Annotated in this window: 111 protein-coding genes (2 of these 111 only partly in view); 61 read left to right on the top strand and 50 right to left on the bottom strand. The window is 71.8% G+C overall.

What is annotated here, in order from left to right:
- Positions 1-849, top strand: partial view of a transglycosylase domain-containing protein gene (locus AB0K17_RS01855; protein WP_365981761.1) — the 3' end only. 1443 nt of this gene lie to the left of the window's left edge; the window shows 849 of its 2292 coding nt (coding positions 1444-2292); the start codon falls outside the window, past its left edge; it ends in the stop codon at positions 847-849.
- A gap of 72 nt (positions 850-921) precedes the next feature.
- Here AB0K17_RS01855 and AB0K17_RS01850 read toward each other — a convergent pair whose 3' ends face one another.
- From AB0K17_RS01850 to AB0K17_RS01830, 5 genes are all read right to left on the bottom strand, one after another.
- The gene (locus AB0K17_RS01850) at positions 922-2403 is read right to left on the bottom strand and encodes a catalase (protein ID WP_365981760.1); all 1482 of its coding nucleotides are present in this window, start codon (positions 2401-2403) and stop codon (positions 922-924) included.
- A gap of 103 nt (positions 2404-2506) precedes the next feature.
- Positions 2507-4474: a SpoIIE family protein phosphatase gene (locus AB0K17_RS01845; protein WP_365966873.1), complete on the bottom strand. Its 1968-nt coding sequence runs from the start codon at positions 4472-4474 to the stop codon at positions 2507-2509.
- A 945-nt stretch (positions 4475-5419) separates the two neighbouring features.
- Complete coding sequence (locus AB0K17_RS01840) at positions 5420-6094, bottom strand: class I SAM-dependent methyltransferase (protein WP_365966786.1); 675 nt, start codon at positions 6092-6094, stop codon at positions 5420-5422.
- A complete protein-coding gene (locus AB0K17_RS01835; RefSeq protein ID WP_365966785.1) occupies positions 6091-6885 on the bottom strand; it encodes a DUF402 domain-containing protein in 795 nt (264 codons plus the stop codon). Before AB0K17_RS01835 ends, AB0K17_RS01840 begins: the two co-directional genes overlap by 4 nt.
- A gap of 74 nt (positions 6886-6959) precedes the next feature.
- Entirely contained in the window at positions 6960-8354 is a 1395-nt protein-coding gene (locus AB0K17_RS01830; RefSeq protein ID WP_365981759.1) for a class II fumarate hydratase, read from the bottom strand.
- A 107-nt stretch (positions 8355-8461) separates the two neighbouring features.
- On the opposite strand from AB0K17_RS01830, the gene AB0K17_RS01825 reads away from it, so the two are divergent.
- Positions 8462-9994 (top strand): ricin-type beta-trefoil lectin domain protein, encoded by a 1533-nt coding sequence (locus AB0K17_RS01825; protein WP_365981758.1) that lies wholly within the window; start codon positions 8462-8464, stop codon positions 9992-9994.
- 51 nt (positions 9995-10045) lie between these two features.
- On the opposite strand, the gene AB0K17_RS01820 is transcribed toward AB0K17_RS01825, so the two are convergent.
- Positions 10046-11716: a fumarate hydratase gene (locus AB0K17_RS01820; RefSeq protein WP_365966782.1), complete on the bottom strand. Its 1671-nt coding sequence runs from the start codon at positions 11714-11716 to the stop codon at positions 10046-10048.
- A gap of 196 nt (positions 11717-11912) precedes the next feature.
- On the opposite strand from AB0K17_RS01820, the gene AB0K17_RS01815 reads away from it, so the two are divergent.
- A complete protein-coding gene (locus tag AB0K17_RS01815) occupies positions 11913-12569 on the top strand; it encodes a DUF1707 domain-containing protein (protein WP_365981757.1) in 657 nt (218 codons plus the stop codon).
- Between the two features lie 172 nt (positions 12570-12741).
- Positions 12742-13098: a WhiB family transcriptional regulator gene (locus AB0K17_RS01810; RefSeq protein ID WP_365966781.1), complete on the top strand. Its 357-nt coding sequence runs from the start codon at positions 12742-12744 to the stop codon at positions 13096-13098.
- 96 nt (positions 13099-13194) lie between these two features.
- On the opposite strand, the gene glpX is transcribed toward AB0K17_RS01810, so the two are convergent.
- Positions 13195-14226 carry a class II fructose-bisphosphatase gene (gene glpX, locus AB0K17_RS01805; RefSeq protein WP_344436696.1) on the bottom strand — a complete coding sequence of 344 codons (1032 nt, stop codon included), beginning with the start codon at positions 14224-14226 and terminating at the stop codon, positions 13195-13197.
- A 189-nt stretch (positions 14227-14415) separates the two neighbouring features.
- On the opposite strand from glpX, the gene AB0K17_RS01800 reads away from it, so the two are divergent.
- A complete protein-coding gene (locus AB0K17_RS01800; protein WP_365981756.1) occupies positions 14416-14955 on the top strand; it encodes a DUF4245 domain-containing protein in 540 nt (179 codons plus the stop codon).
- Positions 14956-15000: 45 nt separating this feature from the next.
- Here the strand turns inward: AB0K17_RS01800 and AB0K17_RS01795 are convergent, their stop codons facing one another.
- The 4 genes from AB0K17_RS01795 to AB0K17_RS01780 all read right to left on the bottom strand — a co-directional run bounded on the left by AB0K17_RS01795 (position 15001) and on the right by AB0K17_RS01780 (position 18696).
- Complete coding sequence (locus tag AB0K17_RS01795) at positions 15001-15591, bottom strand: malonic semialdehyde reductase (RefSeq protein ID WP_365966779.1); 591 nt, start codon at positions 15589-15591, stop codon at positions 15001-15003.
- A 131-nt stretch (positions 15592-15722) separates the two neighbouring features.
- Positions 15723-15989: an exodeoxyribonuclease VII small subunit gene (locus AB0K17_RS01790; RefSeq protein WP_365966778.1), complete on the bottom strand. Its 267-nt coding sequence runs from the start codon at positions 15987-15989 to the stop codon at positions 15723-15725.
- Positions 15990-15999: 10 nt separating this feature from the next.
- A complete protein-coding gene (xseA, locus tag AB0K17_RS01785) occupies positions 16000-17259 on the bottom strand; it encodes an exodeoxyribonuclease VII large subunit (protein ID WP_365981755.1) in 1260 nt (419 codons plus the stop codon).
- 96 nt (positions 17260-17355) lie between these two features.
- The gene (locus AB0K17_RS01780; RefSeq protein ID WP_365966776.1) at positions 17356-18696 is read right to left on the bottom strand and encodes an APC family permease; all 1341 of its coding nucleotides are present in this window, start codon (positions 18694-18696) and stop codon (positions 17356-17358) included.
- A 76-nt stretch (positions 18697-18772) separates the two neighbouring features.
- Here AB0K17_RS01780 and AB0K17_RS01775 point away from each other — a divergent pair, with 76 nt between their 5' ends.
- Positions 18773-19777 (top strand): 4-hydroxy-3-methylbut-2-enyl diphosphate reductase, encoded by a 1005-nt coding sequence (locus AB0K17_RS01775; RefSeq protein ID WP_365966775.1) that lies wholly within the window; start codon positions 18773-18775, stop codon positions 19775-19777.
- Between the two features lie 29 nt (positions 19778-19806).
- On the top strand, positions 19807-20571 hold the full coding sequence (ppgK, locus tag AB0K17_RS01770; RefSeq protein ID WP_365966774.1) for a polyphosphate--glucose phosphotransferase: 765 nt from the start codon (positions 19807-19809) through the stop codon (positions 20569-20571).
- Here the strand turns inward: ppgK and AB0K17_RS01765 are convergent.
- Positions 20468-21019: a DUF6542 domain-containing protein gene (locus AB0K17_RS01765; protein ID WP_365966773.1), complete on the bottom strand. Its 552-nt coding sequence runs from the start codon at positions 21017-21019 to the stop codon at positions 20468-20470. The two genes, ppgK and AB0K17_RS01765, sit on opposite strands and share 104 nt — an antisense overlap.
- 241 nt (positions 21020-21260) lie before the next feature.
- Between AB0K17_RS01765 and ychF the strand changes: the two genes are divergently transcribed.
- Positions 21261-22349: a redox-regulated ATPase YchF gene (gene ychF, locus AB0K17_RS01760; protein WP_365966772.1), complete on the top strand. Its 1089-nt coding sequence runs from the start codon at positions 21261-21263 to the stop codon at positions 22347-22349.
- 82 nt (positions 22350-22431) lie between these two features.
- On the opposite strand, the gene AB0K17_RS01755 is transcribed toward ychF, so the two are convergent.
- Positions 22432-23184, bottom strand: a complete 753-nt coding sequence (locus tag AB0K17_RS01755; RefSeq protein WP_365966771.1) for a carbonic anhydrase — start codon at positions 23182-23184, stop codon at positions 22432-22434.
- Between the two features lie 337 nt (positions 23185-23521).
- Here AB0K17_RS01755 and AB0K17_RS01750 point away from each other — a divergent pair, with 337 nt between their 5' ends.
- From AB0K17_RS01750 to AB0K17_RS01725, 6 genes are all read left to right on the top strand, one after another.
- Complete coding sequence (locus AB0K17_RS01750) at positions 23522-24274, top strand: GntR family transcriptional regulator (protein WP_365966871.1); 753 nt, start codon at positions 23522-23524, stop codon at positions 24272-24274.
- Between the two features lie 261 nt (positions 24275-24535).
- Positions 24536-26179 (top strand): APC family permease, encoded by a 1644-nt coding sequence (locus AB0K17_RS01745; protein ID WP_365966770.1) that lies wholly within the window; start codon positions 24536-24538, stop codon positions 26177-26179.
- Between the two features lie 159 nt (positions 26180-26338).
- Positions 26339-26518, top strand: a complete 180-nt coding sequence (locus AB0K17_RS01740) for an SPOR domain-containing protein (RefSeq protein WP_344436710.1) — start codon at positions 26339-26341, stop codon at positions 26516-26518.
- 59 nt (positions 26519-26577) lie between these two features.
- On the top strand, positions 26578-26979 hold the full coding sequence (locus AB0K17_RS01735; protein ID WP_365966769.1) for a (deoxy)nucleoside triphosphate pyrophosphohydrolase: 402 nt from the start codon (positions 26578-26580) through the stop codon (positions 26977-26979).
- Between the two features lie 192 nt (positions 26980-27171).
- Positions 27172-27591, top strand: a complete 420-nt coding sequence (locus tag AB0K17_RS01730) for an ATP-binding protein (RefSeq protein ID WP_365966768.1) — start codon at positions 27172-27174, stop codon at positions 27589-27591.
- A 188-nt stretch (positions 27592-27779) separates the two neighbouring features.
- On the top strand, positions 27780-30317 hold the full coding sequence (locus AB0K17_RS01725; protein ID WP_365966870.1) for a SpoIIE family protein phosphatase: 2538 nt from the start codon (positions 27780-27782) through the stop codon (positions 30315-30317).
- Between the two features lie 115 nt (positions 30318-30432).
- Here the strand turns inward: AB0K17_RS01725 and AB0K17_RS01720 are convergent, their stop codons facing one another.
- Positions 30433-32643 carry an ABC transporter substrate-binding protein gene (locus AB0K17_RS01720; protein WP_365981827.1) on the bottom strand — a complete coding sequence of 737 codons (2211 nt, stop codon included), beginning with the start codon at positions 32641-32643 and terminating at the stop codon, positions 30433-30435.
- A gap of 225 nt (positions 32644-32868) precedes the next feature.
- Here AB0K17_RS01720 and AB0K17_RS01715 point away from each other — a divergent pair, with 225 nt between their 5' ends.
- The 13 genes from AB0K17_RS01715 to AB0K17_RS01655 all read left to right on the top strand — a co-directional run bounded on the left by AB0K17_RS01715 (position 32869) and on the right by AB0K17_RS01655 (position 48274).
- Positions 32869-33156 carry a hypothetical protein gene (locus AB0K17_RS01715; RefSeq protein WP_365970157.1) on the top strand — a complete coding sequence of 96 codons (288 nt, stop codon included), beginning with the start codon at positions 32869-32871 and terminating at the stop codon, positions 33154-33156.
- Between the two features lie 58 nt (positions 33157-33214).
- The gene (locus tag AB0K17_RS01710; RefSeq protein ID WP_365970155.1) at positions 33215-34057 is read left to right on the top strand and encodes a hypothetical protein; all 843 of its coding nucleotides are present in this window, start codon (positions 33215-33217) and stop codon (positions 34055-34057) included.
- A gap of 50 nt (positions 34058-34107) precedes the next feature.
- Positions 34108-36051 (top strand): fumarate reductase/succinate dehydrogenase flavoprotein subunit, encoded by a 1944-nt coding sequence (locus AB0K17_RS01705; RefSeq protein WP_365970154.1) that lies wholly within the window; start codon positions 34108-34110, stop codon positions 36049-36051.
- Positions 36048-36815: a succinate dehydrogenase/fumarate reductase iron-sulfur subunit gene (locus AB0K17_RS01700; RefSeq protein WP_365970153.1), complete on the top strand. Its 768-nt coding sequence runs from the start codon at positions 36048-36050 to the stop codon at positions 36813-36815. Before AB0K17_RS01705 ends, AB0K17_RS01700 begins: the two co-directional genes overlap by 4 nt.
- Before the next feature lie 167 nt (positions 36816-36982).
- Complete coding sequence (locus tag AB0K17_RS01695; protein ID WP_365981754.1) at positions 36983-38929, top strand: TPM domain-containing protein; 1947 nt, start codon at positions 36983-36985, stop codon at positions 38927-38929.
- Positions 38930-39222: 293 nt separating this feature from the next.
- Positions 39223-41130 (top strand): translational GTPase TypA, encoded by a 1908-nt coding sequence (gene typA / locus AB0K17_RS01690; RefSeq protein ID WP_365970251.1) that lies wholly within the window; start codon positions 39223-39225, stop codon positions 41128-41130.
- 426 nt (positions 41131-41556) lie between these two features.
- Positions 41557-43191 (top strand): ABC transporter substrate-binding protein, encoded by a 1635-nt coding sequence (locus AB0K17_RS01685; RefSeq protein ID WP_365970252.1) that lies wholly within the window; start codon positions 41557-41559, stop codon positions 43189-43191.
- Between the two features lie 164 nt (positions 43192-43355).
- A complete protein-coding gene (locus AB0K17_RS01680) occupies positions 43356-44282 on the top strand; it encodes an ABC transporter permease (protein WP_365970254.1) in 927 nt (308 codons plus the stop codon).
- Positions 44275-45231, top strand: a complete 957-nt coding sequence (locus AB0K17_RS01675; RefSeq protein ID WP_365981753.1) for an ABC transporter permease — start codon at positions 44275-44277, stop codon at positions 45229-45231. The genes AB0K17_RS01680 and AB0K17_RS01675 overlap by 8 nt, the downstream gene beginning before the upstream one ends.
- 11 nt (positions 45232-45242) lie before the next feature.
- Positions 45243-46304 carry an ABC transporter ATP-binding protein gene (locus tag AB0K17_RS01670; RefSeq protein WP_365981752.1) on the top strand — a complete coding sequence of 354 codons (1062 nt, stop codon included), beginning with the start codon at positions 45243-45245 and terminating at the stop codon, positions 46302-46304.
- A complete protein-coding gene (locus tag AB0K17_RS01665; RefSeq protein WP_365970207.1) occupies positions 46297-47439 on the top strand; it encodes a dipeptide ABC transporter ATP-binding protein in 1143 nt (380 codons plus the stop codon). Before AB0K17_RS01670 ends, AB0K17_RS01665 begins: the two co-directional genes overlap by 8 nt.
- Before the next feature lie 137 nt (positions 47440-47576).
- Positions 47577-47852: a hypothetical protein gene (locus tag AB0K17_RS01660; RefSeq protein WP_365970206.1), complete on the top strand. Its 276-nt coding sequence runs from the start codon at positions 47577-47579 to the stop codon at positions 47850-47852.
- A 20-nt stretch (positions 47853-47872) separates the two neighbouring features.
- Positions 47873-48274: a twitching motility protein PilT gene (locus AB0K17_RS01655; RefSeq protein WP_365981751.1), complete on the top strand. Its 402-nt coding sequence runs from the start codon at positions 47873-47875 to the stop codon at positions 48272-48274.
- A 117-nt stretch (positions 48275-48391) separates the two neighbouring features.
- Here AB0K17_RS01655 and AB0K17_RS01650 read toward each other — a convergent pair whose 3' ends face one another.
- The 13 genes from AB0K17_RS01650 to AB0K17_RS01590 all read right to left on the bottom strand — a co-directional run bounded on the left by AB0K17_RS01650 (position 48392) and on the right by AB0K17_RS01590 (position 60957).
- Positions 48392-48556 (bottom strand): hypothetical protein, encoded by a 165-nt coding sequence (locus tag AB0K17_RS01650; RefSeq protein WP_365981750.1) that lies wholly within the window; start codon positions 48554-48556, stop codon positions 48392-48394.
- 72 nt (positions 48557-48628) lie between these two features.
- Positions 48629-50041: a DUF6177 family protein gene (locus AB0K17_RS01645; RefSeq protein WP_365981749.1), complete on the bottom strand. Its 1413-nt coding sequence runs from the start codon at positions 50039-50041 to the stop codon at positions 48629-48631.
- A gap of 411 nt (positions 50042-50452) precedes the next feature.
- Positions 50453-50653, bottom strand: coding sequence for a hypothetical protein (locus tag AB0K17_RS01640; RefSeq protein WP_365981748.1), 201 nt, complete (start codon positions 50651-50653; stop codon positions 50453-50455).
- Between the two features lie 230 nt (positions 50654-50883).
- Positions 50884-51414, bottom strand: coding sequence for a hypothetical protein (locus tag AB0K17_RS01635; protein WP_365981747.1), 531 nt, complete (start codon positions 51412-51414; stop codon positions 50884-50886).
- The gene (locus AB0K17_RS01630; RefSeq protein ID WP_365981746.1) at positions 51411-54017 is read right to left on the bottom strand and encodes a hypothetical protein; all 2607 of its coding nucleotides are present in this window, start codon (positions 54015-54017) and stop codon (positions 51411-51413) included. Before AB0K17_RS01630 ends, AB0K17_RS01635 begins: the two co-directional genes overlap by 4 nt.
- Positions 54014-54394: a DUF6507 family protein gene (locus AB0K17_RS01625; protein WP_365981745.1), complete on the bottom strand. Its 381-nt coding sequence runs from the start codon at positions 54392-54394 to the stop codon at positions 54014-54016. Before AB0K17_RS01625 ends, AB0K17_RS01630 begins: the two co-directional genes overlap by 4 nt.
- Positions 54395-54748: 354 nt before the next feature.
- Positions 54749-54934 (bottom strand): hypothetical protein, encoded by a 186-nt coding sequence (locus AB0K17_RS01620; RefSeq protein WP_365970199.1) that lies wholly within the window; start codon positions 54932-54934, stop codon positions 54749-54751.
- Complete coding sequence (locus AB0K17_RS01615) at positions 54927-55280, bottom strand: hypothetical protein (RefSeq protein ID WP_365981744.1); 354 nt, start codon at positions 55278-55280, stop codon at positions 54927-54929. Before AB0K17_RS01615 ends, AB0K17_RS01620 begins: the two co-directional genes overlap by 8 nt.
- 67 nt (positions 55281-55347) lie before the next feature.
- Positions 55348-56409 (bottom strand): dipeptide ABC transporter ATP-binding protein, encoded by a 1062-nt coding sequence (locus tag AB0K17_RS01610; protein ID WP_365981743.1) that lies wholly within the window; start codon positions 56407-56409, stop codon positions 55348-55350.
- The gene (locus AB0K17_RS01605) at positions 56399-57385 is read right to left on the bottom strand and encodes an ABC transporter ATP-binding protein (protein ID WP_365981742.1); all 987 of its coding nucleotides are present in this window, start codon (positions 57383-57385) and stop codon (positions 56399-56401) included. The genes AB0K17_RS01610 and AB0K17_RS01605 overlap by 11 nt, the downstream gene beginning before the upstream one ends.
- 11 nt (positions 57386-57396) lie before the next feature.
- A complete protein-coding gene (locus AB0K17_RS01600; RefSeq protein WP_365981741.1) occupies positions 57397-58383 on the bottom strand; it encodes an ABC transporter permease in 987 nt (328 codons plus the stop codon).
- Entirely contained in the window at positions 58376-59299 is a 924-nt protein-coding gene (locus tag AB0K17_RS01595; RefSeq protein WP_365970080.1) for an ABC transporter permease, read from the bottom strand. Before AB0K17_RS01595 ends, AB0K17_RS01600 begins: the two co-directional genes overlap by 8 nt.
- A gap of 29 nt (positions 59300-59328) precedes the next feature.
- Positions 59329-60957: an ABC transporter substrate-binding protein gene (locus tag AB0K17_RS01590; protein WP_365981739.1), complete on the bottom strand. Its 1629-nt coding sequence runs from the start codon at positions 60955-60957 to the stop codon at positions 59329-59331.
- Between the two features lie 210 nt (positions 60958-61167).
- On the opposite strand from AB0K17_RS01590, the gene AB0K17_RS01585 reads away from it, so the two are divergent.
- Genes AB0K17_RS01585 through AB0K17_RS01570 form a run of 4 tightly spaced genes read left to right on the top strand, consistent with a single transcriptional unit; the run spans position 61168 to position 63480 of the window.
- Positions 61168-61467: a hypothetical protein gene (locus tag AB0K17_RS01585; protein WP_365970082.1), complete on the top strand. Its 300-nt coding sequence runs from the start codon at positions 61168-61170 to the stop codon at positions 61465-61467.
- Positions 61468-61498: 31 nt separating this feature from the next.
- Positions 61499-62023 (top strand): hypothetical protein, encoded by a 525-nt coding sequence (locus tag AB0K17_RS01580; RefSeq protein WP_365970083.1) that lies wholly within the window; start codon positions 61499-61501, stop codon positions 62021-62023.
- Entirely contained in the window at positions 62020-62829 is an 810-nt protein-coding gene (locus AB0K17_RS01575) for a hypothetical protein (RefSeq protein ID WP_365981738.1), read from the top strand. Before AB0K17_RS01580 ends, AB0K17_RS01575 begins: the two co-directional genes overlap by 4 nt.
- A gap of 42 nt (positions 62830-62871) precedes the next feature.
- Positions 62872-63480: a hypothetical protein gene (locus AB0K17_RS01570; RefSeq protein WP_365981737.1), complete on the top strand. Its 609-nt coding sequence runs from the start codon at positions 62872-62874 to the stop codon at positions 63478-63480.
- A 46-nt stretch (positions 63481-63526) separates the two neighbouring features.
- Here AB0K17_RS01570 and AB0K17_RS01565 read toward each other — a convergent pair whose 3' ends face one another.
- Both AB0K17_RS01565 and AB0K17_RS01560 read right to left on the bottom strand, forming a co-directional pair.
- Positions 63527-63880, bottom strand: coding sequence for a hypothetical protein (locus AB0K17_RS01565; RefSeq protein ID WP_365981736.1), 354 nt, complete (start codon positions 63878-63880; stop codon positions 63527-63529).
- The gene (locus AB0K17_RS01560) at positions 63877-64059 is read right to left on the bottom strand and encodes a hypothetical protein (protein WP_365981735.1); all 183 of its coding nucleotides are present in this window, start codon (positions 64057-64059) and stop codon (positions 63877-63879) included. Before AB0K17_RS01560 ends, AB0K17_RS01565 begins: the two co-directional genes overlap by 4 nt.
- 247 nt (positions 64060-64306) lie before the next feature.
- Here AB0K17_RS01560 and AB0K17_RS01555 point away from each other — a divergent pair, with 247 nt between their 5' ends.
- From AB0K17_RS01555 to AB0K17_RS01545, 3 genes are all read left to right on the top strand, one after another.
- Positions 64307-65134, top strand: a complete 828-nt coding sequence (locus tag AB0K17_RS01555; RefSeq protein WP_365981733.1) for a helix-turn-helix transcriptional regulator — start codon at positions 64307-64309, stop codon at positions 65132-65134.
- The gene (locus tag AB0K17_RS01550) at positions 65131-65358 is read left to right on the top strand and encodes a DUF397 domain-containing protein (protein ID WP_365981731.1); all 228 of its coding nucleotides are present in this window, start codon (positions 65131-65133) and stop codon (positions 65356-65358) included. Before AB0K17_RS01555 ends, AB0K17_RS01550 begins: the two co-directional genes overlap by 4 nt.
- 152 nt (positions 65359-65510) lie before the next feature.
- Positions 65511-65957 (top strand): XRE family transcriptional regulator, encoded by a 447-nt coding sequence (locus AB0K17_RS01545; RefSeq protein WP_365981729.1) that lies wholly within the window; start codon positions 65511-65513, stop codon positions 65955-65957.
- 25 nt (positions 65958-65982) lie between these two features.
- Here AB0K17_RS01545 and AB0K17_RS01540 read toward each other — a convergent pair whose 3' ends face one another.
- Positions 65983-66303 (bottom strand): putative quinol monooxygenase, encoded by a 321-nt coding sequence (locus tag AB0K17_RS01540; protein ID WP_365981728.1) that lies wholly within the window; start codon positions 66301-66303, stop codon positions 65983-65985.
- A 104-nt stretch (positions 66304-66407) separates the two neighbouring features.
- Here AB0K17_RS01540 and AB0K17_RS01535 point away from each other — a divergent pair, with 104 nt between their 5' ends.
- Entirely contained in the window at positions 66408-66719 is a 312-nt protein-coding gene (locus AB0K17_RS01535) for a helix-turn-helix domain-containing protein (RefSeq protein WP_365981727.1), read from the top strand.
- On the opposite strand, the gene AB0K17_RS01530 is transcribed toward AB0K17_RS01535, so the two are convergent.
- The 8 genes from AB0K17_RS01530 to AB0K17_RS01495 form a co-directional block, all read right to left on the bottom strand.
- Complete coding sequence (locus AB0K17_RS01530) at positions 66716-67219, bottom strand: cupin domain-containing protein (protein ID WP_365981726.1); 504 nt, start codon at positions 67217-67219, stop codon at positions 66716-66718. The two genes, AB0K17_RS01535 and AB0K17_RS01530, sit on opposite strands and share 4 nt — an antisense overlap.
- A 71-nt stretch (positions 67220-67290) precedes the next feature.
- Complete coding sequence (locus AB0K17_RS01525) at positions 67291-67734, bottom strand: hypothetical protein (RefSeq protein WP_365981725.1); 444 nt, start codon at positions 67732-67734, stop codon at positions 67291-67293.
- A gap of 107 nt (positions 67735-67841) precedes the next feature.
- The gene (locus AB0K17_RS01520; RefSeq protein WP_365970091.1) at positions 67842-68897 is read right to left on the bottom strand and encodes an oligopeptide/dipeptide ABC transporter ATP-binding protein; all 1056 of its coding nucleotides are present in this window, start codon (positions 68895-68897) and stop codon (positions 67842-67844) included.
- Positions 68894-69889 (bottom strand): ABC transporter ATP-binding protein, encoded by a 996-nt coding sequence (locus AB0K17_RS01515; protein WP_365970092.1) that lies wholly within the window; start codon positions 69887-69889, stop codon positions 68894-68896. The genes AB0K17_RS01520 and AB0K17_RS01515 overlap by 4 nt, the downstream gene beginning before the upstream one ends.
- Positions 69886-70863, bottom strand: coding sequence for an ABC transporter permease (locus AB0K17_RS01510; protein WP_365970093.1), 978 nt, complete (start codon positions 70861-70863; stop codon positions 69886-69888). Before AB0K17_RS01510 ends, AB0K17_RS01515 begins: the two co-directional genes overlap by 4 nt.
- 24 nt (positions 70864-70887) lie before the next feature.
- Complete coding sequence (locus tag AB0K17_RS01505) at positions 70888-72699, bottom strand: ABC transporter substrate-binding protein (RefSeq protein ID WP_365970094.1); 1812 nt, start codon at positions 72697-72699, stop codon at positions 70888-70890.
- 25 nt (positions 72700-72724) lie between these two features.
- On the bottom strand, positions 72725-73675 hold the full coding sequence (locus AB0K17_RS01500; RefSeq protein WP_365970095.1) for an ABC transporter permease: 951 nt from the start codon (positions 73673-73675) through the stop codon (positions 72725-72727).
- A gap of 154 nt (positions 73676-73829) precedes the next feature.
- Positions 73830-75971: an alpha/beta fold hydrolase gene (locus tag AB0K17_RS01495; RefSeq protein ID WP_365981724.1), complete on the bottom strand. Its 2142-nt coding sequence runs from the start codon at positions 75969-75971 to the stop codon at positions 73830-73832.
- Between the two features lie 272 nt (positions 75972-76243).
- On the opposite strand from AB0K17_RS01495, the gene AB0K17_RS01490 reads away from it, so the two are divergent.
- The 8 genes from AB0K17_RS01490 (at position 76244) to AB0K17_RS01455 (ending at position 84581) form a co-directional block, all read left to right on the top strand.
- On the top strand, positions 76244-76438 hold the full coding sequence (locus AB0K17_RS01490) for a hypothetical protein (protein ID WP_344439842.1): 195 nt from the start codon (positions 76244-76246) through the stop codon (positions 76436-76438).
- 52 nt (positions 76439-76490) lie between these two features.
- Positions 76491-77381 (top strand): N-acetyl-1-D-myo-inositol-2-amino-2-deoxy-alpha-D-glucopyranoside deacetylase, encoded by an 891-nt coding sequence (gene mshB, locus AB0K17_RS01485; RefSeq protein ID WP_365969394.1) that lies wholly within the window; start codon positions 76491-76493, stop codon positions 77379-77381.
- Positions 77378-77770, top strand: a complete 393-nt coding sequence (locus tag AB0K17_RS01480; RefSeq protein WP_365969395.1) for a DUF6113 family protein — start codon at positions 77378-77380, stop codon at positions 77768-77770. Before mshB ends, AB0K17_RS01480 begins: the two co-directional genes overlap by 4 nt.
- 181 nt (positions 77771-77951) lie before the next feature.
- Positions 77952-80828, top strand: a complete 2877-nt coding sequence (locus AB0K17_RS01475) for a hypothetical protein (RefSeq protein WP_365969396.1) — start codon at positions 77952-77954, stop codon at positions 80826-80828.
- Between the two features lie 168 nt (positions 80829-80996).
- A complete protein-coding gene (locus tag AB0K17_RS01470) occupies positions 80997-81950 on the top strand; it encodes an ABC transporter ATP-binding protein (RefSeq protein WP_365969397.1) in 954 nt (317 codons plus the stop codon).
- Positions 81947-82687, top strand: coding sequence for an ABC transporter permease (locus AB0K17_RS01465; RefSeq protein WP_365969398.1), 741 nt, complete (start codon positions 81947-81949; stop codon positions 82685-82687). Before AB0K17_RS01470 ends, AB0K17_RS01465 begins: the two co-directional genes overlap by 4 nt.
- Positions 82688-82767: 80 nt before the next feature.
- A complete protein-coding gene (locus tag AB0K17_RS01460; RefSeq protein WP_365969428.1) occupies positions 82768-83979 on the top strand; it encodes a sensor histidine kinase in 1212 nt (403 codons plus the stop codon).
- Positions 83976-84581: a response regulator transcription factor gene (locus tag AB0K17_RS01455; protein ID WP_365969399.1), complete on the top strand. Its 606-nt coding sequence runs from the start codon at positions 83976-83978 to the stop codon at positions 84579-84581. The genes AB0K17_RS01460 and AB0K17_RS01455 overlap by 4 nt, the downstream gene beginning before the upstream one ends.
- A 313-nt stretch (positions 84582-84894) precedes the next feature.
- Here AB0K17_RS01455 and AB0K17_RS01450 read toward each other — a convergent pair whose 3' ends face one another.
- Both AB0K17_RS01450 and AB0K17_RS01445 read right to left on the bottom strand, forming a co-directional pair.
- Complete coding sequence (locus AB0K17_RS01450; protein ID WP_365969400.1) at positions 84895-85734, bottom strand: transglutaminase-like domain-containing protein; 840 nt, start codon at positions 85732-85734, stop codon at positions 84895-84897.
- 13 nt (positions 85735-85747) lie between these two features.
- Positions 85748-86761, bottom strand: coding sequence for a GNAT family N-acetyltransferase (locus tag AB0K17_RS01445; RefSeq protein WP_365969401.1), 1014 nt, complete (start codon positions 86759-86761; stop codon positions 85748-85750).
- Between the two features lie 114 nt (positions 86762-86875).
- On the opposite strand from AB0K17_RS01445, the gene fdxA reads away from it, so the two are divergent.
- Together fdxA and dapC are read left to right on the top strand one after the other, a co-directional pair.
- A complete protein-coding gene (gene fdxA, locus AB0K17_RS01440) occupies positions 86876-87205 on the top strand; it encodes a ferredoxin (protein ID WP_365969402.1) in 330 nt (109 codons plus the stop codon).
- A gap of 109 nt (positions 87206-87314) precedes the next feature.
- Positions 87315-88412, top strand: a complete 1098-nt coding sequence (gene dapC, locus AB0K17_RS01435; protein ID WP_365981723.1) for a succinyldiaminopimelate transaminase — start codon at positions 87315-87317, stop codon at positions 88410-88412.
- A gap of 99 nt (positions 88413-88511) precedes the next feature.
- On the opposite strand, the gene AB0K17_RS01430 is transcribed toward dapC, so the two are convergent.
- Entirely contained in the window at positions 88512-88916 is a 405-nt protein-coding gene (locus AB0K17_RS01430) for an ATP-binding protein (RefSeq protein ID WP_365969404.1), read from the bottom strand.
- Between the two features lie 322 nt (positions 88917-89238).
- Entirely contained in the window at positions 89239-90177 is a 939-nt protein-coding gene (locus tag AB0K17_RS01425; RefSeq protein ID WP_365981722.1) for a hypothetical protein, read from the bottom strand.
- Between the two features lie 72 nt (positions 90178-90249).
- Between AB0K17_RS01425 and dapE the strand changes: the two genes are divergently transcribed.
- Positions 90250-91329, top strand: a complete 1080-nt coding sequence (dapE, locus tag AB0K17_RS01420; RefSeq protein ID WP_365969406.1) for a succinyl-diaminopimelate desuccinylase — start codon at positions 90250-90252, stop codon at positions 91327-91329.
- A 61-nt stretch (positions 91330-91390) separates the two neighbouring features.
- On the top strand, positions 91391-92140 hold the full coding sequence (locus AB0K17_RS01415; RefSeq protein ID WP_365969407.1) for a TIGR00730 family Rossman fold protein: 750 nt from the start codon (positions 91391-91393) through the stop codon (positions 92138-92140).
- 97 nt (positions 92141-92237) lie between these two features.
- Here the strand turns inward: AB0K17_RS01415 and folP are convergent, their stop codons facing one another.
- A complete protein-coding gene (gene folP / locus AB0K17_RS01410) occupies positions 92238-93098 on the bottom strand; it encodes a dihydropteroate synthase (RefSeq protein ID WP_344439818.1) in 861 nt (286 codons plus the stop codon).
- Positions 93099-93205: 107 nt separating this feature from the next.
- Between folP and AB0K17_RS01405 the strand changes: the two genes are divergently transcribed.
- Entirely contained in the window at positions 93206-93577 is a 372-nt protein-coding gene (locus AB0K17_RS01405; RefSeq protein WP_365981826.1) for a DivIVA domain-containing protein, read from the top strand.
- Positions 93574-94164: a DNA-3-methyladenine glycosylase I gene (locus AB0K17_RS01400; protein WP_365969408.1), complete on the top strand. Its 591-nt coding sequence runs from the start codon at positions 93574-93576 to the stop codon at positions 94162-94164. The genes AB0K17_RS01405 and AB0K17_RS01400 overlap by 4 nt, the downstream gene beginning before the upstream one ends.
- A gap of 28 nt (positions 94165-94192) precedes the next feature.
- Here the strand turns inward: AB0K17_RS01400 and AB0K17_RS01395 are convergent, their stop codons facing one another.
- Positions 94193-94993 (bottom strand): enoyl-CoA hydratase-related protein, encoded by an 801-nt coding sequence (locus AB0K17_RS01395; RefSeq protein WP_365981721.1) that lies wholly within the window; start codon positions 94991-94993, stop codon positions 94193-94195.
- A gap of 325 nt (positions 94994-95318) precedes the next feature.
- On the opposite strand from AB0K17_RS01395, the gene AB0K17_RS01390 reads away from it, so the two are divergent.
- Entirely contained in the window at positions 95319-95486 is a 168-nt protein-coding gene (locus tag AB0K17_RS01390) for a DUF3117 domain-containing protein (protein WP_079123638.1), read from the top strand.
- A 152-nt stretch (positions 95487-95638) separates the two neighbouring features.
- On the opposite strand, the gene AB0K17_RS01385 is transcribed toward AB0K17_RS01390, so the two are convergent.
- A complete protein-coding gene (locus tag AB0K17_RS01385; RefSeq protein ID WP_365969410.1) occupies positions 95639-96304 on the bottom strand; it encodes a class I SAM-dependent methyltransferase in 666 nt (221 codons plus the stop codon).
- Positions 96305-96480: 176 nt separating this feature from the next.
- On the opposite strand from AB0K17_RS01385, the gene sigE reads away from it, so the two are divergent.
- From sigE to AB0K17_RS01360, 5 genes are all read left to right on the top strand, one after another.
- The gene (gene sigE, locus AB0K17_RS01380) at positions 96481-97239 is read left to right on the top strand and encodes an RNA polymerase sigma factor SigE (RefSeq protein ID WP_365969412.1); all 759 of its coding nucleotides are present in this window, start codon (positions 96481-96483) and stop codon (positions 97237-97239) included.
- Complete coding sequence (locus AB0K17_RS01375; RefSeq protein WP_365969413.1) at positions 97236-97934, top strand: zf-HC2 domain-containing protein; 699 nt, start codon at positions 97236-97238, stop codon at positions 97932-97934. Before sigE ends, AB0K17_RS01375 begins: the two co-directional genes overlap by 4 nt.
- 93 nt (positions 97935-98027) lie before the next feature.
- Positions 98028-100022 carry a trypsin-like peptidase domain-containing protein gene (locus AB0K17_RS01370; protein WP_365981720.1) on the top strand — a complete coding sequence of 665 codons (1995 nt, stop codon included), beginning with the start codon at positions 98028-98030 and terminating at the stop codon, positions 100020-100022.
- Between the two features lie 108 nt (positions 100023-100130).
- A complete protein-coding gene (locus tag AB0K17_RS01365) occupies positions 100131-100556 on the top strand; it encodes a sec-independent translocase (RefSeq protein ID WP_344438305.1) in 426 nt (141 codons plus the stop codon).
- Between the two features lie 115 nt (positions 100557-100671).
- A complete protein-coding gene (locus tag AB0K17_RS01360; protein ID WP_365969415.1) occupies positions 100672-101379 on the top strand; it encodes a hypothetical protein in 708 nt (235 codons plus the stop codon).
- 73 nt (positions 101380-101452) lie between these two features.
- On the opposite strand, the gene AB0K17_RS01355 is transcribed toward AB0K17_RS01360, so the two are convergent.
- The 3 genes from AB0K17_RS01355 to AB0K17_RS01345 all read right to left on the bottom strand — a co-directional run bounded on the left by AB0K17_RS01355 (position 101453) and on the right by AB0K17_RS01345 (position 104553).
- On the bottom strand, positions 101453-102613 hold the full coding sequence (locus AB0K17_RS01355; RefSeq protein ID WP_365981719.1) for an Mrp/NBP35 family ATP-binding protein: 1161 nt from the start codon (positions 102611-102613) through the stop codon (positions 101453-101455).
- A 43-nt stretch (positions 102614-102656) separates the two neighbouring features.
- Positions 102657-103178 carry a DUF1003 domain-containing protein gene (locus tag AB0K17_RS01350; protein WP_365969430.1) on the bottom strand — a complete coding sequence of 174 codons (522 nt, stop codon included), beginning with the start codon at positions 103176-103178 and terminating at the stop codon, positions 102657-102659.
- A 76-nt stretch (positions 103179-103254) separates the two neighbouring features.
- Positions 103255-104553, bottom strand: coding sequence for a CBS domain-containing protein (locus tag AB0K17_RS01345; RefSeq protein WP_365969417.1), 1299 nt, complete (start codon positions 104551-104553; stop codon positions 103255-103257).
- 159 nt (positions 104554-104712) lie between these two features.
- Here AB0K17_RS01345 and AB0K17_RS01340 point away from each other — a divergent pair, with 159 nt between their 5' ends.
- Positions 104713-105471, top strand: coding sequence for a hypothetical protein (locus AB0K17_RS01340; protein WP_365969419.1), 759 nt, complete (start codon positions 104713-104715; stop codon positions 105469-105471).
- Between the two features lie 19 nt (positions 105472-105490).
- Here AB0K17_RS01340 and AB0K17_RS01335 read toward each other — a convergent pair whose 3' ends face one another.
- Positions 105491-106012 carry a hypothetical protein gene (locus tag AB0K17_RS01335; RefSeq protein ID WP_365969420.1) on the bottom strand — a complete coding sequence of 174 codons (522 nt, stop codon included), beginning with the start codon at positions 106010-106012 and terminating at the stop codon, positions 105491-105493.
- A gap of 82 nt (positions 106013-106094) precedes the next feature.
- On the opposite strand from AB0K17_RS01335, the gene AB0K17_RS01330 reads away from it, so the two are divergent.
- On the top strand, positions 106095-107027 hold the full coding sequence (locus AB0K17_RS01330) for a DMT family transporter (RefSeq protein WP_365981825.1): 933 nt from the start codon (positions 106095-106097) through the stop codon (positions 107025-107027).
- 75 nt (positions 107028-107102) lie between these two features.
- Here AB0K17_RS01330 and corA read toward each other — a convergent pair whose 3' ends face one another.
- The gene (gene corA / locus AB0K17_RS01325; protein ID WP_365981718.1) at positions 107103-108218 is read right to left on the bottom strand and encodes a magnesium/cobalt transporter CorA; all 1116 of its coding nucleotides are present in this window, start codon (positions 108216-108218) and stop codon (positions 107103-107105) included.
- 531 nt (positions 108219-108749) lie between these two features.
- Between corA and AB0K17_RS01320 the strand changes: the two genes are divergently transcribed.
- The 4 genes from AB0K17_RS01320 to AB0K17_RS01305 all read left to right on the top strand — a co-directional run.
- The gene (locus AB0K17_RS01320; protein WP_365981717.1) at positions 108750-109361 is read left to right on the top strand and encodes a suppressor of fused domain protein; all 612 of its coding nucleotides are present in this window, start codon (positions 108750-108752) and stop codon (positions 109359-109361) included.
- A gap of 103 nt (positions 109362-109464) precedes the next feature.
- Complete coding sequence (locus AB0K17_RS01315) at positions 109465-110106, top strand: DUF6758 family protein (RefSeq protein ID WP_365969423.1); 642 nt, start codon at positions 109465-109467, stop codon at positions 110104-110106.
- A gap of 114 nt (positions 110107-110220) precedes the next feature.
- The gene (locus tag AB0K17_RS01310; protein WP_365969424.1) at positions 110221-111084 is read left to right on the top strand and encodes a PHP domain-containing protein; all 864 of its coding nucleotides are present in this window, start codon (positions 110221-110223) and stop codon (positions 111082-111084) included.
- Between the two features lie 176 nt (positions 111085-111260).
- Positions 111261-111308 carry the 5' end (the start) of a MarC family protein gene (locus AB0K17_RS01305; protein ID WP_365981716.1) on the top strand. It continues 558 nt past the right edge of the window, so the window shows 48 of its 606 coding nt (coding positions 1-48); it begins with the start codon at positions 111261-111263; the stop codon falls past the right edge of the window.

The following is a 111308-nucleotide window of genomic DNA, read 5'->3' as shown; positions in this document are numbered from 1 at the left end:
AAGAAGACCGCCGTCGACCTCGGCATGAAGAGCGACTTCGAAGAGGTCCCCTCCATGTCGCTGGGCTCCATGGGCGCCAGCCCGCTGGAGATGGCGGGCGTCTACGCCACCCTCGACAACCACGGCAAGAAGGTCACGCCCAGCATCATCAAGTCCGTGTCCTGGAAGGGCGAGAACTACAAGCTCCCCAACCCGGCCGGCGACGAGCGCGTGGTCTCCCGCAACACCGCCGACGGCGTCACCTCCGTCATGACCGGTGTGGTCGAGGACGGTACGGCGAGCGTCGTCGCCAGCGGCCGCTACCAGGTCGCCGGCAAGACCGGTACGTCCGACGACAACAAGTCGGCCTGGTTCACCGGCTACACCCCGGGTCTGGTCACTTCCGTCGGCCTCTTCGGCGAGGGGCCCGGCGGCAAGCAGGTCACCCTGATGAACGCGGGCGGTGAGGGCCGTGTGAACGGTGGTAAGCAGCCCGCCAAGATCTGGGCCGCCTACACCTCCTCCGTCTTCGACGACGAGGACGACGACGCCAAGTTCGACCTGGAGACGCAGGACAAGTACGTGCCGCCGGCCGCCGTCCCGTCCGGTAAGCCCTCCGGCAGCGCCTCCCCCGGTGCCTCGAAGTCCCCCTCGGGCACGCCCTCCGGCTCCCGCTCCCCGTCCGGCTCGCCCTCGGGCACGCCGTCCGGCTCGCGGTCGCCGTCCACCGGGCCGTCGCACCACACCCCGTCGATCCCGCCGACGAGCCCGTCGACGGGCACCTCGACCCGGCCCACGACCAGCGGGGGCACGGGCGGAGGGCAGGACACCCGGCCCAACGGCGGGATGAACCCGCCCCCGCCGGCCTGATCCACGGATCCACGGCACCGAACGCAGCGGCCGGCCGTCCTCCCGTCAGGGAAGGGCGGCCGGCCGCTTTTGTCATCCGCCGTTGACCTTGGTGGCGATCCGGTCGCCCGTCTCCTTGTCGATGTTGCGCCAGTACTGCAGGGCGCGGGAGAGGACGGGGCCGCTCAGGCCCGCCTTCAGATGGCCCGCCACGTTGTCGACCAGGCGCGCGCGGGCGGCGTCGTCCAGGACCTGGCGGACCAGCGTGCCGGCCTGGCCGAAGTCGTCGTCCTCGCGGTGCAGCCGGTAGGCCTCGCGGACCATCTCGCCGGCGGCCGCCCAGCCGGCGATGCCACCGAAGCGGGTGGTGTCGGCGGCGGGGCCCCCGTAGGAGTTGGGCGCGTACGGGCGGGCGGTGCGGGACGGCTCGTAGCGCATGGCGCCGTCCTTGGCGTAGGAGTTCACCGGCGCCTGCGGGCGGTTGGGTGGCAGCTGGGTGTAGTTGGGGCCGATGCGGTAGCGGTGGGTGTCCGGGTAGGAGAAGAGCCGGCCCAGCAGCATCTTGTCGGGGGAGGGACCGATGCCGGGCACCAGGTTGGAGGGCTCGAAGGCGGCCTGCTCGATGTGGACGAAGTAGTCCTCGGGGTTGCGGTCGAGGGTGAGCCGGCCGACCTCGATCAGCGGGTAGTCGCCGTGCGGCCAGACCTTGGTGAGGTCGAAGGGGTTGAAGCGGTAGTCCGCGGCGTCCTCGAACGGCATCACCTGCACGTACATCGTCCAGCTCGGGGCGTCACCACCGGCGATGGAGTCGAACAGGTCGCGGCGGTGGAAGTCGGCGTCCTCGCCGGCCAGGCGGTCGGCGTCGGCCTGGGTGAGGAACTCGATGCCCTGGTCGGTCTTGAGGTGGTACTTGATCCAGAAACGCTCCCCGCCCCCATTGATCCACATGTAGGTGTGGGAGCCGTAGCCGTTCATGTGACGCCAGGTCCGCGGGATGCCACGGTCGCCCATCAGCCAGGTGACCTGGTGCGCCGACTCGGGTGAGAGGGTCCAGAAGTCCCACTGCATGTCGTGGTCGCGCAGGCCGCTGTCGGGACGGCGCTTCTGCGAGCGGATGAAGTCCTGGAACTTGATCGGGTCGCGCACGAAGAACACGGGGGTGTTGTTGCCCACCAGGTCGTAGTTGCCCTCGCGGGTGTAGAACTTCAGCGCGAAGCCGCGCGGGTCGCGCCAGGTGTCGGGCGAGCCCTGCTCACCGGCCACGGTCGAGAAGCGGGCCAGTGCCTCCGTGCGGCTGCCCGGCCGGAAGAGGTCGGCCTTGGTGAACTGGCTGACGTCGTTGGTCACCTCGAAGCGCCCGTACGCGCCGCCGCCCTTGGCGTGGACCACCCGTTCGGGGATCCGTTCGCGGTTGAACTGGGCCATCTTCTCGATGAGGTAGTGATCCTGGAGCAGGATGGGGCCGGTGTCGCCGATGGTGAGCGAGTGCTCGTCGCTCTCCACCGGAATACCGACGTTGTCGGTGGTGTACGAGGCCTGCTGGGTGTGCGGGGTGCTCTGCGCCGAATCGGCCATGGGACGCCTCCCGAACGAGGAACGGGCGGGGGCGGAGGGAAGCCGCCCCTCGACCGGGCCAGTCAAGCGCGCCGACACCGCGTCGGCAACAGTGCCCCCACGGTCAGCGGGCGCGCGAGGGCAGCGCCAGCTCGAACCACACCACCTTCCCCGTGCTCAGCCGCGTGGCACCCCAGCGCCGGGCCATCCTGTTGACCAGGTACAGCCCCCGGCCGCCCTCGTCCGACGGCCGCGCCTGCCGCAGCCGCGGCAACTGCGGCACATCGTCCCCGACTTCGCAGCGCAGCACGTCCGTGCGCAGCAGCCGCAGCGTTATCGGACGCTCGGCATACCGCACGGCGTTGGTGATCACCTCGCTGACCAGCAGCTCCACCCCGTCCGTGAGCTCCTCCAGATCCCACCGGGCCAGCGCCCTGCGGGCCAGGCGGCGCGCCTCGCGCGGCGTCTGCGGACGCGGATCGAGGAACCAGTACGCCACGTCGCTCGGCGCGATGCCCTCGAAACGGGCCGCCAGCAGCGCGATGTCGTCGTCCCGGTCGCCCGGGCCCAGCATGCCCAGCACCTCGTCGCACAGCGGCTCCAGCGGAGGCGGATTGGGACCCGTCAGACGTGCGGTCTCGATGAGCCGCTCACGCAGCTGCTCTATCCCCGTCCACACGTCCCGCATCCGGGACTCCACCAGGCCGTCGGTGTACAGCAGCAGCGTCGCCCCGGCCGGCGCGTCCAGCTCCACCGCCTCGAAGTCCACCCCGCCCACGCCGATCGGCGCACCCGGCGGCACCCGCAGCACCTCCGCCCGGCCGCCGCGGTGCAGCAGCACCGGCGGCGGATGCCCGGCGTTCGCGATCACGATGCGGTGCGCGACCGGGTCGTACACCGCGTACAGGCACGTCGCCATCCGGTCGCTGCCCAGGCGCTGTGCCTGCTCGTCGAGATGGTGCAGCACCTCCTGCGGCGGCAGGTCCAGGCCCGCCAGGGTCTGCGCGGTCGTCCGCAGCTGACCCATGATCGCCGCGGACGTCATCGAGTGACCCATGACGTCGCCGACGACGAGCGCCACGCGGTTGCCGGGCAGCGGGATCGCGTCGTACCAGTCGCCGCCGACCCGGGCCGTCTCCGCCGCCGGCAGATAGCGGCTCGCCAGCCGCACGCCCGTCGGCTGCGGCAGCGAATCCGGCAGCATCGTGCGCTGCAACTCGTCGGCGATGTACACCTCGCGGCCGTACAGGACGGCCTTGTCCACACCGAGCGCCGTGTGCGTCGCCAACTGCGCCGCCACCAGCAGGTCGTCGCCCTCGAACGGCGGCCGGTCCAGACGGCGGACGAACACGGCCGCGCCGATCACCCGGCGCCGGCCGCGCAACGGCGCCAGGATCGTACGGTGGCGATCCGGCACGTGCCGGCCCTCGCCGAGCAGTTCGGGCAGGGCCGCCCGCGCGGCCGAGGAGTCCCCGAACACCGGCCGGACACCCCGCAGCACCTCCGCGAGCGGCCCGCCTATGCGCACCTCGCAGCGCTCCGCGGCCGTCTCCGTCAGCTCCGGGCCGGGATCCGGACTCTCCTGCGCACTGTCCGGCAACCGGTCCGTGCGGCGCAACCGCAGCACCACCGGACCCACGGGCCGCTCGTCACCGACCGGCAGCGGATCACGGAGATACACGAGGATCGCGTCCGCGAACGTGGGCACGGTGGCCCGGCACAGACCCAGCACGATCTCGTCCAGATCGATGCCACGGGCGATACGGCGGGTCGCGGCGCCCACGAAGCGCAGCCGCTCGCCGCCGCCGGAGGCGCCGGCCGCGGCCTGCGCCAGACCCGCCGTACCCGGCCCGCCCGTGCCACCCGCGCCACCGCCGGGCGGCATGCCGCCGCTGCCGTGACCGGCGGCGTCCCCGGCGCCCTTGGCACCGCCGCCGGTGGCGGCGGCGGACACCGTGCCGTCGCGGCTGCCGCGCACGTCACCGGCCCGCTGCCGGCCGCCACGGGCCCGCGGGCGGGCGTGCCCGTCCCCGTCCCCGTCGTCCACGACGGGCACATGTGCCGGATCCTGATCGGACCCCTCCATGCGCATCCCACCCCCGACCCGCACGGCCGGCGCCGCCTTGCGCCGACGGCGCCGCGGGACGCCGGTGCCGGCGGCGACGGGCCGAACCCGCTCGCCGTCGCCGGCGGTGGGTATCTCCCCCCGGAGACGGACGATTGATGGGGCGTCAGCCGCGCGCCGGCCCTCGCCCTGCGCCCTTGAAGCCCCACCACGGCGCCGCCCGCCGACCCGCCGCGCACGGCGCCCGGGAGCGGCGTCCGTGCGGTCGTGGCTCGCGGCAGCTCCGCCGCCGGCGGGCGCTGCGGCGGCCTCCGCCCGGCCGGAGGCGACCCCGTCGCCCCGGCCTGCGGGACCGCCCTCCGGACGGCCCGTCAGTTGCCGTGCGCGGGCGCCACCGGCACCGGAGCTGCCCGCGCCGCGCGCCGGGCGCGGTGCACGGCCCCCGGAGTCGCCGGCGCCGCGCGCCTGACGCGGCACGCGGCCCGCGGGTGCCGGCTCGGCGGTGGGCGCGGCTTCCGTGCGGCCCGCAGGGGCCGGCTCGGCGGTGGGTGTGGTCTCCGCGTCGCCCGTCGGGCGCGGTGCGGGGGTTGCGGGGTTGCCGTCGCGGACGGGGGTGGCGGCCGTGCGGCGCGCCTGGCGCGGTACGCGGCCGGTGGGTGCGTCGTCCGTCGGGCGCGGCGCACGGGACGCGGGGTCGCCGGCGCCTGCAGCGCCCGGCTGGGCGCCGGGCATGCTGCCCGTACGGCCCGTCGGCGCGCCCGCCTGGCGCGGCACGCGGCCGGTGGGGGCGGTCTCCTCGTGGCCGCGGGCCGCGCCCGGTTCGCCGCCGTGCGGGGCGGGTACGGCGTCGGGGCGTGCGGGGGTGGCCGCCGGCCGGGGGGCGGGGCGGGGTCTGCCGTGGGAGTGGGGATGCTCCGTCACGCGTGGGGTTCCATCCGTCGGGGCCGTGCACCCGGCTGGGGCACACGGGGTTCAGGCGCGGCGCAGGTCGAGGAAGATCTGGATCTCGGGTGGGACGTCCGTACTGGCCGGGGCGTACGCCAGCGCGTTCTCGCCGGCGATGTCGAATCCCGCGTCGCGCACGACCTGCCGCAAGTCGTCCCGCAGGTAACCGGATACCCGGATCGTGTTGCCCAGGAACGGCATGGCGTAGTCGTCGACGTCGGCCTCGACCATCGACAGGGCCAGCAGTCCCCCGGGTCTGAGGAGGTCGTGCAGCATCCGCAGCGCGTGCGGGATCTCCGCGCGCGGCAGCATCAGCAGGGAGAAGAAGGCGGCGATGCCGTCGAACGTGCCCAGGTGCCCGTCGCGCAGACCGGCGAGGTCACCGAGGTGGAAGGTGGCGTCCGGGACGTTGGCGCGGGCGAGGTCGAGCATGCCGGGGGACAGGTCGATGCCGACGACCTCGTGCCCGGCGTCCGCCAGCTGGCGTGCGGTCGGCAGACCGGTGCCGCAGCCGACGTCCAGGACGCGGGAGCCGGGCGGCAGGGTGGTGGCCAGCCAGGCGCCGGAGGCGAGCTGGCCGTCCTTGTGCGGGAATGCCTCGTCGTAGCGGTCGCCGATGGCGTCGAACGCCTCGGCCTGGCCGCTGCGGTCCAGCCCTAAGCGGGCGTAGCCGTCGTAGTCCCGCCGACCGTCAGCGCTCACGGTTGTGCCCCTCCCATAGCTGTGCCGGTACCGCGGAGGCTGATCCTACGATCGTCGCGCGGGGAGTCGGCAAGCGGTTCCGGCCCTGATTCACACCCGGGTTCGCGGTGGGCCGTGGGCGGGCGGTCCCAGTCGGCGGGCAGGGCGGGTACGGGCCAGGCGGGGTCGGGCCGCCAGTTCGGCCAGCCGGCGGCGAAGGGGGCGCCCCAGGCTTCGATGAGGTCGACGGCGGCGCGCCCGGCGGCCCGTACGCGCTCGGCGCGTTCGGCGGTCATGAGGCCGACGAGCTGGGCCTGGGCGAATTCGTCCTCGTCCTTCCATTCCCAGCTGCGGTCGGGGTGGACGGAGATGTCGAGGAAGTGGTCCTCGGAGTCGACGCCGCCGGCCCAGCGGGCGAGGGGTTCTTCGAGGTTGACGTACCAGTTGCGGAAGTGCCAGCCCGGGTCCCAGAAGAGCCAGACGGACCAGGGTTCGCCGGGCCGGGCGAGCTTGAGCACGCCCGGCCCGAACCAGCGGGTGACGGTGGTGGTGCGGGGCTTGGTGTAGCGGGTGGCCAGCGGCTCCCGGTGGACGGGCGTGCCGTCGGCGAGGAGCGGTTTGACGCAGTCGGTGCCGGGGGCCATCCAGACGGCGAGCAGGTCGGGGGAGTCCTCGACGACGGTGACGGGCCGGCAGATGTGCACCTGTCCGCTGCGGTTGTCGCGGTAGCGCCACAGGATCTGGTCGCCGGGCGCCCAGGAGGTGTCGCCGCCGGTGGTTCCCGTCGTGTCGTCCGTGGTCTCCGCTGCCATGCACAGATCTTAGGTGCCCCGGCCACCGATGTGCCGTGACCTGCGCCGCAAAGGTACGGTCCAGGCGCGTTTGCTCAGGGGCGGGTCATGCGCAGCACGTCGAGTGCCTCGTCGAGCTGTTCCAGGGTGAGCAGTCCGCGGTCGACGTACCCGGATTCGAGGACGACCTGCCGGATGGTCGTGCGCTCCGCAAGGGCCTTCTTGGCCACCTTCGCCGCCTCCTCGTAGCCGATGTAGCGGTTGAGGGGGGTGACGACGGACGGGGAGGACTCGGCGTACTCGCGGGCCCGCTCGGCGTTGGCGGTGATGCCGTCGACCGTGCGGTCGGCCAGCAGGCGGGAGGCGTTGGCGAGGAGCCGGATCGATTCCAGGAGGTTCCTGGCCATCACCGGCAGCATCACGTTGAGCTCGAAGTTGCCGGCGGCGCCGGCCGTGGCGACGGTGAGGTCGTTGCCGGTGACCTGGGCGGCGACCATGAGCACGGCCTCGCAGACGACCGGGTTGACCTTGCCGGGCATGATCGAGGAGCCGGGCTGCAGGTCGGGCAGGGCGATCTCGGCGAGCCCGGTGCGCGGGCCGGAGCCCATCCAGCGCAGATCGTTGGCGATCTTGGTGAGGCCGACGGCGATGGTGCGCAGCTGCCCGCTGGCCTCCACCAGGCCGTCGCGTGCGCCCTGCGCCTCGAAGTGGTTGCGCGCCTCGGTCAGCGGCAGCCCGGTGACCCGGGCGACCTCGGCGATGACGGCCGGCGAGAAGCCGGGCGGGGTGTTGATGCCGGTGCCCACGGCCGTGCCGCCGAGCGGCAGTTCGGCCAGGCGCGGCAGCGCGGTGCGCAGCCGCTCGACGCCGTACCGCACCTGGGCCGCGTACCCGCCGAACTCCTGTCCGAGGGTCACCGGGGTGGCGTCCATCAGGTGGGTGCGCCCGGCCTTGACGACGTCCGCGAACTCCGTCGCCTTGCGCTCCAGCGCCGCCGCCAGGTGCTCCAGGGCCGGGATCAGGTCCCGCGTGACGGCGGCGGTGGCGGCGATGTGGATCGAGGAGGGGAAGACGTCGTTGGAGGACTGGCTCGCGTTGACGTGGTCGTTGGGGTGCACCGGGCGGCCGAGCCGCTCCGTGGCCAGGGTGGCGACGACCTCGTTGACGTTCATGTTGGAGGACGTGCCCGAGCCGGTCTGGAAGACGTCGACGGGGAAGTGGTCGTCCCAGTGGCCCTCGGCAACCTCGCCGGCCGCCTCCGCGACGGCCGCGGCCACGTCGGCCTCCAGCACCCCCAGCTCGCCGTTGACCTTCGCGGCCGCGGCCTTGATGCGGCCGAGCGCCTCGATGTGGGCGCGTTCCAGCCGCTGTCCGCTGATGGGGAAGTTCTCCACGGCGCGCTGGGTCTGGGCCCGCCACTTGGCGTGGGCGGGAACGCGGACCTCCCCCATCGAGTCGTGCTCGATCCGGAACTGGCCACTGTCGGTCATGGTCATTACCTCCTGACAAACACAGCGTTTGTCTCGTTCCCCGTGTTCCCAAAAGGCCCTCGTGACTACTAAATACCGCGAGTAACAACAGAACTCGGGGAGGCTCCATGTCCCGGACACGCAGACCCACCCTGCGATGTTCCCTCGCCACGCTCGCCGCCCTCGCGGCGGCGGTCGGCGGACTGACCGTCGGCGGACCGGCGGCGGCCGCCGCCGCGCCCCGCACCACCACCGCGTCCACCCCCCTCGCCCCCGACCTCGAAAAGCTGCGGGCGGCCGAATCCGTCAAGCTCTACGGCGACGCCGCCGAGCGGCCCATGGACCAGCGCAAGACCTCGCTGCTCTCCCTGGGCGACAGCGAGATCTCCGGCGAGGGCGTCGGAACGTACGAGCGCGGCACCGACGGGCCGGACAACTGGTGCCACCGCTCGCCCGACGCCGCCATCCACCGCACCGGCATACCCGCCGACCTCACCTACAACGTGGCCTGTTCCGGTGCCTCCACCGTCAACATCCGCATCGGCGGCAGCAAGCAGTACGCCGACGAGCTCGTCCAGAGCGACGCCCTGGCCGTCAAGGCCCGCACCACGCGCGTGAAGATGGTGCTCCTGGTCGCCGGCGCCAACGACGACCTGCAGTTCGGCCCCGTGATGACCGACTGCGTCGAGCGCTACCTGCTGCTGCAGGGGCCCTGCGAGCCCAAGTACGCCCCCGGCTGGCAGGCCCGCGTCGACGGCCTGGTGCCCAAGGTCGAGGCGACCGTACGGGACCTGCGCAAGGTCATGACGGACGCCGGCTACGCCGACGGCGACTACAAACTCGTCGTCATGGGCTACCCCAGCCCCATCGGGCCCGACATCGAGGACAACCCCGACTTCCCCGGCAAGATCCCCGGCGGCTGCGTCGGCCACACCTCCGACGCCGCCTGGGGCCGCAACGCTGCGGTGCCCGCCTTCGAACGCGGCATGCGGCAGGTGGCCCGGGACACCGGCGTGTACTTCCTCGACAACTCCCGCCTCTTCCACGGCCACGAGGTGTGCATGGAGGACCCCTGGGCACGCGGGCTGTGGATCGAGCTGTCCAACCCCTTCCCGCCGGACGCCAACTCCGTACGGCAGTCCTTCCACCCCAACCAGCGCGGCCACGGCGCCTTCGCGTCCTGCCTCACCCAGCTGTACACGTCCGGCTACCGCGAGGCCGGCTGCGCCGACCCCGCGAGCACGGGCACGCCGCAGCTGTACGCGGGCGCGTGGGACGACGCGTACCGGCCGCTGCGCGGTGAAGCGGCGGGTACCTGCGTGGACGCGTACGGCGCCGCCAGCGCCGACGGCACCACGGTGGGCGGCTGGCCCTGCACGGCCGGGGCCCGCAACCAGCAGTGGTGGTACGACGCCGGGCGCGGCTCCCTGCACACGGCGCTGACGCACGACCGCTGCGTGGACGTCCCCGGCGGCCGCTACACGGCCGGGGCGGCGGTGACCCTGTGGAACTGCCACGGCGGCACGAACCAGCAGTTCGTGCGGTCGGGCTCGACGTTCCGCCCGACGGCGGCGCAGGACCTGTGCCTGACGCTGGCAGGGGCGAAGGAGCCGGTGCGCCTGCAGAAGTGCGACGGCTCGGGCGCGCAGCGCTTCGCGTAGCCGTACGTCCTCGGACGCCGGACGGGCTGTTCAGCCCGTCCGGCGTTTGCGCTACTTCCGCACCGGAATCGTCATGAACGTCGGGGCCGGCGCCGGGTCCGTGAAGAAGTCGTTGCCCTTGTCGTCCACAACGATGAACGCCGGGAAGTCCTCGACCTCGATCTTCCAGACCGCCTCCATGCCGAGCTCCTCGTACTCGACGACCTCGACCTTCTTGATGCAGTCCTGCGCCAGGCGCGCCGCCGGGCCGCCGATCGAGCCGAGGTAGAAGCCGCCGTGGGCGGCGCACGCGTCGGTGACCTGCTTGCTGCGGTTGCCCTTGGCGAGCATGACCTTCGAGCCGCCCGCGGCCTGGAACTGCTCGACGTAGGAGTCCATGCGGCCGGCCGTCGTGGGGCCGAAGGAGCCCGAGGCGTAGCCCTCGGGGGTCTTGGCCGGGCCCGCGTAGTAGACCGGGTGGTCGCGCAGGTACTGCGGCATCTCCTCGCCCGCGTCCAGCCGCTCCTTGATCTTCGCGTGGGCGATGTCGCGCGCGACGACGAGCGGGCCGGTCAGCGAGAGCCGGGTCTTGACGGGGTACTTGGTGAGCTCGGCGAGGATCTCGTCCATCGGCCGGTTGAGGTCGATGCGGACGACCTCGTCGTCGCCGAGGTGCTCGTCGGTCGTCTCCGGCAGGTACTTCGCCGGGTCGGTCTCCAGCTGCTCCAGGAAGACGCCCTCGGCGGTGATCTTCGCGACGGCCTGGCGGTCGGCGGAGCAGGAGACGGCGATGGCCACCGGGCAGGACGCGCCGTGGCGCGGCAGGCGCACGACGCGGACGTCGTGGCAGAAGTACTTGCCGCCGAACTGCGCGCCGATGCCGATCTTCTGCGTGAGCTCGAAGACCTTCTCCTCCAGCTCCTTGTCGCGGAAGCCGTGGCCGAGCGGGGAGCCCTCCTCCGGCAGCTCGTCGAGGTAGTGCGCGGAGGCGTACTTGGCGGTCTTCAGCGCGTACTCGGCGGACGTGCCGCCGACGACGATCGCCAGGTGGTACGGCGGGCAGGCGGCCGTGCCGAGCGAGCGGATCTTCTCCTCCAGGAACTTCATCATGCTCGCCTCGTTGAGCACGGCCTTCGTCTCCTGGTAGAGGAAGGACTTGTTGGCCGAGCCGCCGCCCTTGGCCATGAAGAGGAACTTGTAGGCGCCGCCGTCGGTGGCGTACAGCTCGATCTGCGCCGGCAGGTTGGAGCCGGTGTTCTTCTCGTCCCACATGGTCAGCGGCGCCATCTGCGAGTAGCGCAGGTTGAGCTCGGTGTAGGCGTCGAAGATGCCGCGGGAGAGGGCCTTCTCGTCCTCGCCCTCGGTCAGCACGTTCTGACCGCGCTTGCCCATGACGATCGCGGTGCCGGTGTCCTGGCACATGGGCAGGACGCCGGCGGCGGCGATGTTGGCGTTCTTGAGCAGGTCCAGCGCGACGAACTTGTCGTTGGCGGACGCCTCGGGGTCGTCGATGATCTTCCGCAGCTGCGCGAGGTGCGCGGGCCGCAGGAAGTGCTGGATGTCGTGGATGGCCTCGGCGGCGAGCTTGCGCAGCGCCTCCGGCTCCACCTTGAGGAAGGTGCGGCCGTCCGCCTCGAAGGTGGACACGCCCTCGGCGGTCACCAGGCGGTACGGCGTGGTGTCCTCGCCCAGGGGCAGCAGGTCGGTGTACGCAAACTCTGAGTTCGCTGACTTCGCGGGCATCGCGGCGGCCATTCCTCACTCGGCAGACGGCTGTGCGCCGACGTCTTCGGCAGCGCTGAAACAGCCTAAAACCCCCGGAGGCGCGGACGCAGGTGAGGTAGGACTCACTTGGGTTCCCCGACGGCCGGTACAGCGCTATCGCGATCTATCGCGTATCGCTAATCTGAAGGACGTGGACGACTCATCCCCTGAGCGCGTGTCGCTCACGAAGCAGCCCGGACAGCCCGCACCGCCCGCGCTGCGCGCCTCCGACGCCGACCGCGACCGGGTCGCCGGCATCCTGCGCGAGGCGCTCGCCGAGGGCCGGCTGACGGCCGAGGAGCACTCCGAGCGCATCGGCGCGGTCTACAGCGCGAAGACGCACGCGGAGCTGGAGCCGCTGGTGCACGACCTGCCCGGCGGCCGGGAGGCCGCCCGGGCCCCCGGAGCCGTGGGGCCCGCTTCCACGCGCCCGTACGACGCCTCCGTACGCCCCGTCGCGGCGCCGGCCGAGAATCTCGTCGCCGTCTTCGGTGGCGCCAGTCGCAAGGGCCGCTGGCGGGTGGGCGCGCGCACGAATGCAATCGCGGTGTTCGGCGGCGTGGAGGTGGACCTCACGGAGGCGCTGTTCGAGCACCGGCAGATCGTCGTCAACGCCTGGTGCGCCTTCGGCGGCGTGGAAATCAAGGTGCCGGAGAATGTGACCCTGCGCGGCGGCGGAACCGGCGTCTTCGGCGGCTTCGAGGTGCGCGCCAACGAGTCCCCCGACCCGGACGCGCCGATGGTGATCGTCACGGGTTTCGCCCTCTTCGGCGGTGTGGAGGCGCGGACCCGGCGGGGCAAGCGGATCAAGCGGCTGAGCCGGGAGGGGTGACGGGGCAGGCGAGGATATTCCGCTCATGGCAACGGTGTGAATAAGCTCGCGCACAGCGGGTAAAGCTTGGTGCATCGCCTCTCGGACGGCTACGGGTGCGAATGGCCGTGCGCGTCGAGGCGGGCAAAGGTGACTCAAATCGGCCGAGCAAAGCCGTCGTCAGGAGTAGACCGTGCTGCTACCGCATCAGCCCCTGCAGGAAGCCGCCGTTCCGTCCCAGCGGATTTCCGCTCGGGAACAGGCCGGCCCCTGGCATTCGGAGGCGGTGTGCCGCCGGGACGAGGCAGGGCTGTTCTTCGCACCATCAAAGGAACCCACCGCTGCCCGGCTTTCCCGCGAGGAGGCCGCCAAGCGCGTCTGTGCCCGGTGCCCGGTCATGGTCGAGTGCCGGGAGCACGCGCTGTTGCAGCCCGAGCCGTACGGGGTGTGGGGCGGGCTCACCGCGGCCGAGCGCCGGGTCGTGCTCGCCAGGCGCCGTCGCCGGGACGCCGACCTCCAGCGCGCCGCCCAGGTGGCCGCCGCGGGCTGACGCCGCGCTCCTTGGCCGCCTGTCGTCTCCACCACGGGCCGGGCCCCGCCGTTCGACGGCGGGGCCCGGCCCGTTCGGTGCGCAGGCGCCCGTGCGTCAGCTGGGGCGCTCGAAGTCGATGGTGCTGTAGGCGCGCAGCTTCGACAGCCGGTGCTCGGAGTCGATCAGGCGGATCGTGCCCGACTTCGAGCGCATGACCAGCGACTGGGTGGTCGCCGTCTCGGAGCGGTAGCGCACGCCGCGCAGCAGCTCGCCGTCGGTGATGCCGGTGGCGACGAAGAACACGTTCTCCCCGCTGACCAGGTCGTCCGTGTGCAGGACGCGGTCGAGGTCGTGGCCGGCGTCCAGCGCCCGCTGCCGCTCCTCGGCGTCCTTCGGCCACAGCTTGGCCTGGATCGTGCCGCCCAGGCACTTCATCGCGCAGGCCGCGATGATGCCCTCCGGCGTACCGCCGACGCCGAGCAGCAGGTCGACGCCGGTGCCCTCGCGGGCCGCCATGATCGCGCCGGCCACGTCGCCGTCGGAGATGAACTTGATGCGGGCGCCGGCCTCGCGGATCTCCTTGACCAGGCCCTCGTGCCGGGGGCGGTCCAGGACGACGACCGTGACGTCCTCGACGGAGGAGCGCTTGGCCTTGGCGATACGGCGGATGTTCACCGCGACGGGCGCGTCGATGTCGACGAAGTCGGCCGCCTCCGGGCCCGTCACCAGCTTGTCCATGTAGAAGACCGCGGACGGGTCGAACATCGTGCCCCGCTCGGCGACGGCCAGCACGGAGACCGCGTTGGCCATGCCCTTGGCGGTCAGCGTGGTGCCGTCGACCGGGTCCACGGCCACGTCGCACTCGGCGCCGGTGCCGTCGCCGACCCGCTCGCCGTTGTAGAGCATCGGGGCGTTGTCCTTCTCGCCCTCGCCGATGACCACGACGCCGTTCATGGAGACGGTGTGGATCAGCGCGCGCATGGCCCGGACGGCCGCGCCGTCGGCGCCGTTCTTGTCCCCGCGGCCCACCCAGCGGCCCGAGGCCATGGCACCGGCCTCGGTGACACGGACGAGCTCCAGCGCGAGGTTGCGGTCGGGGGCCTCCGGACTGACCTCGAGCTGGGACGGCAGGTGGTGATCGGACATCGGGGCGCACCTTTCTGTACGGCGGCTCTGTACGGCGGCGGCCGTGGGGCTCCTCCCGGGCCACGGGTGGGCCGGGAGGGTGAGGGTGTCATGACTTTATCGGTTGATTGCCTAAGTGAGCAGGGCGCCCCACGTTTGAGCAGTCAGGTCGGCGTCAAGATCCCTCGGAGCATGGGGGACGATGGGGGCGTGGCAGGTAGGAACGGCAAGACCCAGACCATCCGGAACATGCTGCTGTCGCTGGCGGTGGTGATCCCGGTGGCCGCACTCAGTTACCTCTTCATCCCGCACGACGGCAGCGGCGATCCGGTGCGCACCATCGGCTACCGCGTCGAGCTCGACACCGCGCGCCGGGCAGCGCCCTACCCGGTGGCCGCCCCCGAGGGCCTGGGCGAGGGCTGGCGGGCGACGTCCGTGTCGTACAAGGCGGGCGGCAAGCAGGGCTCCGCGTGGCACCTGGGCTTCCTCGACCCGCAGCGGCAGTACGTGGCGGTCGAGCAGAGCGACGGCCCGGCCCCGGCCTTCGTCGACGAGGTGACGCAGCGCGCCGAGAAGACCGGCCGCACGGAGAAGATCGGCGGCGCCGTCTGGCAGCGCTACGAGGGGCCGAAGTACAACGCGCTGGTGCGCGAGGAGCCGGGCGTGACCACCGTGGTGACCGGCAGTGCCACGCAGGAGCGGCTCATGGAAATGGCCGCCGCGCTGCGCACCGGGAAGGCCAAGGGCTGACCCGGGGCGCGCACACGGCGGCCGACAAGAGCTGCGACGGGCGCGTCAGACGGTGGTGACGGCCTGCTCGTAGGACAGGCGCGGGGAGCGCGGGTAGAAGGCGTCCGCGCCCGGCTTGCCGATGTTGACGATCATCAGCGGCGCGTGGTCGTCGTCCAGGAACTCCTTCTGCACGGCCGCGAAGTCGAAGCCGGTCATCGGGCCGGCGGCCAGGCCGGCGGCGCGGATGCCGAGGATGAAGTACGCGGCCTGCAGGGCGCCGTTCATCGCGGCGGACTGCTCGCGGACCGGGCGCTCGCTGAAGAACAGCTCCTTGGCCTGCGGGAAGTGCGGCAGCAGGGCCGGCAGCTCCTCGTGGAACTCGTTGTCCGCGGCGAGGATGGCCACCAGCGGCGCGGCCGCGGTCTTGGCCTGGTTGCCCTCGGCCATCAGCGGCACCAGGCGCTCACGGGCCTCGGCCGAGCGGACCAGCACCACGCGCAGCGGCGACTGGTTGAAGGCGGTGGGGGCGAGCTTGATCAGGTCGTAGACGGCCTGCATCTGCTCGTCGGTCACCGGCTCGTCGGTGAAGGTGTTGGCGGTGTGGGCCTCGCGGAACAGCAGGTCCTGAGCGGCGGCGTCGAGGGCGAGGGTCATTTCGGTGCAACCTTCCAAAAGCGGTACGGGGTGCGGCTTGGCCGACTCCCTCAACGTACGCCGAGGTAGATGAATTTTCAACTAAATTGGAAGTTCGTGAGACCCGGGTCACATCGCCGTGCTTCGAACCGTCAGTCGGACTCCGCCGGCTCCCCCGCCGCCTCGGCCGTCTCCTCCTCCGCCAGCGCCGCGTCCAGCCGCGCCCGCGCCCCCTCCAGCCAGCGCCGGCACACCTTCGCCAGCGCCTCGCCCCGCTCCCACAGGGCCAGCGACTCCTCCAGCGTCGTGCCGCCCGCCTCCAGCCGGCGCACCACCTCGATCAGCTCGTCACGCGCCTGCTCGTAGCCCAGCGCATCGAGATCGTCCACGGCCCCACCGGCACCAGTCGTCGTCGCCATGCCCACCAGCCTATGCGGGGGGTACGACAGCGCCCGGCCCCGCGGCCGCAGGCGCGTCGGCCCCCGCCACGGCCTCCACCGCGAACTCGCCCTCGGCCACCCGCGCACGCAGCCGCTCCTGCGGCGCCACCTCCTCCGGCGAGCGCACCACGTGCCCGTCCGCACGCTGCAGCACCGCGTACCCCCGGCGCAGCGTCGCCGCCGGGGAGAGCGCCACCACCCGGGCCCGGGTGTGCGCCAGCTCCGACTCTGCCCGGTCCAGCAGGTGGCCCAGCGTGCGACGGGCCCGCGCCGTCAGCGCGTCCACCTGCTCGGCACGCTCCTCCACCATCCGCTGCGGCCGCTCCATGCACGGCCGCGCCCGCGCCGCCGCCAGCCCCCGCTCCTCCCGGTCCAGGTGCGCGGTCACACAGCGCAGGGCCCTCTCGCGCAGCTGACGCACCCGCGCCAGCTCCTCGCCCACGTCCGGCACCACGCGCTTCGCCGCGTCCGTGGGCGTCGAGGCCCGCAGGTCGGCCACCAGGTCCAGCAGCGGCGTGTCCGGCTCGTGGCCGATGGCCGACACCACCGGCGTACGGCAGGCGGCCACCGCCCGCACGAGCTCCTCGTCCGAGAACGGCAGCAGATCCTCCACGCTGCCGCCACCGCGCGCCACGACGATCACGTCCACGTCGGCGTGCGCGTCCAGCTCCCGCACGGCCTCGACCACGGCCGGCACGGCGTGCACCCCCTGCACCGGCACGTTGCGCACCTCGAAGCGGACCGCCGGCCAGCGGTGCCGCGCGTTCTCCAGCACGTCCCGCTCGGCGGCGGACGCCCGGCCGCACACCAGGCCGATCAGCTGCGGCAGAAAGGGCAGCGGACGCTTGCGCTCCGGCGCGAACAGACCCTCCGCCGCCAGGGACTTCTTCAACTGCTCCAACCGCGCCAGCAGCTCGCCCACCCCCACCGGCCGGATCTCCGTCGCCCGCAGCGACAGCTGCCCCCGCGGGGCGTACCACTCCGGCTTCGCGTGCACGACCACCCGGGCGCCCTCGGAGACGACGTCCGCAATCCGGTCGAAGACGGCGCGATAACAGGTGACGGTCAGCGAAATGTCGTGCGACGGGTCGCGCAGCGTCAGGAACACCACGCCGGCACCCGGACGCCGGGAGAGCTGGGTGATCTGCCCCTCGACCCAGATGGCGCCCAGCCGGTCGATCCACCCGCCGATGAGGCGGCTGACCTGGCCGACGGGAAGCGGGGTGTCGGGGGAGGTGTGCACAGCCATGGGGCGAGCGTAGTGGGGAGGGGTGACAGGGGTGCGGGTCGCGGGTGGTGCGCCTGCGGCGGGCCGGGCCCTAGTCCCGCCCGCTGGACGGTGCCCTCACCCCGGCGCCGGGCGCCACTGGAAGGCCAGGACCACCAGGCCCACCGCCAGCCAGGCCACGCCGACGAGCTGCGCCGTCAACGCCGCATTCGCCAGTACCGCCAGCACCACCGCCAGCCCGCAGACCGGCACCAGCGCCCCCCGCCCCCGGAACCACGCCAGGACCGACATGTGCAGCAGCGCGAACGCGCACAGCGCTCCCACGTTGACCACGGACACCAGCCGGTCGAGGCCGTCCGGGCGCCAGGCCGCCCACACCGCCGCGATCAGCGTGATCGCGGCCGCGCCCAGCAGCGCCCGCCGGGGGACGCCCGACGTACCGTCCACCTTGGCCAGTGCCCGGGGGAGGCGCCGGTCGCGTGCCATCGCGTACAGCAGGCGTCCGGCCGCCGCCTGTCCGGCCAGGGCGGCGAACGCCGCGCCCACCGCCTTGCTCGCCGCCACCAGGTGGTGCAGCCACGTGCCGGTGGCCGCGTCGACCGTGTCGTAGAAGGCCGCCCCTTGCCGGGCCGGCTGTGCCGCCAGTTCGGCGGGCGAGGCGGGGGCCAGCAGGGCGGCCAGGTAGGTCTGGGCGACGAAGAGCACGCCCGCGACCGCCAGGCACGTGAGCACCGCCCGGGCGACCTTGTGCGAGCCGCCCGCGGCCTCCTCCGCGAAGGTGGCGATCGCGTCGAAGCCCAGGTACGACAGCACCGCCACCGACACGGCTGTCAGCACCGCGCCCGTGTCGAAGGCGCCTTCTCCGGTGAGCGGCGCGAGCCAGTCGCGGCGCGCCCCGCCCTGCGCCAGGGCGACCGTGGCGGCCGCCACGAAGACGGCGAGGACGGCGATCTCCATGGCCAGGACCAGCAGGCCCACGCGGGCCGCCGTGCGCACGCCCCACAGGTTGAGCCCGGTGGTCACCGCGACGGCGATCGTCGTCCACGCCCACTGCGGGACCGCCGGTACCAGGGCGTGCAGGGCGATGCCGGAGAAGAGGTAGGCGACGGCGGGGATGAGCAGGTAGTCGAGCATCGCCATCCAGCCGGCCACGAAGCCGGGCCCTTCGCCGAGCCCGAGCCGGGCGTACGCGTACACCGAGCCGGCCTGCGGGGCGACCTGCACCATGCGGGCGTACGAGTGCGCCGTGAAGGCCATGGCCAGGGTCGCGACCAGGTAGACCAGTGCCACCGCGCCGTGGGACCTGGCCGACAGCGTGCCGAAGACGCCGACCGGCGCCATGGGCGCGATGAACAGCAGCCCGTAGACGACGAGGTCGCGGAAGGACAGGGACCGGTGCAGCGACTCGTCCCCGTGCGGCGGCGGCACGGCGGCGCGCGGGGCGGAGCGAGGGGCCATGGGGCCAGTATTCGGTGCGGCCGGCGGGCGGCCGGGCGGGCCACGCCGGTGGGCGGGGGCCCGTACGATGGACCGCATGACTGCCACCTCCGCCCGCAAGGTCCTGCTCGCAGCCCCCCGTGGCTACTGCGCGGGTGTGGACCGTGCCGTCATCGCCGTCGAGAAGGCCCTCGAGCAGTACGGCGCGCCCGTCTACGTGCGGCACGAGATCGTGCACAACAAGTACGTCGTCAAGACGCTGGAGAAGAAGGGCGCGATCTTCGTCGACGAGACGTTCGAGGTGCCCGAGGGCAACATCGTCATCTTCTCGGCGCACGGCGTGGCCCCGACCGTCCACGAGGAGGCCGCGCGCGGCAAGCTGGCCACCATCGACGCCACGTGCCCGCTGGTGACCAAGGTGCACAAGGAGGCCGTCCGCTTCGCCAAGGAGGACTACGACATCCTCCTGATCGGCCACGAGGGCCACGAGGAGGTCATCGGCACCTCCGGCGAGGCCCCCGAGCACATCCAGCTCGTCGACGGCCCCAAGGACGTGGCGAACGTCGAGATCCGCGACCCGGAGAAGGTCGTGTGGCTCTCCCAGACCACGCTGTCGGTCGACGAGACCATGGAGACCGTCGACGCGCTCAAGGAGCGCTTCCCGCTGCTGCAGTCGCCGCCCAGCGACGACATCTGCTACGCCACGCAGAACCGCCAGCTGGCCGTGAAGCAGATGGGCGCCGAGGCCGACCTCGTCATCGTCGTCGGCTCGCGCAACTCCTCCAACTCCAAGCGCCTGGTCGAGGTCGCCCTCGGTGCCGGCGCCCGCGACGCCCACCTGGTCGACTTCGCCGAGGAGATCGACGAGGCGTGGCTGGAGGGCGTGAACACCGTCGGCGTCACCTCCGGCGCCTCCGTTCCGGAGATCCTCGTCGACGGCGTCCTGGAGTGGCTGGCCCAGCGCGGCTACGAGGACGTCGAGACGATCAAGGCCGCCGAGGAGTCGATCACCTTCTCGCTCCCCAAGGAGCTCCGGCGCGATCTGCGGGCCGAGGCCGCGACCCTGGTCGCCCCCGCCGAGGGCACCTCGTCCGAGGGGTGACGGGCGTCGCCACGCCGTAGCGTGTCCGTATGAACGCATTCGGCGTGGACATCGGCGGATCGGGCATCAAGGGGGCTCCCGTGGACCCGGTCCGCGGGGAGCTCGTGCAGGAGCGCTTCAAGGTGCTCACCCCGCACCCGGCCACCCCGCAGGCGGTGGCCGAGGGCGTGCGGCAGGTGGTCGGGCACTTCGGCCGGCCGGGCGGGCCGGTGGGGGTGACCTTCCCCGGCGTGGTGGTGGACGGCAGGACGCGTACGGCCGCCAACGTCGACAAGAGCTGGGTCGGCACCGATGCCGCCGCGCTGCTCGGCGAGGCCCTCGGCGTGCCGGTGGCGGTGCTCAACGACGCGGACGCGGCCGGCCTGGCCGAGATGACGCACGGCGCCGGCAAGGGCCGTACGGGCACGGTCGTCGTGCTGACCTTCGGCACCGGCATCGGCAGCGCCCTGTTCTCGGGCGGCCGGCTGGTGCCCAACACCGAGCTGGGCCACCTGGAGCTGCAGGGCCACGACGCGGAGACCCGCGCCTCCACCCGGGCCAAGGAGGAGGAGGACCTCACCTGGGGCCGCTGGGCCAAGCGGGTGGGGCGCTACCTGGCCCATGTGGAGATGCTGCTCTCGCCCGAACTGTTCGTGATCGGCGGCGGCGTCAGCCGCAAGGCGGAGAAGTTCCTGCCGCTGATCGAGGGCGTCAGCGCCGAGGTCGTCCCCGCCCGTCTGCAGAACAACGCGGGGATCGTGGGGGCCGCGATGGCTGCTGCCGCCGCTGCCGTCGTTCCCGTCGGCGCACCCTGATCAGGGCGATCCGGCGGCAGAGCGCGATCAGCCCGGCGAGCAGGGTGCCGCTGTAGAGCCAGGCCGCGCTCAGCGACAGCATGGTCACCAGGCTCATCACCCGCCCCACGAAGCCGCCCGAGGCGTCGCTGAGCGGGATCGCGCCCACCGCGTAGGCGATGGGCACGCTCACCGGGGCGGTCATCAGGTCCACCGGGCGCACCCACAGGGCGCAGGCCGCGGCGGCGAGCAGGAAGCACCCCCCGTACAGCCGGGGCGAGCCGCCCACCAGCGAATCCAGGTAGCCGGCGGCCAGCATGGCCAGCGTCGTCAGCAGCCCGCTGCCCAGCCCGGTCAGCCGGGCGGCGGGCAGCCGCCGCAGGACCGGGCGCGAGCCGGGCCCGGGGTGCCGCTCGTGCTCGCGGGCGGCGCCGTGGCGCTGTCCCACGGGGGCGGAGGGGCGGGGCACGGGGGATCCACGGCGGGGTCCCCGCTGGGGGGTGCGCGTGCTGGGTTGCTCCACGCGACCAAACTAGGCAGGCCCCGGAGCGGAATCCGGGGCGGGACACGCCGTTTGCACCACCTTGGGCGTGTGTTCGATGGATCATCCGTCAGGGGCCGGTGTGCGCCACCGCCCCGTAGACTGGTGGACCGGCCGCGTCACGGGGCGCGCGCCCCTCGTCCCTACGGAACCCACGGGAAGTCGCCACGTGTCGCTCACGATCGGAATCGTCGGTCTGCCGAATGTCGGCAAGTCGACCCTGTTCAACGCCCTGACCAAGAACGACGTCCTGGCGGCCAACTACCCGTTCGCCACCATCGAGCCGAACGTCGGCGTCGTGGGCGTGCCCGACGCCCGCCTGACCAAGCTGGCCGAGATCTTCGGCTCCCAGCGCGTCCTGCCCGCCACCGTCGACTTCGTCGACATCGCCGGCATCGTGCGCGGCGCCAGCGAGGGCGAGGGCCTGGGCAACAAGTTCCTGGCGAACATCCGCGAGTCGGACGCCATCTGCCAGGTCATCCGCGCCTTCAAGGACGAGAACGTCGTCCACGTCGACGGCAAGGTCTCGCCCAAGGACGACATCGAGACCATCAACACCGAGCTGATCCTCGCGGACCTGCAGACCATCGAGAAGGTCCTGCCGCGCCTGCAGAAGGAAATGCGGATCAAGAAGGACGTCGCGCCCAAGGTCGCGGCGGTCGAGGCGGCCAAGGCCATCCTGGAGGAGGGCACCACCCTCTTCTCGGCCGGCATCGTCCAGGGCTCGGAGAAGGCCGAGCTCCTGCACGACCTGCACCTGCTGACCACCAAGCCCTTCCTCTACGTCTTCAACGTCGACGAGGACGAGCTGACCGACGAGGCCTTCAAGGACGAGCAGCGCGCCCTGGTCGCCCCCGCCGAGGCCATCTTCCTCAACGCCAAGCTGGAGGCCGACCTCGCCGAGCTGGACGAGGAGGACGCCATGGAGCTCCTGCAGTCCGTCGGCGCCGAGGAGCCCGGCCTGGCCACCCTCGCCCGCGTCGGCTTCGACACCCTCGGCCTGCAGACCTACCTGACGGCCGGCCCCAAGGAGTCCCGCGCCTGGACGATCAAGAAGGGCGCAACGGCCCCCGAGGCCGCCGGTGTGATCCACACCGACTTCCAGAAGGGCTTCATCAAGGCCGAGGTCATCTCCTTCGAGGACCTCGTCGCCACCGGCTCCGTCGCCGAGGCCCGCGCCGCGGGCAAGGCCCGCATGGAGGGCAAGGACTACGTGATGGCGGACGGCGACGTGGTGGAGTTCCGCTTCAACGTCTGATCGTTCCCAACGCTGCGAAGGGCCGGGCTCCGTCGAGCCCGGCCCTTCCGCGTGTCGTCGGGGGCGTGTCGTCATGCGGTCTTCAGGAGGGTGCGCCGCTCAGGACCTCGACCTTCCCGGTGTCGAGCGAGTAATAGGCGCCGACCACGGCGAGCGCCCCTTTCTTCACGAGGGGGGCCAGGTCCTTGTTGGAGCGCAGGTCGGACGCCGCGAGCTCGACCTGGGTGCGGGTCATGGTCTCGACCGGGTCGGAGCCGCCGCCCTTGCGGGTCGTTTGCTCGTACGCCGGGCGCAGCGCCTGGGCGATCGCCTCCAGGTTGCCCGGCAGCGGCTTGCCGCCCCGCAGGGAGTCGTACGCCGCCTTGACGGCGCCGCAGCGCTGGTGGCCGAGGACCACGACGAGCGGGGTGCCGCTGGTCATCGGCCCGTACTCCACGGACCCGGTCACGATCGGGCCGACCGTCACGCCGCCGGTGCGCATCACGTACAGATCGCCCAGCCCGGTGTCGAAGAGGAGCTCGGGCGGCACCCGGGAGTCGATGCACGAAAGGACCGACCCGAAGGGCTCCTGTGCCTGGGCCACGGCGTGGCGCCGGTCCGGGTCCCGGTCGGGGTGCTGGAGGTGGCCGTTCACCCAGCGCTTGTTGCCGTCCATGAGCCGGGTGAAGGCCGCGGCGGGTGTGGCCGGCCGGGCCGACGGGGAGCCGGTCGCCGAGGGGTCGGCGCTCGTCGGGGTGCAGCCCACCAGGGCGGCGCCCATGGTCGCCAGTCCGCCGGCGAGCAGGGTCCTGCGATCGAACAGGGCCCTGCGCTCCGGGTGCCTCGTGGTGTGCATCGGTCGGCTCCTCTCGCTCATGACCAGGCGATTGTTGGGCGCGAGGGGGGAAACCGGCGGAAGGCGCCACCGGGGGGCCGCAGAACTCGCCCGGGCGGTGGCCGGGCGGCACGCGGAGCATGCGGACCGGACGGTTGGTAGCGCTCCGTGCTCGCCGGCGGCCGGGGCTCCGCGGAGGTGCCGCCCGGGGGTGCCTGGCGCACGTGCGGTGGCGCGGCGCGGGGCTGCGCGGGCTGAGCTGGGAATCGCTGCGGAGGGTCGCGCCATGGCCAGAGGTTGCGGACCGCAACGTTCGGTTGCCAAGCTGTTGCGGACTGTCAACCCCTTGGGAGTGGACGTGGCCTTCGGTGACCAGCCCGCATACCTTCGAGTGGCCGGCGATCTCCGGCAGAAAATCATCGCGGGCGAGCTGCCGCCGCACACCCGGCTCCCGTCCCAGGCCCGCATCCGGGAGCAGTACGGCGTCTCGGACACCGTGGCCCTGGAGGCCCGCAAGGTCCTGATGGCGGAGGGCCTCGTCGAGGGCAGATCCGGCTCGGGGACGTACGTGCGCGAGCAGCCGGTGCCCCGGGCCGTGGTGCGCACGGGGTACCGCGGGGTGGGGGAGTCCACCCCGTTCCGCCAGGAGCAGGCCAACGAGCGGGTCAAGGGCACCTGGGAGTCCCGCAGCGAGCAGGTGCCGGCCGACGCGCGGATCGCGCGGCGGCTGCGGATCGGGCCGGGCGAGAAGGTGATGCGCACCGACTACCTCTTCCGCTCCGGCGGCGAGCCCTGCATGCTCTCGACCTCCTTCGAGCCGCTGGCGCTGACCGGGCGCACGCCGGTGATGCTGCCGGAGGAGGGGCCGCTGGCGGGCCGGGGCGTGGTGGACCGGATGGCGGCCATCGACCTGATCGTGGACAACGTCACCGAGGAGGTCAGTGCGCGCCCCGGGCTGGCCGAGGAGACGCTCGCGCTCGGCGGGGTGCCCGGTCACGGCGTGCTGGTGGTCTCGCGGACGTACTACGCGGGCGGCTGTCCCGTGGAGACGGCGGACGTCGTGATGCTCGCCGAGCGGTACCGGGTCGCCTACCACCTGCCGGTGAAGTAGGCGTGAACCCGATGTGAACTTACTCGCGGGTCAGTGTGACGATCCGTGCCCCGCCCTGCCCGCCGGCCGTGCCGGCGGGCAGAAAGCAGAGGGGTTGTCCCGGTTCGCCCCGGTTCGGAAGCCCCGTCATCGATGTGGCAAAACTCACAAACTCCCAGCTCAGGGCCTTTTGGCGTTAACCAACTCGGCTAAATCGCCCGTACGATGGCGCGGTTTGTGTTCCTGCCGTGGGGGATGAGAAAGAGAAGGAGATCCGGGGCGTTGAGTACCGAACAGGGTTCCCATTCGAATTACCGCCGGACCCTCGGCACGACGGCCCTGACGGCCGTCGGCCTCGGGTCGATCATCGGCTCCGGCTGGCTCTTCGGCGCCGAGCGCGCCGCTGTGCTCGCCGGCCCCGCCGCGATCTTTGCCTGGGTCATCGGCGCCGTGGTGGCGCTGACCATCGCCCTGACCTACACCGAGCTCGGCTCCATGTTCCCCAAGGCGGGCGGCATGGTGCGGTACGGGCAGTTCTCGCACGGCTCCCTGGCGGGCTACATGGCCGCCTGGGCCAACTGGATCGCCATCGTCTCCGTGATCCCCGGTGAGGCGACCGCATCGATCCAGTACATGAGCTCCTGGAAGTTCGACTGGGCGGGCAAGCTCTTCGACGGCAAGGAGCTCACCGGCACCGGCCTCGCCGCGGCGAGCGTGCTGGTCGTCTTCTACTTCTTCCTGAACTGGTTCGCGATCACCCTGTTCGCCAAGACGAACAACGCGATCACCGTGTTCAAGGTCGTCGTCCCGGCGCTGACCGCCGGCGCGCTGATCTTCGCGCACTTCGACACCAGCAACGTCGGCTCCGCCCACGGCGGCTTCGCCCCCAACGGCTGGAGCGCCGTCTTCAGCGCCGTCGCCGTCGCGGGCATCGTCTGGGCCTTCAACGGCTTCCAGTCGCCGCTGAACATGGCCGCCGAGGCCCGCAACCCCGGCAAGTCGCTGCCGAAGGCCGTCGTCGGCTCCATCCTGATCGCGCTGGTCATCTACATCGCGCTGCAGATCGCCTTCCTGATGGCCGTCCCCGCCGCGGACCTCTCCGGCGGCTGGAACACCCTGGCGTACAAGTCCCCGCTCGCGGACCTGTCCATCACCTGGGGCCTGAACTGGCTCGCCCTGCTGCTCTACGCGGACGCCTTCATCTCCCCGTCCGGCACCGGCATGATCTACGCGGCCACCACCTCCCGCATGATCCACGGCGTCCAGGAGAACGGCCACCTGCCCAAGGTCTTCGGCAAGGTCGACCCCAAGACCGGTGTCCCGAAGCCGGCCCTGCTGCTCAACCTCGTGATCTCCTTCGTCTTCCTGGCCGTCTTCCGCGGCTGGGGCTCGATCGCCGAGATCGTCGGTGTCGCCACCGTCATCTCCTACATCACCGGCCCCGTCGCCGTGATGTCGCTGCGCCGCATCGCGCCGGACATGAAGCGCCCGGTCAAGCTCAAGGCCATGCCGGTCATCGCCCCCATCGCGATGATCTTCGGTTCGCTGGTCATGTACTGGGCCCGCTGGCCGCTGACGGGCAAGGTCATCTTCATCATGGCCATCGGCCTGCCGATCTGGGCCTGGTACGAGCTGCGCAAGCCCTGGGCCGAGCTCAAGCCGCACCTGCAGGCCGGTGCCTGGATGGTGACCTACCTGCTGGTGATGGCGCTGGTCTCGTGGGCCGGCGGCACCGAGTTCGGCGGCAAGGGCTACCTGCCGGAGGGCGTGGACATCGCCGTGGTTGTCCTGATCGCTCTGGTCTTCTACGTGTGGGGCGTGCGCAGCGCGTGGCGCAACCCCACCCTTGAGCAGGTCGAGAAGGAAATGAACGACCTCGCCGAGACCGAGGTCGCCGAGGAGCAGGAGCTCGCCCCGGCGAAGTGATCCGCTCGCGTGGCCGAATGCGTACCTCTTCGTGAAAACCCGTATCCGGTGCGTAAAGTCCGGGCGTACGCTCGGGCATATGCGGACTGCGGTTTCTTCGGAAGTAGTCACCGAAGGGCGTGCGCCGGTGCACGCGGCGACAGCGGGAGGGCAGGAGCGATGACGGACACCGGACCGGTCCTGCCCTGGCTCGTGATCCGCCAGGACGAGAACGGCAACCGCTACCGCGTCGGCCGCTACGCCACCAGGACGGAGGCGGAGCGCGTGGCCGACCGGCTCGACGCCGAGGGCAACCGACGGCTGTACGTCGTCGAGCGGGTCGGCCGGGCCGTCACCTAGTGCTCCGGCGCCGCCCCGGCCCGGCACCCCCAGGGTGCCGGGCCTTACGCTTACCCCTCGTGACGAGCGAGCGTGTGGTGGTCGGCGGAGCGGTTCTCCACGAAGGACGGCTGCTGGCCGCGCGGCGCAGCGCGCCGCCCGAGCTCGCCGGCCGCTGGGAGCTGCCCGGCGGCAAGCTGGAGCCCGGCGAGAGCGCCCCGCAGGCGCTCGTACGGGAGCTGCGCGAGGAGCTCGGCGTCGAGACCGAGCCGCTGGAGCGCATCGCGGGACAGTGGCCGCTGAAGCCCGGCTACGTCCTGCAGGTCTGGACGGCCCGTCTGGTGGCGGGCGAGCCGCAGCCGCTGCAGGACCACGACGAGCTGCGCTGGCTGGCCCCCGGTGACATCGACGACGTCGACTGGCTGGAGCAGGACCGCCCCGCGGTCGCCGCGGCCGCCCGGCTCCTGAGCGGCATCTCCTGACCAGCACCTCCTGATCGGATCTCCTGACCGGCATCTCCTGACCGGCCGGCTGACCGCTTTCTGTACGCCGAATGCGGCACCTGAGGCGGACGGTCCCGGTCAGGGAAGATAGTCCGACCCCCATACCGGGTATGTGCTGATTATTAGCCCCAAAGACGGACATGCCGGAGGGGTCGTGCAGCGGTCTGGGAAGTGGTCGGCGTGAGCGACAGCACGGGGACCTTGGCGTCGACTCCCGGCTTCGCCGAATGGAGCTTCCCCGCGGAGGCCGGCGCCGTGCGCACCGCCCGCACGCTCGTGCGCGACACCCTGCACGAATGGGGCCTGGACTCTGTCGTGGACGTCACCGTGCTGCTCGTCAGCGAGCTCGTCACCAACTCCCTGCGGCACGCCACCGGCCCCATCGGCCTTCGGATGTACTCCCACGCCGGCCCCAGCCTGCTGGTCGAGGTCTCCGACCCGCTGCCCGACCCGCCCCGCGAACGCGCGGCCGACGCCGACGACGAGGGCGGCCGTGGCCTGCAATTGGTGGCATCGGCCTCCCGCCGCTGGGGAACCCGCCCTGGTAACCAGGGGAAGACCGTGTGGTTCGAGCTGAGCCTGCCCGGTTAGTAACCCAGGGAGAATACATAGCGGGTTGAGACCGTGCTGTGATCGTGAAGTCCGTGTTCCGAAGGCCCCCTGTGCTGGATACTCGGCCTTCTGATGCCGGTGCGAGCACGAGAGCCGGAGGGGACGGGCACGTGAGCGAGAAGCCAGCGGGTACGGCGGGCAGGCCGGAGGGTGCGGGCGCCACCTCGATGTGGCAGAACAGCCCGCCCGGCTCCCTCTACGACCACATCCGCGTGGCCTCCTTCTCCCTCGGCGCCGACGGCCGCATCGCGCAGTGGAGCGACCGGGCCGCCGAACTCTTCGGGATAACGGCACGGCACGCCGTCGGCAAGGACCCCCAGGAGGTCTTCGCCCCCGCCGGCGAGGGCCGGTACGGGCGCCGGCCCGGCGCACCCGCGCCCGCACCCTTCCTCGCCGACGACGGGCCCGACGGCCGGGCCTGGACGGGCCTCGTGCCCTACCAGCGCGACGGCGCCCACGGCCGCCCCGAGGGGCTCGCCGAGATCTATGTGATGCCCGGCGAGGACGCCTCCGGCGACCGCACCGCCCTGTGCGTCGCCGTCGACGTCAAGGCGTTGCGCGGAATAGAGACCGACATTGCTGCTTCGGAAGCCGTTTTCGGCCAATCTCCGCTCGGCTTCTTCTTCTTCGGTACCGACCTCACCCTGCTCCGCGTCAACGAGAGTTTCGCCCAGACTTTCGGCCGCCCCGCCGCCTGGCACCGTGGCCGCACCCCGCACGACTTCCTGCCCCGCTCCGAGGCCGACCGCCTCACCGCCGCCCTGCGCCAGGTCCTCGACACCGGCAAACCGGTGGCCGACATCCAACTCGTCGGCCCCGTCCCCGGCCAGAACGAACGCCGCCGCTGGTCGGTCTCCCTCTACCGGCTGCACAGCGGCAGCGGCCGGCCCATCGGCGTCGCCGCCATCGCCACCGACGTCACCGGCCGCCGCCGCGCCGAACGCGAGGCCGCCGGCGTACGCCGCAACCTGGCCCTGCTCAACGAGGCCGGCGCCCGCATCGGCAACTCCCTCGACCTGGAGAAGACCGCCCGCGAACTCCTCGACGTCGCCGTCCCGCAGTTCTGCGACCTGGCCTCCGTCGACCTCTACCAGGGCCTGCTCGCCGGTGACGAGGCCCCGCCCGGGCTCGCCGACGGCAGCGCCGAACTGCGCCGCGTCGCCTACTCCAGCGCCGTCTCCGGCGCCCCCCTCGACGCCGCCGACAGCAAGCCCGTCCAGGTCGGCGAGGTCCACCGCTACCCCTTCCACTCGCCCTGCGCCCAGGCCCTGCGCACCGCCCACGTCCAGGTCGTCCCCGGCCGCGAGAGCGACGACGGCCCCGAGCTCGGCGCCGTCGTCCACTCCACCCTCGCCGTGCCCATGGTCGCCCGCGACACCGTGCTCGGCCTCGCCCAGTTCTCCCGCACCAAGGGCAGCGAGCCCTTCGGCGAGCGCGACACCGCCCTCGCCGTCGAACTCGCCGCCCGCGCCGCCGTCTGCATCGACAACGCCCGCCTCTACCGGCGCGAACACGAGCGCGCCCTCATCCTCCAGCGCAGCCTGCTGCCCCCCGGCGACCCGGAGGCCGCCGGCGTCGAGATCGCCTGCCGCTACCTGCCCGGCAACGCGGCCACCGAGGTCGGCGGCGACTGGTTCGACGTCATCGAACTGCCCGGACACCGCACGGCACTCGTCGTCGGCGACGTCATGGGCCGCGGCCTGCGCGCCGCCGTCGCCATGGGCGAACTGCGCACCGCCGTGCGCACCCTCGCCATGCTCGACTTGGAGCCCGCCGAGGTGCTCTCCGCCCTCGACGAGATCGCCCACGGGCTCGGCCGCCCCGGCGGCAAGCAGTCCGCCTCCCGCGGCGTGCGCGGCTCCGTCCGCCCCGCCGACCTCTCCGAGGTCTACCTCGCCACCTGCGTGTACGCCGTCTACGACCCCGTCACCCGGCGCTGCACCGTCGCCAACGCCGGCCACCTGCCGCCGGTGCTCGTCGAGGCCGGCGAGCCGGCCATGCTGCTCGACGTGCCGCCCGGCATGCCGCTGGGCGTGGGCGGCGAGCCCTTCGAGGAGACGGAGGTCGAGCTGCCGGACGGCGCCCTGCTCGCCCTCTACACCGACGGCCTCGTCGAATCCCGCGACCACCCCCTCGACGAGGGCCTGCAGGCCTTCCGCGACGCCCTCCAGGACCCCGACCGGCCGCTGGAGGACGTCTGCGACCACGTGCTCGGCGCCCTGAACACCCACCACGGCGAGGACGACATCGCCCTGCTCATGGCCCGCCTGCGCGGCCTGCGCCCCGGCTGCGTCGGCGACTGGACCCTCCCGCCCGAGCCGCGCTCCGTGGCCCGCGCCCGCGAGCTGGCGCGCGAGCAGCTCGAGAGCTGGGGCCTGGACGACCTCGTCGACACCTCCGAGCTGCTCGTCAGCGAACTGGTGACCAACGCGCTGCGGTACGGCGAGGGGGAGATCCGGCTGCGGCTGCTGCTGGACCGCACGCTGGTGTGCGAGGTGTGGGACGGCGGCCACGTCCAGCCGCGGCGCCGGCGGGCCCGCGACACGGACGAGGGCGGGCGCGGCCTGCAGCTCGTCGGCCTGCTCAGCGCGGCGTGGGGCAGCAGGCGGACGCCGCTCGGCAAGACGGTCTGGTTCGAACTGAGCCTCCCGGACGAGGACTCCCCGGCCCCGGACGCGGTGGAGGCGTTGCTGAGCCTGTACTAGGCCGTGTCCGGCGGATCATGCAGTGCCCCGTCAGGGGCGCGGGGAACTGCGCGACAAGCCACGACGCGCCCGCAGATGGGGTGCCGCCCGGGGGCCCGGGGGCGGAGCCCCCGGGTCAGTTCCGCAGGAAGCCGATGTCCTGGTAGCGCGGGCTCGCCATGCCGAAGGCTCCCGCATTGACGACCGTGCGCCGTGTCGCCACCAGTTCCGGTCGCTGGTACAGCGGGAGCGAGCCCGCCGCTGCCCAGATGCGGGCGTCGGCCTGGGCGAGCAGGTCGTGGGAGGTCTCCTCGTCCAGCTCCGCCGACGCCTTGTCGAACAACTGGTCGATCTGGTCCGTGCCCACCCGTGTGTAGTTCTGCTCCACCGTCAGCGACCCGTCCGGTGCCGGCTGCGGCTTGGCGAAGACCGGGCGGGCGTCCGTGGCCGGGAAGGCCCCCGTGGGCCAGCCGAACAGTGCGAGGTCGAACTTGCCCTTGGAGATGTTCTCCTTGAAGAACACCGCGTCCTCGACCTTCACCAGCTCCGTGCGCACCCCGATCGCGTCCAGCTGCCGGGCGATGCGCTCGCCGACCGCCCGCAGCGGTTCGGCGCCGGAGCTGTTCGGCAGGACGAAGCGCAGGACGAGCTTGCGGCCGTCCTTGAAGCGGGCCGGCGCGGCCGCCGCGCGGCCGCCGGTGTCGCCGCGGCCCTTGCCGTCGGCCTCGTCGCCGTAGGGGGAGGCGTAGGGGGATGAGAGGGGGGACTCATCGGGGGACTCCGCGGTCTCCTCGTCCTCGGGGTCGTCGCTCGGGTCCAGGCCGCCGACGACCGGCAGGTGGGCGGCCTTCCTCGCCGGGGCGGCGCCGTGGCCCTCCTTCCAGCCGGCGTCGGCGAGCAGGTCCATGGCGGCCTTGAGGTCGACCGAGCCGACGGCGTCGCTGTGGTCGGCGTACCCGGGCTGACCGGCCACCAGCAGGTGGCTGCCGAGCGGTTCGACGGGCAGGCCGAGCGGGCCGAGCACGTACTCGGCGAGCGCCTTGCGGTCCACGGCCCGTACGATCGCGCGCCGCACCCGCTCGTCGGCCAGCGGGCCGGAGGCGCCGTTGAGGGCGAGCTGGGTGTAGGCGGGCTCCAGGGAGCGGCGGACCATCAGGCCGCGCAGCAGGGTCGCGTCCGCGGCGACCGGCTTGTTCGCCCCGTCGGAGCGCGGCGTGCCCGGGCGCTTGGCGGTGGACGGCACGGCCACGGAGGGGGACATCAGGGACGGCGAGACCATGGGCGTGCGCACCGACGGGCTGACCGCCGGGGGGCTCGCCATCGCCGGGCTGGCCAGCGGTGTGCGGACGGAGGGCCCGGTGGCCGGGCCGGTGCCGGGCGCGGCGGCCGAGCCGGCCTTGCCCGCGTCGCCCGGCGGCTCCTGCGTGCCCTTCGCCGCGTTCGCCTTCATGATGCGTTCGGCCGCGGCGGGGGTGATCTCGGCCAGGTCGACCTTGCCGCCGGCCAGGGCCTCGACGCGCTGCTCGCGCGGCACGGCCCGCAGCACCATCCGGTCGAGCTTGGCGCGCTCGCCCCACCACCGGGGGTTGCGCGCCAGGGCCAGCGTCCCCTGCTGCTGGTCGCGCTCGGCGACCTGGAAGGGGCCCGCGGCCAGTGGCAGCTCCTTGCGGGAGGTGTCGTTGAAGGCCGAGGCGTCGTTGGTGAGCGCCTTCGGGTACAGCGGCGTGAACAGGGCCCGCCAGTCGGCGTCGTTCCGGGCGAAGGTCACCTTCACCTCGTGGGCGTTCGCGCCCTGCTCGACCCGGTCGATCCGCTCGTAGCCGGCGTTGCGGGCCGCGAAGTACGCACTGTCCTTGCCGCGCAGTGCCTTCCACTGCGCCGCGAAGTCGGCGGCGGAGACGGCCGTGCCGTCGCTCCAGACGGCCTTGGGGTTGAGCTTGTAGCGCACCACCTGGTGCGGCTTGCTGCTCACGACGGAGGCGTCGGTCAGGTAGTCGGGGTTGCGCCGGGGCCGCCCGCGCTCGTCGAGGGTGAACAGCGCCGGCAGCACGGCTCCCGCGACGCGCTGCGTGGTCTCGTCGGCGTCCGCGTGGAAGGCGTTGTAGGTGGCGGGCAGCGCGTCCACGGCCCAGGTCAGGGTGCCCTGGTCGGCGACCTTGGCGCGGGGGACGGCGGCGATGTCCGGCGGGGCGGCCGGGCCCTCGGCCTCGTCCTCGCCTCCGCCCGCGCAGCCCGCCAGCACGGGCAGCGCCACCAGCGCGGCGGCCGGCAGGGCGAGGGAGCGGAACGTACGGGACCGGGGGGTACGGGCCCGGGTGGTGCGGGGCCGGGTGCGCGAGGACCACATGCCGCCCACTGAAGGCGACCCTCCACGCGAAGACGCGCCGACACGTCGCCTCCCTCGTGCACGCCACTCGCCTGGGGGAATGTCGGCCGTCACCGGTGCGGCGCCGATCGCGCTCCCGCGAACGGGCGATCCGGGAGGCTATCTTCCCTCCGAGGGGTGTGACGCGCGACACTTCCTGTCGCATGACCGGCGGCACCCGCAATCATCGAAGCGGAAGGCCAAACCATGTCCGTCAAAGATGAGTTGACCGTCATCGAGCGTTCTCTCGAAGACCTGGACCGTGCGATCGGCCGGCTGGAGCAGCATCTGGGCAAGGGCCTGGAGATGCGCCGCCTGCGCCTCGACGCCGGTCACCTGCGCGAGGACCTCGCGCTGCTGCGCGCGGGCACCCCCGCCGCCGCGGAGGCGCGGCCCGTCCAGCTGGTGACGATCCCCGACACCCCGTACGACGCCTCGCTGTGGAGGGACGCCGACGAGGAGGGGCTCGGCTGCCGGGACCGGCGCGCCCCCTGACCGGCCGTTCGACCGTCCTTGTCGTCCCCGACCTCCACTCCACCGACGGAGTCCCGTCTTGGCCACTGGTACCGACCCCGAAGCACCCGCCGCGGCCGCCGTTCCGGCGGCCCGCGGCGTCCATCACGCCTCCCGGGCCGCCATCGCCGCCCGCCACCTGCGCCGCGACCGCTGGTGGCTGACGCCGGCCGCCACCGCCGCCGGGCTGCTCGCCTTCGTCGCCTACTCCACCTGGCGCGCCTTCGCCGGCGACCACTACTACGCCGCGCCCTACGTCTCCCCGTTCTACTCGCCCTGCCTGGCCGCGAACTGCGTGGACATGAACGGCGGCGCCGACTGGCAGCTCATCGGGTCCTGGTGGCGGCTCTCGCCCGCCCTGCTGATCCTGATCTTCCCGCTGGGCTTCCGGCTGACCTGCTACTACTACCGCAAGGCCTACTACCGGGGCTTCTGGGCCTCGCCCCCGGCCTGCGCGGTGCCCGAGCCGCACGCCCGCTACAGCGGCGAGACCCGCTTCCCGCTGATCCTGCAGAACGTCCACCGCTACTTCTTCTACTTCGCGGTGCTGGTCGCGGGAGTGCTCACCTTCGACGCCGTCCTCGCCTTCCGTGACGCCCACGGCGCCTGGGGGCACATGGGCCTGGGGACGCTGGTGCTGCTCGCCAACATCGTCCTGATCTGGGCGTACACCCTCTCCTGCCACTCCTGCCGGCACATCGTGGGCGGCCGGCTGCGCACCTTCTCCAAGCACCCCGTGCGCTACCGCATGTGGGGCTGGGTCAGCGCGCTCAACGCCCGCCACATGCTGCTGGCCTGGGCCTCGCTGGTGAGCGTGGCGGTGGCCGACCTGTACGTCTACCTGGTCTCCAGCGGCGCCTTCGCCGACCCGCGCCTGTTCTAGCCGCGCGGCCGCGACCGGGAGTTCTTCATCGAAAGAGGGGTCACGTTCTGATGCCACAGGTGGACCGGCAGTCCTGGGACGTCGTCGTGGTGGGGGCCGGCGGCGCCGGGCTGCGCGCGGCCATCGAGGCGCGCGAGCAGGGGCTGCGGTGCGCGGTCATCTGCAAGTCGCTGTTCGGCAAGGCGCACACGGTGATGGCGGAGGGCGGCATCGCCGCCTCCATGGGCAACGTCAACCGCAACGACAACTGGCAGGTGCACTTCCGCGACACCATGCGCGGCGGCAAGTTCCTCAACAACTGGCGGATGGCCGAACTGCACGCGCAGGAGGCCCCCGACCGGGTCTGGGAGCTGGAGACGTGGGGCGCGGTGTTCGACCGCACGCCCGACGGGCTGATCTCCCAGCGCAACTTCGGCGGCCACGAGTACCCGCGGCTCGCGCACGTCGGCGACCGCACCGGCCTGGAGCTCATCCGCACGCTCCAGCAGAAGGTCGTCTCCCTGCAGCAGGAGGACCAGCGGGAGTACGGGGACTACGAGGCACGCCTGAAGGTCTTCCAGGAGTGCACCGTCACCCGCATCCTCAAAGATGGCGGCAGGGTCGCGGGCGTCTTCGGCTACGAGCGCGAGTCGGGGCGCTTCTTCGTCTTCGAGGCCCCCGCCGTGGTGCTGGCCACCGGCGGCATCGGCAAGTCCTTCAAGGTGACCTCGAACTCCTGGGAGTACACCGGGGACGGGCATGCGCTGGCGCTGCTGGCCGGGGCCCGGCTGGTCAACATGGAGTTCGTGCAGTTCCACCCCACCGGCATGGTCTGGCCGCCGTCCGTCAAGGGCATCCTGGTCACCGAGTCGGTGCGGGGCGACGGCGGGGTGCTGCGCAACAGCGACGGCAAGCGCTTCATGTTCGACTACATCCCGGACGTCTTCCGGGAGAAGTACGCCGAGACCGAGGCCGAGGCCGACGGCTGGTACACCGACCCCGACCGCCACCGCAGACCGCCCGAGCTGCTGCCGCGCGACGAGGTCGCCCGCGCCATCAACGCCGAGGTCAAGGCCGGGCGCGGCTCCCCGCACGGCGGGGTGTTCCTGGACGTGTCCACCCGCATGCCGGCCGAGGTCATCCAGCGCAAGCTGCCCTCGATGCACCACCAGTTCAAGGAGCTGGCGGACGTCGACATCACCGCCGAGCCCATGGAGGTCGGCCCCACCTGCCACTACGTCATGGGCGGCGTGGCGGTCGACCCGGACACCGCCGCCGCCGAGGGCGTGCCCGGCCTGTTCGCCGCCGGCGAGGTCGCCGGCGGCATGCACGGCTCCAACCGGCTGGGCGGCAACTCCCTGTCCGACCTGCTGGTCTTCGGGCGCCGCGCGGGGCTGTACGCGGCCCGGTACGCGGCCGGATTCGCCACCGGCGCCGCCCCCGCCGTGGCCGACGCCGACGTCGAGCTCGCCGCGGCCGAGGCGCTGCGCCCCTTCGGCGCGGAGGGGGCCGGCACCGGCGCCGCCGGGGCCCCGGCCGAGAACCCGTACACCCTGCACCAGGAGCTGCAGCAGACCATGGGCGACCTGGTCGGCATCATCCGGCGGGCCGGGGAGATGGAGGAGGCGCTGCACCGCCTCGCCGGGCTGCGCACCCGGGCCCGGCGGGCCGGGGTGGAGGGCCACCGGCAGTTCAACCCCGGCTGGCACCTGGCCCTGGACCTGCGCAACATGCTGCTGGTCAGCGAGTGCGTGGCCCGGGCGGCCCTGGAGCGCACCGAGAGCCGCGGCGGCCACACCCGCGACGACCACCCCGGCATGGACCGGCGCTGGCGGCGCATCCACCTCGTGTGCCGGCTCGCCGACGAGTCCGCCGGACTGGCCGCGGCCGACTCGGCCCTCGGCCTGATCCGCCTGGACCGCGTCGAGACGGCCCCGATCCGCGAGGACCTGCTGGCGCTGTTCGAGAAGGAAGAACTGACCAAGTACCTGACGGACGAGGAGCTCACCTCATGAGTTACCAGGCCCACTTCAAGGTGTGGCGGGGTGATAAGGACGGTGGCCGCCTCGTCGACTACGAGGTGGCCGTCAACGAGGGCGAGGTCGTCCTCGACATCATCCACCGCCTGCAGGCCACCGCCGCGCCCGACCTGGCCGTGCGCTGGAACTGCAAGGCGGGCAAGTGCGGTTCGTGCAGCGCCGAGGTCAACGGCCGGCCGCGGTTGATGTGCATGACCCGGATGTCGGTCTTCGACCAGGCCGAGACGATCACGGTGACCCCGATGCGGACCTTCCCCGTGGTGCGCGACCTGGTCACGGACGTGTCGTACAACTACGCCAAGGCGCGCGAGGTGCCCTCCTTCGTGCCGCCGGCGGAGCTCGGCCCGGGGCAGTACCGGATGCAGCAGGAGGACGTCGGGCGCGTCCAGGAGTTCCGCAAGTGCATCGAGTGCTTCCTGTGCCAGAACACCTGCCACGTGGTGCGCGACCACGAGGAGAACAAGACCGCCTTCGCCGGGCCCCGCTTCCTCATGCGCGTCGCCGAGCTGGACATGCACCCGCTGGACGCCGCCGCCGAGGCCGGGGTCGACCGCAGGAAGGGCGCCCGCGACGACCACGGCCTGGGCTACTGCAACATCACCAAGTGCTGCACGGAGGTCTGCCCCGAGCACATCAAGATCACCGACAATGCGCTGATCCCGCTGAAGGAGCGCGTCGTCGACCGCTCGTACGACCCGCTGGTCTGGCTCGGCAGCAAGATCCGCCGGAGGCGCGGCTGAGGCGTGGCCGAGGCGGGGCCCGGGTCATGGCCGAGGCGGGGCCCGGGCCACGGCCGGGGCGCGGTCCAGGGGGCGCACGGGGCGGGTGACCGGCGCGTGACTACACTCCGCATTGGGCGGCATGCTCCGGGTAGCGGATCGGCCAATCCGGTCATACGCTCCAAAATGTGACGCGGCTTTCGTGGGGGTACGGGCCGAGGGCGCCTGGCTGGGCCATGGTCGGCGCCCTCCTCGCGCTCTGCGCCCTGCTGCTGCCCGCCGCACCCGCCTCCCGCGCCGACGCCCCCCTCGACCTCGACGCCCCCGGCCACATCACCGACACCGTCGGCGCCCTCGGCCACCGGCGCGGCCAGGTCGAGGCCGCCCTCGAAACCCTCCACGCCACCCAGCACGTTCAGCTCTACGTCACCTACGTCCACGACTTCTCCGGCCGCGCCGCCCAGGCCTGGGCCGACGCCACCGCCGACCGCAACGGCTTCGGCCCCCACGACGTCCTTCTCGCCATCGCCACCCACGGCGGCCAGTACGCCGTCTCCGCCGACAAGGACTCCGGCTTCCGCCCCGACCAGCTCAAACGCGTCGCCGCCACCGCCGTCGAACCCGCCCTGAAGGAACACGACTGGGCCGGCGCCGCCGTCGGCGCCGCCGACGGCTACCGCGCCGTCCTGCGCGGCCAACCCGTCCGCACCCCCGCCCTGCGCCCCGGCAGCAAGGACCCCGGCAGCGACGGGCTCCTCCCCGGCGAACGCTCCGTCTGGCTGCCCATCGCCGTCGGCGCCGCCCTCGTCCTGACCGGCCTGCACCTGTGCTCCCGCCGCTCCCGCCGCACCCGCCTCGCCCGACTGCGCCGCGCCGCCCTCCGCGAAGGCGGCCTGTGCCCCGACGGAGCCCCCGCCGACCTCGCCGCCGCCGTCACCGTCGCCGTCGCCACCGGCACCGAACCCGGCCTCGCCCGCATGGCACAACCCCTGACCCCCCTGCCCGAACTCGACGCCGAAGCCGCCCACACCCTCGTCGCCACCGACGACGCCGTGCACACCAGCGCCGAGGAACTCCTCTTCGCCACCGCCCAGCTCGGCCGCACCGCCACCCGGCCCTTCGCCGAAGCCGTCGCCTACGCCCGCGCCGAGCTCGCCGCCGCCTTCCGGCTCCGCCACGAACTCGACCGCACACCCCCCACCGACGAGGACGCCCGCCGCCACCGCCTCGACGAGATCTGCTCCCGCTGCACCAGCGCCAACCGGCGCCTCGACGCCGAGTCCGCCGCCTTCGACCGGCTGCGCGACCTGCGCAACCAAGCCGCCGCCGTCCTCGACCTCGCCGAGACCGCCGCCCGCTCCCTCGTCCTGCGCCTCGACGCCGCCGACGCCGCCCTCACCGCCCTCGCCCGCTGCCGCACCGCCCCCACCGCCCTCACCCCCGTCGCCCCCCACCCCGAGCAGGCCCGCGACCGGCTCGCCTTCGCCGACACCGCCCTCGCCGAGGCCCGCACCGCCCTCCTCGTCCACGACACCGACCACGCCGCCCTCTCCCTGCGTGCCGCCGAAGCCGCCCTCCACCAGGCCCGCACCCTCACCACCGCCGTCATACGCCACACCCACGAGCTGACCGCCGCCCCCGGACGCCTCCGCGACGCCCTCACCGAAGCCGCCGCCTGCCCGCAGGCCGCGGCCGCCGTCGAGGAGGCCCGGCGGGCCATGGCCAAGGAACCCTCCTGCGACCCGCGCGAAGTCCTGCGCCTGCTCGACGGCGCCGCCGCCCTGCCCGGCGGACCGGCCCGCGCCCTGCTCGCGGCCCGCGCGCAGGTCGCCGCCGCGCGCGACCACCTCGCCACCCACCGGGGCGCCGTCGGCGTGCGCGCCCGCACCCGGCTCGCCGAGGCCCAGCGCCTCCTGCCGCTGCCCGGCGCGGCGGCGCGGGCCGAGGCGCTGGCCCGCCAGGCGCGGGCGCTGGCCGAGGACGACGTGCTGGTGTACGACGCGTCGTACGAGCCGGCGACGACGCAACGGGCCCGGGCCCTGGCCGGCGCCCTGCGCGGCGGCATCGTCCTGCTGTCCCTCCACCCGCCCACCTTCGGCGGCCCCGCCACGCGGGGGCGCCTCGGCGCCCCGTAAGGGGCGCGGGGAACTGCGCGACAAGCCACGACGTGCCCGCAGACGGAGTGCATGTCGGCTGCGGGCCGCCGGTGGCCGATCGCGCAGTTCCCCGCGCCCCTTACGGGGCGCTACCCGGGGTCCGGGGCGGAGCTCCGGAGAAAACCGCAGGTCACAGTGGGTAGGGGTGATCCCGGGGCGCCGTACGCGGCAGCGCCCCGTACCATGGGGTGAGGCCGTGGCGTGTCGCCCGGCAGGGCCGCGTGCAGACTCCGTGCGCGAGCCGTCACCTACCCGGGAGAAGCGCCCCACGTATGCCCACGCGCCACGACATCCGTAATGTCGCCATCGTCGCCCACGTCGACCACGGCAAGACGACCATCGTCGACGCCATGCTCAAGCAGGCCGGTGCCTTCGCCGCCCACCAGCTCGACTCCGTCGACGACCGGGTCATGGACTCGAACGACCTGGAGCGTGAGAAGGGCATCACGATCCTCGCCAAGAACACGGCGGTGAAGTATCACCCCAAGGACGGCGGGGACCCGATCACGATCAACATCATCGACACCCCGGGCCACGCCGACTTCGGTGGCGAGGTCGAGCGCGGTCTGTCGATGGTGGACGGCGTCGTGCTGCTCGTGGACGCCTCCGAGGGTCCGCTGCCGCAGACCCGCTTCGTGCTCCGCAAGGCCCTGCAGGCCCGGATGCCGGTCATCCTGTGCATCAACAAGACCGACCGCCCGGACTCGCGCATCGACGAGGTCGTCAACGAGACCTACGACCTGTTCCTGGACCTGGACGCCGACGAGGACCAGATCGAGTTCCCGATCGTCTACGCCTGCGGCCGTGACGGCATCGCCTCGCTGACCAAGCCGGAGGACGGCACGGTTCCGGCGGACTCCACCAACCTGGAGCCGTTCTTCTCCACGATCCTGGAGCACATCCCGGCTCCGACGTACGAGGAGGACGCGCCGCTGCAGGCGCACGTCACCAACCTCGACGCCGACAACTTCCTCGGCCGTATCGCGCTGCTGCGCGTCGAGCAGGGCGAGCTGCGCAAGGGCCAGACCGTGGCCTGGATCAAGCGCGACGGCTCGATCTCGAACGTCCGCATCTCCGAGCTGATGATGACCGAGGCGCTCACCCGCAAGCCGGCCGAGAAGGCGGGCCCGGGCGACATCTGCGCCGTCGCGGGCATCCCGGACATCATGATCGGTGAGACGCTGGCCGACCCGGAGAACCCGGTCGCGCTGCCGCTGATCACGGTCGACGAGCCGGCGATCTCCATGACCATCGGTACGAACACCTCGCCGCTGGTCGGCCGCGGTGGCACGGGCAAGGGCGCGGACGCCAAGTCCGCCGTCAAGGACCGCAAGGTCACCGCCCGCCAGGTCAAGGACCGTCTGGACCGCGAGCTGATCGGTAACGTCTCGCTGCGCGTCCTGGACACCGAGCGCCCCGACGCCTGGGAGGTGCAGGGCCGCGGTGAGCTGGCGCTGGCCATCCTGGTCGAGCAGATGCGCCGCGAGGGCTTCGAGATGACCATCGGCAAGCCCCAGGTCGTCACCAAGGAGGTCGACGGCAAGACCTACGAGCCCGTCGAGCGCATGACGATCGACGTGCCCGAGGAGCACATGGGTGCCGTCACCCAGCTGATGGGCGTCCGCAAGGGCCGGATGGACAACATGTCCAACCACGGCTCCGGCTGGGTCCGCATGGAGTTCGTCGTCCCGTCCCGTGGCCTGATCGGCTTCCGTACGGAGTTCCTGACGAACACCCGCGGTACGGGCATCGCCCACTCGATCCACGAGGGCCACGAGCCGTGGTTCGGCACCCTGCAGACCCGTAACAACGGCTCCCTGGTCGCCGACCGCGCCGGTGCGGTCACCGCGTTCGCGATGACCAACCTGCAGGAGCGCGGCGTGCTGTTCGTCGACCCGGGCACCGAGGTGTACGAGGGCATGATCGTCGGCGAGAACTCGCGCTCCGACGACATGGACGTCAACATCACCAAGGAGAAGAAGCTCACCAACATGCGCTCCTCCTCCGCCGACTCCTTCGAGGCGATCGTCCCGCCGCGCAAGCTGTCGCTGGAGCAGTCGCTGGAGTTCTGCCGCGACGACGAGTGCGTCGAGGTGACCCCGGAGGCCGTGCGCATCCGCAAGGTCGTCCTGGACCAGAAGGAGCGCGGCCGCACCGCGTCCCGCGCCAAGCACGGCTAAGGGCAGGCCCTCTTCCGTACGACGGCCCGGCACCCCGCTTCCCGCGGGGTGCCGGGCCGTCGGCGTGTCCGGAAGCCGGACGGGGGCTGTCCGGAAGCGGCCGGGAGGCGGCCGGAAGTCGGGCAACTCCCTCCGCTTGCCGCGTTAACAGTCCGTTTCGTAGGTGTCTGTCTGTGCTGGCTTTGTCCGGATTTCGAACAGGTCGCGATGATCGATGTGACCAAAGCGAGACCCAGTAAGAGTGGTTTAAAGGGCGGCTGTACTTAATAGTTGGGTTCACTGAGCTCGGGTCAATGGGTCACGCGCTGTGGGGAGCGCCGACTCACGAGCACACTCGAGGTGCCGGTTCCGTCGTGCTGTCAGGGGTGTCAGCTGGGACCGGCGCCTCACTCGTAAAGAAAAGTGGACTCTTGAGGAGGCATACCCATGCGCGGTGCCAGGAGCGCCAAGTGGGTCGCGACCGCCATAGTTGTGGCGCTGGCCGCAACGGCCTGCGGCGGTGACAAGGACAGCGGCAGCGATGTGAACGCCGGCAAGCCGGACCCGAACGGCACGATCACCGTTCACACCAGTGAGCCGCAGAACGCGCTGCAGCCGGCGAACGCCAAGGAGACGCAGGGCCACCGGGTCCTCAAGACCCTGTTCTCGGGTCTGGTGACGTACGAGCCGGGCACCGGCAAGATCGTCCCCGTCAACGCCGAGTCGGTCACCTCCACCGACGCCCAGCACTGGACGGTCAAGCTCAAGCCGGGCTGGAAGTTCCACAACGGCGAGACCGTCACCGCGCAGTCCTACGTGGACTCCTGGAACTGGTCGGCCAACACCAAGAACAACCAGATCAACTCGAACTGGTTCAGCGACATCGAGGGCTTCGACGACGTCCACCCGGACAAGGGCGACCCGAAGTCGGACACGATGTCCGGTCTGAAGGTGGTGAACGACAACGAGTTCACCATCTCCCTGAAGACCAAGGTCCCGTACTTCAACTACAAGCTGGGCTACATCGTGTGGGCCCCGCTGCCGAAGGCGTTCTTCAAGGACCCCAAGGGCTTCGGTGAGCACCCGGTCGGCAACGGCCCGTACCAGTTCGTCTCCTGGAACCACAACGACAAGATCGTCGTGAAGCGGTTCGACGGCTACTCCGGTCCGGACAAGGCCAAGAACGGCGGCATCACCTTCAAGAACTACACCACCGCCGACGCCGCCTACAACGACCTGCGCTCGGACAACCTCGACTGGGTCGAGCAGATCCCCGACACGTCGCTGACCACCTACAAGCAGGACCTCGGCGACCGTGCGGCCACCGTCGAGTTCTCCGCGGTCCAGACCGTTGCGATCGCGTACTACTCCGACCAGTGGAAGAACGTCGACAACAAGGTCATCCAGGGCCTGTCGATGGCGATCGACCGCGACACCATCACCAAGACCACCCTCCACGGCACCCGTGTCCCGGCCAACAGCTGGGTGGCCAAGGGTGTGCTCGGCTACCAGGCCAACTCCTGCGGCGAGGCCTGCACCTTCAACCCGGAGAAGGCCAAGCAGCTCATCAAGGACGGCGGCGGCGTCCCGGGCAACAAGATCTTCATCCAGTACAACGCCGACCTGAACCACAAGCCGTGGGTCGACGCGGTCTGCAACAGCATCCGCACCAACACCGGCGTCGACTGCGTCGGCGACTCCAAGCCGAACTTCAAGGCGGACCTCGACACCCGCGAGAAGAAGCAGGTCAAGTCGCTCTACCGGTCCGGCTGGAACCTCGACTACCCCGTCAACTCCAACTTCCTGCGTGACCTGTTCGGCTCCAAGGCCGACGGCAACCAGGGCGGTTACGAGAACAAGGAGTTCGACGAGATGGTCGCCAAGGCCGACAACGTCAACTCCCTCGACGAGTCGGTGAAGCTGTACCAGGACGCCGAGAAGGTCCTGCAGAAGAAGATGCCTTCCATCCCGCTGTGGTACTACGCGATCAACTCCGGTCAGTCCACCAAGGTCTACGGGAAGATCAAGTACGGTCAGGACGGCGAGCCGCTGCTGGGCCAGATCCAGGTCAAGCAGAAGTAGCTCACCCCTGACACCAACCGCACAGCCGGTGCCGCCGCATTCGTCGGCGGCACCGGCGCACCCGCCGACGCCGGGCGGCACTCGCTGAAAGCCGGTCAATCCCCCCACCACCACAGGGGCATCGGCCGCCCGGCGCCGCGGGCTGCGACTGACATGGAGGCATGATGGGGCGCTACGTCGCGCGGCGACTGCTCCAGATGATCCCGGTCTTCATCGGGACCACGCTATTGATTTTCCTCATGGTGCACTGGCTCCCCGGCGACCCGATCGCGGCGCTGTGGGGCGACAAGGTGCCCGACCCCGCCCAGGTCGCGCAGCTTCGCCATGACTTCGGGCTCGACAAGCCCCTGTGGCAGCAATACCTCGATTACATGGGCAAGCTGTTCCAGGGCGACTTCGGCAAGACCTTCGGTGGTCGCGAGGTCTCCGACGTGATGGGCGAGGCGTTCCCCGTCACCATCCGGCTGGCGATCGTCGCGTTCGTCATCGAGGTCGTCCTCGGCATCACCCTCGGCGTCCTCGCCGGCCTGAAGGCCGGCCGCGCCTTGGACACCATCGTCCTGATCTTCACCCTGCTGGTGATCTCGGTGCCGGTCTTCGTCCTCGGCTACATCTTCCAGACGGTCTTCGGCGTCGAACTGGGCTGGGTGACGCCCAACGTCAAGGACTCCGAGGACATCACCCAGCTGATCCTGCCGGGCGCCGTTCTCGGCTCGCTCTCGCTGGCGTACGTCGCGCGCCTGACGCGCACCACCATCAGCGAGAACCTGCGCTCCGACTACATGCGCACCGCACTCGCCAAGGGCCTGCCGCGGCGCCGCATCGTCGGCGTGCACCTGCTGCGCAACTCGCTCATCCCGGTCGTCACCTTCCTCGGCACCGACATCGGCGCCCTGATGGGCGGCGCCATCGTGACCGAGGGCATCTTCAACGTGCAGGGCGTCGGCATGCAGCTCTACCGGGCTGTCAACCAGGGCGAGGGCGTCACCACCGTCGGCATCGTGACCGTGCTGGTCCTCGTCTTCCTGCTCACCAGCCTGATCGTCGACCTGCTCTACGCGGTCCTGGACCCGAGGATCCGGTATGCCTGACGTGACCAAGACCCCTGACACCGGCGCGGTGGAGACCGCGGCGGCGGCCGGCGAGGCGGCGGTCGTGGCGGCACCCGCCGCCGGCAAGCCGCGCAGCCTGTGGAGCGACGCCTGGCGCGACCTGCGGCGCAACCCGCTCTTCGTCATCTCGGCGCTGCTGATCGTCTTCCTGCTGGTCATGGCGGTCTTCCCGCAGCTGTTCACCAGCACCAACCCGCGCAACGGCGACCTGACGCACCACTTTTTGACCAAGCCCTCGTACGGCGACGTCTTCTCGGCCGACTGGTTCGGCTACGACAAGCAGGGTCGCAGCATCTACGCGCGTGTCGTCTACGGTGCCCGCGCCTCCATCAGCGTCGGCGTGCTCGTCACCCTCGCCGTCACCGTGGTGGGCGGCCTGGTCGGCATGCTCGCCGGCTACTACGGCGGCTGGATCGACTCGCTGCTCTCCCGCCTCACCGACATCTTCTTCGGCATCCCCTTCTTCCTGGGCTCGATGGTCATCCTGGTGAGCTTCACCGACCGGAAGGTGTGGGTCGTGGCGGCCGCCATGGCGTTCCTGGGCTGGACCCAGATCGCCCGCGTGATGCGCGGCTCGGTGATCACCACCAAGCAGGCCGACTATGTGACGGCGGCGCGGGCGCTCGGCGCCGGCACCGGGCGCATCATGTTCCGGCACATCCTGCCGAACGCCATCGCGCCCGTCATCGTCGTCGCCACGATCGCGCTCGGTGGCTACATCGCGGCCGAGGCCACGCTGTCCTACCTCGGTCTCGGCCTCGCCGAGCCCATCATCTCGTGGGGCATCGACATCTCGGACGCCAAGGACTCCATCCGGGACAACCCGCACGTGATGTTCTTCCCCGCCGGCATGCTCTGCATCACCGTTCTCGCGTTCATCATGCTCGGCGACGCGGTGCGCGACGCCCTCGACCCCAAGCTGCGCTGAGGGAGGCGTACGTGACCACCGATACTGAGAAGACCACGAACGTGCCCGAGCCGCGCAAGGCCGGCGACGACGGCGCGCCGCTGCTCGAAGTGCGCGACCTGCATGTCGAGTTCCACACCCGCGAGGGCGTGGCCAAGGCCGTCAACGGCGTCAACTACACCGTCGACTCCGGCGAGACGCTGGCCGTGCTCGGCGAGTCCGGCTCCGGCAAGTCCGTGACGGCCCAGGCCATCATGGGCATTCTCGACATGCCGCCCGGCCGCATCCCGCAGGGCCAGATCCTCTACCGCGGCCAGGACATGCTCACCATGTCCGCCGACGAGCGCCGCAAGATCCGCGGCCGGAAGATCGCCATGATCTTCCAGGACGCGCTGTCGTCGCTGAACCCCGTGCTCAGCGTCGGCTACCAGCTCGGCGAGATGTTCCGCGTCCACCAGGGCATGTCCAAGAAGGACGCCAAGGCCAAGGCCATCGAGCTGATGGACCGGGTGCGCATCCCGGCGGCGGCCCAGCGCGTGAGCGACTATCCGCACCAGTTCTCCGGCGGTATGCGCCAGCGCATCATGATTGCGATGGCGCTGGCGCTGGAGCCGGACCTGATCATCGCGGACGAGCCCACGACGGCGCTCGACGTGACCGTCCAGGCCCAGGTGATGGACCTGCTCGCGGAGCTGCAGCGCGAGTACAACATGGGTCTGATCCTCATCACCCACGACCTGGGCGTCGTCGCCGACGTCGCCGACAAGATCGCGGTGATGTACGCGGGCCGCATCGTCGAGAACGCCCCCGTCCACGAGCTCTACAAGCGCCCGGCCCACCCGTACACCCGCGGCCTGCTCGACTCCATCCCGCGGCTGGACCAGAAGGGCCAGGAGCTCTACGCCATCAAGGGCCTGCCGCCCAACCTGCTGCGCATCCCCACCGGCTGCGCGTTCAACCCCCGCTGCCCCAAGGCGCAGGACATCTGCACCACCGACGTCCCCGTGCTGCAGCCGGTGGCGGAGCAGGACGGCACCGAGATGCCCGGCCGTGGCAGCGCGTGCCACTTCTGGAAGGAGACGATCCATGGCTGAGACCGGCAAGAAGGACGAGGCCGCGACGCCCAACGTCTCCGAGGTGCACGTCAGCGACGCCTCCACGACCCAGGAGGTCGAGGCCGTCCTCGACGCGCCCGTCGAGCGCGGCGAGCCGATCCTGCAGGTGCGCAACCTGGTCAAGCACTTCCCGCTGACCCAGGGCGTCCTCTTCAAGAAGCAGGTCGGCGCGGTCAAGGCCGTCGACGGTGTCTCCTTCGACCTCTACCAGGGCGAGACGCTCGGCATCGTGGGCGAGTCCGGCTGCGGCAAGTCCACCGTCGCCAAGCTGCTGATGACCCTGGAGACCGCCACCTCCGGCGAGGTCTTCTACAAGGGCCAGGACATCACCAAGCTGTCGGGGCGCGCGCTGAAGGCCGTGCGCCGCAACATCCAGATGGTGTTCCAGGACCCCTACACCTCGCTGAACCCGCGCATGACGGTCGGCGACATCATCGGCGAGCCCTTCGAGATCCACCCGGAGGCCGCCCCCAAGGGCGACCGCCGCAAGCGGGTCCAGGAGCTCCTGGACGTCGTGGGCCTCAACCCCGAGTACATCAACCGCTACCCGCACCAGTTCTCCGGCGGCCAGCGCCAGCGCATCGGCATCGCCCGCGGCCTGGCGCTCAACCCCGAGATCATCATCTGCGACGAGCCCGTCTCGGCGCTGGACGTCTCGGTGCAGGCCCAGGTCGTCAACCTGATGGAGCGACTGCAGGACGAGTTCAACCTCTCCTACGTCTTCATCGCCCACGACCTGTCCATCGTGCGGCACATCTCCGACCGCGTCGGCGTGATGTACCTGGGCAAGATGGCCGAGATCGGCACCGACGTGCAGATCTACGACCACCCCACCCACCCGTACACCCAGGCCCTCCTCTCGGCCGTCCCCGTCCCGGACCCCGAGGCCCGCCAGCGCCGCGAACGCATCATCCTCACCGGCGACGTCCCGTCCCCGGCCAACCCCCCGTCGGGCTGCCGCTTCCGCACCCGCTGCTGGAAGGCCCAGGACAAGTGCGCCGAGGAGGTCCCCCTCCTGGCGGTCCCCGAGGTCTTCGCCGGCAAGAGCACCCCGGCGGCCCACGAGTCGGCGTGCCACTTCGCCGAGGAGAAGGACGTGGTGCACGCGGCGTAATGCCGCACCTCGCCCCGTGGGGGCTCCCCCGGTTCGCCGGGGGAGCCCCCACGGGCTTTTCCGGGGCCTTCCCCGATCGGGTGACGGTGGCTCCGGAGGGAGCCACCTCCGGGCCCGCGGTTCGTATGATCCGGAGTATGAGCCTTGAGCGCGTCACCATCACGATCCCCAGTGAGACCCTGACCGCTGCCAAGGAGGCTGCCGATCGCGAAGGACTCAGCGTCTCGGCCTGGCTCTCCCGGGCCGCCGAGAGGGCGGCCAAGATCGAGGCGGGGCTGGCGGCAGCGGAAGAGGTACTGGCGCAGGTCGGCCCTCCGACGCCCGACGAGCAGGCATGGGTGGACGACTTCATGAACGCTGTCGCCCGTCCCCCCTGGGGGACGAACGCGGACGCCGACCACGACGCGGCCTGACGACGGGGGAGGGGGCGGGGATGAGCACACTACGGACCGTGGTCTACGACGCGGGGATGCTGATCGCGGCGGAGAGGTCCCATCCGATGGTGTGGCGTGCGCACCGGGCCTATCTGACAGCCGGCGGGGTGCCGCTGGTTCCCGCTCCCGTCCTGGCCCAGGTGTGGCGGGACGGGGGACGGCAGGCCCGGCTGGGGCAGCTCCTGAAAGGTTGTGACGTGGCCGGGATGGACGAGGCGCTGGCCCGGCAGATCGGGGAACTGCTCGGCGCGTCGGGTACGACCGACCCCGCCGACGGAGCGGTGGCGGTGCTCGCGGTTCGCTCGCGGGCCGCCGTCGTGACGTCCGACCCCGACGACATCCGGCACCTGCTCGACCGGCTCGGGGAGCCGGGCAAGCACGTCACGATCCAGCGGGTCTGACCGCCCCTTCCTCCGCGCGGGTGGGACGTCCGGGTGGCAGGCCGACGGGTGGGCCGCCGGGCCCGGGACGGCCGTGGTGGCGTCCGGCCCGGACATCCTCCGGTGCCGGGATCGGTCTCAGGCGGAGCCGGGGCGCGAGCCGTGCTGAAGCTTGGTCAGGTTGAGCGCGACCTGGGTCCAGTTGTCGATGTGCTGGACCGCCGGCCAGATGGATATCACCGTGGCCGATATGAGGACCGCGGCCCAGTAGACCGGGTAGGGCCGGGCCGCCCGGGTGCTCATTGCTCGCCGGCGCCTGGCCCCCGGCAACCTGCGCGCCCGCACCGATCCCCGATCGACCCGGGTGCGCGGTCGTCATCCTGCCGGAACGGCCTGGAGATGCTCGGAGAGCTGCTGGAGGACCGTCCAGGCCTGGGCGTCGGTGCCGTCGCCCAGGGGATAGTGGACGGCAGGCCCGAGGCGTACGGGGCCGAGGCCGAGCGGCGGACGCAGAGTGTGCTCCAGTCCGATCCGGCGGACATCGGCGCCACCGAGGGTGAAGGAAACCGGAATCGGCGGGGCCGCGAAGCGCGGCGGCACGGTGAGATCACGCCGGGCCCGGCGCAGCGAGACGAGCATGGACGTCAGGCCGCGCTCGCCGGCGAGCGTACGGGCGAGGGCCTCGACGGCGTCGAGGGGCGGGGCCTCGTGCGCGCCGTACCCGAGAGTGAGGGTGACGTCCTCGGCCACCCCGCCCTCGGTACGGCTGACGCGCAGGGTGGCGAGGGCCGGGCGGTCGGGCCGGCCGACGGCGAGGAGATGGGTGGGCTCGGGGGAGCGCTCACGGGCGAAGGCGGTCAACTGCTGTGAGGACCAGGGAAGATTGATGGGCTCGGCGGTACCCCAGCCCGCGGGCGCCGTACCGGCGAGCGCCGTCCAGGCGGTCTCCAGCGCGCGACCGAGGACGAGGTCGTCGGTGACGTGCTCGTGCAGGATGCGAAAAGAGACGACCAGCTGTCGCTCGGAGGAGGGGGCGGCGTCCGCGAAGGGCTGGGCGACCACCGCTTCGCCCGTCTCCGTGAGAACGGGCGTGAAGGTGCCGTTCTCCCAGCGGAGTTCCGCACCGGAAAGCCCGTCGTGGAACAGGTTTCCGCTGTCCTGGACGACCCAGCGGTTGGGCGCGCCGGCCAGGGCGGTACGGAGGGGAAGGCTGAGGCGTACGTGAGGCGGCGTGACGATCTGCAGGGCCAGGCCGGCCGCGGCAACCGTACGCAGGATCTCCGACATCCAGGCGTTGAGGGCGACCACCGGCCGGTCGGCGAGCACGACCGCAGTCGAATCGGTGAGGATGTCGACGGCGAGCCCGGCTTCGGCGGTGGTCGCCGTGACCTCACCGGCATCGGACGCGGAGGGCACCGGGACGACATCGAGCGAGGCCGCGTCGGCGGGCCACACCGCCCCACCGAGCAGGACGGTGAGCCGCCCTGCCACGGACCCGGCGAGCGGCACGGCTTCCGGCAACGCGGCCGAGGCCCGCACCTCGGTCCACCAGTACGGCACCGCCGGCGCCCCAACCCCGTCCCCGAGCAGCCGCTCGGCTTCCCCGGGCACGTGCACGAGCAGCGGCGCCTCGACCGAAACGAGCGGCCGCCCGTCCCCCGCCCGCAACTGCACGACGGCCCCGTCGTGCACACCGGACGCCTCGACGTCGGGCCCACCTGCATAGAGCCCTGCCACGACGGCCCAGGAGTCGGGCATCTTGGGGGTGAGGGCTATGACGTCTTTCATGTGGCTTCCTGGTGGGTGGCGAATGGGGGTAGGAGCCCGGCTCCCGTCAGGCGGACGCCATGGGCGGTCTCGACTACTCCGGCGGGAGCGGCTGGTCGGGCCGGCTTCCGAAGAGGTAGTCGAACATCTTCCCCAGGTAGTCCGACCATAGTCCTCGACGGACAGCTCTCGGGACTCCAGTACTTCGGTGAACCCATCTCGGACTGCATCCGTGAATGTCGGATTGAATCCGTGCAGGGTCCTGTGAAGCCACCCGCTTGTGTCATACCCCTGTTCGGCGTCGAGGTAGCCGGTGATGAACGTACGGAGTTCTTGATTCACTATTCAGTCCCTTTAAGGGTGTCTGCCCCGCATGGGGTTCGGGTACATGGTGTGACGGTTGCGCATGGCCGACTGTGATTCCCGCCTGCCTTACGTAGAACCTTCCTCAGCCCCCTTGGATTTCTCCGTCAGCTCCGCGGCGTACTCCTCAAGGATGCTCGCATGAATCGCATCCAGGGCCTCGTCGTACTCCTCCTGCTGCTCCGGAGTGGCCTCATCCGGGTCGTCGACGCCGTACTTCTCGCAGAATTCGTAGAACCATTCCGATGACAGTCGGTCTGCCTTGGCCACCAATGGGTGGACCGGATCGGAAGGCCTTAGTCGTCCGCGCTCATTCACACGCGTTTCCTGCCTTACCAGCGCTGCCCCATCGGAAGGCGCTTGCTGAAAGGGGCACCTGCCGCTGTGTCGAGACACTCCACCCCCGGGTCGGTGGAGCCCCGACCAGCCGACCTGCTTCGTTTCCCAGTGGTGCGCTCTTCGCGGATTTGGGCCTAGACGGCTTTACGTTGAATTGCAGTTCACTGGTCCTGCTGGTCGAGGGCGTCCAAAACGGCAGGATCCAGTGAGACGACCGGCTCCAGGGAGGCATGTTCCCGCAAGGGCTTGACCGGCAACGTCTCTCCGTTGAGGTCGATGAAGTTGCTTTCCATCGTGAAAGCGCCGCCCCGTTCGTACATGAGCAGGAGTGGTTCGTACGGGTCGTCGAGGTCGGGGAGTGCGATCTGCGTCCCACTCCGGAAGGCGGTCCAGTGCACAGCCGCCACGAGGGTCGCCTCCACCTGAGGCCACCCCACCTCCTCGTCGAGGTATTCCTTCAGCTCGGCGAGAACCTCGTCGTCAGCGCGTACCGTCGGATCAATGAGCTTGGCGAGGTCGATGTAGGGCCAGGACAGTTCAGCTCCGAAGGCCCGCGCCCAGAGCGCCGTACGCCGGAAGTGTTCGCGCAGCAGCGCGGCTCTCGACACGGCATGGTCGTACGGCGCGTCCTCGTCCTCCCAGTCGATGGCACGCAGGCGCTCAAGCAGGGCACGCGGTGCTTCGTCCGTCACTTGAGGTTCCATCCCTTCTTGTTCAGCTGTTCCTTCGCACTCTTCACGATGTCATCCAGGTTGGAGAGATCCCGGGCGATCGTGATGGACGGGATCTTGAGACCCAAGCTCCTCTTCCAGTGCTTCAGCCCACCACCGATCTCCTTCGGCGCAACTTCGTGCGCGCCGAAGTCCAGCACACTACCGGGGGTCATTCGGGCCTTGTCCCACCCGCCGGCTCCGTCAGGAACCCAGGCTCCGGGGTTGGGCGAGATGTAGGGCATACCAGCCTTCATGAGCTGGCTTTCGACATACTCATGAGCCATGAGCTGACGGAACCGGGTTTTCTGTGCCTTCGAAAGCGTGCCCTCAGTGGCACCCTTCCACAACTCGACGATATGGGGGTACGGGGTAAAGGCTCCGCGCTTCACGTTCTCCGCGCCTGGGCCTGTCGCCACTTCGTGCTGCGCCCGGAACAGGTGGGTCTTGACCTTCGTCAGCACGGACTGATCGATGCCTGTGTGTTCCGAGATCCGGGGCAGGTCGTAGCTGTTGGGGGTGCCACGGACATGCTCGTAGTACTTGGCTGCGGCGTTGTGGATCGCCAGATCCTCCGCATTCGTCGGCACCTCGACCCAGCCCGCACCTCCCCAGCCTGATTCTGCCCCGGCGCTTGCAGGACCGTCATGAGCGTGCTTTCCAGCCCCTTCATGTTCGCCACCGCCACCGTGACCGGCATTCTCCGTTCGGTGTTCCCCAGGCGCGTGCGGGCCGTCGCCCTCGTGGGCGTTGCCCGCCTGTGCCTCGTGTTCGCCGCCGTGTCCACCGCCGTCGCGCGGTGGGACCTCATCCCCATGGTGCGGGACGGTGGGCTCGTGCGGGGACGATGGGGAGTCGCCGTGACCGCCGTGGCCGCTGGTGTTGTGACCGCCTGTCCCGGAGGGGACAGTGTCATGGCCGGGGCGCGGGGACGTGCCGTGGCCGGAGCCCGGTATGTCGTGGCCGCCGGCTCCACTGCCCGAGTGGGGTGATGCGTGGCCACCGTGGCTGCCCGCACCGCCATCCCGTGCGTGCTGTGCGGCTCCGCCGGGCGTGTGTCCGCCGATGCCGCCACCCGCCGCGTGGCCCTCCGCGCCGTGCGTCGGTATGTGCTCCCCGCCGTGCCCCGCCGCCGTCGTCGCGTCGCCGCCCGCGTGGACGCCCGCGGCCACCGGGACCTTTTCGTGCTCCGAGACGGTGGAGTGCTGCGGTTGCCGCCCGGGCGACTTCGCGGCTTCCGCCGCTCGTTCCTCGGCCGAGAGTTCCTTCTTCGGCGGCTGGAGCTCCTTGCCGTGTTCGTTGAAGAGCTTGCCGCTCTCCTTGTCGAGGTAGACGACCTTGTTCTTGGGGTCGAGGAACGGGACCGCGCTCTCCGGAAGGCTTGCCGGGCGTTTGGGCAGGGTGGCGCCCTGCTCCGGCAGCTTGAACGTTTCTTCGGTCAGGTGGACCGTCGAGCCCACCCGCAGGTTCTTCAGGCCCGACATCGCGTCGCCGACCTTCACGAAGGCGAACCTGCCCGCCTTGCCCACGTACGTCATCGGGTCGACGATCCGGCCCGCCTTGCCCAGCGCCGAGACCGTCTTCGCGACAGCACCGCCCTTCCCCGCCGCCCCCGCTCCACCCGTGAAAACCGTGGTGAGGACGTTGAAGGTGACGCCGCCGGCCGCGCGGGCGGGGTTCTTGCCCCACTGGTCGTAGGCCACGAGGGCCTTGCCGGTCTCCTTGACCGCCGTGCGCGAGTCGCGTAGCCAGCCGGGCAGTTGGTCGTCGCGGGCCGCCCAGTAGGCACCGGACAGTGGCGTGCAGCTGATCACCACGCCGGTTGCCAGTTTGCCGAGGCCCGTCCAGGCCTCGCCCGCCTTGTCCCAGCCGTCGGTGCCGACAAGGGTGCCCAGGCCCTTGACGGTGCCCCAGACGCCGTCGACGATGAAGCCGTCCCAGACGAAGCTCTTGACCTGGTGGCCCAGCCAGGCGATGCCGGTGTACTCGCGCTCCGCCATCGAGCCCCAGGGCGTCTCCTCGGCATGGTCGAGGTCGCTCGCCTTGTAGCCGTACATATTCGGCTTGTGGGAGCCGTCGTCGACGACGAGTTTCTCCCCGCCGACCAGGGCGACGATCTTGTCGTGGCAGGCCCGCTCGGCGTCGTGGAAGGCGGCGACCGTGGCATTGACGCTGTGCCACAGGCTGTTGTTGTGCTCGACCTTCTTCTTGTCCCGGCGCCAGTGGTTGTCGCCCTGGACGCTCTCGACGAAGGCCACGGCCTCGTCCCTGAGGTCACCGAGCTTCTTGGCCAGCGGGCGTATCTCCGTCGCGTACGTGCTGAGCGCACCGGACACCTTCTCGAGGTCGCTCGCGAACGCGCTGGATTTCGTCGCTACCGGTGCCGTCGTCGCGAAGAGCCGGTCCGCCTCCGGTGCCTTGTAGCAGGCGGAGAGTCCCTGGAAGGTGGAGTGGACGGACGCCCCCGAGTCACGGAAGAGCTTGGCGTCGGAGGTCAGTGTTTTGGCGTCGGACACCAGCGTGTCGACGTTCCCGGTGAACTGGGGTATGCCCGAGGGGACGATGAGTTCCTTGTCGGCGCTCACTTCTTGCCACCGCCCTGCCCGGGCATGTCTGTCTTGGGTTCCTTCAGGGCCTCGTGCTGGGTGTTGGAGGCCATCTCCAGGTCGCCCTCGACGTAATGGCGTGTGGCCTCGGCCGCCCCGTTCAGCGAAGCGGCGGTGCGCTTGGCGATGTACTGCAGGTCACCGGACCATTTCTTGGCGAATTCCCCCAGGGCTCCGGCGACGGGACCGCTGGGCACCGGGCCGCAGACCGGGCCGCTGATGGTGCCTGCCGCCGTCGCGGCGCTCGGCAGCGTCTTCTGCACGCTCTGGCCAGCCCTTGACAAGCCTTCGGCCGCCGTGGCCGTCCTGCTCAGCACGCCGCCCACTTCTGCCGGCCGGATGTCCCATGACGTCATGGAAGCCCCCTGGTCCCCATCCCCTGTCCCCCGCCTTACAGCGATACGTTCATGTGACACATTGCCATATCCCACTGACACAGGGCGTCACGGTTCATTCGCGCCCCGCCGCTGCCCCGCCGCCACTTCGCCGAGGAGAAGGACGTCGTCCACGTGGCATGGGGCTGTCGCCGCTGTCGCCGTTCGGGGCGCCCGGACCGTACATGTGCGGTCTGGGCGCCCTTGTATGCACGGCCGCTCGCCGGGCGCGGAGGACTGGGAGGCTGTTCGGTGGGCGCGAGGGGTGGACTCAGCCGAACCAGGAGACCTGCACGACGACGATGCGCTCGCCCCGGACATCGGTCAGATAGGTGATCATCGCGTGGCCCCGGCTCTCGGTGCGGAGTCCAGGCCCCGGACGGTGTAGGACGCGCCGTCGAGGAAGACCATGGAATCGCGCATGGCAATCTCCCGTGCCAGGCGCTCGACCTCGGCAATCGCTTCGGCGGGAAGGCCGTCGAGAAGATCGTCGGGATCGTGCTCCCAGTGCCAATCAGCCACCCTCGACCTCGCGATGCGCAGCCCGGACGATCTCGCCGACCTCACGGATCGCCTGATCCCGTACGGCGGCGTGCTCGCTGTCAACGGCACGTTCGGCTGCGTGCAGCCGACGCGCCGTCACCGGATGGCGTTCGATCTCGACGACCACACCCCAGCGCCGGTAGAACATGCGGATCGGAACAACACTGCCCTCCTCCCCGGCCTGGACGAATGCGTCCTGCATGTCCTCGAAGAACTCGGGCAGACGTGACGGGGCCACCGCGGCGACGGCCTGGCGCAGGGCCGGGAGCGTCAAAGCGGGCTTGGGGATGAGCGGGCCGTCGTGTTCGGCGTGTTGTACGGTCATGCGCCGTCCCTCTCGATCGCGGAATCCGTCGTCAGCCCGCCGCGAGAATAGACTCGCCCCGACGACATCAACCATCTGCACGATGAGGGCCCTGCTCCGTCGGTAGAATCCCCCGCTCCTCCGCGTAGTGGCACGCCGACGGGTGGGCCGCCGGGCCCGGGGGGTCGCGGAGCCAGGGCGGGATCTCCAGGGGTGGGACGACCTCCGCGCACTTTTCGCGGGCCTTCCAGCAGCGGGTGCGGAAGCGGCAGCCGGACGGGGGGTTGGCGGGGGAGGGGATGTCGCCCTTCAGCAGGATCCTTGCGCGGCGTTCGCGGGCCGACGGGTCGGGGACCGGGACCGCGGAGAGGAGGGCCTGGGTGTAGGGGTGGGTGGGGTGGTCGTAGATCTGGGTGTCGGTGCCCAGTTCGGCGAAGCGGCCCAGGTACATCACGCCGACGCGGTCGGAGATGTGCCGTACCACCGACAGGTCGTGGGCGATGAAGACGTACGAGAGGTCGAAGGCCTGCTGGAGGCGTTCCATGAGGTTGACGACCTGGGCCTGGACGGAGACGTCGAGGGCCGAGACGGGTTCGTCCGCCACGATCACCTCGGGCCGCAGGGCGAGTCCCCGGGCGATGCCGATGCGCTGGCGCTGGCCGCCGGAGAACTGGTGCGGGTAGCGGTTGATGTGTTCGGGGTTGAGGCCGACGACGTCGAGGAGTTCGCGCACCTTCTGCCGGCGGCTGCCCTTGGGGGCGGCCTCGGGGTGGATCTCGAAGGGCTCGCCGATGATGTCGCCGACCGTCATACGCGGGTTCAGCGAGGTGTAGGGGTCCTGGAACACCATCTGGATGTTGCGGCGTACGGCCTTCAGCGCGCGCCCCGACAGCCGGGTGATGTCCTCGCCCTTGTAGCGGATCCGTCCGGACGTCGGGCGTTCGAGGTGGACGAGCAGCTTGGCGACGGTGGACTTGCCGCAGCCGGACTCGCCCACGATGCCGAGCGTCTCGCCGCGCCGCAGGTCGAAGGAGACGCCGTCGACGGCCCGTACCGCGCCGACCTGTTTCTTGAAGAGGATGCCCCGGGTCAGCGGGTAGTGCTTGACCAGGTCCCGTACTTCCAGCAGGGCCTCGCTGTCAGCCGTCATCCAGCGTCTCCTTCCAGAAGTGGCAGGCGCTCGACCGCCCGGGTGCCACGGTGTACAGCGGTGGCCGGTCGGTGCGGCAGATGTCCTGGGCCCTGGGGCAGCGGGGGTTGAAGGGGCAGCCGGGCGGGACGGCGGTCAGGCTCGGCGGCAGGCCCTTGATGGCGTAGAGCTCCTGGCCCTTCTGGTCCAGCCGCGGGATGGAGTCGAGCAGGCCGCGGGTGTACGGGTGGGCCGGCGCGGCGTACAGGTCGTGGACGGGGGCGTTCTCGACGATGCGGCCGGCGTACATCACCGCGATCTTGTCGGCGACGTCGGCGACGACGCCGAGGTCGTGGGTGATGAGGATCAGGCCCATGTTGTACTCGCGCTGCAGCTCCGCGAGCAGGTCCATCACCTGGGCCTGGACGGTCACGTCGAGCGCCGTCGTGGGCTCGTCCGCGATGATCAGGTCCGGCTCCAGCGCCAGCGCCATCGCAATCATGATGCGCTGGCGCATACCGCCGGAGAACTGGTGCGGATAGTCGCCGGCACGCTGCGCGGCCGCCGGGATGCGTACGCGGTCCATCAGCTGCACGGCCCGGGCGCGGGCGTCCTTGCGGGCCATGCCCTCGTGCACCTGGAACATCTCGGCGAGCTGGGCGCCCACGGTCATGACGGGATTCAACGCCGACAGCGCGTCCTGGAAGATCATGGCCAGCTTGGCGCCGCGGATCCGGCGCCGGTGCTCCTCGCCCATGGTGAGCAGGTCCTGGCCGCGGAAGCGGACCTCCCCGCCGGTGACGAAGCCGGGCGGTGAGTCGAGGATGCCCATGACGGCCTGCGCGGTCACCGACTTGCCGGAGCCGGACTCGCCGAGCACGGCCAGCGTCTCGCCCGCCGCGACGGTGTAGTCGACGCCGTTGACGGCCTTGGCCACCCCGTCCCGGGTGCGGAACTCCACGTGCAGGCCGCGTACGTCCAGCAGGGCAGTGGTCATGTCGGCGTACCTCAGCGCAGTTTGGGGTCGAGGGCGTCGCGCACCGCGTCGCCGAGCATGATGAAGGCGAGCACCGTGATGCTCAGCGCCGCCGCCGGCCACAGCAGCATGTGCGGGGCGTTGCGGATCATGGTCGAGGCGTTGGAGATGTCGATCCCCCAGGAGACGGTGGGCGGCTTGAGGCCGACGCCCACGAACGACAGCGTCGCCTCCAGCGCGATGTACGTGCCCAGCGCGATGGTGGCGACGACGATGACGGGGGCGACGGCGTTGGGCGCGATGTGCCGCAGCAGCAGCCGCGCGTTGCCGGCGCCCAGGGCGCGGGCGGCCTGGACGTAGTCGTGCTGCTTGGCGCCGACGACCGCGCCGCGCGCGATGCGGGAGACCTGAGGCCAGCCGAGCAGCACGATGAATCCCACGACCGGCCAGACCGAGCCGCTGGGCACGACGGACAGGAAGACCAGGCCGCCCAGGATGATGGGGATGCCGAAGAAGACGTCGGCCAGCCGGGACAGCAGCGCGTCCCACCAGCCCCCGTAGTACCCGGCGAGCCCGCCGAGGAGGCTGCCCAGCAGGGCGGACCCGGCGGTGGCGCACACCCCGACGGTGATGGAGGCCCGCGCCCCGTAGACCGTACGGGTGAAGACGTCGCAGCCTTGCGCGTCGAAGCCGAAGGGGTGGCCGGACTGCGGCCCGTCCTGCGCCTTGGCCAGGTCGCACGAGAGCGGGTCGCCGCCGGCGACGAGCGAGGGCCACACCGCGATGAGCACGAGGAAGACGATGACGAGGGCGGAGGCGACGAAGACGGGGTTGCGCCGCAGGTCGTGCCAGGCGTCGGACCACAGGCTGCGGGCCTTGCCGCCGGCCGGGGCGCCGGGCAGCGGGCCGCCTTCGAGGGTCTCGGCGTCGCTGGTGGCCAGCGACATGGCCCCGCCGCCGCCCGGGGTGATGGTGCTCTTGGCCTCGTGCTGCACCGGCGGGTCGTCGGGCTCAGGCATAGCGGATCCTCGGGTCGAGCACGGCGTACAGGAGGTCGACGACCAGGTTGGCCACCAGGAAGACGATGACGAGGATGGTCACGAAGCCGACGACGGTGGGCGAGTTCTGGCGCAGGATGCCCTGGTAGAGCTGGAAGCCGACGCCGTGGATGTTGAAGATCCGCTCGGTGACGATGGCCCCGCCCATCAGGGCGCCGATGTCGGTGCCGATGAAGGTGACCACGGGGATGAGGGAGTTGCGCAGCAGGTGCCGGGTGACGACCCGGTGCCGGGGCAGGCCCTTGGCGACGGCCGTGCGCAGGTAGTCGGCGCGCGCGTTCTCGGTGATGGAGGTGCGGGTCAGGCGGGTGACGTACGCCAGTGAGGTGAGGGCGAGGACGACGCCGGGCAGCAGCAGCTCGTCCAGCGGGGCCTCGGGGGAGACGGAGGGGGAGGCCACGGCCCACTTCACGCCGAAGAGGAACTGCAGCACGTAGCCGCTGACGAAGGTGGGGACGGAGACCACGACCAGGGTCAGCAGCAGGACGGTGGTGTCCGTCCCGCGCCCGCGCCGCAGGCCGCTGAACAGGCCGAGGGTGATGCCGATGACGATCTCGAAGGCGATGGCGACGAGCGTCAGGCGCACGGTCACGGGGAAGGCGGTGCCCATCAGCTCGGTGACCGGCTGGCCGTTGAAGGCGGTGCCGAAGTCGCCGGTGAGGATCTGCCCCATGTAGTGCACGTACTGCTTCCACAGGGGCTGGTCGAGGTAGAGCTCGGCGCGGATGCGGGCGGCGGTCGCCGGGTCGGGCGCCTTGTCGCCGAACAGGGCGGCGACGGGGTCGCCGAGGGCGTAGACGAGGAGGAAGATCAGGAAGGTGCTGCCGACGAACACGGGGATCATCTGCAGCAGCCGCCGGATCACATACCGTCCCATCAGGGCTCCTCGCGGCTACTCGACGGCGGTTACTTGACGGTGATGCGCTCGTAGACGGGCACGCTGAAGGGGTTGAGCTCGACGTCGGAGACGGCGGTGGAGTAGCCGGCGCTGCCGTTCTGGTACCACAGCGGGATGGCGGGCATGAGGTCGGCGAGGACGTGCTCGGCGGAGCGGAATCGCGCCACTGCCTTGGCCGTGTCGGACTCGGCGTTCGCCTCGTCGACCAGCCGGTCGAAGTCCTGGTTGGAGAACTTGCCGTAGTTGGACGAGGCGCCCGTGTAGTAGAGGGGCTGCAGGAAGTTCTGGGCCAGCGGGTAGTCCATCTGCCAGCCGGAGCGGAACATCCCGGCGATGCGCTGGTCGGAGACCTGGTTGCGGAAGTCGGCGAAGGTGCCGACCGGGTTGACGGTGCACGCCCCGTTGTTGCCGAGGGCGTTGTTGATGCTGTTGCAGACGGCGTCCATCCACACCCGGTGCGAACCGGTGTCGACGTTGGAGGTGATCGTCACCCTGCCGCCCGGCAGCCCGCCGCCCTCCTCGATCAGCCGCCTGGCCTGCCCGGGATCGTAGGTGCAGGCGTCGCCGCACAGTCCGGCCCGGTAGCCGCCTTTGTCGCCCAGCACCGGCGAGGTCCAGTCGGAGGCGGGGGTGCGCGTCCTGCGGTAGATCTGCTCGGTGATCCGGTCCCGGTCGATGGCCATGGAGATGCCGCGCCGGACCTTCTCCTTGCCGGGCGCGGACCAGGCGGGGTCGTACATCGGGAAGACGAGCGTCTGGATGATGCCGGCGGGCTGGTTGATGTAGCGGTCGTCGAGGTCGCTCCTGACGTTCTTCAGCTGGGTGCTGGGGATGTCGTCGACGACGTCGAGGTTGCCGGCCTGCAGGTCGGTGTAGGCGGTGTTGCTGTCGGTGTACACGCGCAGCTCGACGCCGGCGTTGCGGGCGCGGTCCTCGCCCGGGTAGCCCTCCCAGCGGCTGAGCCGCATCTGCGAGCCGCGGGTGTAGGAGTCCACCAGGTACGGGCCGTTGCCCACCGGCCGCTTCAGCCAGTGGGCGTGGTCGTCGAAGAACGCCTGCGGCAGCGGGGCGTACGCCGCGTAGCCGAGGGTGTCGGGCCAGGTGGAGAACTTGGTGCGCAGGGCGACGGTGAAGGTGTGCTCGTCCTTGAGTACCAGCCCGGAGAGCGTCCTCGCGGTGGGGGAGCCGGAGGCCGGGTGGACCTTGTCGTAGCCCTCGATGTCCTGGAAGAAGGAGGCGTTCTTCTGCTTGTTGGTGACGAGGGCGGCGTAGTTCCATGCGTCGACGAAGGACCGCGCCGTGACCTTCTCGCCGTTGCTGAAGCTCCAGCCGTCCTTGACGGTGACGGTGAAGTGCTGCTGGTCGGCGCTGTCGATCTTCTCGGCCAGCATGTCCTTGGCCTCGCCCGTCCGCGGGTCGTACTGCTTGAGGCCGCGGAAGATCATGGCGAGCACCTTGCCGCCCTGCACCTCGTTGGTGTTCGCCGGCTCCAGCGGGCTCTGCGGGTCGCCCCAGGAGGCCCGTACGACACCGGCGCCGCTCGCGCCCCCGCCGCCACCGCACCCGCCCGCCGCCGCGGCGATGCCGGCGACAGCGGCCAGGGCCAGTACGGCCCTGGCCCGGGTGGGTACGCGCATGGAAGTGCCTCCTCGGGGGACCGCCTCGGGGGGTTTGTCCTCATAACACCTCATGCGATGCCCTGGGACGGTGCGCCGGGGACGGCCGGGAGCAGAAACCGCCCATATGCGGGAGCGGGGGCGAGTGGCAGAACGGTCCATATGTGTGAGTTGTGGCTAGTGTGCTCTTTGTCAGGAATCGCCTGGATCAGTGAGGAAGGGACGACCGACATGCGCGACGAGGTGTGGGACCGGGTCGAGGAGCAGGTCATGGACGAGGTCATGGACGTGGCCGGGCTCATGGGCGCCGCCCCGACGCCCGCCGACCCGGTCGTACCGGCCGGACGCCGGGCCGACGTCGACGACGTGGACGGCGACGACCTGATCGGGGACGACGACATCACCCTCGACACCGCCATGGGCGCCGCCGCGTTCATGGAGCGCATCGTCGTCGGGGCCGGCCTCGGGCCGAACGCCAGCGCCGGCGAACTGCTGCGGACCCGCCGCGAGGCCCTGCGGACCCTGGGCTGAGGCGGCGGCGGGGCGGGCGGGGGCGGTGCGCATGGACCCGTACGCGTACACGTGCGCCGCGGCCCTCGCCGGGTGGCTGCTGCTGTCCGCCGTGGCCCAGCTCGGGCCGCTGCTCCCGCGGCTGAAACAGTGGCAGCAGCGCTACGACCCGCTCGGCTACGTCCCCCGCTACCACTTCTTCGCGCCACGGCCCGGTACGTACGACTACCACCTGCTGGTCCGTACGGGCCCGGACGGACCGCCGTCCTTCGGGCCGTGGCGCGAACTCGCACCACCCCGCCGCCGGCGCTGGTGGCACATGCTCTGGAACCCCGACCGCCGCCGGCGCAAGCAGCTCTTCGACCTCGCCATGCGGCTCTGCCGGGCCGACGCCCGGTGCGAGGACCCGGCGACACCGCTGTCCGTCCCCTACCTGCTGCTGCTCGGCCACGCCGGCAGCGCCGCCGGCGACGGCGGGCAGGTGCAGTTCATGATCGCCCGGTCGGCGGGCTACCGCGGGGGCGAACCCCCGCAGCCCGTCTTCGTCTCCCGCCCCCACCGGCTGGGCACCCGATGACCGGCCTGCCCCCGCACACCGCCCTGCGCCTGGTCGAGGCCGTCGCCGCGGCCGGCGTCCTGCTGGGCTCCCTGGAACGACTGGCACGCCCGCGCGAACTCGCCGACTCCTCCCTCGCCAGCTGGCCCGTCCTGCGCCTGCGCCACCCGCGGTACGCCTTCGGGCTCACCGGCGCCGCCCTCCACCCCGTCGTCGCCTACCCCGCCGTCCTGTGGCTCGTCGCCGCCCGCGCCGCCGCCGGGGCCTGCCTCCTCGCCCCCGGCACCGCCCCCCGGCCCCTGCACGTGGCCCTGCTGTCCGTCGTGGTCGCCTCCGGCGCCGCCCTCGGCCTGCGCGGCGCCGGAGGCGGCGAGGGCTCCGACCAAGTACTGCGGATCATCTTCGCCACCCTGCTGCTCGTCGCCCTCCACCCCACGGCCGCGGTCGAGCGCCTGGGCCTGTGGTTCCTGGCCCTGCAGGCGTGCCTCGCCTACTTCGTCTCCGGCATCTACAAGGTCACCTCCCGCCCCTGGCAGGACGGCACCGGCCTGACCGGCATCCTGAGCACCCGCTGCTACGGCCACCCCGGCGTGGCGACCTGGCTGACGGCCCACCCGGCGACGACCACGTGGCTCTCACGCGGGGTGAGCACGGCGGAGACGCTCTTCCCTCTGATCCTCCTCGCCCCCGCCCCCCTGGTCCCCCTCGCCCTGGCGGCCGGCGCCCTCTTCCACCTCGCGTGCGCGGCGGTCATGGGCCTCAACTGCTTCGTGTGGGCCTTCACGGCGCTCTATCCGGCGGTGGCGTGGGCGGCACTGGGCCCGTAGGACCCGAGCCGGATTGTCAGCAGTCGCCGATAGATTCACCGCATGAGTTCCGCACTGAGCGTGTACCTGCTCGACCTGACGAGGACACGGGCCCTGATCGGCTCGGGCGACGAGCAGTTGCTCGACGTCATCCGCGCCGAGTTCGGCGACCACCTGGCCGCCGACGACCGCTACTTCGCGAGCGAGATCGCGCAGGGCGCCCCCACGGCGTACGAAGCCCTGCGTGCCGTGGTGCACGGCGGCCCCTTCGGCGAGAACAAGAACCACGACTTCCAGTACGCCTACGCGTACAAGCGGCTCTGCGAGCTGACCGGCCACTTCCTCGACAACTCCAACTTCTGCCCCTTCCGCGGCGACTGGCTGTCGATGGTCGACGAGGGCCTGACGGCACTGGGCATCACCGCGGTCTCCGTGTCCTCCTTCGACCTCGGCTCCCTGCCCGACCCCCTGCCGTGGACGTACACCCCGGGGTACGGGGAGTGGACACCCGAACAGTGCGCCCGGGCACTGGAGCAGTTCGAGGAGACGAAGCGCGCGGGGCACGCGCCGCCGCTGGAGCCGGAGGTGGTGGAGGCGGTGACGGACTGCCTCGGCTGGATGCGCCACGCGGCGAGCCGCCCCGGCTACGGCATAGCGGGCTTCCGGTCGTAACGGCGGCGGAGGCCGGAGGCCGGTGCCGGAGCACCGGCCTCCACCGTTAGTGCGCCATGCGCAGGTGTACGCCCATGGCCGTTGCCATGCCGGCTGCTTTCACCTGGTCGCCGGCCTCCAGTGCCTGGTGGCGTCGGCGCTTGATCTTCAGGCACGCCTCACAGCGCGGTGCGGCGGGCCGACCGCGTCCCTGTCTGCTGCGGGCGTTGGCCTCGGCGACTTTGGAGCGGAGTTCGTCCGCCAGGGTCGCCGGGCAGAGGGCCTGTGGGAGCGCTTCCCACACGCGGCCGGTGCCGGGCGCGCGGAGCAGGACCTGTTCGGCGGAGGTCTGCATGACCTCGCCGATGCGGTTGCGGGTGGTGTCGAGGACGAGTTCGCCGACCTCGGGAGCGTCGGTCATCGCTCGGCCGCCTGCGGCAGGGAAGCGAGGTCGAAGCCGTGTGCGGTCACCCGCAGGGTGAAGGGTGGTTCCTCCTGCGGCTTCTGGCGGGGGCCGCAGGTGTGGCAGTGGGGGATGGTGGAGTGGCGGGTGAACAGAGTCCTCGCCCGTTCAAGGCAGCGGAAGATAAACTTCTGCATGTCGGCGCTCCTAGCGCAGCGTTGACCATGCCCCGGGACTGGTCGCAACAGTCGCCGGGGTTTTCTTGTGCTGCAGCATGTCCACCGGCGAGCCGTGTCTGCAACATCGTCGCCCAAAGTGCATACGCAGGAGTGAATGCGCAGATTCACTGGATGCTGCCTAAGGAACACTGTGCCGCAAAGCTGACCGCTTCAACCGTCAGGAAGGCTCGTTCCAGTGCCTGCTACGCCCACCGTGCACCGCCGGATGCTCGGCGCCGAACTGCGCAAGTTGCGCGAGGCTTTGGGAATGACGGCAGACGAGGTGGCCGACCGCCTCGGATGGCATCAAACCAAGGTGAGCCGAGTCGAGAACGGCCGATCGGGAGTGCGCGCCCACGACCTGGAAGCTGTGTTCGAGGTCTACCAGGTCACTGAGCCGACGGTTCGTGCCGCGCTCTCAGGGCTGGCGCACCAGGGAAGACGGCGGATGTGGTGGACGCCGTATGCGGACGTCATCGCGCCGCGCTACTCGTCCTACATCGCACTGGAGGCGGAGGCGAGCTCCATGCTGAGCTTTCGCGATGCCCTGATCCCAGGCTTGCTGCAGACGCCGGAGTACACCCGCGCTGTCACCCGAGCTCTCCAGTCGGACGCCTCTCCCGACACCGTCGATGCCCTTGTCAACGTGCGACTCGCCCGGCAGAACGCCGCCTTCAGGCGTTCCGAGCCGTTGCGATTCCACGCGGTGACCGATGAGGCGGCCTTGAGGAGGGTGGTGGACGGCCCGCGGACGATGATCGGCCAACTCCAGTACCTGTTGGAAGCGTCCGAGGCGAGTCACGTCACCCTGCAGGTTCTGCCCTTCGCCGCCGGTGCGCACGCGGGCTTGATGGGGTCGTTCGTGATCTTGCGGTTCCCGGTCCTGAGTGAGCTGGACGTCGTTTACACCGAGTCGTACACGAGCAACACTCAGCTGGAACGCAAGACCGATCTCGCGACCTACAGTCGCATGTTCGAGGAGATTTGCGCGGCAGCGCTCGATCCGGCGATGTCCCGCGATCTCATCGCAGACGTCGTAAGGGATCTCCAATGAGCTGCACGACTCTTCACCGTGTCGATGTGAACGGCGCCGTGTGGCGCAAGAGCTCCCACAGTGGTCACCAAAGCGACTGCTTACAGGTCGCGGACGGCTTCCCGGCCTGGGCACCCGTCCGCGACAGCAAGCGTCCCTATGGCTCCTGCCTGGTGTTTCGGCGGGCGGCGTGGGCAAACTTCATAGCGGCTCTGAAACGCAGCGAGTTGCCGGCGTTCGACTGACGCACACCAGCAGGAGCGCCATGTCATGGCCTAAGGCAGTCAGGAGCCGGCTCAGGGGCAGAGGGGACCAGGACGTCGTCCGCAGCTACCCCTACCGGTCCGGGTGTCCGTCCACCGTCTGGGGTGAGCTCATCGCGGGTGCGGGGGAGGAGTTGTTCTTCGGCGGCTACACGTCGTACTTCCTGTGGACGCAGGTGCCCGCGCTGCCCGACGTCCTGCGGAGGAAGGCCGCCACAGGGTGCCGGGTGCGCTTTCTGATCGGGGATCCGGGTGGGGTTGTGACCCGGCAGCGGGAGGAGATCGAGGGCGTTGCCCTGGCCGTGTCGACGCGCATCCGGATGACGATCGAGCAATTGGCCGCACTGGGCACCGCTGAGGGCGTCGAAGCCCGCTTCTCGGCGCCTGCCGACGCCGTCAACCACATCTCCCTGTCCGTCTTCCGCTTCGACGACGAGGCCCTCGTGACGCCGCACCTCGCGCGGCAGGTGGGGCACGACTCCCCGCTGCTCCATGTGCGGCGTCGCGGGGACGGCGGCGGGATGTTCGGGCGATTCGTCGAGCACGCCGAAGAGCTGTGGGTGCGGGGCAATCCGGTGTGAGACTCGTAGTACCGGGCTTCCGGTCCTAGCGGGCGGTGCGCTCCTCGTACGGGCTGTGCATCGTGAGGTAGCGGATCTCCAGGTCGCGTTCCAGGTAGTCCATGCGGCGCTCCCAGAAGTCCTGGAGGTGGGGGAGGGCCAGGTGGGCGTCGAGGTCCTCCTTGGTGCGCCATGCCTCGTAGAAGACGAAGACGCCCGGCGTGCCGCGGTCCTCGTGGAAGTGGTACTCCAGGCAGCCGGGCTCCTGGCGCGTCGGTTCGACGAAGGAGAGCAGGAGTTCGCGGAGTTCGTCCGCGCGCTCGGGCTTGGGGTGGGCCGTGCCGACGAGGGTGAAGGGCTGGGGCATGGGTCCTCCGGAGGTGCGTCGCCTTAGGTACGGTCGATTTCGTACCTCGTGGACCGTAGCGGCCGACGAGGTACGATGCAACTCGTACCTGGGAGGTGATGGTGATGCCCGACGAGGAAGGGCACCCCGACGTCGCCGAGATGGAACTCGGCGCCGTCCTGTCGGCACTCGCCGACCCGCTGCGGCGGCGCGTCGTGCGGGAGCTGGCGGCCGGGCCCGACGGCGAGGCGCGCACCTGCAGATCCTTCGCGCTGCCCGTCAGCAAGGCCACCGTCACCCATCACTTCCGCGTGCTGCGGGAGGCCGGGCTGGTCCGGCAGGTCGACCGGGGCAACAGCCGGATGGCCACCCTGCGCCGGGCCGAGATCGAAGAGCGCTTCCCCGGCCTGCTGGCCCTGCTCGTCGCCGAGGCCTAGCTCCGGCTCTCCAGCGCCGCGCGCCACGCCGGGCTGTCGACGTAGTGGTTGTCGAAGCGCTCGGAGGAGTCCTTGATCTCCTGGGGGCTCGCCTCGCCGCGCAGGACGCGGTTCAGGAGGCGGAAGTAGTCGAAGCGGCCCATGCCGGGCGTGAAGGTGCACAGGACGTCGGCGTCGTGACCGGGGGCGGCGCGGAAGGCGTGCGTCGTGTGCGGCGGGACGAGGAGGAAGTCGCCCGCGGTCAGCGTGGTGATCTCCTCGCCCAGCAGGACCTCCAGGGCGCCGTCGAGGACGTGGAAGAGCTCGCTCGCGCGGGTGTGGAAGTGGGCCGGGGCGCCCACCGCGCCCTTCGTGAAGCGGGAGCGGTAGGTGGTCACCAGACCGCCGGTGGTGTCGGAGTCCGCGAGGAGCGTCATGGTGCTGCTCGGATCGCTGACGGTCTCGGCCTCGGCGGCGCGGACGACGAGGGCGGCGGTGGGGTGCGGGTGCGTGCTGTTCATGTCAACGATCCTAGGCAGCCGGAAGCCCCCGTGAGGGGGGCAATTCCGGGAGGATTCCGTGGGCCAATCGGTCAGTGACGCGCCGTCGGCAGGCCCAGGGCGCGGAAGGTGACGCGCTGGTCGAACCACAGCAGCGTCGTGCCTGTCGCCGCCATCACCACGGCCAGTACCAGGTGGCCCGCGGCCGAGGTGATCTCGGCCCCGGCGAGGATCAGCACGCCGTGCAGGCACACGCGCAGGGCGATCAGGCCGGCGGTGATCCAGCGGGTGCGGGAGTTCTTGAGCATGGCCTTGACCAGCTTCGTCCTGCCGCGCAGCACGGTCAGGCCCACCACGAGGTTCGCCAGGCCCATGGCCACCAGAATCATCCAGGCGTTCTCCCACGCCTTGCACAGGTCGTACGCCGCGCCCATCGAACCCTCGAAGACGAAGAACCAGGCCGGGAGGGGCTTGACGGCCGACAGGTCGGGCGCGGTGTTCGCAGAGGCCGTGGCAGGAGCGGCGGTGATGGTCATCTCGAAGTCCCCCGGTGCGTCGTGGCTGTTGCTTCAACACCCACGATCCTTCCGGGAAGCCGCACGGCGCGGCAGATGCGCGCGTCACCGGTGACCCGGGACAAATGTCAGGTGCGCAGCGCCGGGTCGAGGACGACCTCCGTGTCCCGCGCGATGGTCGGCGGCTCCGGGAAGTGGCAGGCGGACAGGTGTCCTTCGGCGCTGCCCGTCGCCCGTACCAGCGGGGGCTCCTCCGTCGCGCAGCGGTCCGCGGCCTTCCAGCAGCGGGTGCGGAAGCGGCAGCCGGAGGGCGGGCTCACCGGGGACGGTACGTCGCCGGCCAGCCGGATGCGCTCGCGTACCGTCCCCTCGGGCGGGGCGTCGGCCGCCTCCAGCGGTTCCGGCACCGCCGACAGCAGGGCGTGGGTGTACGGGTGACGGGGGTGGCGGTAGATGTCGTCCCGGCCGCCCACCTCCACGATCTTGCCGAGGTACATCACGGCGACCCGCTGCGAGAAGTGCCGTACGACGGCGAGGTCGTGGGCGATGAAGACGAAGGCGATGCCGAGCTCGCCCTGCAGCGTGCGCAGGAGGTTGACGACCTGGGCCTGGATGGAGACGTCCAGGGCGGAGACCGGTTCGTCCGCCACGATCACCTTCGGCTCCAGCGCCAGGGCGCGCGCGATGCCGATGCGCTGGCGCTGGCCGCCGGAGAACTCGTGCGGGAAGCGGTTGTAGTGCTCGGGGTTGAGGCCGACCACCTCCAGCAGTTCCCGGACGCGTGCCTCCCGCCCGCCGGGCGGCGCAATGCCGTTGATCTCCATGGGGCCGGAGACGATGCGGCCCACGGTCTGCCGCGGATTGAGGGACGCATACGGATCCTGGAAGATCATCTGGATCTCGGAGCGGATCGGGGCCAGCTCCTTGCGGCCGGCGTGCGTGATGTCCTCGCCGCGGTAGCGGATCCGGCCGGCTGTCGGCTCCAGCAGGCGCGTCAGCAGCCGGCCGGTCGTCGACTTCCCGCAGCCCGACTCGCCGACCAGGCCGAAGCTCTCCCCCGACCGGATGGCGAGGTCGATGCCGTCGACGGCCTGGACCGCGCCGATCCTGCGTTTGAAGGGGAAGCCGGCCATGAGGGGGAAGTGCTTGGTCAGGCCCTCGGCGACGAGGATGTCGTCGGTCATGCGCCTCTCTCCCCGGTCTGGTGCAGGTGGCAGGCCGCGCCGTGACCCGTGCCGGGCGGCAGTTCCGGACGTTCCGTACGGCAGCGGTCGCCGCCCACCTCGGCCGTGTACGCGCACCGCGGATGGAACGGGCAGCCGGCAGGAGGGTCCAGCAGGCTCGGCGGGGTGCCGGGAATGGGCGTCAGCGGCCGGTCGACGTCGGAGGTCAGGCGCGGCATCGAGCCCAGCAGACCCCAGGTGTACGGGTGTTGCGGCTCGCGCAGCACCTCGCGGACGGTGCCGCGCTCGACGGCCCGGCCCGCGTACATCACCAGCACCTCGTCGACGGTGTGCGAGACCACGCCCAGGTCGTGCGTGATCAGGACGATCGCCGACCCCGTCTGCTGCTGCAGCTCCTTCAGCAGATCCAGGATCTGCGCCTGCACGGTCACGTCCAGGGCCGTCGTCGGCTCGTCGGCGATCAGCAGCTCCGGATCGCAGACCAACGCCATTGCGATCATCGCGCGCTGCCGCATGCCGCCGGAGAACTGGTGCGGATAGTCGTCCACGCGCAGGGCCGGATTCGGAATGCCGACGCGGTGCAGCATCTCGATCGCCCGAAGACGGGCCTCGCGGCGTGAGGCACCGGTGTGCTTGCGGAACGGCTCCGCGATCTGACGGCCGACGGAGTAGTACGGGGAGAGGGCGGTCAGCGAGTCCTGGAAGATCATCGCCATCTTGTTGCCGCGCAGCTTTTCGAGGACGGACTCGGGGGCGGAGGTGATGTCCTCACCGTCGAGGACGATCTCGCCGCGGGTCGTCGTGCTGCGGGGATCGTGCAGACCGAGCACGGCGAGGCTGGTGACGGACTTGCCGGAGCCGGACTCGCCGACGATGCCGAGGGTGCGGCCGCGGGGGAGACAGAGGTCCAGGCCGTCGACGGCCTTGACGGTGCCGTCCTCGGTGGCGAAGTGGACGTGCAGGTCGCGGATGGAGAGGAAGGGAGTCGTCATGCCAGCCTCACCCTCGGGTCGATGGCCGCGTAGGCCGCGTCGACGGCGATGTTGGCGATCACGATGGCCGTGCAGCCCACCAGCATCACCGCCATCAGCGTCGGCAGGTCCGTCTCGCTGACGGAGGAGACCGCGAGGCGGCCCAGGCCGTGGAGGCTGAAGGTGGTTTCGGTGATGATGGCGCCGCCGAAGAGGGAGCCGAGGTCGATGCCGAAGATGGTGACGATGGGGGCGAGGGCGCCGCGCCAGGCGTAGCGGAAGAAGACGGTGCGGCGGGAGAGGCCCTTGGCGCGGGCGGTGCGGACGTGGTCCTCGGCGAGCTGCTCGATCATCTGGGAGCGGGTCATGCGGCTGTAGTTGGCGATGAAGATGATGGAGAGCACCAGCCAGGGGATGAGCATGCCGGTGAACCACTTCACCGGGTCCTCGGTGATGGGGTGGTAGGCGGGGTTGTCCATCCAGTGCAGGCCGCTGACGAGGACGGCGAGGGCGATGACGCCGACGAAGTAGATCTGCAGGGCGTTGCCGAGGAGCGACAGGGAGCTGAAGAACTTGTCGATCCACGTGCCCCGGAAGGCCGCGGCGAGCATGCCGATGCCGACGCCGACGGTGAGGAAGACGACGGCACCGCCGAGGGTGATGGACAGGGTGGTCGGGAAGCGGTCGACGATGGTGTCCCAGACGGGTTGCTGGTTGGAGAAGGAGTAGCCGAAGCAGGGGGCCGGGCAGTGGCCGACGGAGAAGTCGCGGCCGGCGAAGATGCCGGCCATGTAGTGCCAGTACTGCACGGGCACCGGCTGGTCGAGGCCCAGGTTCTTGTTGATGACGGCCAGCGCGTCGGGGGTGCAGTTCTTGCCGCAGGACATCAGGGCGGGCTCGGAGGGCAGCGCGAAGAAGAGGAAGAAGGTGATCGCGCTGATGAGCACGGTGATGACGGCGGCCCCCAGGATGCGGCGGGCCAGGAATCTCAGCACGGTCCGGTTCCCCCTGCCCGCCGACTACTTCACGAAGACCGCGGTCGGATCCACGGTTCCGTACACCGGGTGGTACTTCACGCCGCCCAGGTTCGAGCCCCACAGGGAGAACTGCCGGTTGTAGAAGGTGGGCACGCCGGCGACGTCCTCGGTGAGGATGCGGTCGGCGAGCTGATGCCACTCGGGGGCGGCCTTCTTCACGTCCGGGATGGCGGAGATGCGGTCGTCCTCCGCGTTGACCTTGGGGTTGTCGAGGTGGACGTAGTTCTGCGAACCGTCGGCGATCTGCCGGCCGTCGAAGAGCGGCGGTACGACGGTGGAGCTGATGGGCCAGTCGGCGCCCCACGAGTAGCGGTAGATGTCGAACTTGTTCTTCACCTCGGCGATGGCCGTGCGCCAGATGTTCGCGTCCACCTCCTTCTTCTCCACCTTGAAGCCGGCCCGCTCCAGGGCCTGGGTGACCACGACGGAGACCTTCTGCTGCACGTCGGTGTTGGCGTAGGCGTAGACGATCTCCTGGCCGAGCTTGCCGGCCTCCTTCAGCAGCTCCTTGGCCTTCTCCGGGTCGCCGGCGGGCTTGGCCTTCTTGCCGAAGGGGTCGGTGGGCTTGTAACCGTCCATGGCGGGGGAGAGGTAGTTGGTGGCCACGACGCCGGCGGTGGAGCCGCCGTTCTGCTGCAGGATCTGGCCGTTGGGCATGGCGTACGCGAGCGCCTTGCGGACGCGGACGTCGGTGAGACGGCTGGTGTTGAAGGCCATGTAGTCGACGTAGGGCTGGATCTCCAGCAGGCGCCGGGCCTTGGTGTCGGCCTGGGCGAGGACCTTCTCGGTCATCTCCGGTGCCACCGCATTGCTGAAGGACAGCGCGTTCTTGTCGCCGCCCTGGTCGGCGAGGAAGCGGCGGGTGGAGTCCGCGTACTGGTGGCCGAAGCTGATCTCGAACCGGTCGGCGTACTGATGGCGCACCGGATCCGTCCTCGGATCCCAGTTCTCGTTGCGGACGAGGGTGAGCGACTTGCCCACCTTGTAGTCGCCGACCTTGTACGGGCCGCTGGAGAAGGGCGCGTTGTCGTACTTCTGCTTGCTGTCCTTCGCCGCCTTCACCGGCCCCATGTTGGGCATCGCGGTGGCGTACGGGGTGTCCGCGTGCGGCCGGCGGAAGTGGAAGACGACGGTCTTGGCATCGGGGGTGTCCAGTACGGACGCCGGCAGGTGCTGCCCGTTGTACGGGCCGTCGGGCAGCGCCTTGCGGAAGTCGTTGGCCTCGCCGGAGAGCCACTGCGGGATGTACAGGGGGCCGTCGGTCTCGAAGGAGGCGTACAGGCGCTCGATGCCCCAGCGGATGTCCTGCGAGGTGATCGGCGAGCCGTCCTCGAACTTCAGCCCGTCCTTGAGGGTGAACCGCCATGTCTTCCCGCCGTCGGACACCGTGCCCGCGTCGGTGGCCAGATCGCCGACGATCTTCACTCGGCCCTTGTCGTCGACCTTGTACGAGGTGAGGGTGCGGTTGTAGAGCATCTGGTTGGTCAGGGTGTCCGCGTAATAGATCTGACCGGGATCCAAGTGGTTGAAGGCGTCCCGCTGCAGAACGGCGACCGTCCCGCCCTTCTTCGCGCCCGGCACCTCGGGCGCGGGGCCGGTGGAGTCGGCCTTGGTGCCGATCGAGTAGTTGCCCGAGACCGTCTTGTCCTCGCCCGCCTGCTGACTCTCGCCGCCCTGCCCGCCGCCACCCCCTCCGCTGCTGCACGCGGTGAGGACCAGGGCGCCCGTGGCGAGAACGGCGGCGATGCGCGCTCTCGGCGGAGCCGGACGGTGGCACGGGCGAATGGGCGTCATGGTCGAAGCACCTGCCTGTCGGTCGTCATCGTCTCGTCCTGGGGTCGAAGGCGTCCCGCACCGAATCCCCGAGCAGGTTGAAGGCGACGACGAACGCGATCATCGCCAGCCCGGGGAAGAAGATGTAGGTGATGTCGCTCTCGTAGTAGCGGGCGCCATTGGCGAACATGCGGCCCCAGTCCGGGGTGGGCTCCAGGATCCCGACGCCGATGAAGGACAGACCAGCCTCTACGGTCACCATCGAAGGGAGCATCAGCGTCGTCTGGACGAGGATCGGCGTCCACAGATTGGGCAGCAGCTCCCGGGAGATGATCCGCCACGGCGAGGCGCCGGTCACGCGTGCCGCCTCGACGAACTCCCGCTCCCGCAGGCTGAGCACCTGCCCGCGCAACAAGCGCGCCAGCCCCATCCAGCCCAGCACCCACAGCACGAGGATCAGGGTGACCACGCGGAGGGAGGTCGGCGTCTCCTTCTCCGGGCTCACGAAGAGCGAGTACACGACCGGGGTGAAGGCGATGAACGACAGTTGCGCCGGGAAGGCGAGCAGCAGATCGATGAAACGGCCCAGGAAGTAGTCCGTCCGACCGCCCGCGTAGCCGGCGGTCACCCCGACGAGGACGCCCGTCAGGACGCACAGCACCGTCGCGGCGGTCGCGATCAGCAGGGAGGTGCGGATGCCGTACGCGAGCTGGGTGAGCACGTCCCGGCCCAGTGTCGGCTCGATGCCGAACCAGAAGTCGGACGAGATGCCCCCGTTGGGGCGGACGGGATAGCCGTACTGGTTGAGCAGGCCGGGGTCGTTCAGGCCGTAGGTGGTGGTGGGGTCCTTGCCGTACAGGGCGGAGATCAGGGGCGCGGCGAGGGCGACGAGGAAGAAGACGGCGACGACGTAGGCGGAGACCACGCCGGAGCGGTCGCGCTTGAAGCGGCGCCACATGAGCTGGCCGGGTGAGCGGCCGACGAGCGCGTTGTCCATCGCCAAGTCCCCCGCGGATGCGTGTTGTTGCTGCGGACTGTGGCAACGGATGAACGGTGCAGTCAAGGGGGCGGGGGCTCCGCCCCCGGACCCCCGGTCCTCGAACGCCGGACGGGCTGCAATGCAGCCCGTCCGGCGTTCGAGGACAAGCGGGCTACTGCGCAGCCTGCGGCAGCGAACGTCGCAGGAAGTCGACCTGCAGCAGCAGGAGGTTCTCCGCCACCTGTTCCTGCGGGGTCATGTGGGTGACGCCGGACAGGGGGAGGACCTCGTGGGGGTGGCCCGCGGCCAGGAGGGCCGAGGACAGGCGCAGGGTGTGGGCCGCCACCACGTTGTCGTCCGCCAGGCCATGGATGATCATCAGCGGCCGGGCGGGGGCGACGGGGGCCGACAGGCCCTCGTCCGTGACGAGGGAGTTGCGGGCGTAGACCTCCGGGCGCTCCTGCGGCAGCCCCAGGTAGCGCTCGGTGTAGTGCGTGTCGTACAGCCGCCAGTCGGTGACCGGCGCGCCCGCCACCGCCGCGTGGAAGACGTCGGGGCGGCGCAGGACGGCGAGGGCCGCGAGGTAGCCGCCGTAGGACCAGCCGCGGATGCCGACCCGGCCGAGGTCGAGCGGGTACTGCCCGGCCAGCGCCTGCAGGGCCTCGACCTGGTCGTCGAGGGTGGCGCCGGCGAAGTCCTCGTGGATCGACTTCTCCCACTCGGGCGAGGTGTGCGGGGTGCCCCGGCCGTCGGCGACGATGACCGCGAAGCCCTGGTCGGCGAACCACTGGGAGGTCAGGTGCGCGTTGTGCGCGGCGACCACGCGCGGGCCGTGGGGGCCGCCGTAGGGGTCCATGAGCACCGGCAGCGGGCCGTCGCCGTCGCGGTGACCGGTCGGCAGGAGCACCGCCGCGGGGATGCGGCGGGCGCCGGCGCGGGTCAGGCGCGGCCGGGCGGTCAGGACGGGGGTCTCGGCGTGGGAGACGACGGTGGCGATCTGCTTGCCGTCGCGCAGCACCCGCACCGCGGCGCCCGGTTCGTCGAGGGAGGCGGAGACCAGGACGGTGACGGCCCCGCTGCGGACGACGGAGTTGCGGCCGCCGTCCGTGAGTCGCTCCACGAGGCCGTCGGTGACGCGGTAGACGTGGGACTCGCCGGTCGCGGCGTCGTCCTCGCCGGCGGCGGGGCCGGCGGAGGCGGCGACGAGCACGTCCTCGTCCGCGATGTCGAGAACGGCCTGGACGTGCAGCTCGGGCCCGGTCAGGGCCCGGTCGCCGACGAGCAGGACGCGGGCGCCGTCGCGGTCGGCGATGCGCACGAGTCGTCCGTCCGGTGTCCATGCGGGCACACCATCGAACAGTTCAAGCCACTTCGGATCCTCTTCCGTCAGCAGCACATCTGTGGCACCAGTGGCCGGATCCAGGGTGAGGTACGCCTGCGCGCGCTGGTCGCGCGTCTGTACGAGCAGCAGCGGGCGGCCGCCGTCCGACCAGTGGACGCGCGCGAGGTAGGGGTAGCGCTCGCGGTCCCAGTCGACCTCGGTGCGCGAGCCGTCCAGGCCCAGCACGGCCAGCGACACCGTCGCGTTGGGGGTGCCGGCCGCCGGGTAGGCCACCTCGGCGGGGGCACTGCCGGGGTTGGCGGGGTCGGCGATCCACCAGCGCTCGACGGGCGCGTCGTCCGCGCGGGCCGCCAGCAGCGCACTGCCGTCCGGCGCCCACCAGAAGCCGCGCATCCGGCTCATCTCCTCCGCGGCGATGAACTCCGCCAGGCCCCAGGTGACCGTCGCCGCCTCCGGCTCGGCCAGCGCCCGGTCGCCGCCGCCGTCGGCGTCCACCACCCGCAGGGCACCGCCCGCCACGTACGCCACATGGCGGCCGTCGGGGGAGGGGCGCGGGTCGATGACCGGGCCCGGCACGGGCAGTTCGCGGGCCGTGCCGCTGCGCAGCTCGGCCACGAACAGCCGGCCGGACAGCGCGAAGGCCGCCAACTCCGCCGTGGCGTCCGTCGCGTACCCCACGACACCCGCCGAGCCCTCCCGGACCCGCTCGCGGCGGGCCCGCTCCTCGGCCGACAGCTCCTCCTCGGAGCCGCCCAGGAGCATGTGCGGGTCGGCGGCCGGGTACTCCCGGCCCTCGTCCAGGTCGAGCACCCACAGGACGTTGGCCCGGTCGGTGCCCGCGCGCGAGCGCAGGAACGCGACACGCGCGCCGTCCGGCGAGACGGTGAAGGCCCGCGGCGCGCCCAGGGAGAACCGCTGGGTGCGGGCGTACTGACGGGGGAAGGAGGCCGGTTCGCGGTGCTGTGCGGTCATGCGCGCGAGCCTACGTCTCCTACCATCCGGTTCACCCAGGTCGGCGAGAACTCGCCGTGCGCCCCGTGTTTGCTCCCGTGCTCCGAGTCATGCGCACACACGGAAAGTTATGATCGCTCGCGCATAGTGGGCACGGTTGTGGGTGTCCGGGTGCCTCCGGGCATTCGTATGTCTTTTGCCGTGCCGCCCGCTGGTTCGCTGTGTGCTGTTCGCTGTTCCGCTGTACTCGTTGCCGAACCGTCCCGACCGCGCGTCCCTGGAGGTGAGCCGCTGTGGCGCTCTCGATTTCGGCGGTGGTGCTGCTGGCGATCATCGTCTTCCTGCTGGTCCGGAAGTCCGGACTGAAGCTGGGGCACGCGGTCGTCTGCATGCTGCTGGGCTTCTATCTCGCAAGCTCGTCCATGGGCCCGACCATCCACCAGCTCACTTCGAGCGTGACCGCCATGGTCAGCAACATCAAGTTCTGACGGGCGGCCCCGGCGGTCGGACCCCGGTCCGTACGACTCGTAGGCTGGTCCCATGACGGATCTTCCCGGCCGCCGGCTGCTCCTGGTGCACGCGCACCCGGACGACGAGTCGATCAACAACGGCGCGACCATGGCCATGTACGCCGCCGAGGGTGCCCACGTCACGCTCGTCACATGCACGCTCGGCGAGGAGGGCGAGGTCATCCCGCCCGAACTGGCCCATCTCACCGCGGACCGGGACGACACCCTCGGCGCCCACCGCGCGCAGGAACTCGCGGCCGCGATGCGGGAGCTCGGCGTCACCGACCACCGCCTCCTCGGCGGCCCCGGCCGCTACCGCGACTCCGGTATGACCGGCGCGCCCCAGAACGACGACCCGCGCAGCTTCTGGCAGGCCGACACCGACGAGGCGGCCACATCGCTCGTAGAGGTGATCCGCCAGGTGCGCCCACAGGTCCTCGTCACCTACGACGCCGACGGCGGCTACGGACACCCCGACCACATCAAGGCCAACCGCGTGGCCATGCGCGCCGCCGAACTCGCCGCCGAACCGGTCTTCCGGCGTGACCTCGGCGACCCCCACGAGATCGCCAAGATCTACTGGAACTGCGTACCGGCCTCCGCCGTCGACGCCGGCTTCGCACAGCTGCGCGCACAAGGAGACCGGCACCCGGCCTTCACCGGCATCGCCGCGCCCACGGACGTGCCCGGCGTCGTCCCCGACGACGAGGTCACCGCCGTGCTCGATGCGACCCGCCACGGCGACCGCAAGGCCGCCGCCATGCGCGCCCACGCCACCCAGATCGTCGTCGACGGCGACTTCTTCGCCCTCTCCAACGGCCTCGGGCAACCGCTCCTCACCACCGAGTACTACCGCCTCGTCCGCGGCACGCCCGGCGGGCCGCTGCCCGAGAACGACCTTTTCGCGGGGGTGACGCAGTGAACGACGGCCTGTTCCACCTGCCCGGCCCCGGACGCCTCGCCGCCTACCTCGGCCTCGCCGCCCTCGGCTTCGCCGTCGGCGTCACCGGGGCCCTCGTCCAAGGCGGCTGGTTCCCCGCCGGATTGCTGCTGGCCCTGGCCGCCACCGGCGCCGTGTGCTGGGGCGCCGTCCTCCTCACCGGTGCCCGCGGCGGCGGCTACGCCGCCGGCCTCGGCTGGCTCGCCGCCATCCTCGTGCTCGCCGCCAACAGACCCGAGGGCGACTTCCTCTTCGGAGCCGGCATCGGCTCCTGGGGCTACCTGATCGGCGGCATGACCGTCGCTGTGATCTGTGCCACGGTTCCGAAGGCGGCGCAACCGGACGGGCCTTCGGCCCGACTTGGCAAGTGACGTGACGATTTCTCCCCGACCGCCGTCCGGCCGGTCGGGGGAGTCCGCCAACGGACGTCAATGACGGGCACGCGGTGCCCAGTATGGTGGTGCGCGCCGCCGAGCCTCCCCTGGCCTCCGGCAATGGGCGACCCCGAGCGAGGTCAACGAGGGCGGCAAAGAGTAACCGGGAGATCCTGCTTTGAGCCGTGCATCTGACAGTTCGTCCTCCGGGCCCAAGGGCCGCGGTGGCGCCTCGTACCCCTCGGGCACCCAGCCGTACGGGACCCCGACCGGGGAGGAAGCGGCCACTGGCGCCGCACCCGCATCGCCGGCCTCGGCCGCCCAGGGCGAACCGAAGACCGAGACCACACTGACGACGCGGATCCGCATCAACATCCCGGGCTCACGGCCCATCCCCCCCGTCGTCATGCGCACGCCCGTCGGCGACGAGGGGGCTGCCGCCGACCCGGCCGCGGCGCCCGCGTCCGCGCCCGCCCCGGCGCCCGGTGGCGGCGAGCCGCCGCGCAGCAGGGCCGGGCTGCCGACGCGGCCCAAGCCGACGAAGAAGACCCCCGCCGCCGCGGCCGGCGCCGCGGCCGCGGCTGCGGCCGACGGGACGCCGGCTGCCGGTGCCGGCGGTGCCGGCGGTGAGAAGACCAGCGACTGGTTCGCCCCGCGCAAGTCGTCGGGCGCCACGTCCGCGCCGCGCCGCCAGCCCCCGCTGCCGCGCCGCGACCCCGCGGGGCACCTGCCCCAGGGCGGCACGCCCACGGGTGCGGATGCCGGTTGGCAGGGTGACGTGCCGTCGACCGGCACGCCCGCCTGGACGGACACGGCGCAGGGCCCGGGCCGGGGCCAGGCCGGTGCCGCGAAGAAGCGGCCTGCAGGCCGCAAGGCCGCGGCCGCTGACGCCGCGTCGAGGGGTACGGGTTCCGGTGCCGCCGACGCGTGGGGCAACGGCCAGGCTCCGGCCGGTACGGACGCCTGGGCGAACGGCGCCGCGCCGACCGGCACGGGTGCCGGCGTCGGCAGCGGTACGGACGCGTGGGCGAACCCCCAGGGACAGAGCCAGGGACAGGGCCAGGGACAGGGCCAGGGACAGGCCGGGGGCGGCAACGCCTGGGGCGGCGCCGCCGCCGGTGCGGACGCGTGGGCCAACGGCCAGGGTTCGGGCCAGGGTCAGGCCGGCGCCGGAAAGAAGCAGCCGGTGGGCCGCAAGGCCCGCGGCGCGGCCGCGCCGGGTGCCGGCGCCGCCGGCGCGGCTGCGGCTCAGGCCGGGGGCGCTGCTCCTGCCGGCGCCTGGACCGGCGGCCAGGGCCCGGCCGGTGCCGGTTCTGCTGCCGGTGTGGGCAGTGGTGCGGATGCGTGGGCGAACGGCTCGGCGCAGGCCGGTGGTCCGGCTGGTGCGGGGTCCGGGGCTCGGAAGCAGGGGTCGGCCGGTGGCGGTTCTGCTGCCGGTGCCGGTAGTGGTGCGGATGCGTGGGCCAATGGTCCGGCGCAGGCCGGTGGCCCGGCCGGCGCCGGTTCTGCTGCCGGTGTCGGCAGTGGTGCCGACGCGTGGGGCAATGGCCAGGCGCCCGCCGGGTGGGCCGGCGATCCTGCGCAGGCGGGTGGGCAGAAGGCCAACCGTGGCAAGGGGTGGGTGCGCGACACCGCGCAGCAGCCCCAGGCCCAGCCGCAGGCACCCGCGGCGCCGGGTGCTCAGACCACACAGCAGTTCCCTGCCCCCAGCATCGGTGGGGTGCCCGCCGGTGGGGCCGCGTTCGCGGCCGGGCGGACGGACACGCCGCGTGAGGGCGTACCCGCCGTGCAGCAGACGCAGACGCAGACACAGACACAGACACAGGCGCAGGCACAGGCACAGGCCAAGCCCAAGGGCAAGAAGAAGGGCGGCGGGCAGAAGCCCGCCGGTGCCACCGCTCCGGCGCCCGTGCCGAACCCTGCCGGCGAGGCGCTGGTCAGCGGTGTGCCGCCGGTGCCGCCGGCGGGTGGTCAGGGGGGCCGGCCCGTGGACGGCGGTGCGCCGCGTGTCGCCGTGCCCAAGCCCAAGGGCGCCGTGCCGCCGCCCCCCGCTCCGGCCAAGCCGGCCGCCGGCAAGCCCGCGGCGAAGGGCAAGGCCAAGGCGGCGCCCAAGAAGAAGGGGCGTTCGAAGCTCGTGCTCCTCGGCGGTGGCCTCGTGGGCCTGGTCGCCGTGGCGTACGGTGCGGGGCTGCTGCTGGACCACGCCGACGTGCCCAACGGCACGACCGTGCTGGGCGTCGACATCGGCGGCAAGTCCAAGGACGAGGCCGTCAAGAAGCTGGACGCGGCGCTGGGCGGCCGGGCGTCCGCGCCGCTGAAGGTGTCGATCGGCGGCAAGTCGGCCGAGCTCAAGCCGTCGGTGGCGGGTCTGGCCATCGACACGCAGGAGACCGTGCGTGCGGCGGCCGGCCGGGACTACAACCCGGTCACCGTCCTCGGTTCGCTGGTCGGCAGCACGCATGCCGCCGAGCCGGCCGTGACCGTGGACGAGGAGAAGGTCGCGGCGGCGCTGAAGACGCTGGCCGGCGAGACGGGTGCGGCGAAGGACGGCACGATCAAGTTCGAGCCGGGCAAGGCAGTGGCGGTCTACGGCCAGCCGTACGAGGGCCTGGACGTGGACAAGTCGGTGCAGGCTGTCGCCAAGGCGTACCGCGACCGGGCGGCGAGCGGGCAGGACCGGCCGGTGACGCTGACCACCTCGGCCCAGCAGCCGAAGGTCAGCAATGCCGAGGTGGACCGGATGATGAAGGAGTTCGCGGTGCCCGCGATGTCCGGACTCGTCACGGTGCAGACGGATCCCGCGCACAGCATCCAGTTCGGTCCGGAGCGCTCCCTGCCGAAGATCCTCTCGGTCAAGGAGGTCGGCGGCAAGCTCGTGGAGAACTACGACCTCGAGGCGCTCAAGGAGCTGTACGGCACCAAGTTCAACGGCGTGCTCATCCAGCGCGGCGACGGCACCAAGAAGCCGGTCACCCCGCAGGACGTCGCCGGTGCGCTCGGCAAGGCGCTGCGTGCCAAGGGCGCGGCCCGCGTGGGGGTCATCCCGCTCAGCTGATGCCGTCGTAGGGAACTGCCTCGGCCCCCGTCGCCTCCTCGGCGACGGGGGCCGATCGTTTTCGGCCGTTCCCGGCAGGGTCACGGGAGCACCCATGACATCTGTCATGCCTGCCTGACGACGGCTGACACTGCCCGAAGCCGTGTTCGGCTTGGGATGATTCTTGCCATGACCACTACTGCAGGCACGTACACGGGGGAAGGGCGCCGCACAGGCGCTCCCGTGGTCAGCTTTTCGAATGTGAGCAAGAGCTACGGCACTGTGCACGCCGTCGCCGATCTGAACCTCGACCTCTACCCGGGTGAGACCGTCGCCCTGCTCGGCCCCAACGGTGCCGGCAAGTCCTCGACGCTCGACCTGCTGCTGGGGCTGCGCAACCCCGACGCGGGCCGGGTGGAGGTCTTCGGCACCACGCCCGGGCAGGCCATCGCCCAGGGCCGGGTCGGCGCGATGCTGCAGTCCGGTGGTCTGATGGAGGAGGTCAAGGTCCGCGAGCTGGTCAAGCTCGCCTGCGACCTGCACCCCAAGGCCTTCCCCGTGGAGCAGGTGCTCGAAGCGGCCGACCTGACCTCCATAGCCGACCGCATGGTCAACAAGCTCTCCGGCGGCCAGGAGCAGCGCGTGCGCTTCGCGATGGCGACGGCCGGCGCCAACGACCTGATCATCCTGGACGAGCCGACCACGGGCATGGACGTCTCGGCCCGCCAGGCGTTCTGGAGCGTCATGCGCGAGCAGACGCGCCAGGGGCGCACGGTCCTGTTCGCCACCCACTACCTCGAAGAGGCCGACGCGATCGCCGACCGCGTGGTCGTGCTGCGTCAGGGCCGCGTCCTCGCGGACGGCTCCGCCGCCGAGATCAAGGCGCGGGCCGGCGGCCGGCGGATCGTCTTCGACCTCGACCAGCCGATCGGCGAGGGCGCACTGCGCGAGCTGCCCTTCATCAGCTCCCTGGAGGTGAGCGGCCGCACCGTGCGCATCCAGTCCCAGGACGCCGACGCCACCGTCCACGCCCTGTACGGGCTCGGTCTGTACCCGCGCAACCTCGAGGTCGCGGGCCTCGGCCTGGAACAGGCCTTCCTCGCCATCAACGACGCCGCGACCGCCGAGGAGGCGGCCCGATGAAGACTCTCATCAAGCTCGAAATCACGCGCACCCTGCGCAACAAGAAGTTCATGTTCTTCTCCGTGCTCTACCCCGCGATGCTCTTCCTGGTCATCGCCGGTGGGGCCAGCGAGAAGGAGCTCGTCAAGGGCACGGATCTCACCCTGCCGCTGCTGATGATGGTCTCCATGGCCTCCTTCGGCGCCATCACCGCCGTCCTGGTGGGCGCCAGCGAGCGCATCGCCAAGGAGCGCGAGAAGGGCTGGGTGCGCCAGCTGCGCCTGACCGCCCTGCCGGGCCGCGGCTACGTGGGCGCCAAGGTCGCCTCCGCCGCCGTGGTCTCCCTGCCCTCCATCGTGTTCGTCTTCGTCGTCGCCGCCGTCGTCAAGCACGTGCGGCTCGACGCCTGGCAGTGGGGCGCCCTCACGGGCTCCATCTGGGCCGGCAGCATCGTCTTCGCCGCGCTCGGCGTGGCCCTGGGCTACCTCGTCACCGGCGACGCCGTCCGCCCCGTGACGTTCCTCGTCTACTTCGCCCTGTCCATCCTGGGCGGCCTGTGGATGCCCACCGCGACCTTCCCGGACTGGCTGCAGAGCATCGCCAAGTGGACGCCCACCCACGCGTACGCCGCGCTGGGCCAGGCCATCGAGGTCGGCGACGCCCCGCACCTGAAGGACGTCTCGCTGCTGGCGGCGTACCTCGTGCTGTTCGCCGGTGCGGCCGCGATGCTGTACCGCAAGGACACCCACAAGTCCTGAACGGACGAGGCGAGCGAGGACAGCGAGGAGAGACGGCCGTGGCCGCAGCCGAACGGCTCCGCACCGCGTGGCGGACCCTGATGGAGACGCAGGACACCCCGTCCTACGACAACGCCATCGGGCAGGCACCGGAGAACCGGCGCCAGATGACGATCAAGCTGATGTGGATCGGCATCTGGTTCGCCTACCTCGCCAGCCCCGCGGAGGACGTGCTCGGCCACCACCACGGCACCGCCGGCACGGTCGTCGGCGCCGTGGGCCTGCTGTCCTTCGTCGCCGCCTACCTCGTCCTCGTCTTCCGGCACATGGGCCGGGCCCTGCGGCGGCCCGTCGTCCTCTTCTGGCTGTGCGTGCTGCTCGCGCACGGCATGGCGTTCTCGCTGACGCTGGGCAGCCGGTGGCTGGTGCTCTTCGTCTTCACGAGCATCGCCTGCGGAGCCGTCCTGCCCGCAAAGCTCGCCCGCTCGGCAATTCCACTGGTCACGGGGGTACTGGTGGCCGTCGCCATGGGCGCGCCCACCGCCGAGGGAACGCCGGGAACCTGGGGCGAACTCATCGTCGCCCTCGTCTTCCCGGCGCTCCTCGGCGGTTTCGCCATGGTCGGCGTGCGCCAGATGGCCCTGACCACCCGCGCCCTGCGCGAGGCCCGGGCCACCGTCGCCCACCTGGCCGCCAACGAGGAACGCCTGCGGCTCGCCCGCGACCTGCACGACCTCCTCGGGCACTCCCTCTCCCTCATCACCCTCAAGAGCGAACTGGCCGGGCGCATGCTGCCCGACCGGCCCGAGGCCGCCGCCCAGCAGGTCGCCGACATCGAACGCGTCAGCCGGCAGGCCCTCGTCGACGTCCGGGAGGCCGTCAGCGGCTTCCGCCGCCCCACCCTCGACGCCGAACTCGCCGGCGCCCGCACCGCCCTCGCCGCCGCCGGCATCGCCGCCGACCTCACCCGCGCCCCCGGCAGCGGCCACCCCGACCTGCCGCCCGACGCCGAAGGCGCACTCGCCTGGGCCCTGCGCGAAGCCGTCACCAACGTCGTACGGCACAGCAGCGCCGGCCGCTGCGAAGTCGTCCTGGAGGAAGCCGGCGACACGATGTGCCTGACCGTCACCGACAACGGCAGCGGCGCGCCCGCCGGCACGTACGGCAACGGCCTGACCGGCCTCTCCGAACGCCTCGCCCTCGCCGACGGCCGCCTCACCACCGGCCCCGCCCCCGGCGGCGGCTTCCGCCTGCAGGCCTCCGTCCCACTGTCACGACGAGCAGGGACGCAGGACCCTACGCTGTCGCTGTGATACGAGTACTGCTTGCCGAGGACCAGTCGATGGTCCGGGAGGCCCTGGCCGCGCTTCTCGGGCTGGAAGAGGACATCGAAGTCGTCGTCCAGGTCGCCCGCGGGGACGAGGTCCTGGACGCCGCCCGGCACACGCCCGTCGACGTGGCGCTGCTGGACATCGAGATGCCCGGCATGACCGGACTGGACGTGGCGGGCCTCCTGCGGCGCGAGATGCCGCAGCTCAAAGTCGTCATCCTCACCACCTTCGGCCGGCCCGGCTACCTGCGCCGCGCCATGGAATCCGGAGCGGACGCCTTCCTCGTCAAGGACGCGCCGGCGGCACAGCTGGCGGATGCGGTGCGCAGGGTCCTGCGGGGGGAACGGGTCATCGACCCCACGCTCGCCGCGGCGGCCCTGGCCGAGGGCGCCAACCCCCTCACCGACCGCGAACGGGCCGTGCTCGCGGCGTCGGCGGACGGCTCGACGAACGCGGAACTGGCGAAGGGGCTGCACCTGTCGCCGGGGACGGTGCGCAACTACTTGTCGACGGCGATCCAGAAAACGGGCGCGCGCAACCGCGCGGAGGCGGTACGCATAGCGCGCGACAAGGGGTGGCTGTGACATTTCGGGGCTCCGCCCCGGACCCCGGTCCGGCGAACCCACGTCGCGCGGCAACCACGGCGCCCCGTAGGGGCGCGGGGAACTGCGCGACAAGCCACGGCGTACCCGCAGGTTGCCCGGACTCCGGGGTGGCGCGTCGACTGCGGGCCGTCGCTGGCCGATCGCGCCCACGCGGCGGCAGCGGCAGAACAACACCGCCCCGCGCCCCTGACGGGGCACTGCATGATCCGCCGAACACGGCCTAGGGGGCGCAGCCCCGCTCGGACACGGGGAGGTGGGGCTGGGGAGCAGTGGCCCGCAGGGCATCGCCCCGTCAGTTCAGCATGGCCCGCGCGGCGAGCGCACGGTGACGGACGGATTCCGCCGCGGCCGGTTCGACCGGGGCGATGACCTCCGCGTACTCCTCCATCTCGCGCGCCCCGCGCACGAAGTCGCCGCGTTCCACCAGCAGCTCCGCCCGTTCGTAGCGCAGGCGCGCCGGGTGGGTGGGCAGCAGGAGGGAGAGTTCGACGGCCCACAGCTGGACGTCGCTGCGTTCGGGGCGGGCCGCCGCCCAGGCGCGGATGTTGTTGAGCATGCGCAGGATGATCTCCAGGGGTTCCGCCGGGGAGAAGGCCGCCGCATCCAGGGGGGTGCCGGTGGCGCCGGCGACCAGGAGCCGGGCGTCGTCCTCGGACAGGACGCGGCCGCCGTCGAAGGGGTCGGCCAGGACGTGGCGGCCCCACGGGTCGCCGAAGCCGACGACGAAGTGGCCGGGCAGGGCCACCCCGTACACGGGAGCGCCGGCGCGGCGGGCGACCTCCAGCCAGACCACGGACAGCAGGATCGGCAGGCCGCGCCGCCGCCTGAGGACCTCGTGGAGCAGCGAGGACTCCAGGCGGCGGTACTCGGCGGGGGTGCCGTGGAAGCCGCAGTGCTCGCCGAGGAGCCGGGCGAGGGCGTCCGCCCACTGCCGGGGCTCGGCGGCGCGGCCGAGGGCGGGCAGCAGCCCGGCGAGGCGGTCCAGCTCGATCTGTGCGGCGTCGAGGTCGGCCTCCGGCAGTCCGTCCGCCGCCTCGGCGGAGATCAGCAGGCACAGGTGGGCCAGGTCGGGCCGGTCCTCGCGGGCCTCGGCGGCGAAGCAGCGTCGCCGGTCGGTGGTCTCGTCGTACATACCTGCCAGCGTCCTACTGCACCGGCCCGCGCCGGTAGTGGTAGGCGTGGTGGGTGGTGAAGCCGAGCTCGTCGTAGAGGCCGGCGGCCGCGCCGTTGTCGGTCTCGACCTGCAGGTATGCCGCGGAGGCGCCCTCGTCGAGGGCGGTGCGGGCGAGGGCGGCCATGACCAGCGTGGCCAGGCCCTGCCGGCGCCGGTCCGGGCTGACGTGCAGGGCGGCGAAGCCGGCCCAGCGGCCGTCGACGACGCAGCGCGCTATGGCCGCCGGCTCCTCGCCGGCTTCCTTGCCGGGGACGGTCGCGAACCACACCGACGGCCCACCGGTGAGCACGGCCAGGGCGGCGGCGGGGTCGCCGGTGCGGCCGTAGGCCTCCAGCCAGGCGGCGTCCGGTTCGCGGCTCAGCCGTACGCCGGCCGCGGCCTCGGCGGCCGGGACGGCGTCGGCGACGGGGGCCAGGGCGGCGGTGCGCATCAGGGCGTGCCGTTCCGCGGTCCAGCCGTGGGCGGCCAGCTCCGCGTCCAGCCGCTCGTCGGCCGCGGCGTCCCCGGTGCTGACCTGTACGCACGGGGCAAGGCCGCGTTCGGCGTACCAGGCGGTGATCCGTTCGAGGGCCTGCGGCAGGGGCAGGCCGCAGTCGCCGAGGGGCAGGACGGAGTTCGCCCGGTGGGTGAAGCCGCCGGCGGCGCGCAGGGTCCAGTCACCCAGCCGGCCGGTGTGCGGGGCGGGCCAGCCGCGGGCGGCGATCTCGACGAGCTCGCGGCGTCCGGCGGCCGGGCCCCGGCGACGGGCGGGGGCCTGCGGAATCACCTTCGCCGCGACGAGCGTGGATTCCGCGACGTCGACGACCTCCCCGGAACGCCGTGTGATGCGCAGCACACCCGCTGTCCACGAAGTGAGCACACCGACCGTGTCGGTGAATCGCTCGGGGGAACTCCCGGGGTCGTTCAGACGCCGGATCGAGACCCTTTTTCCCACATCTGTGGCGCTGATCCGCACCGCCGGCCCTCCGCCCGTGGTGAATTCCACAGCTCTGCTCGCCCCTCTTGTTCGTCAGGTGCTCCGGGAGGGAGATACTAGGTGTGGGCATCGACGACGCCGCGCTCCCGCGCGAGATGAGCCCTACCGAGGAGGAACGACAGCGTGACCTACGTCATCGCGCAGCCTTGTGTCGACGTCAAGGACAAGGCATGCATCGAGGAGTGCCCCGTCGACTGCATCTACGAGGGCCAGCGGTCCTTGTACATCCACCCGGACGAATGCGTCGACTGCGGCGCCTGTGAGCCGGTGTGCCCGGTCGAGGCGATCTTCTACGAGGACGACACTCCCGAGGAGTGGAAGGACTACTACAAGGCGAACGTCGAGTTCTTCGACGAGCTCGGTTCGCCCGGCGGCGCCTCCAAGCTGGGCCTGATCGAGCGCGACCACCCCTTCGTCGCCTCGCTCCCGGCGGACATCAACCCCGCCCACTGAGCAGCGGAAGCCATCGGGCCCCGTACGGCCGAGCCGCCGTGCGGGGCTCCGGCGTTTCCCGGTGAGCCCCCACCGCACCGTCAGAGCACCAGCGCACGAGAGCGAGCCCATGAGCGCAGTCTCCTCCCGCCTCCCCGTCTTCCCCTGGGACCGGCTCGAGCCGTACAAGGCCACCGCCGCCGCCCACCCGGACGGCATCGTCGACCTGTCGGTGGGCACGCCCGTCGACCCGGTCCCGGCCCTGATCCGGCAGGCGCTGGCCGACGCCGCGGACAGCCCCGGCTACCCCACGGTGTGGGGCACCGCCGCCCTGCGCGACGCGCTCACCGGCTGGGTGGAGCGCCGGCTGGGCGCCCGCGGCGTGGATCACACGAACGTGCTGCCCGTCGTCGGCTCCAAGGAGCTGGTGGCCTGGCTGCCCACCCAGCTGGGCCTGGGCCCCGGTGACAAGGTCGCCTTCCCGCGGCTGGCGTACCCCACGTACGCGGTGGGCGCCCGGCTGGCGGGCGCCGAGCCCGTCGAGTACGACGAGCCGTGGGAGCTGGACCCGGCGGGGCTGAAGCTGCTGTGGCTGAACTCGCCGTCCAACCCCACCGGCCGGGTGCTGTCCAAGGAGGAGCTGCGCCGCGCCGTGACCTGGGCGCGCGAGTACGGGGTGCTGCTGCTGAGCGACGAGTGCTACCTGGAGCTGGGCTGGGAGGCCGACCCCGTCTCCGTGCTGCACCCGGAGGTGTGCGGCGGCTCGTACGAGGGCATCGTCGCCGTCCACTCGCTGTCCAAGCGCTCCAACCTGGCGGGCTACCGCGCGGCCTTCGTCGCCGGTGACGCGGCGGTGCTGGGCGAGCTGCTGCAGATCCGCAAGCACGGCGGCATGATGGTCGCCGCGCCCGTGCAGGCCGCCACCGTCGCGGCCCTCGGCGACGACACGCACGTCGCCGAGCAGCGGGCCCGCTACGCCGCGCGCCGCAGCGCGCTGCGTGCCGCCTTCGAGGGCGCCGGCTTCCGCATCGAGCACAGCGAGGCGTCGCTGTACCTGTGGGCGACGCGGGATGCGTCGTGCTGGGAGACGGTGGGCGAGCTGGCGAAGCGGGGCATCCTCGTCGCGCCGGGCGACTTCTACGGCGAGGCGGGGGAGCGGTTCGTACGGATCGCCTTCACCGCCACCGACGAGAGGGTGGAGGCGGCGGTCCGCCGTCTGGCCGAGTAGGCCTACGCACCGGCGTACGCGCCGAGGGCGCGGAGACCATGCAAAGGGGGCCCGGAACGTCATGTTCCAGGGCCCCCTTCGCGCGTACCGCGCGCCGGATCAGCTGAGGGGAAGACCCTGGGTCGGCAGGCCCTGGGTGGGCAGGCCGGACTTGGTGACACCCTTGGCGGTCTCGCCCACGGCCTTGCCGGCGCCGCCCGCGACCTGGCCGACGGCCTTCTGCGCGGCCGGCACGTGCTCCTTGGTCGCCTTGCCGACCGTGCTGGTGGTGGTGTGGACGGCCTTGGCACCGACGCCCTGCGCCACGGACCCGGCCTGGTGGGAGGTCGAGTCGAGGTTGTTGCCCAGGTTGGCGCTGTCCACCGAGCTCAGGCCACCGAGGGCGTCGGGGGCCTTGACGAGGTCCGCGGCGCTCGCAGAGCCGGCCGCACCGACGACGGGAGCGGCACCCGCTGCGACGAGCAGGGCGACCCGGGCGATCCGACGCGTGAGGGGGAGGGACATGTTGCTCCTTTGACGGAGTGATGAGGTCGGTTGTGTCCGGCGTGCGGACGCAGTGACTACCGCGTGAGCCCCTCGAAGGTTGCGGTGGACCAAGGTAAAGAGTGAGTAATGCATCGCATTATCCGCCCCCTCCCAATCCCGCCATACCGGGCAGGTCGTCAATCGATGCGGAGGGTTGAAAAGCCTTTGAACGCAGGGAAGTTGAGGGCCGGTCGAGAATGCGTACGGGTGTGACCGGCGGAGGCAACTCCGGTGGATCCGGTGTACTCCAGGAGAGGGGATCGTCGCACTCCTGAGCGGCTGCCGAACGGCTATCGAATGGCTACCGAACGGTGGAGATGCGCACCGCCGGCGAGCCGTACGTCTGCGCCGCTTCCGTCGATTTCTGCCAGCCGTCCGCAGAATTCTTCGCCGTCCACACGCGGCCGTCGAAGGAAACGCGGTCGATGCGCAGTTCCGCCGCGTGCGCCACCGCCCACGACGCCAGCGCCCAGCCCAGGTGCGCCCCGTCCCGCGGACCGGCCTCCAGGCCCGTCCCCTGCCCCACCGGCACCGTCAGCGTGCCCGCCCCGCCGGCGGCCCCCGACCGGCCGTCCGCGCCCGTACCGCCCGTCACCGACGGCCGCACCAGCGCGCCGAACTCGCGCACCAGCTTCGTGCGCACCGCGCCCGCGTCGCCCGCCTTGCCGTCCCCCGGGCTCGTCGTGCAGCTGAACGACGCCGCCACCCGGCCGGTGAGCGCCGACGACAACAACGAGGCGTCCGGCTCGTGCTTGGCGTACGCCTGCGGGAACCCGCTGCGCTGCACCTTCTGCGCAGCCACCGTCAGCGGCAGCCGTGAGTAGCCGGGCACCTCCACCAGGTGGTCGTAGAACTTGCCCGCCGCGTACACCGGGTCCGTGATCTGCGCCGCCGTGCCCCAGCCCTGGGTCGGCCGCTGCTGGAACAGCCCCAGCGAATCGCGGTCCCCGTGGTGGATGTTGCGCAGCCCCGACTCCTGCATCGCCGTGGCCAGCGCGATCGTCACCGCCCGCTCCGGCAGCCCGCGCGAGGAGCCCACCGCCGAGATCGTCGCCGCGTTCACGGCCTGCTCGGGCGACATCCCGTACGACTCCCCGTCCGCCCGCACGGTGCACCGCGGGGCGCCCGGCCCACCCGTCACCAGTTGGACCACGAGATAGCCGATCAGCGCCAGCAGCACGGCGCAGGCGGCCACGGTTCGCAGCAGTCGGCCACGGCGGGTGACGGTGATCCGGGACATGCGGGTCACGTTACTTCAGAGACCGACCACCGACCGCCCCGGCGTCACCGGCGACCGCGTTAGGCTCGCGGCATGGATCACACCGCACTGGACCTGTCCCTCGACGCCGCCGCCCTCACCGCACGGCTCGTCGACTTCCGTTCCGAAAGCGGTGCCGAGAAGGACCTCGCCGACGCCATCGAGCAGGCACTGCGCGCCCTGCCGCACCTGACCGTCGACCGGCACGGCAACAACGTCGTCGCCCGGACGAACCTCGGCCGCACCGAGCGCGTCGTCCTCGCCGGCCACATCGACACCGTCCCCATCGCCGACAACGTGCCCTCGCGGCTCGACGAGAACGGCATCCTGTGGGGCTGCGGCACCAGCGACATGAAGTCCGGCGTCGCCGTCCAGCTGCGCATCGCCGCCACCGTGCCCGCCCCCAACCGCGACCTGACCTTCGTCTTCTACGACAACGAAGAGGTCGCCGCCCACCTCAACGGGCTCGGGCACGTCGCCGAGGCCCACCCCGACTGGCTCGCCGGCGACTTCGCCGTCCTCCTGGAGCCCACCGACGGCCAGGTCGAGGGCGGCTGCCAGGGCACCCTGCGCGTGCACCTGCGCACCACCGGCGAGCGCGCCCACTCCGCGCGCAGCTGGATGGGCTCCAACGCCATCCACACCGCCGCACCCGTCCTCGCCCGGCTCGCCGCCTACGAGCCCCGCCGCCCCGTCGTCGACGGCCTGCAGTACCACGAGGGCCTCAACGCCGTGCGCATCGAGGGCGGCGTCGCCACCAACGTCATCCCCGACGCGTGCACCGTGACGGTGAACTTCCGCTACGCCCCCGACCGCACCGAGGAGGAGGCCCTCGCCCACGTGCGCGAGGTCTTCGCCGACTGCGGGGTGAGCGAATTCGTCGTCGACGACCACTCGCCCGGCGCCCGCCCAGGCCTCACCCACCCCGCCGCACAGGCCTTCATGGCGGCCGTCGGTGGCACGGCCCTGCCCAAGTTCGGGTGGACGGACGTCTCCCGCTTCAGCGCCCTCGGCGTACCCGCCGTCAACTACGGCCCCGGCGACGCCCTCTACGCCCACAAGCGGGACGAACACGTGCGCACCGAACGGATCCTCCACTGCGAGGAGCGGCTGCGCACCTGGCTGACCGGCTGACACGCCCCGCCGGGGGCCTAGGCTGGACTGCCAACGATCTCTGCAGCGGAGGGAGCTCGGCATGGTCAGTTCCGAGGAGATGCGGGCACTGCGGGAGCAGCGCCGCGGGCCGGTCGTACGGCGCCAGAGCCAGATGCAGGCGGGCACCACCGACCAGCACCTGCTCGACACCCGCGGCACGGCGGACTGGGTGCACGAGGACCCCTTCCGGGTCCTGCGCATCCAGTCGGAGTTCGTCGAGGGCTTCGGTGCCCTCGCCGAACTTCCCCCTGCCATCAGCGTCTTCGGCTCCGCCCGCACCCGCCCGGGCAGCGCCGAGTACGAGGCGGGCGTCGCCATCGGCCGCGGCCTGGTCGAGGCCGGCTTCGCCGTCATCACCGGCGGCGGCCCCGGCGCGATGGAGGCCGCCAACAGAGGAGCCATGGAGGCCGGCGGCGTCTCCGTCGGCCTGGGCATCGAGCTGCCCTTCGAACAGGGGCTCAACCCGTACGTCAATCTCGGCGTCGACTTCCGCTACTTCTTCGTGCGCAAGACGATGTTCGTGAAGTACGCGAGCGGCTTCGTGGTGCTGCCGGGCGGCCTGGGCACCCTGGACGAGCTCTTCGAGGCCCTCACGCTCGTCCAGACCAAGAAGGTCACCCGCTTCCCGATCGTCCTCTTCGGCGCCGCGTACTGGCAGGGCCTGGTCGACTGGCTCAAGGGCACGCTGGTTGCCGAGGGCAAGGTCGGCCTGCACGACCTGGAGCTCTTCCACGTCACCGACGACGTCGACGAAGCGGTGACCCTGGTGACGAAGGAGGCGGGAGCCTAGGCCGTGTCCGGCCGATCTTCGGCTGCAGGCCGTCGGTGGCTGATCGCGCAGTTCCCCGCGCCCCTCACGGGGCGCCGGAGACGCACCGGCCGGCCGGCTAGGCCAGTCCGCGCCGGGCCACCGCAGGGGGCCGGTGGCCGGCGATGGAGGCGACCATGTCCAGCACCTGCTTCGTCTCCGCCACCTCGTGGACGCGGTAGACCTGTGCACCCAGCCACGCGGAGACCGCCGTCGTGGCCAGGGTGCCCAGCAGCCGCTCCTTGACCGGCCGGTCCAGGGTCTCCCCGACGAAGTCCTTGTTCGACAGGGAGACCAGCACCGGCCACCCCGTCCGCGTCATCTCCTCCAGCCGCCGCGTCGCCTCCAGCGAGTGGCGGGTGTTCTTGCCGAAGTCGTGACCGGGGTCGATCAGGATGCCGTCGCGCCGCACGCCCAGTGCCGCCGCGCGCTCGGCCAGCCCCACGGTGACGCGCAGGATGTCCGCCATCACGTCCTCGTACTCCACCCGGTGCGGGCGGGTGCGCGGCTCCACGCCGCCCGCGTGCGTGCACACCAGGCCCGCGCCGTGCCGGGCCGCCACCTCGGCCAGCTTCGGGTCCACCCCGCCCCAGGCGTCGTTGAGCAGGTCGGCGCCCGCTTCGCACACCGCCTCGCCGACCTCGTGCCGCCAGGTGTCCACGCTGATCACCACGTCCGGGTGGCGGCGGCGCACCTCGGCCACGAAGCCCACCGTCCGGCGGGCCTCCTCCTCGGCCGTCACCTCTTCGCCCGGGCCCGCCTTGACCCCGCCGATGTCGATGATCGCGGCACCCTCGGCCACCGCCTGCTCCACGCGGGCCAGTGCCGGTTCGTCGCTGAAGGTGGCGCCCTGGTCGTAGAAGGAGTCCGGCGTGCGGTTCACGATCGCCATGATCACCGGTTCGTGGTCGGCGAACTCGCGCCGTCCCAGCCTCAGCATGTCCCCAGCTTCCTCTCCGTGGTCCGGCAGCGACCTTAACTGTCGGTGGGGCATGGCACGATCGGGGTGGACGGTTTGGCTGACGGATGACTGACGGGGAGACGGCCGTGTTCTGGTTCCTGCTCATCGCGCTGGTCGTGGTGGTCGCCGCGGTCACGCTCGCCGTGGCCGGCGGCGGCGAGCGCGGCGTGCTGCCCGAGGCGGCGCCCGAGCGCATGGCCTGGCCCCTGCCCGGCAGCCGCCCGGTCGCCCGCGCCGACGTCGAGGCGCTGCGCCTGCCGCTCGCCCTGCGCGGCTACCGCATGGCGGAGACCGACGACGCCCTCGACCGCCTCGGCGCCGAGCTCGCCGAGCGCGACGCCCGCATCGCCGAGCTGGAGGCCGCCCTCGCCGGCGCGCAGGCCGCGGCGATAGGGGTGCGGGGGCTGCTGGACAAGGAGACGCGAGGCCCCGAGGGCCACGAGGAGGGGGCGTCATGAGCACCGCGAGCGCTGTCGTCATCGGCCCGGACGGGCTGGCCCGCTGCCCGTGGGGCGGCCTGGACACCGAGTCCGGGGCGGACTACCGCGTCTACCACGACACCGAGTGGGGCCACGCGGTGCACGGCGACGACGCGCTGTTCGAGCGGATATGCCTGGAGGCGTTCCAGTCGGGCCTGTCGTGGCTGACGATCCTGCGGCGGCGCGAGGGCTTCCGGACGGCGTTCGCCGGCTTCTCCATCGCCGAGGTGGCCGCCTTCGACGACGCGGACGTCGAGCGGCTGCTGTCCGACACGGGCATCATCCGCAACCGGGCCAAGATCACCGCGTCGATCGCGAACGCCCGGGCCGCGGCGGAGCTCGGCCCGGGGGAGCTGGACGCGCTCGTGTGGTCCTTCGCCCCCTCGCCGGGCCGCCCGGCGCCCAGGACGGCGGCGGACGTACCGGCGATCACGCCGGAGTCGACGGCGCTGGCCAAGGAGCTCAAGCGACGCGGCTTCCGCTTCGTGGGGCCGACGACGGCGTACGCGCTGATGCAGGCGTGCGGACTGGTGAACGACCACCTGGCGGACTGCCACGCGCGTTAGGGCGCCCCTACGGGGCGCCGTGGCGGGGTCAGTGGCCCACGAAGCGGGGGCGCTCCTTGGCCAGGAAGGCGGCCACGGCGATGCCGTGGTCCTCCGTCGTGGCCGCGGCCCGCTGCAGCCGCTCCTCCGTGTCCAGGGTCTCCGCCAGCCCGTGCGCGGACCCGTACGCCAGGGACTCCTTGATCGCCGCGTAGGCGCCCGTGGGGCCCTCCGCCAGCTTCCGGGCCACGGTCCGTGCCCGCTCCGCGAGGTCCTGTGCCGGGACGATCTCGTTCGCGATGCCCAGGTCGTACGCCTCCTGCGCGGGCACGTTCCGGGGGAAGAGCAGCAGGCCGGCGGCGCGGCCGTGGCCGATGAGGCGGGGCAGGGTCCACGAGACCCCGGAGTCGGCGGTCAGCGCGACCCCCGCGAAGGACGTGTTGAAGGACGCCGTGTCCGCCACCACCCGGTAGTCCGCCGCGAAGGCGAAGCCCGCACCGGCTCCCGCCGCGACCCCGTTGACCCCGGCGACGACGGGCTTCGGCATGCCGGCGATCGCGGTGACGATCGGGTTGTAGTGCTCCTCGACCGTGTTCATGGCGTCGCGGGTGCCGTGCTCCCGGTCCGCGGCCAGGGCGCCGACGTGCTCCTTGAGGTCCTGGCCGACGCAGAAGGCCCGCCCGGTGGCGGTCAGCAGCACCGCCCGTACGGCCGTGTCCTCGGCGGCCTGCCGCAGGCAGTCGCGCAGGGCGACCTTGGTCTCCGTGTTCATCGCGTTCATCGCGTCGGGACGATTCAGGGTGATCGTCGCGAGCCCGTCGGTCACCTCGTACAGCACGGCGTCCGCCATGTGCGGCCCCTCCTCCGTCGGCTCCGGATGGGGTGGTCCCCCATGCCGTTCTGGTTACGGGGGCCAGGATGCCGGAGATCATCCGCAGCCGATATGTGACCTGCGTCAAAGAATCGGCCACCGTGAGGGCCCAGAGAGGGACCCGCGAATACCTCGCGATCGCCGAATTGAGTGGTTTTGCGGCAGCGTGTTGCCGAAGGATTGCGGACCGATGTTGGTCATTGGGTCGCGCGATGCGGGATAATGGCCTGGAAGCAATGTGTTCGATGCCGGTGACACCTGGGTTGTCGGCTGCGACAAGCTGGTTTCAGGAAGGGGAACGAGCATGGCGGCCATGAAGCCGCGGACGGGCGACGGCCCGCTCGAGGTGACCAAGGAGGGGCGGGGCATCGTCATGCGGGTTCCGCTTGAGGGCGGCGGTCGTCTCGTCGTCGAGCTGACCCCGGATGAGGCCAAGGCTCTCGGCGAGGCCCTGGAGAAGGTCGCCGTCTGACGCACAGGCGCACAGGCCAATAGATGTCCCACCGCCCCGGTGGCCGGTTCCGTCCGGCCCCGGGGCGGTGGCATGCCCGGGGGCCGTCGTGCGGGGCCGGTCGCACGGGGCCGGTCGTACGGCGCGTGAGCGCACCCCGCGCCGTCGCCGGGTCAGCCGCGCCGGACGGCGCACAGCAGGCCGTCCCCCACCGGCAGCAGCGACGGCACCAGCGCCGCCGACTCGCGCACCGTGCGCAGCAGTTCGCGCAGGTGCTGGACCTCGGCCGGCGGCAGGGACGCGTCGACGGTGCGGCCGTCGGCGAAGACCCCCTCGAAGCACACCAGCCCGCCCGGCCGCAGCAGGCGCAACGATTCGGCTAGGTAGTCCAGGCACTCCAGCCGGTCCCCGTCGCAGAAGACCAGGTCGTAGCCGCCGTCGGCCAGGCGCGGCAGCACCTCCAGGGCCGGTCCGGGGATGAAGCGGGCCCGGTTGGCGGCGAAGCCGGCGGCGCGGAAGGCCTGCCGGGCGAACTGCTGGCACTCGGGGTCGCTGTCCACCGTGGTGAGCACGCCGTCGGGGCGCATGCCGTGCAGGAGGTGGATGCCGGAGACGCCCGTGCCCGTGCCGATCTCGGCGACGGCCTTGGCGTCCACCGCGGCGGCGAGCAGGCGCAGCGCCGCACCGGTGCCGTTCGACACCGAGCGGAGCCCTGCGTCGTAGGCCCGCTCCCGGGCCCAGCGCAGCGCCTCGTCCTCGGCGACGAACACATCGGCGAACGCCCAGCTGGTCTGCTGGTTGCCGGTAATGGCCCTCTCCTGTCCCCGTAGTCGACGCAACGGTGACTGTATCCGCTGCCCCCGGGAACCCGCAGATGGGACCGGGCGTTGAGGGGGCAGGAGAGCGCGGGCGCAGCCGGAACCGCCCGGGCCCGGAAGGGCGTCCACGAATCCGGTGGATCAAGGACAAAATCCGGGTCAAAAATGCTTATCCGGAGCTAACGGGCGAGGTGGATATGGTAGGGGCTCCACTGGACACCACCAGAGCCGACAGGGGAGGTGCGGCTGCGGTCGGCGACCGTCGCGGGTTGCTCCGGCTCCTGCGCCCGAGGTCCGCCGCCGAGCCGAAATCCGTGACCTACACCGCTGACCGTTCCCACGCCGCAGCCACCGCGACCTTCGCCACCGATGCGGATCCGCAGGCCTGGACTCCCCCCAGCTGGGAGGAGATCGTCAGCACGCACAGCGCCAGGGTCTACCGCCTCGCCTACCGCCTGACGGGCAATCAGCACGACGCCGAGGACCTGACGCAGGAAGTCTTCGTCCGCGTCTTCCGCTCCCTGTCGACCTACACCCCCGGCACCTTCGAGGGGTGGCTGCACCGCATCACCACCAACCTCTTCCTCGACATGGTCCGGCGCAGGCAGCGCATCCGCTTCGACGCGCTCGGCGACGACGCCGCCGAGCGGCTGCCCAGCCGCGAGCCCTCCCCCCAGCAGCACTTCAACGACACCCACTTCGACGCGGACGTCCAGCAGGCGCTGGACACGCTCGCCCCGGAGTTCCGCGCCGCCGTCGTCCTGTGCGACATCGAGGGCCTCTCCTACGAGGAGATCGCCGCGACCCTCAACGTCAAGCTCGGCACCGTGCGCAGCCGCATCCACCGCGGCCGCTCGCACCTGCGCAAGGCCCTGCAGCACCGCTCGCCCGCCGCCCGGTCCGAGCAGCGCGCCGTGGCCGCCGTCGCCATGGGTGGGGAGGTCGGACTCGCGTGACCACCTCCGGCGGTCAGTCCCCCGCCGAGCACCACCTCGGCGACCGCCTCGCTGCCCTCGTCGACGGGGAGTTGGGGCACGAATCGCGGGAGCGGGTGCTCGCCCACCTCGCCACCTGCTGGAAATGCAAAGCCGAAGCCGACGCGCAGCGCCGGCTCAAGAACGCGTTCGCGCAGTCCGCGCCACCGCCCCTGTCCGACTCACTGCTCGCCAGGCTCCAGAGCCTGCCCGTCGCGGACCTCGGCCGGGAGGACGGTGACGGCCCGTCGGGCCCACCCGGCGGCGTCGCCGTGCTCCCGCTCGACCGCGGCTTCCGCATCCACCCCGTGCGCAACCCTGACGCGCACGGGCAGACGGCGGACGCGGCAGCCGTGCGCGCCGCCTCCCGGGGGCGCCGCTTCGCCTTCGCCGCCGCCGGAGCCGTCTCGCTCGCCGCGATCGCCCTGGCCGGAGCACAACCCCTGCAGACCGCCGTCGCACCGCCCCAGAGCCGCGGCGGCGGCCCCGGCACGGCCGCCAACACCCTCGCCGTCACCCCCGGCTACGCGGGCAACGAACGCGACCTCGCACGGCAGGCCGGCAGCGAGCGGCAACAGTCCGCGACGAGCGTCTCGCTGCTGCGCCCCTCACCGGCCCCGGCCCTGCCACCCCTGGCCCGCGCCGGCCTCGCGGGGCCGACCGCCACCGCTCCCTGAGGCCGCCCACCTCCCCTCCGCGTACGCGCGGGGACCTGGTGTAATCGTCCGTGGAGCGCGCCCGCCGCGCCCCACGGACGAACGGGGAGAGCCATGAGCATGGGCATGGACGACGGTCAGGCGCGCGCGTCCGCGCCGACGAAGCGCCGCCACTGGTGGAGCCGCGGCCCTGCCGCCCCGGCGCCTCACGGCGCCCCCGAGCCGGCAGCACCCATGCCGTACGGAACGCCGACGGCGCCCACGCAGGCGCCGTACGGTGCCGGCGTCCCGGCGGCGACCGTGCCCGGTGCCCCTGCGCCGCACGGGGTGCCCGCGAGTGCTCCCGCCGTCGAGGGTGCGGTGCCGCAGGGCGGCTCGTACGGCGCCGGGATCCCCGCGCAGCCCCAGCGCCCGCTGCACGCGCCCGACCCGTACAGCACGCCGCCGTACGGCGGCCCGGGCCCCTGGGCACCCGCCCCGCCCGTCCAGCGCCCCACCCTGCCCCAGCTCCACGTCCCGGCCCAGCCGGCGCCTCCGGCGACCCCGCCGACGGTTCCGTCCCCCGCGGCGCCCCCGCTGCCGGCGACACCCGCCTCCGCGGCACCGGCACCGGGCGTTCCGGTGCAGGCTGCGGACGAGGCCCCACCGGTTCCGGCCGCCGGGCCGGCTCCTGCCGCGACGGCCGCCGGCGCGGCGGGACAGGCCCCTGCCCCGACGGCCGCCCAGGGCGCCGTGCGGCTGGACAAGGAGGCGCCGGCAGCTGCGCCCCCGGCAACGGCGGACGTCCCCTACGACGAGGCGCCCGGCGCGGCGCCCGCAGGCGTGCCTGCCGGGCCCCCGGCGACCGACGCACGCCCGCCGGCCGCACCCGAGGGCGGCCCTGCCGCGCCCCCGGCCCGGGGGGCCTGGGCCTACGACCCCTGGGCCGTTTCCGCCGCCGGTGGGGGCGGCACTCGGCCGCCCAAGGGCGGCAGCGGCAGCCGCGGGCGGCTGATCGCCGGAGCCGTCGGGGTGGCCCTCGTCGCCGGTGTGGTCGGTGGGGGCGTCGGCGTGTACTTGGAGCGCAACGGCGCCTTCGAGAGCGGTGTCGTGTTGCCGCAGGCGTCCGCCGGGGGTGGGGAGCGTGCGCCCGGGAGCATTGCCGGGATCGCGGCCCGGGCACTGCCCGGGGTGGTGACCATTCATGTGCGCGGCGGTGGCGGTCAGAGCACCGGTACCGGGTTCGTGCTGGACAAGAAGGGGCACATCCTCACCAACAATCACGTGGTGCAGGCGGCAGCCTCCGGCAGCGGGTCCATATCCGTGACCTTCAACGGCGGGCAGAGCGCGAAGGCGACCCTCGTCGGCCGGGACGGCGGCTACGACCTGGCCGTCATCAAGGTGTCGGGGATCGCGGGCCTGAGCCCGCTCACGCTCGGCAACTCCGATTCCGTCCGCGTCGGCGACTCGGTCGTGGCGATCGGTGCGCCGTTCGATCTCGCCGGCACGGTGACCACCGGGATCATCAGCGCCAAGGACCGCCCGATCACCGCGGGCGGTCACAAGAAGGGCGACGACGAGGACGGCAGCGGCGGCAGCGACGTGAGCTACGTGAACGCGCTGCAGACGGACGCCCCCATCAACCCGGGCAACTCCGGGGGGCCGTTGATGGACGCCCAGGCCCGGGTCATCGGGATCAACAGCGCCATCCGTTCGGCGGGGGACGGCAACGGCGACTCCGGCCGCAGCCAGGGCGGCAGCATCGGCCTGGGCTTCGCGATACCGATCAACCAGGCCAGGCGCGTCGCCGAGGAGCTGATCCGTACCGGGCGGGCCACCCATCCGGTGATCGGCGTCTCGGTGGACATGGGCTACTCGGGCGACGGCGCACGGGTGAACACCGACAGTGCCGGCACTCCGGGCGTGAGCCCGGGCAGTCCCGCGGAGAAGGCGGGCATCCGGCCGGGCGATGTGATCACGAAGGTGGACGGCGTGCCCGTGCACAGCGGCCAGGAGCTGATCGTCAAGGTGCGCAGTCACCGTCCCGGTGACGGCCTGGAGCTGACCGTCGAGCACGACGGCGCCCGGCGCACGGTGCGGCTGGTGCTGGGTTCGGCCTCCTCGGGCTGACGTGTGTTCGTCCTTTATTGGCGGACGTGTCTCCCGGGGGGACTGCTCGGCCAGGTACCGTGATAGACGGCCGACCCCCGGCCGCCGACCCCCAAGGAGCTGTGCAACGTGCTCGACATAGGAGGCCTCGAGCTGGTCACGCTCGTCGTCCTTGCCGTGCTCATCTTCGGCCCCGACAAGCTCCCGAAGCTGATCCAGGACGTGTCGCGCACCCTGCGCAGGATCCGGCAGTTCTCCGAGAACGCCAAGGAGGACATCCGCTCCGAGCTGGGTCCGGAGTTCAAGGACTTCGAGTTCGAGGACCTCAACCCCAAGACGTTCGTGCGCAAGCACGTGCTGGAGAAGGACGAGCTGGGGCTGAAGGAGATCCGCAACGGCTTCGACTTCAAGGGCGACATGGCCGAGGTCGCGGACGCGGTGCACGGCCGCACCCCGGAGCCGGCTGCACCCTCGGCCGGCACTCCGGACCTCCTGAAGAAGCGCGAGAACCTCCAGCCGGGCGAGCGACCCCCCTACGACGCAGACGCCACCTGACCCGGGTATGCGGGTCCCCATTGACGGGGGTGGCTATTCTCCCTGTGTTTGGAGTGCAGCCGACCGTGACGGTCGGCGCGCCCATGACGAGGGGCTACGAGGAGGCGCCGCGCAGATGGAGACGACGGGTCGGGTTGGGGCGCACGGGGGTGGCACTGCCGCCGGTACGGCCGATGCGTCCGCCGTTCAGGCGCGGGAAGGGGTCCCGGGCGATTCCGGGGACCGGCGCTCGGTGGACGGCTATCTCCTGGCGTCGTTCCCGTGGTACGGCCTGGACGGGGCCTACACCGGGCCGCGCTGGCTGATGCAGGTGGGTGCCGCGGCGGACGGCACCGTGGAGCACGGTGCGACCGGGCACGGCGTGGAGCCGCAGCTGCGGATGGGCCGGGTCGAGCACGAGACGGCCACCCAGCGGTTCGCGGTCGTGGTGACGGTGGCGAGCAGGCCGGTGCGGCGCAGCGCGGACGGTACGGGCGTGCTGGAGGCCACCTCGGTCTCCTCGGCCGCCTGGCTCGCCGGTTCGGGTCTGCTGGCCTGTACCTGGCCGTCCCAGATGGAGCGGGCGCTGCGGCAGGACTGGCTGGACCAGCAGACGGCGCTCGCCTGGGAGCTGGCCGACCACCTGGACGAGGCGCCGTGGTCGACGCTGTCGCTGCCGGTCGACGGGGTGCCCACCGACTTCCGCTACCGGGAGTCGGAGTACGGCTGGGTGCTGGCCGGTTCGCCCGAGGAGGGCGGGGTGCACATCGGTGCGTACGGGCGCGGGATGAGCGCGTACGGCATGGGCTTCTCGGTGATCAAGAACATCACCGACTACCAGTGACGCAGCAGCAATAGCAGAAGTAAGGGGCTGTCCTCCTTGGAGGACAGCCCCTTGCTTCGTTGCCCGGCCGGGCTCAGAACTTGTTGCGCGGCGTGATGCCCAGCGACATGCCCGCCAGGCCGCGCTGGCGGCCGCCGAGCTTGCCGGCGATGGCCCGCAGCGCGCTGCCCGCGGGGGAGTCGGGGTCGGTCAGCACGACCGGCTTGCCCTCGTCGCCGCCCTCGCGCAGGCGTACGTCGATCGGGATGGAGCCCAGCACCGGCACATTGGTGCCCGTGGTGCGGGAGAGGCCGTCCGCGACCAGCTGGCCGCCCCCGGTGCCGAAGACGTCGACCATCTCGTCGCAGTGCGGGCACGGCAGCCCGGACATGTTCTCGACGACGCCGACGATCTTCTGGTGGGTCTGCACGGCGATGGAGCCGGCCCGCTCGGCGACCTCGGCCGCGGCCTGCTGGGGCGTGGTCACGACGAGGATCTCGGCGTTGGGCACCAGCTGGGCGACGGAGATGGCGATGTCGCCGGTGCCCGGGGGCAGGTCCAGCAGCAGCACGTCCAGGTCGCCCCAGTAGACGTCGGCGAGGAACTGCTGCAGTGCGCGGTGCAGCATCGGGCCGCGCCAGACGACCGGCGCGTTGCCGGGGGTGAACATGCCGATCGAGATGACCTTCACACCGTTGGCCGACGGCGGCATGATCATGTTCTCGACCTGGGTGGGACGCCCGTCCGCGCCCAGCATGCGCGGCACGGAGTGGCCGTAGATGTCGGCGTCGACGACGCCGACCTTCATCCCGTCGGCCGCCATGGCCGCGGCCAGGTTGACCGTCACCGACGACTTGCCGACGCCGCCCTTGCCGGAGGCCACCGCGTACACCCGGGTCAGGGAGCCGGGCTTGGCGAAGGGCACCTCGCGCTCGGCCTGCCCGCCGCGCAGGGAGGAGGCGAGCTCGCGGCGCTGCTCGTCGCTCATCACGTCCAGCTCGACGCCCACGCCCGCGACGCCCTCGACGCGCGAGACGGCCTCGGTGACCAGCGACGTGATCTTGTCGCGCATGGGGCAGCCGGCGACCGTCAGGTAGATGGCGACCGCGACCGTACCGTCCGCCGCGATCTCCACCGATTTGACCATCCCCAGGTCGGTGATGGGTCGCTGGATCTCGGGGTCGTTGACCGTCGCGAGCGCGGCGCGGATCGCCTCTTCGCTCGGCGCGGCGGTGCCGTACGTATCGGTAGCCATACGGTCGATGGTACGGCGCGGCGGCGGGCCCGGGGAAAGCCTCTCAGCGGTCGCCTTCCTCACTCTCCGGTGGGAATACCCCGCGCTCCTCCAGCTCCTTGACCAGCTCCTGGAACTCCGAGCGGATCCAGTCCCGCGTCGCCACCTCGCCCAGGCCCATGCGCAGCGCCGCGATCTCCCGCGTCAGGTACTCGGTGTCGGCGATGGAGCGCTCGTTCTGCTTGCGGTCCTGCTCCAGGTTGACCCGGTCGCGGTCGTCCTGGCGGTTCTGCGCGAGGAGGATCAGCGGCGCCGCGTACGACGCCTGCAGGGACAGGGCGAGCGTCAGGAAGATGAACGGGTACTGGTCGAAGCGCAGCCGCCCGGGCGCCGAGACGTTCCACACCACCCACAGGATGATGACGACCGTCATCCAGACGATGAAGCGCCCCGTGCCCAGGAACCGGGCGATCTTCTCCGACAGCCGCCCGAACGCCTCCGGGTCGTACTCCGGCAGCCAGCCGCGCCGCTTGGGCCGCGGCAGGTCCAGCCGTACGCGCGATGCCGCCCGCTCGTGCGGGTGCACGGCGGCCGACTGGGCCCGGGCCCGCTCGGCCGCCCGCTCGGTGCGGCTGTGCAGCCCGAAGTCGCGGCCGCCGCGGTCAGTCCCGGCCACGGGTCGCCTCCGGCAGGTCGGTCATCCCCGGCACCCCGTGGTGCAGTTCGGTCTCCCGCCAGTCCTCCGGCAGCAGGTGGTCCAGGACGTCGTCGACCGTGACCGCGCCCAGCAGCGAACCGCTCTCGTCCACCACCGGCACCGAGACCATGTTGTACGTGGCCAGGTAGCTGGTGAGCGCCGGCAGCGGCGTGGTCGGCGGCAGCGGCCGCAGATCGGTGTCCACGAGCGAGCCCACCAGGGTGAAGGGCGGGTCGCGCAGCAGCCGCTGGAAGTGCACGGTGCCCAGGTACTTCCCGGTCGGCGTCTCGTCCGGCGGCCGGCACACGTACACCTGGGCGGCCAGCGCGGGGGACAGGTCCGGGTTGCGCACCCGGGCCAGCGCGTCGGCCACCGTCGCGTCCGGCCGCAGCACGATCGGCTCGGTCGTCATCAGACCGCCCGCCGTGTGCTCCTCGTACGCCATCAGCCGGCGCACGTCCGCCGCGTCGCCCGGCTCCATCAGCGTCAGGAGCCGCTCCTTCTCCTCCTCCGGCAGCTCGGAGAGCAGGTCGGCGGCGTCGTCGGGGTCCATGGCCTCCAGTACGTCCGCGGCGCGCTCCTCCTTCAGCTTGCCGAGGATCTCGATCTGGTCGTCCTCCGGCAGCTCCTCCAGCACGTCGGCCAGCCGGTCGTCGTCGAGGGCGGCGGCGACCTCGGCACGCCGTTTGGGGGACAGGTGGTGCAGGACGTTCGCCAGGTCCGCCGGCCGCAGCCGCTCGAAGGTGGCCAGCAGGTTCGCCGCGCCCTGACCGTGCTCCTCCAGCGAGAAACCGGTGACCGCCGACCACTCGACGGTCAGCGTCTCGCCCTTGCGGCGCAGGGCGCCACCCTTGCCGCGGCGGACGAAGACCTTGTCGATCTGCCAGTCGCGGCGGGCCGGCAGCTGGGTGATCGACACGTCGAGGACCGTCACCTCCTCGTCCGACTCCACCAGCCGCACCCGGCGGTCCAGCAGCTCCCCGAGCACCATCGTCTCCGTCGGGCGCTGCTCGAAGCGGCGCATGTTCACCACGCCCGTGGTGATGACCTGGCCCGACTCCACACCGGTCACCCGGGTCATCGGCAGGAAGATCCGGCGGCGGCTGACGACCTCCACCACCAGGCCCAGCACGCGCGGCGGCCGGCCGCCCACCCGCAGCATCGCCACCAGGTCGCGGACGCGGCCCACCTGGTCGCCGTTGGGGTCGAAGACGGCCACGCCCGACAGGTGGGAGACGAACACCCGCGGCGCGCCTCCTGCCATGGCCGCGCACCTCCTCACGGTTTCGTCGGTCCGGTTCAGGCTAACGTGACCCGGTTTGCCCCGGCGCGGGAGAGAGGGCCGTACGGACTGCCGCGATCCACCGCCGGGGCGGCGGGTACGCTGCCGTATCCACCGGTAAGCAGGAGGCAGGGGCTCAAGGTGCGAACCCGTAACGCGGCTCTCGTGGGAGCGCTGTGCGCCGGCCTGACGGCCGTCCTCACGGCCTGCGGCGCCGGGGGCGACGACCCCGACGCGGGCACCAACGGCGTCGGCAAGCTCGAACCCGCCGCCATCCAGGACAAGGCCCGCACCGCGGCGAACTCCGCCGACGCCGTGCACCTGTCCGGCAACGTCGTCACCCAGGGCCGTACCTACCGCATCGACATGCGGCTGAAGAAGGACGGCGGCATCGGCCGCGTCTCGGCCGGCCCCACCGCCTTCGAACTCCTGCGCGTCGGCGACGACCTCTACCTCAAGGCACCCGCCGCCTTCTGGACCCGCGGCGCGACGTCCTCGCCGGCGGCGTCCGTCTCGGCGGGCAAACTCGACGACAAATACGTCAAGGTGCCCGGCGACGACCCCTCCTACCAGCGGCTCAAGGGCTTCACCGACAAGAACGTCCTGCTCGACGGGCTCATCGGCCTGCACGGCAAACTGGCGCGCGGCGAACACGGAGCGGTGGGCGGCGTACGGACCGTCCGCGTCACGGGCGGCGGAGGCAGCGGCGGCACGCTCGACGTCTCCCTGAGCGGCACGCCGTATCCCCTGCGGGTGCAGCGGGCCGGCGGGGCGGGGCAGCTGGAGCTGGACGGCTGGGGCAAGGACTTTGCGCTGGCGGCGCCGCAGAAGTCGCAGACGGTGGACTACGGCAAGCAGCCGCAGATCCCCGGCGGGGTGGGCGGCCCGGTGGGCAGCTGAGCCTGCGCCTGCGGCGGGCTCACCGGCCCCGGCGCCCCCGCCGCAGCAGGCGCGGCAGCGCCGCCGGCATGGGGCGGCGCGTCGTCGCCGGGCTCGGCAGCGGCGTTGCCGCCAGCGGGCCGTCCGGCAGCTCGCCCACCGCCCCCGACGGAGTCAGCCGCAGGACGCGGCACTGCTGTGCCCACCGTTCCTCGATCCGCTCCGCGTCCGGCGCGTTGAGCCGCTTGCCCTTGAGTTCGGCGACGGCCGCGGTCCACGCCTCCCCGCCCGGGGGCAGTTCGGCGACGGCGGCGGTCCATGTCACGAGCCGGCCGCCCTTGTCCTTGCTGCGCACGGTCACCGTCGCGGTGGCGCCGTCGGCGAGTCCGAGGTCGGCCACGGGCTGTTCGCCGGCGCCGCCGCCGATGACGTGCGCGGCTCCGTCGTGCCAGACGTGCCACAGGGCCCGGCTGGGCCCGGTGGGCCCCTGCACCCAGATGAGGCCGGACTTCTTGGTGGCCTCTTCGATCAGTGCCTGCGACAGCGGCTCCGTCATCGTCATGCGCTCTACCTTATGCGGGGCCCTCGTGCGCGCCGCCGCCTAGGCTGGTGGGGTGACTGCCGCCCCCGCCCGCCGTGCCGCCGTGCCGACGACCGAGCAGGTCACGGCGCCGGAGCCCACGGCCGTCGTCCATGTCCGCCTGGAGCTGCTGCTCCTGGCCGTGGCGATTGCCGGTGTGTCCCTGTCGGCGCCGCTGATCGCGGCGACGGCGGCGCCGGCTCTGGCGATCGCGTTCTGGCGCAATGCCATGGCGGTGGGGGTGCTCGGCCCGCTCGTGCTGCTGCGGCACCGGGCGGAGCTGCGCGGCGCCGGCCGCCGGGCCGCCGCGCTGGCGGTGGCGGCGGGGGCGCTGCTGGCCCTGCACTTCGGCGTGTGGCTGCCGAGCCTGCAGATGACGTCGGTGGCTTCCTCGACGGCGCTGGTGACCACGACGCCCCTGTGGACGACGCTGCTGCTGCGCCTGCGCGGGCACCGGCCGCCCGCGCTGGTGTGGGTGGGCACGGCGGTGGCGTTCGTGGGCGTGCTGATGCTGACGGGCGTCGACCTGTCGTTGTCGGCGCGTGCGCTGGCCGGGGACGCCCTGGCCCTGGCGGGCGGCATGGCCGGAGCGGGGTACGTCCTGCTGGGGGCGGCGGTGCGGCGGACGCTGAGCACGGTGGCGTACACGTACGTCTGCTACGCGACCACCACCGTGCTGCTGCTGGGCGCCTGCCTGGTGGGCGGGGTGCGCCTCGGCGGTTACAGCGGGGAGACCTGGCTGAAGCTGGCGCTGCTGACCCTCGCCGCGCAGCTGCTGGGGCACTCGTTGTTCAACCGGGTGGTGAAGGGTCTGGGCCCGTCGGTGACGTCGACGGCGATCCTGCTGGAGACGCCGGGTGCCGCGCTGATCGCGGCGGTGTGGCTGGGGCAGTGGCCGCCGGTCGTGGCGTACCCGGCGCTGGCGGTGATCCTGGCCGGGCTGGCCCTGGTGGTCATGGGCGACCGACGACGTTCCGCCCGGGTCGTGTCCGGCTGATCAGGAGCATGCGGTGCCCCGTAAGGGGCGCGGGGCCCCTACGGGGCGCCGTGACGACGATCCGCCGGACAGGCGCTACAGCCAGCCGTTGCGCTTGAAGCCGCGGTGGATCGTCACGCAGATGGCCACCGTGACGACCATGACCGCCGGATAGCCGTACTTCCAGTGCAGCTCGGGCATGTGGTCGAAGTTCATGCCGTAGATGCCGGCGATCATCGTGGGGACGGCGAAGATGGCCGCCCACGAGGTGATCTTGCGCATGTCCTCGTTCTGGGCGACGGACGCCTGGGCGAGGTTGGCCTGGAGGATGGAGTTGAGCAGGTCGTCGAAGGAGACCACCTGCTCGTGGACGCGCGCGAGGTGGTCGGCGACGTCCCGGAAGTACTTCTGGATGTCCGGGTCGACCAGCCGCATCGGCCGCTCGCTCAGCAGCTGCATCGGCCGGATCAGCGGGGTCACGGCCCGCTTGAACTCCAGCACCTCGCGCTTGAGCTGGTAGATCCGCCCGGCGTCGCCGCCGCGCCGGCTGCCCTTGCTGGGCTCGGAGAAGACGTCGATCTCGACCTCGTCGATGTCGTCCTGCACGGCGTCGGCCACCGCTATGTAGCCGTCGACGACCTGGTCGGCGATGGCGTGCAGCACGGCCGAGGGCCCCTTGGCCAGCAGCTGGGGGTCCTCCTGGAGCCGGTGGCGCAGGGCGCGCAGCGAGCCCTGGCCGCCGTGCCGGACGGTGATGATGAAGTCCTCGCCGGTGAAGCACATCACCTCGCCGGTCTCCACGACCTCGCTGGTGGCGGTGAGTTCGGCGTGCTCGACGTAGTGGATGGTCTTGAAGACGGTGAAGAGCGTCTCGTCGTAGCGCTCCAGCTTGGGCCGCTGGTGGGCGTGGACGGCGTCCTCCACGGCCAGCGGGTGCAGGCCGAACTCCCGGGCTATGCCCGCGAACTCCTGCTCGGTGGGCTCGTGCAGGCCGATCCAGGCGAAGCCGCCCTCGCTGCGCACCCGGCGCATGGCCTCGGCGGGGGTGACGTGGTCGCTGGCGCGCTTGCCGTCGCGGTAGACGGCGCAGTCGACGACGGCGGTGCTGGCCGAGTGGTCGCGCGTGGGGTCGTAGCCGCCGCCTCCGCCGGCGGTGGGCACCCGGCGCAGGGCGGGGCGGACGGCGGCACGCAGGTCACGGATCATCGACATGGGCTGGCTCCTTCACGGGCCGGCCGTCAGCGGGGGCGCAGGGCGCAACGCAGCCGGAATCGCAGGCGTGAATCCGGCCGGGGAGCAGCCGGGACAAGCCGGACAAGGACGACAGGACGTCCGCGAATCGGGCGGCGCTTCGTGCAGTGCGTACGGGCTGACGGCAGTTCGCGGGGCACTTCGGGTGAAGGGCTCCGGCGGCGAACACGGAACAAAGCGAACGAAGGGCGCTCTTCCGTCAAGTGCTGCGGCGTGAAAGGGCTTCCGGGCCGGCCGGCGCAGGCGCGCGGCCCCGGCTCCGAAGGCTCTCAGATCACTGCGGTACGGCGCGTCCGCGGCGGGCTGACGGGAGAACTGTCGGTACTGCACGGTCGACTAGGATCCATCGCAGCCCCACCTCCTCCGGCCGGTCCCCGCTGAGGGACGAACGTCAAACCCCCGGACCGCAGGCCGAGGCGAGACCAGGCTAGCAGTCGCCCGGTGCGTCAAGGCCCCCCTTTGCCTGTTCGATACGCGTTCTATGCTCACTGCATGTCAGATGTGCTCGCGCTGGCCGAGGCCAGACTGCTGACCGCACTGGGCGAGCCGGACGCCCGCGCCGCGGTGACCTTCCTCGGCACGGACCGGATCGAGGTCCTGCGCTTCCGCGCGGCGGACGACGACGGCGGTGGCGCCGGGGAGATCGTGCGCTACGCCACCCTCGGCATGTCCGCCCATCCCATGACCGACCCCACCGCCGCCTTCGCCGACCCGCTGCGCGGGCCGCGTGCCGAGCTGGTCCTCACCGTGCGCGCCGGCCGCGCGGATACGGACAAGGTGCTTCGCCCGCTCGCCGTCCTCGCCGCGACCCCGCAGGTCGAGGGCCTGATCGTGGCGCCCGGCGCCTCGCTCGACACCGGCGAGCCGCTGTGGCCGGGCGCGCCCTTCACCTCCGTCCTGGTCGCCGAGTCCGGCGGACTGGTGCCGGATCTGGAGCTGGAGCCGCCCCTGGACCCCGTGCGCTTCCTGCCGCTGCTGCCGATGACGCCCAACGAGGCCGCCTGGAAGCGCGTGCACGGCGCGGCGGCCCTGCAGGAGCGGTGGCTGCGCAGCGGCACCGACCTGCGCGACCCGCTGCGCGCCGGCGTGCCCCTGGGGGAGTGAGCCGCACGGCGGCGCCGCGATGTCCCGATGGGAGGTCGGGCGCCGACTCCGGACGGGTGATCGTCCTTGACGGGAGGGCGACCCGGTAGGACCGTTGGAGGCTATGAGGGGCGAACCCAGTTGCCCGAAGTGCGGTGGCCGGGTGCGTGCGCCCGGACTCTTCGCCGACTCGTGGCAGTGTGCCGTGCACGGCACCGTGCACCCTCTGCAGCCCGTCGTCCCCCCGAGCGTCGAAGCACTGTCCGTCGTGGTCGGGCGCGCCCGGGTGCCGGTGTGGATGCCCTGGCCCCTTCCCGTGGGCTGGCTGTTCACCGGCGTGATCTGTGCCGGTGACGACCGCAGCGGCGGCCGGGCCACCGCCGTCGCCTGCTCCGGGCCCAGCCCGCTGGGCGGCCCCGGCGAGCTGCTGCTGGTCGCGGAGGAGCTCGGTGTGGGCCTCGGCGCCCGCTACGCCGGCGTCGACGGCCCCGACCCCGGCCCCCGGCTGCGCGTCGACGGCCCGCCGCACGCCAAGGTGCACGCGGCCGGCCGCCCCACCCCGCTCTGGCACGTCGAGGGCACCCCCGACGACCGGGCCGTCTTCGCGGGCGAGGCCCGCGGCCTGTGGCTGTGGGCGATCGTCTGGCCGGAGCGCTCCGGCCTGCTGCTGTACGACGAGCTGGTGCTCACCGACCTGCGCGACGCGGGCGCCGAGGTCGACCTGCTGCCGTGCGGGGCGCTCTCGCCCCGCATCATCTCGCCCTGATCCCGCCCGCAGCTGCGATCCCACCCCTGCGGTCGCTGCGCCGGGGCGGCCCCGGCCGACGGTTATCCTGAACCGGTCCTCGCCCGCTTTTCGTCCGCCGTTGGGAGCCGTGCCGTGCGCATCGACCTGCACACCCACTCCACGGCCTCGGACGGTACGGACACCCCCGCCGAGCTGGTCCGCAAGGCGGCCGCCGCCGGGCTGGACGTCGTCGCCCTGACCGACCACGACGGGGTCGGCGGCCACGCGGAGGCCGCGGCCGCCCTGCCCGCGGGCCTGACCCTGGTGCCGGGCGCCGAGCTCTCCTGCCGCTTCACCGGCGCCGACGGCTTCAGCGTCCACATGCTGGCGTACCTCTTCGACCCGGCCGAGCCGGAGCTCGCCCGCGAGCGCGAGCTCGTGCGCGACGACCGTGAGCCGCGCGCCCGGGCCATGGTGGCCAAGCTCAACGAGCTGGGCGTGCCGGTGCGCTGGGAGCGCGTCGCCGCCCTCGCGAACGGCGGCGCCGTCGGACGCCCCCACGTGGCCTCGGCGATGGTGGAGCTCGGGGTGATCGGCAGCGTCTCCGACGCCTTCACGCCCGAGTGGCTCGCCGGCGACGGCCGTGCCTACGTCGAGAAGCACGAGCTCGACCCCTTCGACGCGATCCGCCTGGTCAAGGCGGCCGGCGGGGTCACCGTCCTCGCGCACCCGCTCGCGCTCAAGCGCGGCGCCTGCGTCTCGGAGGGACAGATAGCCGAGCTGGCCGCGGCCGGTCTGGACGGCATCGAGGTGGACCACATGGACCACGACGCCGCCACCCGGGCCCGGCTGCGGGGCCTCGCCGCGGATCTGCGCCTGCTGCCCACCGGCTCCAGCGACTACCACGGCAGCCGCAAGAGCTGCCGCCTGGGCGAGTTCACGACCGACCCCGAGATCTACGGCGAGATCACGCGCCGCGCGACGGGCGCCTTTCCCGTCCCGGGCGCCGGCGGCTGACCTCTCCGCGCGCCGGGTCCGTACCCCGCGTCCACCCACGGTGGCCGCAGGCGTACGCCCCTGCCCGTACCCGTCCGCGCCCGCGCCTGCCGCGGCCGTACGAGACGGATCGCTCCCCGCACCCCCCGTACCCCCGCACCCTCCTGCTCCAGATCGCTCTCCTGCAAGGCTCCCCTGTGTTCGACGTCGCTGTCTTCGGCTCCCTCTTCCTCACCCTGTTCGTG

The sequence above is a fragment of the Streptomyces sp. NPDC049585 genome, from assembly GCF_040675615.1.
Taxonomy (GTDB): Bacteria; Actinomycetota; Actinomycetes; order Streptomycetales; family Streptomycetaceae; genus Streptomyces; species Streptomyces luteosporeus.
The sequence above is the reverse complement of the archived record's forward strand: the minus strand, read 5'-3'. Positions and strand labels throughout refer to the sequence as shown.

Coding starts and splice junctions, on each gene's coding strand:
- AB0K17_RS01850 (WP_365981760.1), bottom strand. CDS start 2,403: ATGGCCGATTCGGCGCAGAGCACCCCGCACACCCAGCAGGCCTCGTAC.
- AB0K17_RS01845 (WP_365966873.1), bottom strand. CDS start 4,474: ATGCGCATGGAGGGGTCCGATCAGGATCCGGCACATGTGCCCGTCGTG.
- AB0K17_RS01835 (WP_365966785.1), bottom strand. CDS start 6,885: ATGGCAGCGGAGACCACGGACGACACGACGGGAACCACCGGCGGCGAC.
- AB0K17_RS01830 (WP_365981759.1), bottom strand. CDS start 8,354: ATGACCGACAGTGGCCAGTTCCGGATCGAGCACGACTCGATGGGGGAG.
- AB0K17_RS01825 (WP_365981758.1), top strand. CDS start 8,462: ATGTCCCGGACACGCAGACCCACCCTGCGATGTTCCCTCGCCACGCTC.
- AB0K17_RS01820 (WP_365966782.1), bottom strand. CDS start 11,716: ATGCCCGCGAAGTCAGCGAACTCAGAGTTTGCGTACACCGACCTGCTG.
- glpX (WP_344436696.1), bottom strand. CDS start 14,226: ATGTCCGATCACCACCTGCCGTCCCAGCTCGAGGTCAGTCCGGAGGCC.
- AB0K17_RS01795 (WP_365966779.1), bottom strand. CDS start 15,591: ATGACCCTCGCCCTCGACGCCGCCGCTCAGGACCTGCTGTTCCGCGAG.
- AB0K17_RS01790 (WP_365966778.1), bottom strand. CDS start 15,989: ATGGCGACGACGACTGGTGCCGGTGGGGCCGTGGACGATCTCGATGCG.
- xseA (WP_365981755.1), bottom strand. CDS start 17,259: ATGGCTGTGCACACCTCCCCCGACACCCCGCTTCCCGTCGGCCAGGTC.
- AB0K17_RS01780 (WP_365966776.1), bottom strand. CDS start 18,696: ATGGCCCCTCGCTCCGCCCCGCGCGCCGCCGTGCCGCCGCCGCACGGG.
- AB0K17_RS01775 (WP_365966775.1), top strand. CDS start 18,773: ATGACTGCCACCTCCGCCCGCAAGGTCCTGCTCGCAGCCCCCCGTGGC.
- ppgK (WP_365966774.1), top strand. CDS start 19,807: ATGAACGCATTCGGCGTGGACATCGGCGGATCGGGCATCAAGGGGGCT.
- AB0K17_RS01755 (WP_365966771.1), bottom strand. CDS start 23,184: ATGCACACCACGAGGCACCCGGAGCGCAGGGCCCTGTTCGATCGCAGG.
- AB0K17_RS01740 (WP_344436710.1), top strand. CDS start 26,339: ATGACGGACACCGGACCGGTCCTGCCCTGGCTCGTGATCCGCCAGGAC.
- AB0K17_RS01725 (WP_365966870.1), top strand. CDS start 27,780: ATGTGGCAGAACAGCCCGCCCGGCTCCCTCTACGACCACATCCGCGTG.
- AB0K17_RS01720 (WP_365981827.1), bottom strand. CDS start 32,643: ATGTGGTCCTCGCGCACCCGGCCCCGCACCACCCGGGCCCGTACCCCC.
- AB0K17_RS01715 (WP_365970157.1), top strand. CDS start 32,869: ATGTCCGTCAAAGATGAGTTGACCGTCATCGAGCGTTCTCTCGAAGAC.
- AB0K17_RS01705 (WP_365970154.1), top strand. CDS start 34,108: ATGCCACAGGTGGACCGGCAGTCCTGGGACGTCGTCGTGGTGGGGGCC.
- AB0K17_RS01700 (WP_365970153.1), top strand. CDS start 36,048: ATGAGTTACCAGGCCCACTTCAAGGTGTGGCGGGGTGATAAGGACGGT.
- typA (WP_365970251.1), top strand. CDS start 39,223: ATGCCCACGCGCCACGACATCCGTAATGTCGCCATCGTCGCCCACGTC.
- AB0K17_RS01685 (WP_365970252.1), top strand. CDS start 41,557: ATGCGCGGTGCCAGGAGCGCCAAGTGGGTCGCGACCGCCATAGTTGTG.
- AB0K17_RS01680 (WP_365970254.1), top strand. CDS start 43,356: ATGGGGCGCTACGTCGCGCGGCGACTGCTCCAGATGATCCCGGTCTTC.
- AB0K17_RS01675 (WP_365981753.1), top strand. CDS start 44,275: ATGCCTGACGTGACCAAGACCCCTGACACCGGCGCGGTGGAGACCGCG.
- AB0K17_RS01665 (WP_365970207.1), top strand. CDS start 46,297: ATGGCTGAGACCGGCAAGAAGGACGAGGCCGCGACGCCCAACGTCTCC.
- AB0K17_RS01660 (WP_365970206.1), top strand. CDS start 47,577: ATGAGCCTTGAGCGCGTCACCATCACGATCCCCAGTGAGACCCTGACC.
- AB0K17_RS01655 (WP_365981751.1), top strand. CDS start 47,873: ATGAGCACACTACGGACCGTGGTCTACGACGCGGGGATGCTGATCGCG.
- AB0K17_RS01650 (WP_365981750.1), bottom strand. CDS start 48,556: ATGAGCACCCGGGCGGCCCGGCCCTACCCGGTCTACTGGGCCGCGGTC.
- AB0K17_RS01645 (WP_365981749.1), bottom strand. CDS start 50,041: ATGAAAGACGTCATAGCCCTCACCCCCAAGATGCCCGACTCCTGGGCC.
- AB0K17_RS01625 (WP_365981745.1), bottom strand. CDS start 54,394: ATGACGTCATGGGACATCCGGCCGGCAGAAGTGGGCGGCGTGCTGAGC.
- AB0K17_RS01615 (WP_365981744.1), bottom strand. CDS start 55,280: ATGACCGTACAACACGCCGAACACGACGGCCCGCTCATCCCCAAGCCC.
- AB0K17_RS01610 (WP_365981743.1), bottom strand. CDS start 56,409: ATGACGGCTGACAGCGAGGCCCTGCTGGAAGTACGGGACCTGGTCAAG.
- AB0K17_RS01605 (WP_365981742.1), bottom strand. CDS start 57,385: ATGACCACTGCCCTGCTGGACGTACGCGGCCTGCACGTGGAGTTCCGC.
- AB0K17_RS01600 (WP_365981741.1), bottom strand. CDS start 58,383: ATGCCTGAGCCCGACGACCCGCCGGTGCAGCACGAGGCCAAGAGCACC.
- AB0K17_RS01595 (WP_365970080.1), bottom strand. CDS start 59,299: ATGGGACGGTATGTGATCCGGCGGCTGCTGCAGATGATCCCCGTGTTC.
- AB0K17_RS01590 (WP_365981739.1), bottom strand. CDS start 60,957: ATGCGCGTACCCACCCGGGCCAGGGCCGTACTGGCCCTGGCCGCTGTC.
- AB0K17_RS01585 (WP_365970082.1), top strand. CDS start 61,168: ATGCGCGACGAGGTGTGGGACCGGGTCGAGGAGCAGGTCATGGACGAG.
- AB0K17_RS01580 (WP_365970083.1), top strand. CDS start 61,499: ATGGACCCGTACGCGTACACGTGCGCCGCGGCCCTCGCCGGGTGGCTG.
- AB0K17_RS01575 (WP_365981738.1), top strand. CDS start 62,020: ATGACCGGCCTGCCCCCGCACACCGCCCTGCGCCTGGTCGAGGCCGTC.
- AB0K17_RS01570 (WP_365981737.1), top strand. CDS start 62,872: ATGAGTTCCGCACTGAGCGTGTACCTGCTCGACCTGACGAGGACACGG.
- AB0K17_RS01565 (WP_365981736.1), bottom strand. CDS start 63,880: ATGACCGACGCTCCCGAGGTCGGCGAACTCGTCCTCGACACCACCCGC.
- AB0K17_RS01560 (WP_365981735.1), bottom strand. CDS start 64,059: ATGCAGAAGTTTATCTTCCGCTGCCTTGAACGGGCGAGGACTCTGTTC.
- AB0K17_RS01555 (WP_365981733.1), top strand. CDS start 64,307: ATGCTCGGCGCCGAACTGCGCAAGTTGCGCGAGGCTTTGGGAATGACG.
- AB0K17_RS01550 (WP_365981731.1), top strand. CDS start 65,131: ATGAGCTGCACGACTCTTCACCGTGTCGATGTGAACGGCGCCGTGTGG.
- AB0K17_RS01540 (WP_365981728.1), bottom strand. CDS start 66,303: ATGCCCCAGCCCTTCACCCTCGTCGGCACGGCCCACCCCAAGCCCGAG.
- AB0K17_RS01535 (WP_365981727.1), top strand. CDS start 66,408: ATGCCCGACGAGGAAGGGCACCCCGACGTCGCCGAGATGGAACTCGGC.
- AB0K17_RS01530 (WP_365981726.1), bottom strand. CDS start 67,219: ATGAACAGCACGCACCCGCACCCCACCGCCGCCCTCGTCGTCCGCGCC.
- AB0K17_RS01525 (WP_365981725.1), bottom strand. CDS start 67,734: ATGACCATCACCGCCGCTCCTGCCACGGCCTCTGCGAACACCGCGCCC.
- AB0K17_RS01520 (WP_365970091.1), bottom strand. CDS start 68,897: ATGACCGACGACATCCTCGTCGCCGAGGGCCTGACCAAGCACTTCCCC.
- AB0K17_RS01515 (WP_365970092.1), bottom strand. CDS start 69,889: ATGACGACTCCCTTCCTCTCCATCCGCGACCTGCACGTCCACTTCGCC.
- AB0K17_RS01505 (WP_365970094.1), bottom strand. CDS start 72,699: ATGACGCCCATTCGCCCGTGCCACCGTCCGGCTCCGCCGAGAGCGCGC.
- AB0K17_RS01500 (WP_365970095.1), bottom strand. CDS start 73,675: ATGGACAACGCGCTCGTCGGCCGCTCACCCGGCCAGCTCATGTGGCGC.
- AB0K17_RS01495 (WP_365981724.1), bottom strand. CDS start 75,971: ATGACCGCACAGCACCGCGAACCGGCCTCCTTCCCCCGTCAGTACGCC.
- mshB (WP_365969394.1), top strand. CDS start 76,491: ATGACGGATCTTCCCGGCCGCCGGCTGCTCCTGGTGCACGCGCACCCG.
- AB0K17_RS01470 (WP_365969397.1), top strand. CDS start 80,997: ATGACCACTACTGCAGGCACGTACACGGGGGAAGGGCGCCGCACAGGC.
- AB0K17_RS01465 (WP_365969398.1), top strand. CDS start 81,947: ATGAAGACTCTCATCAAGCTCGAAATCACGCGCACCCTGCGCAACAAG.
- AB0K17_RS01460 (WP_365969428.1), top strand. CDS start 82,768: ATGGAGACGCAGGACACCCCGTCCTACGACAACGCCATCGGGCAGGCA.
- AB0K17_RS01450 (WP_365969400.1), bottom strand. CDS start 85,734: ATGTACGACGAGACCACCGACCGGCGACGCTGCTTCGCCGCCGAGGCC.
- dapC (WP_365981723.1), top strand. CDS start 87,315: ATGAGCGCAGTCTCCTCCCGCCTCCCCGTCTTCCCCTGGGACCGGCTC.
- AB0K17_RS01430 (WP_365969404.1), bottom strand. CDS start 88,916: ATGTCCCTCCCCCTCACGCGTCGGATCGCCCGGGTCGCCCTGCTCGTC.
- AB0K17_RS01425 (WP_365981722.1), bottom strand. CDS start 90,177: ATGTCCCGGATCACCGTCACCCGCCGTGGCCGACTGCTGCGAACCGTG.
- dapE (WP_365969406.1), top strand. CDS start 90,250: ATGGATCACACCGCACTGGACCTGTCCCTCGACGCCGCCGCCCTCACC.
- AB0K17_RS01415 (WP_365969407.1), top strand. CDS start 91,391: ATGGTCAGTTCCGAGGAGATGCGGGCACTGCGGGAGCAGCGCCGCGGG.
- folP (WP_344439818.1), bottom strand. CDS start 93,098: ATGCTGAGGCTGGGACGGCGCGAGTTCGCCGACCACGAACCGGTGATC.
- AB0K17_RS01400 (WP_365969408.1), top strand. CDS start 93,574: ATGAGCACCGCGAGCGCTGTCGTCATCGGCCCGGACGGGCTGGCCCGC.
- AB0K17_RS01395 (WP_365981721.1), bottom strand. CDS start 94,993: ATGGCGGACGCCGTGCTGTACGAGGTGACCGACGGGCTCGCGACGATC.
- AB0K17_RS01390 (WP_079123638.1), top strand. CDS start 95,319: ATGGCGGCCATGAAGCCGCGGACGGGCGACGGCCCGCTCGAGGTGACC.
- sigE (WP_365969412.1), top strand. CDS start 96,481: ATGGTAGGGGCTCCACTGGACACCACCAGAGCCGACAGGGGAGGTGCG.
- AB0K17_RS01370 (WP_365981720.1), top strand. CDS start 98,028: ATGAGCATGGGCATGGACGACGGTCAGGCGCGCGCGTCCGCGCCGACG.
- AB0K17_RS01360 (WP_365969415.1), top strand. CDS start 100,672: ATGGAGACGACGGGTCGGGTTGGGGCGCACGGGGGTGGCACTGCCGCC.
- AB0K17_RS01355 (WP_365981719.1), bottom strand. CDS start 102,613: ATGGCTACCGATACGTACGGCACCGCCGCGCCGAGCGAAGAGGCGATC.
- AB0K17_RS01345 (WP_365969417.1), bottom strand. CDS start 104,553: ATGGCAGGAGGCGCGCCGCGGGTGTTCGTCTCCCACCTGTCGGGCGTG.
- AB0K17_RS01335 (WP_365969420.1), bottom strand. CDS start 106,012: ATGACGATGACGGAGCCGCTGTCGCAGGCACTGATCGAAGAGGCCACC.
- corA (WP_365981718.1), bottom strand. CDS start 108,218: ATGTCGATGATCCGTGACCTGCGTGCCGCCGTCCGCCCCGCCCTGCGC.
- AB0K17_RS01320 (WP_365981717.1), top strand. CDS start 108,750: ATGTCAGATGTGCTCGCGCTGGCCGAGGCCAGACTGCTGACCGCACTG.
- AB0K17_RS01315 (WP_365969423.1), top strand. CDS start 109,465: ATGAGGGGCGAACCCAGTTGCCCGAAGTGCGGTGGCCGGGTGCGTGCG.